Here is a 109,673-nt window from a genome sequence, read left to right on the forward strand (position 1 = left end):
TCCAGTCCTACGGCGGGACGGTCCGCACCAAGTCGCGCGTCGAGCGCATCCTCATCGAGGACGGCCGAGCCGTCGGGGTCCGCCTGCGCGGCGGCGAGGAGTTCCGCTCCGACGTCGTCGTGGCAGCGGGCGACTACAAGCTGACCTGGACCGAGCTGGTCGGTGACGAGCACCTGACGCGGAAGCTCCGCAAGCGCCTGGCGAACCTGGAGATGACGCAGCCGATGTTCGCGGTCTACGTCGCACTCGACGTCGACCTGCGCGAGCGCGACACCCCTCCGCTGGCGTGGGTGTGGCCGAACAACGACGTCGACGGTTACTACCGCGAGGTCGAGGCGGGCCGCTGCCCCGAGCAGATGCCCGTGGGCATCAGCTGCCCCACGGCGAAGGATCCGGAGGGCACGCACTCGGCGCCTCCGGGCTACTCGACGCTCGAGCTGGTCAGCTGGGCGCCCAAGGAGCACGCGTTCTGGAACGTCGACGCCGACCCGATGGACGGCGCCGAGTACGGACGCGACGAGGAGTACCGCCGGCTCAAGGACGAGCTCACCGAGCGCGTGCTGGACACGGCCTCGCTGATGATCCCCGACCTGCGCGAGCGGATGGTGTTCTGCGAGGCGTCCACCCCGATGACGCAGGAGCGCTTCACCCTGACGTCGGACGGTTCCTGCTACGGCATCGCGCCGCTGCTCAAGAACCTCGGCCCCTTCCGCCCGAAGGTCACGACGCACATCCCGGGCCTGTTCCTGGGCGGGGCCAGTACCGAGTTCATGTTCGGCATCAACGCCACGATCTGGGGCGGCATGAAGACGGCGGGCGTGATCCTGGGCCGCGACCTCGAGCAGGAGGTCAAGGACGGCGCGGTCTTCGTCGACGAGGCGAAGCTGACCGAGATCACCGAGGACTGGGACCCGCTGCTGGCCTCGAAGCCCGGCTCGGTGATCCGCCGCGCCGCGCGCCGCCGACCTCGCGCGAACGCCTGACGACGGAGGGCTACGCGCCGTCGAGAAGTCGTTGGACGACCGGACCGTAGACGGCCTCGACGGCGTCGAGCTCGGCGAGCAGGACGGGCGACTCGAAGAATCGCAGGGTCGTCGCCAAGCCCATCAGGGCGGCGACGGCGAGCTCGGCACGCAGCTCCGGTCGAGGGCCGTCGAGAACCTCGGCGAGCGGTGTGACGTAGCCGTGCAGGAACTGCGTCCGCACGGACTGGGGATCGGGGGCGTTCACGCGCAGCATGATGGCCCGGCCGAGGTGCTCCAGATCTCCGCGCCGCTGGCGGTCGACCAGTTCGGCGACGAGCGCCGTCCCGAGTGCGGAGACGGGAACGTCCGGCAACTCCGGTGCGGCGATCGTTGCCGTGCGGTGGAACAGCTGCTCCTTGCTGCCGGCCACCTTCATGACGAGCGAGGGAGAGGTGCCGGCCAGCGCCGCGATCTCGCGGATCGTCACCTCGCCGAAGCCCTTGCGCGCGAAGAGGTCGCCCGCCGCACGCCACACCGCGGCCCTCAGCTCGGCCGGATCGGTGGGAGCGGTCATGCGAGGGGGGTCCCCAAGGTGAGGTCCGCGGTGCGGTTGGCCTCCCAGACGGTGACCGGGCGAGCGCCGGTCGCTCCGGTGTCGCAGATGGCGCTGAGCACGTAGCGCCCGTTCGGCGGACGTGGCACCGCGTACCGCCCCTCGTGGTCGGTGCGGGTCGAGGTCACGACCTCGCCCGCGTGATGGGTCAGGATCACGAGCACCCCCTCGATCGGGACGCCGTCCGCGTCGGTGATCGTGCCCTCGAGGGTGAGTCGATCGCGCAGCACCAGGGGCGGCAGTCCGGTCTCCACGTCGACGGTGACGATGCGCGAGCGCGGCTGCCAGCCATCGGCGGACGTCACGATGAAGTAGTCACCGTGGCCGGGCACGGCCACCGCGACCTGCCCTTCCGAATCGGCGTGGCCCCAGTCGACGGCCGCACCCTCCATGGTCAGGACCGTCACGACGGCGTTGCGCACGGGGCGGGCGTTCGCGTCGACGACCTTGCCATGCACCACGCAGTTGGGACGGCTGGAGGTCGCGGTCCCGGAACGATCCGCCTCGGGTGCGAAGTCCTGCATCCCCAGGGTCGGGAAGAGGACGGCCGCGCCGACCAGCGCCGCAGCCGCGGCGAGCCAGAACAGCAGCCTGATCGCGCCTTCGCTCGTCGCCTCCTCGCCGACGATCGTCACGACGGACGCGGAGGTGACCGCGGCGACGATGGCGCTGGCGCTCGTGGTGCCGATCGACCGCAGCAACACGTTGAGTCCGTTGGCCGAAGCCGTCTCGGTGACCGGCACGGCGCGCATGATCATCGTCGGCAACGCGCCGTAGACCATCGCGGTGCCGACGCCGACCGCGACCGATCCGATCACGACCTGGGCGAGGTCGTCGCTGAGGAACACGCGTGCGGCATAGGCGACACCCATGAGGAGCGCGCCCGACAACGCCGTCACCTGCGGCCCGAAGCGCCGCGTGAGCCAGGCCGAGACGGGTGCCATGAGGCCGAAGGCGGCCGCGTTGGGGACCATCCACCAACCGGTCTCGAGGATCCCGAGCCCCAGCCCGTAGCCGCTGGCCTCGGGCATCTGCAGCAGCTGGGTCGTGAGCAGCATGTTGGCGAACATCGCGAACCCGACGAGCACGGAGGCGGAGTTCACCAGGACGACGGAACGTCGGGAGGAGACGCGCAGGTCGACCAGGGGGCTCGGCGTCCGCAGCTCGACCGGGACCCAGATCGCGAGCAGCACGCCGCCGCCGGCGACCAGACCCAGCGTCGTCGGCGAGCTCCAGCCCCAGTGCGAGCCCTTGGAGAGCGCCAGCATGAGGGCGGTGAGGGCGGCCGACAGCAGCAGGGCGCCGCGGAAGTCGAAGCTGCCTCGGGTGCGGACGGGGGACTCGGGCAGCACCACCATGGCCGCGATGAGCAGGGCGATCCCGACCGCGCCGGTCGCCCAGAAGATCGCGTGCCAGTCCAGGTGCTCGGAGATGAGGCCGGACAGGGGGAGTCCCACGCCGGCGCCGATCGCGAGCGTGGCACTCATGAGCGCCACGCCGAGCGGGATGCGTTCACGCGGCAACTCGTCACGCATGATCGCGATGCCGACCGGGACGACCGCCATGCCGACGCCCTGCAGTGCCCGAGCGACGATCAGCAGCACCAGGTCCTCGCTGAAGGCACCGAGGATCGATCCGAGGACCGAGATCGCCAGGGTCAGGACCATCATCCGGCGCTTGCCGTACATGTCGGCCAGGCGCGTCACGGTCGGGGTGGCGATCGCGCCCGTCAGGAGAGTCGCGGTCACGAGCCACGAGGTGCTGTCTGCCGAGGCGTCCAGGAGGTCGGGAAGCATCGGCAGCAGCGGCAGCAGGAGCGTCTGCTGCAACGAGACGACGATGCCGCACAGCGACAGGGTCGCCACGATGAGCGCGGCGCTGCGCCTCGGTGCTTCCGGCGGCTGGGCGATGGTGGTCGGGGAGGACGTCGAGACAGTCACGGGATCCGTTCGGGGCTGGGGCGTGAACGTTTGTTCACGGCCAGTCAATCAGGTTCCCGCGCTCCGCGCGATCAGCTCGGCCGCGGGGGTCCGGCCGTGCGGTCCGTGCGCGCGACCTTGCGGTCCGTCATGACGATCCAGGCCGCCATGGCGATGCCGCCGCAGACGGCGAACAGGAAGAAGAGCATCGCGAGGCCCGGGTAGCCCAGCACCGTCCAGCTCGACGGCACGCGCATCATCAGGGCGGCACCCAAGATGGTGGCCGCGATGATGATGCCGAGCGTGACGCGGTTGGCGACCCGCTGGATCACGGTGTGGAGTCGCTGCTCGTCGATCGCGTCGACCTTGACGCGGAACTCGCCGTCGGCGAGCGAGTCCATGATGCGGTTCGCGCGCTCGGGCAGGTGCTCCACGAAGTTCTTCGACTCGATGGCGGCGGCAACGATGCCGCCGGGCGACATCTTCAGGCCGGCGGCCGAGATGTCGGTCGCGTTCTCGCGGATGGCGTCGGTGGGCGAGAAGCCGGGATCCAGGTGCGAGGTGGCCTGGTCGAGGTTCAGCAACGCCTTGCCCACCATCGACATCTCGGCCGGCGGGCGCAGCCCGTGCGCGCCGGACACCCGGCTGAGATCGACCAGCACGGCGCCGACCGCGACGTCCGCGCCGCTGGCGATCGCCTCGGAGACCAGGTGGGCGACGTCGCTGCGGAACGGGCCGGCCTCGAACGAGTCGAGTGGGTGGCCCATGGCGGCCAGGATCGACGAGGTCTCCTCGCCGTCCCCGTCGCTGATGGCCAGCAGCAGCTTGATGATGTCGTGCTGGATGCGTGGGGGGACCGAGGCCGTCATGCCGAGGTCGAGCAGGGCCAGGCGTCCGTCGGGGGTGAGCAGCAGGTTGCCCGGGTGCGGGTCGGCGTGCAGCACCCCGGCGTCGAGGATCATGTGCAGGTACGCGCTGAAGAGCTGCTCGACGATCGGGCGGGCGTCGACGTCGGTGAGTCCCAGTGGGCCGATGTCGGTGACCTTGCGGCCCTCGACGAAGTCCATCGTCAGGATCTTCGAGGTCGTGTACGGCTCGACCGGCTGCGGCACGACGAGCAGGTCGTACGGGGCGGTCAGCTCGCCGAAGGTGACCAGGTTGCGGGCCTCGCGGCGGTAGTCCAGCTCGCCGGCGAGCGAGCGGCGGAACTGGTCGAGCAGCTGACCGAAGCCGAAGCTGCGCCCGATCTCGGTCCGGCGGTCGGCCAGGCGCGCCAGGCGACCCAGCACCTTCATGTCCTCGCGCACGAGCTCGCGAACGTGAGGTCGCTGCACCTTCACGACGACCTCGCGCCCGTTGCGCAGGACCGCGCGGTGGACCTGGCCGAGCGACGCCGCGGCGAGGGGCTTGACGTCGAAGTCGCTGAACCGCTCCTTGAGCGTGGCGCCGAGCTCGGTCTCGACGACCTCACGCACGGTGTCGAAGTCGATCGGCTCGACCTCGTCCTGCAGCCGCTCCAGCGCGGTCGTGTACGACGCGGGCAGCAGGTCGAACCGCGTCGAGAGCAGCTGGCCGAGCTTGATGAAGGTCGGCCCCATCTTCTCCAGGTCGTCCGCGAACGCCTGCGCGCGCTCGGCGTCGCCGAGCGGCGTCTCGTCGTCGATGTCGAACTCGTCGAGCTGGGTTCCGGACAGCAGGTCGGAGCGTCCGTAGCGGCGAACCAGGCGGGCCAACGCGACATAGCGGTTGTCGTGCAGATTCGTCATGGCGCAAGCATGCCGGTCCCGGGCGCGCCATGGGGTGTCCCACCCGAACCCTGCTCGCCGGGACTCGGTGAACTCTGCATCACAGGGGAAGGACCGACGTCACGAACCTCATCGGCAACCCTCGCAACGTCGAAGGTCCAGCGCTGATCCCACGGCGTTTGACCTGTTGCGCCAGGAAGATGCGGGCGTACTGTCGAATGATCGGCTCGTCGATGCGACCTCTACCGATCGGAGTGCGTCATGGCCCTCTCACTGCATGTGCCTCATCTGCACGTCCCTCACGTGGGATCAGCGCAGGACCAAGCCCACCAGGAGAAGACCAAGCCGTCCAAGTTCGGCGGCATCGTCCTCACCATCGGCATGCTCGTGGCCCTCGCCGCCTGGGTGAGCTCCGTCATCGCGCTCCTGAGCCTGGGACCGGTCGAGTTCGGAACGGAGTCCGCCACCGTCGTCGGCTGGACGGCCTTGGGCATCCTCTCGGCGATCAGCCTGTTCATGATGGGCGTCTGGAAGGTCCACCGAGCCTGAGTCGCGACTGTGCGGTGGATCAGGCCATCCAGTCCCACTCGACGTGGAACGTCGAGCCACGTCCGAACCGGACGCCGACGACCTTCGGGTCGCACCGGAGTCGCTCGTTCTCGTCCTTGCGCAGCACCCCGCCGATGCGAAGGATCGCGATCAGCTCGTTCCAGTGCCAGCCGGGGTAGTTCTTCTCGACGTACCTCGCGGTGTGCCCCTTGCCGACGGCGATGAAGTGCGCGTGGCGCAACAACTCGTTCAGTTCGTCGCGGGTGCGGTGTTCGGCCATGGTGGCTCCTCTCTCGAGGGCACGGATGTGCCCGACTTGGTCGTCCCGGTCGGGACGGCCCTGGTCTTCTCCGGAAGGCACCGTGTCGGGCGACGCGGTTGCCGGCCACCACTGTCCGGAGGCGTGGGTGGCTCTCTTGACCTCGGGTGGAAACCTACGCAGATGCGCCGACAAATATCCCTTTTGGAATTGACCGGCGACCGCCGCGATGCGTGGATCTGCTGCAATGACCGCGTATTCTGGAATGTTGGGTGATCCGATCCGAGAACGCGCGGGGGCGAGGCGACAAACATGAGGACCTGGGAGCTGGCCAAGGCTCATCCGTGGGTCGTCGCCACCCTGGCGGCATTGGCAGGCACCTTGGCGCTCGAGCTCTCCGGAGCCCCTGACGCCGCCCAATGGTTCGCCTCGGTGTTCGGCGCAGTCGTCCTGGTCAAGGTCTCGATCGGGATGGTCAAGGACCTCCTGCACGGGCACTGGGGCATCGACATCCTGGCCGTGACGGCCATCGCCTCGACCCTGCTCGTCGGGGAGTACCTCGCAGCGTTGGTCGTGTGCCTGATGTTCACCGGCGGCGAGGCGCTCGAGGACTACGCGGCCGGGCGGGCGAAGCGGAGCCTCTCGGCTCTCCTGGAACGCGCGCCGCAAGTCGCCCACCTGCTGCTGCCCGACGGCACGACGCGCGACGTCGCGATGGAGAGCATCTCCGTCGGCGATCGGCTGCTGGTGCGGCCTGCCGAGGTGGTGCCGGTTGACGGCATCCTCTCCACCGACTCGGACGGACACGCGATCGAGGCCGGCTTCGACGAGTCGTCGCTGACCGGCGAGCCGCTTCCCGTCAGCCGGCGGACCGGCGACGAGATCCTCTCCGGCGTGCTCAACGGCCAACGCGCCGTGGTGCTCGAGGCGACGGCGACCGCCCAGGACTCGCAGTACTCCCGCATTCTTTCCCTGGTGCGGGAAGCCTCCGAGTCCCGCGCGCCGATGGTGCGCCTGGCCGATCGCTACGCCGTGCCGTTCACGATCGTCGCCTACCTGATCGGCGGCCTCGCCTGGTGGCTCTCGGGCGATCCCGTCCGCTTCGCCGAGGTGCTCGTCGTCGCCACCCCGTGCCCGCTGCTGATCGCGGCTCCCGTGGCCTTCCTGGCGGGCATGTCCCGTGCCGCGAAGAACGGCGTCATCGTCAAGTCCGGTGGCACGATCGAGACTCTCGGTCGGGTCCGCACCGCAGCCTTCGACAAGACCGGCACCCTGACGTACGGCCGCCCCGAGCTGCTCGAGATCCGGCCGGCGCCTGGAGCCGACGGGCAACCCTTCCTCGACGAGGACGAGCTGCTGCGGATCACCGGCTCGGCCGAGCAGTACTCCGGTCACGTGCTGGCCGACTCCATCCGGGAGGCGGCCGAGGCACGCGGACTGCGCCTGGTCCCCGCAACCGAGGCCCGCGAGATAGCGACGCACGGCGTGACGGCGGTGTTGGAGGGCCGCGAGGTCGTCGTCGGCAAGGGCTCGTTCGTCCGCGACCACACGACCGGGTTCGAGGTCGCCGACCTCGAGCCGGGGGAGTCCGCCGTCTACGTGGGCGTCGACGGTGTCTTCGCCGGCGTCCTGCTCATCTCCGACCGGCTCCGGGCCAACGCCCGGGCGACACTCGACGAGCTGGACCGACTCGGGGTCCGCCAGCGGATGATCCTCACCGGCGACGCGGCCCCCACCGCGTCGCACATTGCCGCCCAAGCTGGCGTCACCCGCGTCGAGGCCGAACTGCTGCCCGAGGACAAGGTCGGGATCGTCCGCGACGCCGAGCCTGGCCCGGTGATGATGGTCGGTGACGGCGTCAACGACGCGCCCGTCCTCGCGGTGGCCGACGTCGGTGTCGCGATGGGTGCGCGTGGCTCGACCGCCGCCTCCCAGTCCGCCGACGTCGTCATCGTCCGGGACGACATCTCGCGCGCGGCGGTCGCGGTGTCGGTCGGCCAGCGCACCCTGCGGGTCGCGAAGGAGTCGATCTGGGCCGGTATCGCCCTCTCGGTCGTGCTGATGCTCGTCGCCGCGTTCGGCGTCATCCCGGCGATCGTTGGCGCGCTGCTGCAGGAGGTCGTCGATCTGGTGGCGATCGCCAACGCGCTGCGGGCGACCCGGGCCGGCCGCGATGAGCTGCGTGACTTCGCGGCACTGCACGACCACTCGGACGAGGCCCACGCCGAGGCTCGCGCGCTGGCGACCGCCTGAATGGGCATCGAGGTGACCGCGCTCACACTAGGTTGAGCGCGTGGATCCTCTCGGGCGCTGGGACGCCGATGTCGTCGTGGTCGGGAGTGGCTTCGGGGGAGCGGTCTCCGCGCTGCGTCTGACCGAGGCCGGGCACTCGGTGCTGGTGCTCGAGAAGGGCCGCCGCCTCAGCGACGCCGACCTGCTCGCGGCCCGGCGTGACCCGCGCGCGTATCTCTGGGCGCCGCGGGCCGGGATGCGCGGGTTCTTCTGGCAGCGCATCTTCCGCCACATGGCGATCATCGGCGGGTCCGGTGTCGGCGGTGGCTCGATCGTCTGGGCCGGCGTCCTGCTCGTACCCGGTGACGAGTTCTACGGCGAGCCCGCTCTGTCGGCCCTCGGAGTCGACTGGAAGACCGAGCTCGCGCCCCATCTCGACCGCGCCGCGCGGATGCTCGGCCGGGTCACGAACCCGCACCACGGCGAGATGGACGACCACCTCCACTCCGCGGCGAAGGCGGTCGGTGCGGAGGCGACGTTCGGGCCGGTGCCGTCGGCGATCTTCTTCGGCCGCCCCGGCGTCACCGAGCCGGACCCGTTCTTCGATGGCGAAGGCCCCGACCGGACGGGCTGCCGGCTCTGCGGCGAGTGCCTGCTCGGTTGCCCCTACGGCGCCAAGAACCAGCTGACCCTCAACTACCTCTTCCTGGCCGAGAAGCGCGGCGTCGAGGTGCGCCCCGAGACCGAGGTCGTCTCGGTGCGACCCGTCGACGGCGGGTACGAGCTCGTGACACGCCACCCGTGGGAGCGCGGTCGCGAGTCGACCGTCCGGGCCCGGCGGGTCGTCCTCGCCGCGGGCGTCCTGGGCACGGTCGAGCTGCTCCACCGTTGCCGCGAGACCGGCGCCCTGTCGCGGATCTCGGACCAGCTGGGTCAGCACGTACGGACGAACTCCGAGGCCCTCACCGCCGTGCTGCAGCCGCGCGGCGACGACCTCTCGCGCGGTCCGACGATCTCGAGCGACTTCCGTCCCGACGAGCGCACCCACACGACGCAGAACCGCTACATGGGCGGTTGGCACATGCGCGCCCAGCTGGGTCCGATGGTCGACGACGACGATCCCGGCCGTCGCGCCCGCCGCGTCGTGCTCTCGATCCTCGGGTCGCCGTTGCGACAGCTGCGCCTGATGACCGCCCACCGCTTCCTGAATCGGCTGACCGTCCTCACGACGATGCAGCGCCTCGACAGCGAGTTCGCTCTCGACCACCGCCGCTCGCCGCTGCGACCGTGGCGCCGGGTGCTGCGGTCCCGGCTGACCGGGGGAGCGCGCCCGCCCAGCAACCTGCCCGTCGCGAACGAGGTCACTCGCGCCTTCGCCGAGGCCTCCGGTGGGCGGCCGCTGAACCTGCTGGGCGAGTCGGTCGGCGGGCTGTCGGTCACCGCGCACATCCTCGGTGGCGCCGTGATGGGCGCGACCGCGGCCGACGGGGTCGTGGACGCGAACCACGAGGTCCACGGCCACCCCGGGCTCTACGTGGCCGACGCCTCCGTCATCCCCGCCAACCTCGGCGTGAACCCCTCCCTGACCATCACCGCCCTGGCCGAGCGCTTCGCGTCCCGGTTCCCGGCGGCGGACGGTCCAGTCCTCTCGGAGAGCCCATGAAGCACGGTGTCCTGTCCCTGCGGCGCGAGTGGTCGTCGCTGCGTCCGCTCGAGCTGGACGAGGTCCTCCACTTCACGGCCGGCGATCTGGCCGCCTCGTTCGTCCCGCCGCTGACCCGGATCGCGCCCGTCGGTCTCGGCCTGATCGGGTTGCGGCACTGGTACGGGAAGCGGTTCGTTCGCGCGGGCGACGGCGCCGCGGGCACGAACCTCGTGTGGCGGGGAGGCAGCTTGGCCGAGACGCTGCCGATGACGCTGACTTCGGGGGTCTCGTTGGCCGACGGGAAGCCCGCGCTCGTGGTCGAGTACGCGGCCGACGCGCCCCGCCCGTGGCGCTGGGTCCGCGACGAGCTCCGCGCAGGCCCCGACGGCACCATCGTCGGCATGACCTTCGTCGACCTTTTCTTGCTGAGGTCCGTGGGTGGAACGCCTTTCCTGCTCACGCCCGACGGTGTGGTGGCCTGACGAACGCTGCGTCAGGTCCGAGCTTTGGTTCGTCGGTCCTTCGAGTTATCCCGGAACTCATTGACTCGCCGTAACAGCCCGGAAGCTGCCGCCCGATCGATCGGGTCACCTCGGAGGTCCTTCAGGTACCGCTTCAGCCGGTATCCGGGGACGAAATCCACTCCGTGAGCATTCGCCGATTCCGGAATCTCGCTCTGCAACGCTCCCCAGATCACGACGACCGGGCGGATGCGGACGGATTGGCCCGCGGATCGCCGCCCGCGAGCCCCGGCCCGGACCACGGTGTCGACGATCCCGTTCGCGCGCAGGCGCGCCTTCTCCGCGGACCGAGCCATACCGTCCCGGTCGGCCGGGTTGAACGTGTTGCGCCATTTCGAGTCGATCGCGACGAGTCCGCCACGACGGGTGACTACGAGGTGGTCGATGTCGCCGTAGGCGAGCTCGATACTGTCCGCCCAACCCCAGACGAGTCGCCGGTGTTTGGCGCTTTTGAGGACCTCCCGAGTGTTTTCTTCGCCCCACGCTCCGCGGAGTTGTCTCATTGCCTCGGGATTGATGGCGAGGAAGGCCATGAAGAGTGCGACTGGGGCGGCGCCCAGGAGAAGTGCATGCGTCAGTCCCATGAGATACCAGCGAAAATTGCCCAGCGGCGAATACCAAATGAGGAACACGGTCGCTAGGAACAGCATGAGGATCACGACTGCCGTCGAGGTGATGACGGTTTTGAGGTTGCGTCGTGCCCAACCGCCGAAGAGTCGGCGCAACTCGCGCCGAGAGAACGTTGTAGGGGCCACCCGGACACTCTCGTCGCTCTAGGCGGACCAGATGAGCTGAACTCCGAAAACGTCAGATGATCAATGGTCGTCCTTGATACCAGCGGGCTGGGCTCGCAGTACAGCGCGGTGAGCTTTCGTCAGCTCAGCATGAACCTGCCGGACGGCCCGTTCTCTGCGGTCCTGCTCACTTTCAGTCCGCAGCCCATCCACGAGGACGTGCAGTCGCTGAAACTCCGCGTCTCGTTCCTCCTGGGATCGCTCGAACAGGCGCCCCCAAGCCTTCTCCCTGCGAGTGGCCCGGATGCCGTTCTCGATGAAGACGACTACGAGGGCCAACAACACCAGCCACACGGGAACCATGACGCGGAGATTAGCGTCGGACCGCCGTCATCGTGATGGGTTTTACCTGTTTCCGCAGGCCCCTGGTCCGCGCGGCAAAGAGAATCCTCATCCCAAAAACAGAGTGACCTGTCGCACATTTTTCTTCGGATTTGTCCCATCCGGTTCCGTGACCGCACCGAACCACGCATAGGAGGTCGGAGGTCCCGGCCGCTGAAATGGGGAAATCATGAAGAAGACAATCCTTGCCCTGCTGGCACTGGTGTTGACAGCAGGCATGACCGGTCTCGTGGGGTCGCCGGCCGAGGCCGCCACGGCCCAGCGATCCAGCACGAAGGTCGGGTACACGCGGGTGGTCGTCGCGCCCGCCGTGTACGACCTCATCGGTAGCGCCGGCATCACGCCTGCTCCGGTCCAGGGTGCGAAGGCGGGGGCCTTCAAGGGCACGCTGGCCGCGAAGTTCCCGATCACCGGGTACCGCCTGCGGGGCCTGCGGATCAAGCACAGCGGCGGCCTGAACCTGAGCGCCGGCTCCGCGACGATCACCGTGTCGCGCTTCAACATCGATCTCGCCCGCCTGCGGGTGAGCGGCAGGGTCAACGGGACCGTCGGCAACGTCGGCCGTGTCGACCTGTTCAAGGTGCGGGCCTCGGATCGCCGTGACCTCGGCGCCGTCAAGCTGACGCTGACCAAGACCGCGGCGGATGCACTGAACGCCACGTTCGGGGTCAACGCCTTCGCCGAGAACGCGACCTTCGGCTACGCCACGCCGAAGCCGCTCTCGCGCTTCTGAGCTGACCGGAGAGCGGCCCTGACGCACCGGGGCCGCTCTTCGTCTGCCCTCCTCAGGGTCGTGGGTGGATGAGCGACGCCTCCGAGCTGTTCCACCGGCGGGGCATCCACGCCGTTGAGGAGCGACTCTCGACGGCACCGGACCCGCGCGCGCTGGCAGCCTTCGACGCCTACGTCGACGACGCGGTGTCCACTGATGGTGGCTGCGCCTTCCTCAACGCGGCAGGTGAACTGCCGTCGGACCATCCGGCGCAGGACGTGGTCCGCGCCCACAAACGAGCGGTGCGCCGCCTGCTGGCAGACTTCGTCGCCCAGGACTGTCCCGATCTGGTCGATACCGCCGCGGTCTCGGACGAGGTCTTCCTGCTGCTGGAGGGCGCGATCGCGCACCGGGGCATCGACGACGGGGACGCGCTCATGGCACGCGCGCGAGAGCGCGCCGAGCGGTTGCTCGGCCCACGCTGAGGTCTGGTCACCGGGCGCCGAGGAGTTCACACTGGGGCGCACACCGACCTGAGGAGACGACCATGCGGGTGCGCGTCGATCTGAACATCTCGCTCGACGGGTTCGCCACGACGACCGACGGGACACCGGAGAACCCGATCGGGGAGGACTGGATGCGACTCGTCGCGGCGTACACCGCCACACGCACCTTCCGTGAGCGCGTCCTCGGCGACACCAGTGGCGCCGGGACGACCGGCGTCGACGAGAAGTACGCCTCCGCCTACTTCGACCAGGTCGGCGCCGAGATCATGGGCGCCGGCATGTTCGGGCTGCACACCTTCCCCGACGACCCCGACTGGCGCGGCTGGTGGGGAGACGAGCCGCCGTTCCGGTGCCCCGTGTTCGTCCTGACGCACCAGTCGCTCCCCGACCTCCGGTTCGACAACGGGACGACCTTCCACTTCATCGAGGCCACGCCCCAGGAGGCGCTCGAGCGGGCCGTGGCGGTGGCGGACGGCGGCGACGTGCGGGTCGGTGGTGGGCCCACCGTCGCCCGGGACTTCCTCAGGGCCGGACTCGTGGACGATCTCCACGTCGGCATCACGCCGATGGTCCTCGGCGACGGCATCCGGCTGTGGGACGACCTGCGCGGACTCGAGCTGACCCACGCGTCGCACACGGAGACCGCCCCCGAGAGCGGAGTCGTCCACGTGACGTTCTCGCGCTCCCAGGGGCGTTGACTCAGCTCAGATCTTGATGGACTTGCGCGACGTCAGGCCGCTGATCAGCAGGCTCAGGCCCGCGCCGACGAGCCAGATGTCCTTCGCCAAGGCGGTGCCGTCCTGGCTCGGGCGGAAGCTCGAGCCCTCGGCGGTCATGCCCGGGGTGTTCAGGTACATCTTGACGAGGCCGCCACCGAACGCGGTCAGCGCGGCACCGGCCATGGTCGCGGGGACGAACGGGGTGAGCAGGGCGGCACCGAGGGCGATCTCGCCGGCGCTGAGCGCCTTGCCGAACGTCTGCGGGTCCATGCTCTTCACCTGCGGAACGCCGTTGGCGGCCATGTCCTGGAGTCCCTCGGCCGCCTCGGGAGGCAGGTTCCGCTTGGACAGTCCGCTGTTGAGGATGAATGCGCCGGTGGCGAGTCGCAGCGGGACGTGGCTCAGCTTCATCAGGTGACTCCTTCGAGGTGGGTTTCCCTCACGCTACGTCCAATGGCGCCGACCCGCGCCTCAGGACGGTGACGGCGAAGTCGGAGCCCTCCTCGAACGGATCGAGGTGCCACGTCGAGAAGCGGTGCTCGACCCGAGCGACCCCGCGCTCGGCGAGGTCGGCGAGGTGGGCGTCGTACTGCTCGAAGGGGTAGGACGCCTCGCGCCGGAAGCCCAGGACCACGCGACCGCCCTCGCGGGTGACGGCGCAGAGCCGTTCGAGGACCCGCAGCTCCGTCCCGGGCGCGAGGAAGACCATGACGTTCCCGGCGGAGATCACGAGGTCCATCGGTGCTCCGCCGACGTCCGCGAGGGTCAGCTCGCTCAGGTCGACGACGCCGTAGGTCGGGCCGGGGTGGTCGGTCTCGGCGGCGGCGATCAGCTCGGGGTCGACGTCGACCCCGTAGGCCTGGTGACCGGCGGCCTGCAGCGCCGCGGCCATCCGTCCCGCGCCACAGCCCGCGTCGAGGATGCGCGATCCCCGTTGGGCCATCATGTCGGCGAACCGGGCCTCGCCGAGCAGGTCGGCCCCCTCGGCCTCGAGGGTGCGGAAGCGCTCGATGAACCACTGCGAGTGGCCGGGCTGGGTGTCGGTGAACCAGCGCGGCTGGGGCGAGGACGTCATGGGGCCATCCTGCGTCACGTGTCACGGAACGGGCACGGCCGGTGTCTCCATGTCGAAACGACCTCGCCCGAGGTCCGACGAAGGAGACGTCATGACCAGCTCGTTCCGCATCCCCGCCGCGCCCATGACCTCGCCGGCGGCCCGTGCCGTCGCGGCGGCCACCCGGCGCATGTACGGACGCGTCCCCGACATCGTTCCCGTGATGTGGCACCACACGAAGCTGCTGCGCGCCGTCCTGGCGTGGGAGCGGCGGGTGAGCACGTGGAACGCCCTCGACCCGCACCTGAAGACGTTCGCGGTGATGGCGTCGGCCGCCAGCATCGGCTGCAGCTGGTGCCTGGACTTCGGGTACTACGTCGCCCACGGCGAGGGCCTCGACGAGGGCAAGGTGCGTGAGGTGCCGCGCTGGCGGGACTCGGACGTGTTCACACCCCTTGAGCGCGAGGTCATGGCCTACGCGGAGGCGATGACGGCCACGCCGCCGACCGTGACGGACGATCAGGTCGCGGGCCTGCGCGACGCTTTGGGTGACAAAGCGCTGGTGGAACTGACCATGATGGTGGCCGTGGAGAACCAACGATCGCGCTTCAACTCCGCCGCGGGCCTGGCCAGCCAGGGCTTCAGCGACGTGTGCGAGCTGCCCCTGGCGGACGCGCGGTGACCGACGTCCTCGCCGAGTTCACGGCGCACCGCCCGCTGCTGTTCACCGTGGCCTACGAGATGCTCGGCTCGGCCGCGGACGCCGAGGACGTGGTGCAGGAGGCGTGGCTGCGCTGGAGCGCGGACGACCGCGAGGACGTCCGGGAGCCGCGTGCCTATCTCGTCCGGATCGCCACGCGCCTCGCCCTCAACCGCCTGCGCACGCTGTCGCGGCAGCGCGAGTCGTACGTCGGCCCGTGGCTGCCCGAGCCACTCGAGACGGTCCCGGACGTCGCCGACGACATCGCGCTGGCCGAGTCGGTCTCGACCGCGATGCTGCTCGTCCTCGAGACGCTGGGCAGCACCGAGCGTGCCGTCTTCGTCCTGCGCGAGGTCTTCGACGTGCCGTACGACGAGATCGCCGCCGCGGTGGACCGGACGCCCGAGAACGTGCGCCAGATCGCCCGCCGGGCCCGTGCGCACGTGGCGGCGCGGCGGCCTCGGTCGGAGGTCACGTCGCAGGAACGCACCGAGGTCCTGGTCCGGTTCCAGCGCGCCATCGCCGAGGGCGATCTGCAGCAGCTGCTGGACGTGATCTCGCCGGACGTCGTGCTGATCAGCGACGGGGGCGGGAAGGCCAGCGCGGCGCGTCGGCCGATCCTCGGTCGCGACAAGGTGCTGCGCTTCCTCTCGGCCGTCCTGCCGGCGGACATCCGGCTGGAGACGGTGTGGATCAACGGCGAGAACGGCCTGGTGTTCCGCCAGGCGGGCGAGGTGACCGCGATCGCGACGGCCGTGGTCGAGGCCGGCGTCGTCACGACGATGCACATCGTGCGGAACCCCGACAAGCTGTCGCTTCCGGGTCCCGTCCGGCTCAGTCGCTGATCCTCAGTCGAGTCGCTCGTAGTCGTACGTCGTGGTGATGTGCTCCTGCCAGGTCGTCCACGGGTGGTCGGCGGCGATCAGTCCGTCGAACACCTCGGGCGGCACGTCGAGGTAGTCGTAGAGTCCGCCATTGCGGAACCGCACGCGCAGGGTGCGCGTGGCGCGGTCGTACCCGGCGGCCTCGAGCGCCCCGGAGCGGCCCAACGGCTGGACTTCCATGGCCACCTACCTATCACGCGGGTCAGACCGGAGCCATGGCGTAGCGCTCGACGTGCCGCAGGGGCGTGTCGAGGTGACGGTCGTCGAGATGGCCGTGGGACTTCATGTTGTGGTGTTTGCGGCACAGGCATCGCAGGTTCGATCCGGAGGTGGAACCGCCCGCGTCGTAAGCCTGGGCGTGGTCGAGGTCGGTGTCGTGGACGGGCGCTCGGCACCCGGCGACGCGACAGCTGCCGTCTCTCCATCGCAGCGCTTGGCGCAGCCTCTCCGGTGGTCGGTAGGTGAGGACCTCGGTGTCCAGGACGTGGCCGAGGGGGTCGAGGACGAGTCGGCGCAAGATCGTGTGTTCGGAGGTGGCGAGTTCGCGAACCCAGGCGGCGGCGACGGGTTCGCCGTCGAGAGTGATGCCGGGTCCGCTGGTGTGTCCGACGAGGTCGGTCGCCGGGATGCTGATGGCGATCTCGGCGCGGATGTCGGTGGCGGTGCCGGTGCACGAGGTGAGCCAGTGTCCGACCAGGTCGGCGTGCTTCTGGTCGCGGGTGCGCCGGTCCCGCTCGCCGGTGTCGGGGTCGGTCGGGGGAAGTGCCTTCGCGGCTCGGCGGAGTCGTTCGCCGACGGCGACGGCGACGCCGGTGGGCAGCAGTGCATTGAGCCAGGAGGTGCCGTCGTCGTTGTGGGTGATCGACACGCGTCGTTCCTCGACCGCCTGGGTGATCTCGGTTTGGGTCTGGTCCGGTTCGAGGCGTGCGCGCAGGCGCCGCAACCAAGCCCGGAGCTCGGTGAGGGTGTGGCTGGCGGCGTAAGCCGGTGCGGAGGCTTCCAACGCTGCACGTGCCTCGGGCGTCTCCAGTCGTTCGGCGGTGTCGGCGATCGCCGAGACCCGTCCGGCGTCGATGTCGCCGGCCCGGAACGACGACCAGATGCCGGGGACCTTCTGGCGGATCGTGGCCGCCTCGTGGACCATCGCCCACACCCGGTGCTCGGTGATCCGCAGCGCCTGGGCCAACTCCAACGTCACCTCGCGCCGGGCCAACTCCTTGGTCAGCAGGACCTCGTCGCTCCGGTCGATCTCAGCGACCTGCTGGCAGTGGAACGACGCGACGAACTCCCACTCCTCGCACTCGGCGACCGCCCGCGCGCGACGGACCGCGTCACCGGCCACGACCGCACGACTCGAGCTCATGCACCCAACGTAGTGGGCTCCACCGACAGAACGGCGACCTCGTCGTGGAGGCCACACGGAGCCGGGTTTGACCATGACGCGACGTCAGGGTTTGGACTGGGGGACATGCGGACACCAGTGCTCTACCTCGGCTCCTACTTCGTCTCGGTCCTCGGCAACTCGATCGCAGCCATCGCCCTGCCGTTGATCGTCCTCCAGGCGACGGGAAGCGCGATGTCGGCGGGCTGGGTGGCGGCGGCGACTGCCGTGCCCGCGGTGCTGGCGGGGTTGTTCATGGGTGTGGTCATCGACCGGATCAACCGCGTGACCTCCTCGGTGGTCACGGACCTCGTCTCGGCCGCGTCGATCGCGGCCCTGCCGATCGTGGACGCGCTGGTGGGACTCGAGGTCGCCTGGTTCGTCCTGTTCGGGATCATCGGTTCGCTCGGCGACGTCCCGGGGATGACCGCGCGCGAGGCCCTCCTGCCAGGCATCGCGCGGGACTCGAGCCTCTCCCTCGAGAGACTCGTCGGGCTGCGCGAGTCGCTCGGCAGCATCTCGCTGCTGATCGGTCCGGCCGTCGCGGGCCTGCTGATGACCCTGTTCGAGGGATCGACGGTGCTGTGGATCACCGCCGGCACCTCGCTGCTCGCCGCGCTGCTGACCCTCGCCATCCCGCGCCGAGTCGGCCACACCGAGGACGTGCCCGCGACGGAGCCGCTCGGGGCGTGGGCCGAGTTCGTCGAGGGGTGGCGACTCCTGACCCGGACCCGCGTCGTCGCGATGGTGACCGGGTTGATGCTGTTCTCGGTCATGGTGCTGTCCGCGTTCCAGGCGCTGATCCTGCCGGTGCACTTCACCCGCATCGACCGGCCCGGGCTGCTCGGTTTCGTGCTGACCTCGATCGCGGCGGGCCTGCTCGTCGGCAGCGCCGTCTACGTCGTGCTGGCCCACCGGTTCACGCGGCGCACCTGGCTGGCCACCGGTCTGCTGGTGTCGTCGCTCGGCTTCACGGTCGTCGGCCTGCTTCCGCCGACCTTGCTGCTCTTCGCCGCGGGCTTCGTGCTGGGTCTCGGCAGCGGGCTGTGCGGTGCGCTGCTGGGCCTGCTGACGGTCAGCGGCGTCCCGGAGACCGCGCTCGGGCGGGTGATGGGCGCCCAGAACGCTCTCGTCACGGCGGCGGCCCCTGCCGCGATCCTGCTCGCCGCGGTCGTGATCGAGCACGTCAGCCTCAGCGCGGCCGCGCTCGGCTTCGTGGCACTGTGGGGCGTGACATCGGTCGTCGCAGTCGTGGGCCCCGCGCTGCGCGACCTCGGGCCGATCGAACCGGAGACCATCGATGCGTAGCGGAGAGCTCGCCGAGCTCGCGGGCGTGACGGTGCGGACGATCCGGCACTATCACCAGATCGGCATCCTCGAGGAGCCCCCGCGCAGCCTCAACGGCTACCGCGAGTACGGCGTCGGCCATCTCGTCCGCGTGCTCCGGATCAAGCGGCTGGCCGACCTCGGGTTCGCCCTGCAGGACCTCCCGCTCGACGACGACGCCGACCACGACTCGCGGCTGGAGGCCCTCGATGCGGAGCTCGCGGCGCAGATCGACCGTCTGACGCGACAACGAGCCGTCATCGCGGCGCTGCGCGCGGGCGGTGCCTCGCCCGACCTGCCACCGGAGTTGGCCACCCATGCCGCGCTCGTGGTCGGCCTGCCGCCACGGATGGCCAAGCTCGAGCGGGAGCAGGTGCTGCTGCTCGCGCACCTCGGTGGCGAGGAGGCGTCGCGGCTGCTCGAGGACCTCCACGAGCGTCTCGCCGAACCCGCGGTGACGGCGGCGTTCGGCTCGATCTACGAGCAGTTCGACCTCATCGACGAGTCGACGCCGGCCGACGAGCTCGACCGGCTGGTGACGGAATCGACCGAGGCGCTGGTGGCCGCCCTGGGCGACCTCGATCTCACCAGGCCGCTCGATCTCGGCTCCGCCGAGGGTCTGATCGACGAGCACGGCGCCACCCAGCTCAACGCCACGCAGCTGAAGGTCCTGAACGAGATCGCCGAACAGCTGTCGCAACGGCTCGCCCGAGACGCGCGTTGATCAGGTGCGGACGAGCCGCCGCACCACCCGGGTGACCACCCAGCCGCTGAGGAGCGCCGGCAGCGCCAGCACCACCGGATCCATCACCTGGTGCTTGTCGACGCGCCCGCGGCGCCAGCGGGACCGGATGCCGTGATACTGACGCTCGGCCCGGATGCCGGTCTCTTCGACGAAGCTGTCGGGCCGGTCGGTCGAGAACGACTGCCACAGTGCCTGCTTCGACTCGATCCGGTCGGCCGCCAGCAGCAGCAGCCAGTGCGCCGCGCGGGCCTCGCTGAACTTCGCGTAGGCGAACCGCCGCACGGCCCCGGGGACGCCGTGCAGCGGAGCGACCGTGCCGAACACGGGCGTCAGTCGCGCGTGCTCGATCGAGCGCTCACGCGGCGGGGACGTGTCGGGCTGCTCGTCGGGGAAGTCCCACACGATGCCGTCGGGGACGCCGTCGACCAGCTCACGCGGGTAGGACGGGCGGTCGGCCGGGTCGAGGTCGACGCCCCAGCCGGGGATCCGCTCGCGCAGTTCCTCAGGCGTCGGGATTCCGGGTCGGACGCCCCGGATGTACGGGATCTTCGCCATCGTTCAGCTCCTCACGATGCGGGCACGAGGACGGGCTTGATGCACCCGTCGAGCTTGGCCGAGAACAGGTGGTAGCCCTCGGCGACGTGGTCGAGGGGGATGCGGTGCGTGATGATCTCGCGCGGGGTGATGTGGCCGTTGCGGATGTGCTCGAAGAGTCGGGGCCACTGCCGCTTGACCGGGCACTGGTTCATCCGCAGCGTCAGGCCCTTGTTGAGGGCGTCGCCGAACTTCACGGCGCTGAACATCGGACCGTACGCGCCCATCACCGAGATGGTCCCGCCCTTGCGGACTGCGTCGATCGCCCAGTTGAGCGCGATGGGCGACCCACCCTGCAACTTGAGCTTCGCCGAGGTGACGTGCTGCAGCAGGTTGCCGTCCGCCTCGGCCCCGACCGCCTCGATCACGACGTCGGCGCCGAGGTCGTCGGTGATCTTCTTCAGGTGCACGACCACGTCGTTGACCTGCCCGAAGTGCACCGTCTCGGCGTGGGCGAACCGACTGGCGAACTCGAGCCGGTCGCTCAGGTGGTCGACCACGATGACGCGGCCGGCGCCCATGAGCCACGCCGACTTCGCCGCGAACAGGCCCACCGGACCGGCGCCGAAGACGACCACGACGTCGCCCTGGGAGATGTCGGCCAACTGAGCGCCGAAGTACCCCGTGGGCAGCGCGTCGGTGCACATCAAGGCGTCCTCCTCGTGCATCCACTCGGGGATCACGGTGGGGCCGACGTCGGCGAACGGGACGCGCACGTACTCGGCCTGACCACCGTCGTACCCGCCTGTGGTGTGCGAGTACCCGTAGATCCCGCCGACCGCCGTGGCGTTCGGATTCACGTTGTGGCAGTTGGAGTACAGGCCCTTGGCGCAGAAGTAACAGGTGCCGCAGAAGACATTGAACGGCACCATGACGCGGTCGCCGACCTGCAGGTGGCGCACCGACGGACCGACCCCGTCGACGACACCGATGAACTCGTGGCCGAACGTCGTTCCGACGCGGGTGTCGGGCATCATCCCGTGGAACAGGTGCAGGTCCGAGCCGCAGATCGCCGCTCGGGTGACACGCACGATCGCGTCGTTGGGATGCTCGACCTTGGGGTGGGGCTTCTCCTCGACGCGGACCCGGTAGGGGCCTCGGTACACCATCGCCTTCATGGACGTCCTCCGTTCGTTCCTGCCTCGGCTTCGGTGCCCGGTTCCCGACTGGTCGACGACCTCTCGCCGGTGCGCATGATCGGGAGGTCCTCGATGTGACCAGCGAGACGCGCCAACGCGGCGCTGGCGCGCTCGGCGGGGTCGCGGAACCGCTCGGATCGCTGAGCCAACCGGTCGAGGTTGTCGCGCCCGCGGTCGGTGAGGGTCAGCGGCAGCGCCGCCAGCGCGTTGCCCGGAGGCCGCCGCGCCACCACCGGGTGCGGTCGCGTCGGCGAGATACGGCGCACGATCTCCCACGCGAGGCCGAGGGCCTGCAGCTGCCGTTCGCTGACGCGCTCCTGCAGGCGCGGGAAGAGCTCGTCCTCCTCGTCTCGGACGTCCTCCTGCAGGACGCGGGTCAGCCGCTCGAGGATGGGTTCGCGCCGCGGATCGTCGGGGGCCAGCTCCTCCAGGGAGGTCCACAGCTCGTTGACCTCCTGGTGCTCCTGCTCGACCTGGAGCGTCAGCGTCTCGCCGTCGGGCAGCACGCGACGCATCACGGGCCACAACACGGACTCCTCGGCGAAGGCGTGCGGGAACACCAGCCGGGCGATCTCCCGCAACACGCGATCCTCGACCGGGCCCGGCGGTGCCTCCGCCAACTCGTTCAGGAGCCGGTCCAGTCGGACGTGGTCCTTCTTCTGACGGGTCAGCACACTCAGGGGGCCGCCCATCTGGTCCTGGGTCTGAAGTGCGAGCGAGGTCATGTCCGTGGTGTACCCACTCTGCTCGAGCCGACACCGACCGCTTCGCGCGATCTGGAGCGCCGCTTGAGCCACGTCGCGAACAGGGCGGTTGCGAGGAGGATGTCGACGACGTCCCCGCCGTAGTACATCCACTGGGCACCCGCCTGCATGTCCGAGACGGCGTACTCGGTGCCCGGGGGCAGCTCGCCGGCGCGGGCGTAGAGGACCTTCGCCAGGTAGGCGTGAGCCGCGCCGGCGAGGACCAGCACCACGACCCGCGTCGCCATCCCCGGCCGTCGCGGAGCCGGGTCCGGGCCGGCGATCGCCCACGCGAACAGGTACCCGGCGATGAGGAAATGGGCGTGCACGAGGTGGTGGACGGTCGTGCTCTCGGTCGACAGCGCGTACAGCGGCGTCAGGTACAGCACGAACATGCCGCCGACGTTCAGCACGGCCGCCGTGACCGGGTGCGAGAGCAGGTGGAAGGCGCGCGTGCGCAGGACGGCGGTCAGGACGCGCGCCGCATCCGGGCGCAGGACGCCCAACAGCAGGGTCACGGGAGCCCCCATCACGAGGCCGATCGGCGCCAGCATGCCGAGCAGCAGGTGCTGCACCATGTGGGCCCGGGCCGTGGGGGAGTCGGTCAACGGCGACAACGCCAGCGCGATGACGACCGTGCCGGCGACCCAGCCGGCGGTGCGCCAGGGGTCCCACGCGCGCCCTCGGCGCAGCCTCCATCGCCACGTGCCGACGAGGTAGATCCCGGCCGTCACCAGCACGAGGACCAGCGGCACGAGCCAGGCGCCGAGGTCGGCGCCCGTCGCCGCGTGGTGTCCCGCGTGGGTGGTCACGACCGCCGAGCCGCCGTGGGCCGGCGCCACAGCAGCAGCGCCCCTGCGCCCAGGAGGATGACCGCGAAGACCAGCCACGTCAGGTCGTAGGGCAGGAGGTCGACCCCGTAGCGGATCTCGTGGAGACCCAGCAGCTTGTGGTTGATCGTCCCGTCCCACAGCTGGAACGCGCCCATGCCGAGCAGCAGTCCGGCCCACGCCTGACGGGGCACGAGGGACCCGGCCCGTCGGACGTCGAGCAGGACGAAGAAGCCGGCCACCATCGCCACGACCGTGGCGGCGTGCAACAGGCCGTCGGAGATCAGGCCCACCTCGGAGGTCGACTTGTCGTAGAAGTGGTGCCAGCGCAGCAGCTGGTGCAAGACGATCTCGTCGATCGACGCCACCAGGCCCAGGCCGATCAGCACGCCTCCCCAGGTGGATCGGGTGTTCACCGACCGTCCTCGGGTCGCGGGGTCCACTCGTTCTCCGGTCACGAAGCCTCCTCGTCTGCCCCACGAGTACCCCGCGTCCGCCCTTTTACACGGGGGTGTGGGGGTGAGCGCTCGCTCGGTGGAACTTGTTCAAAAAACCGCATGATTCCGGGGGTCGCGGGTACCCGTGACTCGTCCCAACAACGGAAGGAAGATCATGGCAACACCCTCATCCATGACCGCCACCAAGATGCAGACCGCCGCGACAGTGTTCGGCGCCGTTTTCCTGGTGGTGGGGATCCTGGGCTTCATCCCGGGCATCACCAGCGACTACGACACGATGAAGTTCGCAGGCCACGAGTCCGAGGCCATGCTGCTCGGGATCTTCCAGGTGTCGATCCTGCACAACATCGTCCACCTGCTGTTCGGCATCGCCGGACTGGCTCTGGCACGTGCGTGGAGCACCGCTCGGGCGTACCTCATCGGCGGCGGCGTCGTCTACGCGCTGCTGTGGCTCTACGGCCTGTTCATCGACAAGCACCATGAGGCCAACTTCGTCCCGCTGAACACGGCGGACGACTGGCTGCACTTCGTGCTGGCCGTCGCGATGGTCGGCCTGGGCGTGCTGCTCAGCCGTGAGGCGCGCGAGCTCGGTCGCACCACCGGTCGTACCGCGCGTCGCTGAGCTCGGTGGATCTTCCCCCCGGTGACGGGCCCGCGGCGTGACCAGCGCTGCGGGCCCGTTGCTCACGATCGGTCATGGCACGTCCACGCGTGCCGAACTGGCCGCTCGACTGCGCGATGCCGGCGTGCAGACGCTGGTCGACGTCCGCCGGTTCCCCGGCAGTCGGCGCAACCCCGAGCTCTCGCGTGAGTCCCTCGAGGTCTTCCTGCCCCTCGAGGTTCCGGGCCTACGCCGCGCACACCCGGACGACGGAGTTCCAGGGCGCGATGACCGAGCTCGTCGATCTCGCCGGACGATCACGCGTCGCCGTCATGTGCTCGGAGTTCGTCTGGTGGCGGTGCCACCGGCGACTCGTCTCGGACGTGGCGATGCTGGTCCATAACCTGCCCGTCGAGCACGTGATGCCCGACGGCCGTCGCCAGCGGCACGAGCCCTCGGCCGGGGCCCGCATCGCGGGGGAGGGGCTGACCTACCCCGCCGCGGGGGTTGACGGGCAGGTCGATGCGACGATGTCCCGGTGAGCCAGACCCTGACGCCGCGCGCCGTCGATGCCGCCGTCGCCGGCGTCACCTGGCTGGTCGCGGTCGCCGGTCTGGTGGCGCTGCCCGTCGTGGCGGCCCTCGACAGCGAGGGCCTGGGCGACGTCCCCCGCCCGGACGACGCGCGCTGGTGGGTGCTGCTGCTCGGTCTCTCGGCCCAGGCCGCCGCGCTGCTCATGGCGCGGGAACGGCCGGCCCTCACGGCGCCGCTGGTGGCGGCGATCGGCTGCGGCGTCTCCCTGGTCGCCGGGGAGACCGCCCCGGGACTGACGTCGCTCGCCGTCGTCGTGGCGGTCTACCGCGCCGTCTCGGTGGGCTCCGTGGCCCGGCTGCGGTGGCCGCTGCTCGGGTCGGCGGCCCTCGTGGCGGTGGCGGTGATCGGCGCAGGTGCCGGCGCCGATGCGCCCGTGGCCCTGGTCGTCGAGGGTCTCGCGCAGGCTGCCCTCGTCGTCGGTGCGCCCGTTGCCGTGGCGTCCTTCCTGTCCTCACGGCGCGCCGCCGCCCGTGCCCAGCGCAACGAGGCTGAGGCGATCGTCCGCGAGCACGAGGCCCGACTGGAGGCCGCGATCGCCCGCGAGCGCACGGGGATGGCCCGCGAGCTGCACGACATCGCCGCCCACCACCTCTCGGGGATCGCCGTGATGCTGGCCGCGGTCGACCGGCAGATCGAGACCGATCCGCAGGCGGCCCGGGCCGCCGTGCGCGAGGTCCGCGGACAGAGCCGGGAGATCCTCGACGACCTGCGTCGCCTCGTGGGCCTGCTGCGCGACGACGACGTCGCCCGCACCTCGGTCGAGTGCATCGAGAGCCTCACCGGGCTGGTCGAGCAGGCCGGCGCGGCGCCCGGAGGGGTCGAGTTCGTCACGCTCCGCGGCTCGGACCAGCTGCCGACGGCCGCCGGGGTCGGCCCTCTGGCCCAGTTGGCCGCCTACCGGATGGTGCAGGAGGCGCTCGCGAACGCACGGTCCCACGCGCCCGGGGCGCGGTGCCGGGTCGAGGTCGACGACCGAGCCGCCGACCGTCTCGTCGTGACCGTCGACAACGCGCCCTCGACCGTGGCCCCGAGTGGATCCAGCGGTGGCTTCGGCCTGCGCGGGATGCAGGAGCGCGCCGATCTCGTCGGGGCGCAGTTGGAGTACGGCCCGTCAGTCGACGGCGGCTGGCGGGTACGCATGACGTTGTCGCGCGAACCGGGCGCGGCATCGACCGGAGGGGAGCACGCATGATCCGGGTCCTCATCGCCGACGACCAGCCGCTCGTGCGGGCGGGACTGTCGGCCCTGCTCGGGGCCGAGCCCGACATCGAGGTCGTGGGTGTCGCGTCCGACGGCCGCGAGGCGCTCGACCTGGCTCGGTCGCTGCGTCCCGACGTGGCCTGCCTGGACATCCGGATGCCCGGCCTCGACGGCGTCAGCGTGACCCGCGAGCTCTCCGGTCCCGACGCCGACCCGGAGGTCCCGGTCGTCATCCTCACGACCTTCGACCTCGACGACTACGTGTTCGGGGCGCTCGAGGCGGGCGCAGCCGGCTTCCTGCTCAAGGACGCCGAGCCCGAGATCATCGTGCGCGCGGTGCGCCGGGTCGCCGAGGGGCACGGCACCATCGACGAGACGCTCACGGTCCGCATCATCGCCGAGTTCAACAGCCGTCGACGGCTGCAGCCGGTGACGGCCGATCGCGCCGACGACCTGCTGACCCCGCGCGAGCTCGAGATCCTCATGCTGCTGGCCGAGGGGATGTCGAACGAGGAGATCGCCCGCGAGCTCGTGCTCGAGGTCTCGACCGTGAAGTCGCACCTGGCGCGGATGATGCCCAAGCTCGGGGTCCGATCGCGGCTGCAGGCGGTGGTCTGGGCCTATCAGAACCGCATTGTGAGGGTCGATCCGTCCGGCCCGCGCGGCGGCTGAGACCCGGCTTGCATCGAAGGATGCAACCTCGCGATCACCTCCCGAAGCGGCTCGATCGGCAGCGCCGGAGTTCCTAGCGTGAGACGTGCACGGACCACCCGGGTCCGGCGACACGCAAGGGGACCGCGATGACCACCGCGCCGCTCACCACACCATCGGACACCGCCGTGCGGTTCGTCCACGTCGACAAGACCTATCCCGACGGCAACTCGACCGTCTCGGCCCTGCAGGGGGTCTCGGTGGCCCTGGCGCCGGGCTCGTTCACCGCGGTCATGGGCCCCTCGGGCTCGGGCAAGTCGACCTTCCTGCACACCGCTGCCGGACTGGACACGCCCACCAGCGGCCACGTCCTCGTCGGCGGCGTCGACCTGGGCTCGCTGTCGAGGGACGCGGTCACCCGTCTGCGCCGTGACCGCATCGGTTTCGTCGCCCAGGCGTACAACCTCATCGAGCACCTCACCGTCGCCGAGAACATCGACCTGCCGCTGCTGCTGGCCGGTCGTCGACCCGACCCTGCGTGGCGGGCCGAGCTGATCGCCTCCGTCGGTCTCGAGGGCATGGAGCGGCGGCTTCCCGGTGAGCTGTCCGGAGGTCAGGCGCAGCGCGTGGCCATCGCGCGGGCGCTGGTGACGCGACCGACGATCGTGTGCGCGGACGAGCCGACCGGAGCCCTCGACTCGCGGACGGCCGAGCAGGTGCTGGACGTGCTGGTGACGTCGGCGCGCGAGTTGGCCCAGACGGTGCTGCTGGTGACCCACGACCCGAAGGTCGCGGCGGTCGCCGACCAGGTGCTGTTCCTGGCCGACGGGCGGTTCACAGACCGGCTCGTGGCCCCGACGGCCGAGCAGGTCGCGGCTCGCATGCTGGAGCTGGCCCGATGAGCATCGTGTGGTCCTCGGCCCGCGCCGCGGCGCGCGTCCACCGGGCCAGCATCGCCGGCAGTTTCGCCGTGGTCGTGCTGGCCTCCGCGTTGCTCACGGCCACCGGTGCCTGGGTGGAGGCGGGGATCCGTCGCAGTCAGGGCGCGGTGGAGCCGGGCGCGGGCGAGCTGCTCGCCCTCGCGACGTCCTTCGCCGGGACGACCGTCCTGATCGCGCTGTTCCTCGTGGCGTCGACGTTCGGGCAGTCGCTGCGGCAACGGCGCCGCCAGTTCGCCCTCCTGCGCACGATCGGCGCGACACCCGGTCAGGTGCGGTCGATGGTCGTGGCGGAGGTGCTGCTCGTGACCGCCGTCGCGGTCCCGGTCGGCGCTGTTCCCGGCCTGCTGGCCGCTCCGAGGCTGACCGACCTGGTGGTCTCCAGCGGCATCGTGCCCGCCGGGTTCGAGTTGGGCTTCTCCCTGGCGGCACCCGTCGCGACGGTCCTGCTGCTGGTTCCCGCGGCGTTGGCCGCCGGACTGCTGGCGTCACGTCAGGTGGCGGACGGGGCCGCGAGCGCCGTGCGTCAGGCCGGTGTCGAGTCACCCGGCCTCGGCCGGACCCGGCGGATCGTCGCCGGTGTCCTGCTCGTCTCGGGACTGGTGGTGGCCGGCGTGCCGTTCGTGGTCGCGGGCACCCTCGCCAGCGCCCTGGGTTCCACGTCGGCACTGCTGCTCCTCGGCGCGGTGGCTGTCGCCGGATCGCGTCTCGTGCACACCGTCGCGAGCCGCACCCTGAGCCTCGTCGGCGGACGGGCCGGAGCGGCGCCGACCCTCGCGCTGCTCAACGCGCGCGGCTTCTCGCGTCGGCTGACGACCGCGGTCGTGCCGCTGGCACTGCTCGTGGCCCTCGGCGGCGTGCAGACCGGCTTCGCGATGACGGCCACGCAGGCCGCGGGCGAGCAGCTGCGCGACGGGCTCTCGGCCGATCTCGTGATCGAGCAGTCGGGCCCCGAGGACTCGGCTGCCGTCGCCCGGACTCCGGGCGTGGACGCGGTCGCGACGATGACGCGCGTGCCCGTGGACGTGAAGACCGACGACGACGAGGGCACGCCGGGATTCCTCGCGTGGGAGTCCTCGAGCGTCCTCGCGTTGGGCGGGGACACCGAGCTCGTCGACCCGGTGGTGCGCGAGGGCTCGTTGGACGACCTCACGGGTGCCGCCACGATCGCCGTCAGCCGCGACGCGCTGATCGGCGGGCTCAAGGGTGTGGGGGACACCGTCGACCTGCGGATGGCCCGCGACGAGGTGCGGGCGACGATCGTCGCCGTCTACGACCGTGGCCTGGGCTTCGGCGACTTCATCGTGGCCCCGGCCGCGATCGAGGGCCTCGCCGCCTCACCCGTGACGGTGCTGTCCGTCGACGGAGCCGGGAGCGACGTCACCGCCGCGCTGGAACGGCAGGGCCTCGTGGCCACGAGCGTCGACGACCACGTCCAGGGCGCCACGGAGGCCGGTGCGGACGGCCAGCGACTGTCCGACGTGCTGCTGCTGGTGCTGCTCGCGTTCAGCGGGCTCGTCGCGGCGAACACGTTGGTCATGCTCACCGCCGGTCGCGCGGCCGAGTTCCGGCTGCTGCGACGCACCGGGGCCACCCGATCGCAGCTGCTGGCGATGATCGCGACGGAGTCGATGGTCGTGGCACTCACCGCGATCGTGATCGGGGTGGCCTGTGTCCTGCCGTCGCTCGTCGGCGCGGCCTACGGCCTGCTGGGCACCGTCGTGCCGGCGGTGAACTGGCCGATCAGTCTCGGCCTCATCGGTGCAGTGCTCCTCGTGAGCCTGCTGCCGATCGCCTCGGGCCGACGCCTCGCGGCGGGAGCCCCCGTGTAGGCCCGCCGGTGATGGGTACCTCCGGGAGACCGACGTTCTCGACGAAAAAAGGTGGATAGATGAAGGCCGTGACCTGGCAGGGCAAGCGCGACGTACGAGTCGAGGAGGTGCCGGATCCGACGATCCAACAGGACACCGACGCGATCATCGAGGTGACGACGTCGGGGCTGTGCGGGTCGGACCTGCACCTGTACGAGGTGCTCGGACCGTTCATGACACCGGGCGACATCCTGGGCCACGAGCCCATGGGGCGGGTCGTCGAGGTCGGCAAGGGCGTGAGCGACCTGCAGGTCGGCGACCGCGTCGTCGTCCCCTTCCAGATCGCCTGCGGCTCGTGCTGGATGTGTGACCACGACCTGCAGACGCAGTGCGAGACGACGCAGGTGCGCGACCAGGGCATGGGCGCGGCACTGTTCGGCTTCAGCAGCCTGTACGGCGCCGTCCCGGGCGGCCAGGCCGAGCTCCTGCGCGTGCCGCACGCCGACTACGGGCCCATCAAGATCGAGTCCGACCTCACCGACGAGCACTTCGTGTACCTGTCCGACGTGCTGCCCACGGCGTACCAGTCGCTGCGGTACGCCCAGGTCGGCGAGGGCGACACGCTCCTGGTGATCGGCCTCGGTCCGATCGGCGACATGGCCGTGCGGTTGGCGCTGCTCGAGGGCATTCGCGTCATCGCCGTGGATCTCGTGCCTGAGCGGATGGCGCGCGCCGCCGCCCGCGGGGCCGAGGTCTACGACGTCACGAAGGTCGACGTCGCCCAGGTCGTGCGCGAGGCCACCGGCGGCCGTGGCGCCGACGGCGTCATCGAGGCGGTCGGCATGGAGGCGCACGGCTCGCCCGTCGCCACGATCGCGCAGAACGCCGTCGGCCTGCTGCCGGACTTCCTGGCCCGCAAGGCGATGACGACCGCGAGCATCGACCGGATGAGCGCCTTCAACCTGGCGGTCGACGCGGTCCGTCGCGGCGGCACGATCTCGCTGATCGGCGTCTACGCCGGCACGGTCGACCCCGTCCCGCTGCAGGTCCTGTTCGACAAGCAGGTGACGCTGAAGATGGGCCAGGCCAATGTGAAGCGCTGGGTCGACGACGTGAAGCCGATCGCCGAGGATTCGTCCGACCCGCTGGGCCTGGGCGACTTCGCGACCCATCGCGTGCCGCTGGACCAGGCTCCCGAGGTCTACAAGAACTTCCAGGCCAAGACCGACAACACGGTCAAGGTGCTGTTCAAGCCCTGACGATTCGTCCGTCCGTCAGTGCTGCGGGTCGGTGCGCTGGACCAGGTCGGCCATGACGGCGACCAGGTCGTGCTGCTCACCGGCGACGGAGCGCTGGCGGACGGCCCCGTTCCCCTCGGTGAGGAGGCGGTGGACGCCGTCGGTCACGACCGCGGTCGTGCCGGCCTCGTCGAGGGCGCCGCCCAGGGTCTTGAGCAGCGACTCGAGCGCCTGTTCGGCCGCCACGAACGTGCCGGTGGCGGGATCGAGCAGCGCTCCGCCCAGGCCGTCGTGGCGGGCCCGCCACCGAGCCGCCTTGAGCGTCTCGAGGCGCCACGTCCCGGGCTCGTGGTGCTCCGACAGGACCGTGGTGACGAGCGCGCGGGTCACCTCCGCGACCAGGAGCGCGTCCTCGACCTCGGTGCAGACGTCGGCCACGCGCACCTCGACCGTCGGGAAGTTCTCGGCCGGCCGGGCGTCCAGGTAGACCATGTGCTCGTCGATCGCGGCACCGGAGGCGATCCAGCCGTCCACCATCGCGCGGTACGTCTCGTGGTCGCCGAACGCCTCGACCGGGCCCGCGGTCGGCCAGGTGTCCCACAGGTGCCCGCGCCAACTGGCATGCGACGTGTCCCGGCCGTGGAAGAACGGAGCGTTCGCGGACAGGGCCGTCAGCAGCGGAGTCCACGGCCGCAGACTGTCGATGACGCGCACGGCGTCGCGGTCGGGCACCTCGACGTGGACGTGCATGCCGCACGTCATGCCGTTGCGCGCGATCTCGCCGTAGCGCGCGATCATGCGTGCGTACCGGGAGCCGGGTGTGGGCTGGGGTTCACTGCCGCCGAGCACGTCGACCGGCACGGCCGCGAGCCCGAAGCCCGCGGCACGTGCCGCCGCAGCCGCCGAGGAGCGCTGCATGAGCAGGTCGTCGCGCAGGGTGCCGGGATCGTCGTGGGCGTCGGTCTGGATCTCGACCTGTTGCAGGAACAGCTCGTGGTCCATCTCCTCGCCGGGATCGAGCCGGCGGTGCGCTCGCACCACTGCGTCGGACTCCGGGACCAGCCGGCCCTCGGCGTCGACGACGAACAGCTCTTCCTCGATACCTACGCGTTGCACTGGCCCAAGGTACCCGCGCGCGGCCCGGCCGGCACTGCGATCAACGCCCCAACAGCCGCCGCAGCCAGGAGTCGTTGTTCGGGTCCTCGTGGCCGCCGCACCACTGGGCGGCCGGAACCGTGGCCTTGACGGCGGCGACGTGGTTGCCGCAGCCGGCCCAGGTGGTCTTGCCGCACGTCTTGCAGGGGGTGGCTCGGCACATCAAACGGTCGCCTCGTTCGCGTCGATGGCGTCCGCGAACTCGCAGAACGCCTCGTAGGCCCGAGCGCCGTGGACCGTCGCGGGACCCCCGTGCATGAGGAAGGTGACCCCGATGGCCTCGGCAGCCTCCTGGCGGGTGGCGCCGGCGCGCGCGGCGGACTGGCCGTGCGAGGCGATGCACCCGTCGCAGCCCTCGACGACGCCGATCGCCAGCGCGATGAGCTCCTTGGTCTTGCGGTCCAGCTCGCCGTCGGCGAACGCGGCGCCCGACAGCTCGGCGAAGCCCTTGTAGACGTCGGGGATCGCCTTGCGCAGGGCACGGTGCTGGGGCGAGAGCTCGCGCAGCACGGCCTTGCCGTGGGAGGAGCCCGTCGTGGGTGAGTCGGTCATGGTTCTCTCGATTCGTGTCAAACAACCCCCAGGGGGGATACGTGCTGTACGATAACAGAACCCCCCGGGGGGATACAAAACCGAGCGAAGAAGGAACGACCGATGCAACTGGAACCCGACGAGGTCAAGGCCATCACCCTGCGACTCAAGCGGGCGAACGGGCACCTGGCGTCGGTGATCCGGATGCTCGAGGAGGGCGCGGATTGTGAGGACGCCCTGACCCAGCTGGCGGCGGTCAACAAGGCAATCGGCCGCGGCGGCTACGCGCTCGTGGCGACGGGCCTGCAGAAGTGCCTCGTCGAGGGCGGACCGGACAGCGTCGACGCCAAGAAGATGGAGAAGCTCTTCCTCGCCCTGGCGTGAGGCGTCCGGCCCGCCGGCCGCCTACTGGTCGGCGACGTCGGGTCGCGTCGGCGACTGCGGGGTGTCGTGGACGTCCTCGGACGTCGTGGCATCGGTCGCGGGGGGAGTGGGATCCGCCGAGCTCTCGCTGACGGTGCCGGACTCCTCGTTCTCGTCCTTGTCCTTGTCCTGGGAATCGTTCGGGTCGTGGGTCATGTGATCCCTCCTTCTGTGAGGGAGGTACCCGGCCACGGATCGATGATTCGGGCGCGGGCGCATGAATAGCCGCCGAACGGGTACCTGAGGTTGGTTCAACCAATCTTGAGGAGCAATCGGTCCATGGATCCCAGCAAGGCAGCAAAGAACATCAAGGACGCCGTCGAGAGCACGGCCGAGAAGGCGATGGACAAGGCCGCCGAGATGGCGACGCCCGAGCCTCCCGGCCGCCCCGGCGCCGAGCCGGCCAGTTTCGAGGAGCCGACGGAGCCGCGTGAGCCGCTGCCGCCGAAGCCCGACCAGAGCAGCCCGGACATGCGCACCGCCACCGGCGCCCCCGCAGGTACCGACGAGAACGCCCGCACCCAGCAGGGGGCGTACCTGACCACGTCGACGGGCGCGCGCGTGCGCGACAGCGACCACTCGCTCAAGGCGGGACCGCGCGGGCCGATCCTCATGCAGGATCACCACTTCCGCGAGAAGATCACGCACTTCGACCACGAGCGCATCCCCGAGCGCGTCGTGCATGCTCGTGGTTCGGGTGTCCACGGCGTCTTCGAGGGTTACGGCACCGCCGCCGACGTCACGCACGCCGGCTTCCTGCAAAAGGGCGTCACCACACCGGTGTTCACGCGGTTCTCGACCGTGCTGGGCTCGCGAGGCTCGGCCGACACCGTGCGCGACACCCGTGGCTTCGCCACGAAGTTCTACACCCCCGAGGGCACGTTCGACCTGGTCGCGAACAACATCCCGGTCTTCTTCATCCAGGACGGCATCAAGTTCCCCGACGTGATCCACGCCGGCAAGCCGCACCCTGACCGCGAGATCCCCCAGGCCCAGAGCGCGCACGACACCTTCTGGGACTTCGTCTCGCTGCACACCGAGGCACAGCACCACACCATGTGGAACATGTCCGACCGCGGCATCCCGCGCTCGTACCGCATGATGGAGGGCTTCGGCGTCCACACCTTCCGCATGATCAACGCGGAGGGCGCGACGTCCCTGGTCAAGTTCCACTGGAAGCCGAAGCTCGGTGTGCACTCCCTGACGTGGGAGGAGGCGCAGCTGATCAACGGCATCGACCCGGACTTCCACCGTCGCGACCTCTTCGACGCGATCGAGTCCGGAGCGTTCCCCGAGTGGGAGCTGGGCATCCAGGTCTTCGAGGACAACCCGGAGCAGGAGTTCGCGGGCATCGATCTGCTCGACCCGACGAAGATCGTGCCCGAGGAGCTGGCACCGGTGCAGCCGATCGGCCGCCTGACGCTCAACGGCAACCCGACGAACTTCTTCGCCGAGGTCGAGCAGGTCGCGTTCCACCCCGGACACCTGCCCCCGGGCATCGACGTCACGGACGACCCGCTGTTGCAGGCCCGTCTGTTCTCGTACATCGACACGCAGCTCACGCGGCTGGGCGGACCCAACTACAACCAGATTCCGATCAACCGGCCGCACGCGCCGGTCAACGACATGTTGCGCGACGGGTACCACCAGCACGCCGACCACGCGGGTGTGGCGCCGTACAAGCCGAACACGCTCGACGGCGGCTGCCCCTTCTTCGCCGGTGCCGACGACCGCGCGTTCGAGGACCTGCCCGTGCGGGTCGCGGAGTCGACCAAGGTACGCGAGAACCCGGCCACCTTCGACGATCACTTCAGCCAGGTGCGGCTGTTCTGGGCCAGCATGAGCCCGGTCGAGAAGGAGCACATCATCCGGGCGTACTCGTTCGAGCTCGGCAAGTGCTACGACAACACGATCAAGGCACGTCAGCTGCAGTGCCTGGCCAACATCGATCCGGTGCTGTGCAGCGAGGTCGCGACCTCGCTGGGCCTGCCGGCCCCGGAGCCGACGGTCCCGCTGACCGAGGAGGTGCCGAGCCCGGCGCTCTCGCAGGTCGGTGGCACGTGGCCGGCCGACGGCCGCATGGTCGGCATCGTCGTCGACGAGGACGGTGAGCTCGGCGGGGTCGAGGCGCTGAAGTCGACGATCTTCGCCGCCGGGATGGTCCCGTTGATCATCGGGCCGCACGGCGGCACGGTGGGTGGCATCGAGGTCCAGCGCACGTTCGCGACGGCTCGCTCGGTCGAGTTCGACGTCCTGCTGCTGGCCGGCCGCCCGGTGCCGGCGCCCGACTCGCACGGGTCGCGCGACGACAAGGGCGGTGCCCCGAGCGGCCCCGCGCTCGACCCGCGCGTCCAGCTGCTGCTGGACGAGGTGTGGCGTCACGCGAAGGTCATCGGCGCCTGGGGTGACGGCACGGCGGCGCTCGAGGCCGCCGGTTACTCCGGTCAGTTGCCCGGAGTCGTCACCGGTGACGACGCCGCGTCCGTGTTCACGCAGGTGCAGGAGCTGATGGCCTCGCACCGCGTCTGGGATCGCTTCCCGGTCGCGGTCTCCTGAATGGAGACTTCGTGACGAGGTCAGCCCTCGAGAGCCGGGCCACGGACGATCGTCCGTGGCCCGGCTCGGTCCCCCCGCCGGGCGGTGCGGCCGTGCGTGTCGCCTCCGTCCCCTCGACGCACGTCTACGTGCGTCACCTTCGGCCCCCGTCGGGGCCGAGTCCGTTCGTGCACCTGCCCGATCCCGATCCGGACCACCCGTCGCGCAGCGCCACCACGAAGTGGTGGCCGCCCGTCATGCTGCGACCGGAGTGGGCGGCGACCGCCGACTTCGACGTGTTCCACGTGCAGTTCGGTTTCGACGCGTGCTCGCCCGAGGACCTGTCCCGGCTCGTCGGCGTCCTGCGTGAGCGGGGCAAGCCGCTCGTCCTGACGGCCCACGACCTGCGCAATCCGCACCACCCCACGCGCGAGCTGCACGACGAGCAGCTCGGCGTCCTGATGGCGGCGGCCGATGCGGTCATCACCCTGACCGACGGTGCCGCCGCCGAGATCGCCCGCCGGTGGGGGCGCGAGGCGCTGGTGCTGCCGCATCCGCACGTCGTCGAACTCGACACGATGGCGCGCCTGCGCCGCCGGCGCGAGGCGTCGAGGCCGAGCGAGTTCCGCATCGGCCTGCACATCAAGAGCCTGCGCCAGAGCATGGACCCCCTTCCGGTGCTGCGGGTCCTCGACGAGACGATCCGGGAGCTGCCCGGTGCCGTCCTGCAGGTGAACGGGCACCACGACGTGCTCGATCCCGACGGCGCCCGCCGCGAGCCGGTCATCGCGCAGTGGCTGGAGCAGGCGAGCGCCGAGGGACGCGTCGACCTGCGGGTCCACGACTTCCTCCCCGACCGCGACCTGTGGGACTACCTGGCCGGCCTGGACCTGGCGGTCCTGCCGTACCGTTTCGGCAGCCATTCGGGCTGGCTCGAGGCCTGCCGCGACCTGGGTACGACAGTCCTCGCCCCGACCTGCGGGTACTACGCCGACCAGGGTCCCGTGTTGTCCTTCGGGTTCGACGAGGCGCGGTTCGACGCCGCTTCGCTGGCAGACGCCGTCCGGCACGCGTACCGGACCCGGCCCGCTCACGGTGCATCGGTGGACGAGCGACGTGACCAACGGATCGAGGTGGCTCGGGCCCACGACCGCCTGTACCGCGAGCTGCTGGCATGAGCGGCCTGAGGATCTGCCTGATCGCCTCCAGCCGCTTCCCGATCCGCGAGCCGTTCGCCGGCGGGCTGGAGTCCCACACCCACGCGCTGGCCCATGAGCTGACGGCGCGCGGGCACGAGGTCACGCTCTTCGCCGCGCCGGGCTCCGACCCGCGGCTGGGCACGCGGCAGCTGCCCGTGCAGGCGTTCCCGCCGGGCTTCGTCGGGCGACCCGACATCTCGGTCACGCCCGAGAACTGGATGGCCGAGCACCACGCCTACCTGGGGCTGATGCTGGAGCTCGCGGCGTCGGGACGACAGCGGTTCGACGTCGTCCACAACAACAGCCTGCACCACCTGCCGGTCGCGATGGCCTCGACGCTCGCCGTGCCCATGGTCACGACCCTGCACACGCCGCCCGTGCCCTGGCTCGAGTCGGCGCTGCACTACGCGTCGGCGAACAGCGCGTTCGTCTCGGTCAGCCGCTTCACGGCGCTGGCCTGGGCGCATGCCGTCACGAGCACGACGATCCTCAACGGTGTCGACGTCGACCGGTGGCAGCAGGGCGCGGGCGGAGGACCGGCGATCTGGTCGGGCCGGATCGTCCCCGAGAAGGGGCCGCACCTGGCCATCGACGCGGCTCGGCTGGCCGGGATGCCGCTCGTGCTCGCGGGGCCGAGCCTGGACCGCGCGTACTTCGACGCCGAGATCGCCCCGCGGCTCGGCGGGGACGTCACGTATCTGGGCCACCTCGACCACGACCACCTGCGCAGGGAGGTGGCCGCCGCCCGGGTCGCCGTCGTCACCCCGACGTGGGACGAGCCGTACGGCCTCGTCGCCGCGGAGGCGCTGGCCTGCGGCACGCCCGTCGCCGCGTTCGCTCGTGGCGCGTTGCCCGAGATCGTCGACGAGACCGTCGGCGCGCTGGCGGTGCCGGACGACGTGGCCGACCTCGCGCGGGCGATGGAGCACGCCGCCGGCCTCGACCGGTCGCACGTGCGGCGTGTCGCGGTCGAGCGGTGCTCGATCTCGGTGATGGTCGACCGTTACGAGCAGCTCTACGACCAGCTGGCCCCGCGAGCGGCGGCATGATCGGCTACTACGTCCATCACGTCGGCAGCGGTCACCTGCACCGGGCCACGGCGCTGGCCGCTGCGCTCGACGTCCCCGTCACGGGGCTGTCGTCCCTGCCGCGTCCCGCGGCGTGGACCGGTGACTGGATCGAGCTCGACCGTGACGACCTGACCGCGCGGACGGCCGGTGACACCGCGGAGGGCTTCTTGCACTGGGCGCCGTACGGCGAGCCCGGGCTGCGCAGCCGGATGGCCGCCGTGTCGTCGTGGATCGGTGCGGCTGCTCCCGAGCTGGTGGTCAGTGACGTCTCGGTCGAGATCGCGTTGCTGGCGCGACTGCACGGGGTGCCCGTGATCTCGGTGGTCCTGCCCGGGGACCGGTCGGACCGGGCGCACCAGCTGGGTTACGCCGCCTCCACCGAGCTGGTCTCGTTCTGGCCGCCGAGCGCCGAGGGCATGGCGATCGGGGCCGGGGAGCGACTGCGGCCGCTGGGGGCGCTCTCGCGGTTCACCGCGCCTGACGAGGTGCCGCAGCGTTCGTCGTCGAGCCGGCGGGTGGTCGTGCTCAACGGCCGCGGCGGGGGAGGCCCCACGGCGGCGCAGCTGGACGAGGCGCGCCGCCAGACGCCGGGGTGGCAGTGGGAGATCCTCGGCGGGTCCGACGGCCCGTGGCTCGCCGACCCGTTCCCCTCGATCCGTGACGCCGACGTCCTCCTGACCCACGCGGGCCAGAACGCGATCGCCGAGGTCGCCGCCGCCCGGCGCCCGGCCATCGTGGTCCCGGGCGCCCGGCCCCACGACGAGCAGCGGACCACGGCCGGCGTCCTGGCCTCGGGCCCGTGGCCCGTCGTGGTCGAGCGCGAGTTCCCGTCGACCGGCTGGGCCGAGCGGCTCGACCGGGCCGCCGGACTGGACGGCCGGGACTGGGCGCCCTGGTGCGACGGACGGGCGGCGGAGCGCTTCGCCGAGGTCGTCGCACGGGTCACGCAGGTGGCCTCGGTCCGATGACCTCCGTCGCTGTCATCACGGTGGTCCACGGCCGTCACGAGCACCTGACGGCCCAGCACCGGTCGCTGTCGGCGAGCACCCGGTGCCCCGACGACCGGGTCGTGGTGGCGATGGGCGACCCCCGGTTGCACGACTGGGCTCCCACGGGGGCACCGGCGCCGCGCGTCCTGCCGATCGACGTCGGCCCTCAGGGGCTGCCGCTCGCAGCGGCGCGGAACCTCGGTGCGCAGGCGGCGATCGACCGGGGGGCCGACGTACTCGTCTTCCTCGACGTCGACTGCCTCGCCGCGCCGACGCTCGTCGCGGACTACGCCGACGCCGTCACGGCCGAGCCGCAGCGGCTGTGGTGCGGACCGGTGACCTACCTGCCGCCGGCGCCGGCCGGCGGCTACCCGCTGGCCGACCTCGAGTCCTGGGACGACCCCCATCCGGCTCGCCCGGCACCCGCGGCCGGCGAGCGGATCCGCGGCGGCGATCCCGACCTGTTCTGGTCGCTGTCCTTCGCGCTGCACCGCGACACGTGGACCCGCAGCGGGGGGTTCTGCGAGGAGTACGTCGGGTACGGCGGCGAGGACACCGACTTCGCCCAGTGTGCCGTCGCCGCCGGCGTCGAGCTCGGCTGGACCGGAGCGGCCCGGGCCTTCCACCAGCACCACCCGGTCGAGCGTCCGCCGATCCGCCACCTGGACGACATCCTCCGCAACGGCGCGATCTTCCGGCGCCGCTGGGGCCGGTGGCCGATGCAGGGCTGGCTGGACGCGTTCGCCGAGCGCGGCCTCGTCGAGCGCCACGGGGACGACTGGGTCGGGACGACCGGCGTGTGAGGGGCCTCGGAGCGGGTACGTCCCCCGCATGAAGATCGTCATCACCGGCGCGTCCGGGAACATGGGGTCCGCAGCCCTGCGCGAGCTGTCGGCGGACGGCCGGCACGAGGTGATCGCCCTGGCGCGACGGCGCCCCGAGGTCGAGAACGCCGGAGCCGCCTCGGTGCGCTGGCACGCCGCCGACGTCTCGCGCGACGACCTCTCGACGATCTTCACCGGCGCCGATGCCGTGGTGCACCTGGCGTGGAAGTTCCAGCCGACGCACCGTCAGGACGTCACGTGGCGCACCAACGCCGTCGGTACGCGCCGCGTGCTCGACGCCGTCGCCGAGGTGGGCGTCCCGGCGGTGGTGTGCGCCTCCTCGGTGGCGGCGTACTCACCGGTCGACCACGACACCCCGGTGGACGAGACCTGGCTGACCGACGGGGCGTCCGAGGCGACGTACTGCCGCGAGAAGGCCTACGTCGAGCGCACCCTCGATGCGTTCGAGGCCGCTCACGCGGACGCCCGCGTCGTGCGCCTGCGGCCCGCGTTCACGTTCCAGCGCTCCGCGGCCAGCGAGCAGCGCCGCATCTTCGGGGGAGCCCTGGCGCGCCCCGGCCTGCTCGATCGCCGGCGGATCCCGATCGTCCCGGTGCCTTCGGGACTGAGGCTGCAGGCCGTCCACGCCGGGGACGTCGCGCGGGCCATCGCGGCCGCCGTCGAGCGACCCGTCTCGGGCGCCTTCAACCTGGCGGGGGAGGGCGTGCTGCGCCGGGACGAGATCGGCGACCTGATGGGCGCGAAGACCGTCGAGGTACCCCCGGCGGTGGTCCAGCGAGGACTCGACGCCGCGTGGCGCGTGCACGCCCTGCCGGTCCCCGGCAGCCTGTTCAACGCGCTGATGCACGTCCCGCTGATGTCCACCGACCGCGCCCGGACCGAACTGGGCTGGTCTCCGCGTCACTCCGGCCGCGACGCGGTCAACGCCCTGCTGGAGGGCATGCCGCAGCGCGCCGGCAGCACGATGCCCCCGCTGCACCCGTGAACGGCCGCGTCATGGAGTCCGCGACGGGAGTCGCCGCCTCGGCGGCCGGTCAGCTGCTGGGTGCCGCGACCCGACTCGGGTCGGCGCTGCGCCGGGCACCGAAGCCGCTGCACCCGCGCGGGTCGGTGTGGCAGGGCGAGGTCGTCCGCGTCGGCACCCTGCTGCCCACCGGTGTGCCGTGGCTGGACGAGCCGGGCCGCGATTCCGCCCTCGTGCGGGTGTCTGCGGCGATCGGCCTGCCGCACGGCTGGCCGGACCTGCAGGGTGTGGCGATCCGGCTGCCCGATCAGCAGGGGGCCGACCTGCTGCTGGGCAGCACGGGCGCGGGCCGACTCAGCCGCTTCCTGCTGCGTCCCGTCCGACCGTCCAGCCGGCACCTGACCTCGACCCTGATGCCGTACCGCGGTCCGGCCGGACCGATCCTGCTGGCGGCCGTGCAGACGCAGCCCGAGGAGTACGTGCTGCTGCGTGCCGAGGGGACGGGCGAGTGGATCGGCTTCGCGCACCTGCGGCTGCTGCACGAGATCGACGAGGAGCCGTCGTACGACCCGATCCGCCGTCCGCTGCCCGGGCTGCGGAACTACTCCTGGGTGACGCGGCTGCGCGCCCCGGCGTACCGCGTGGCTCGCCGCGCGCGGGGCGAGGCGGAGACCCCCCGGGTGACAAGGTGATGTAGGTCACCGTAGGGTGCCCGGAAGTGGTCTCGGGCCGTCCTTGGGAGTCAGGCATGCGTGCTCTTCACCGTCTCGTCCGTCCCGTCCTCGTCGCGGTCGCGGGGACCGCGCTCGTCGCGGGAGCCGGTGTCGCCGCCGAAGGAGCGGCCCGGCCCGGTGAAGCCCTGCGCATCGAGGTGCTGTCCAGCGCGGCGCACCAGGTGTCGGCCGGCGACGCCCTCGTCGAGGTGCGTGTCCCGCGGCGGGTCAGGCCCGCGGACGTGGTGGTCCGAGCCGGCGCGGCCGACGTCACCGATGCCTTCGACCTCACCGCCGACCGCACGCTGGTCGGTCTGGTGAGCGGCCTGCGCGAGGGCAGGACCACGCTGCGTGCCGACGTGCGTCGAGGTGCCAGGGTGGGGGCCCGCCCCGCCTCGGTGCGGGTCACGAACCACCCGGCCGCCGGGCCCATCTTCTCGGGACCGCACCAGCAGCCCTTCGTCTGCACCACGGCGCGAGGTCGATTCGACGGGCGCAAGATCCTCGGCCAGCCGATCGTGGACAACCAGGACCGTCAGGGCATCGCGGTGGCGCGGCAGGACGCGAACGGCGACTACCCGCAGGATGCGCGCGGCTATCCCACCGCCGCGGCACAGACGGTGGGCTGGAGCGCGAACTGTGCCGCCGAGCGCCGGATCGGGTACGTCTACCGCTCGACGACCGACGATCGGTTCCACTGGCTCGACGACCCGGCGAACGCGCCGGCCGACACCGCGACCACGACCACCGACGACGGGCGGCAGGTGCCGTTCGTCGTGCGCTGGGAACGCGGCACGATCAACCGCTTCATCTACAGCATCGCGGTGCTGGCGCCGGTCGGCGATGCCGATCCGGAGCGCCCCGACGGGGCGTTGTGGAACCGCCGGCTGGTGTTCAGCTTCCAGGGTGGCGTCGCGATCGGGCACACGCAGGGCACCACGAGCGACGATGCGATGCTGCCGGCGGAGCTGCTCGGCCAGGGGTACGGCGTGATGTGGTCCAGCGGCACCAGGACCAGCACGCACTACAACCTCCAGTTGGGCGGCGAGACGGCGCTCATGCTGAAGGAGCGGGCCGTCGAGGCCTACGGGGTGCCCGACTACACGGTGGCCGTGGGCGGGTCGGGCGGGGCGATCCAGCAGTACGTCTACGCCCAGAACCATCCGGGCATCATCGACGCGGCGATCCCGCAGTACTCCTATCCCGACATGGTCACGCAGGTGATCCACGTGGGCGACTGCGAGCTGCTGGAGCACTACTTCGACGCGACCGATCGGACCAACGCGAAGTGGAAGGACCCCGAGGTCCGCCAGGCGATCATCGGCCTCAACGGCACGAAGGAGCCCAAGAACCTCTCCGCGGGCGAGATCGCGCAGTGGAACCAGCTGTACGGTGCGATGCAGGCGCTCGGCTACCAGGTGATGGACCGGGCGCCCGGCTCCGCGGCGCCTCCGCTGTCGGAGTGCAAGCCCGGCTGGTTCGGGCTCACACCGCTGGCGCTCAACCCGACGTTCACCGACGTGGACGACCTCGACCAGCTCGCCCAGGGCACCGACGGCGTGGAGTGGACGCACTTCGCCGACCTCGTGAACGTCTACGGCACCGGGCCCGACGGATACGCCCGCGTGCCGTGGGACAACGTGGGCGTGCAGTACGGCCTGCAGGCGCTGAAGGACGGTGTCATCACCCCGGCGGAGTTCCTCGACCTCAACGCGAAGGTCGGCAGTTGGAAGGAGTCCCGGGACATGGTGACCGAGGGGGCACCGTTCGCGGGCCCGACGACACCGCAGAACTTCGATCCGTGGAGCTCGCGCAACATGAAGCTGAGTCCCGGCGGCGACGCGCCGGCTCCTCGCCGCGAGGGGGACCTGCGGGCGATGCGTGCGGCCTACACCTCGGGCATGCAGTTCCAGGGCGACATCGACATCCCGATCATCGACCTGCGTCCGTACCTGGAGGACGAGCTGGACATGCACAACACCCAGCAGTCGTTCGCCACCCGTCAGCGGATGCTCAACGTCGACGGCGACGCGTCGAACCAGGTGATCTGGTTCACCGACGCCCGTCCCGCGCAGGACTACGACCCCACCCTGCGCGCGTTCGAGGTGATCGACGAGTGGATGGCGAACATCGCGAGGCATCCGCGCCGCGGGGTGTCGGGCAACAAGCCGCGCCGTGCCGTCGACACCTGCTTCACGACCACCGGCGACGTCATCGCGGCCGGGTCGAGGGTGTGGAGCGGGATCATCGACACGCGGTCCGCGGGGGAGTGCACGCAGCGCTTCCCGATCTACTCGACTTCGCGTCGCGTCGCCGGTGCGCCCTTCGAGGGCGGCATCTGGAAGTGCGCCCTGCAACCGGTCTCGAAGGCGGCGCGATCGGGACTGTACGGCTCGTGGAAGCCGACCCGCGAGGAGCTCGCCCGGTTGCAGCAGGTCTTCCCCGGCGGTGTCTGCGACTACCGCAGGCCCGATGCAGGGAAACCCGCCGGCAGGCACCACGCGTGGTGGCAGCACTGAGGGACACGGCTGTCGCTCCGGCCGGTGCTGGGGCTACGTTGGAGACAACCTGAGGAGGCCGCAGTGACTGACGCAGAAGATGTGAAGGCCAAGTTCCGCGAGGCGCTCGACAAGAAGAAGGAGCGCCACCACGCCACGGCCGAAGGGGCCGAGCACGACGGCAGTGAGAAGTCGCACGGCGCCGCCAAGCCGATCGACCAGCCGGAGTTCCGCCGCAAGTCGGTCTGACCCGGCGCACACCGAGAACGCCCCGGATCCGTGAGGATCCGGGGCGTTGTCGTCTCGCGAGGAGGGGTCAGATGACGCCGAGCGCGAGCATCGCGTCGGCCACCTGGGTGAAGCCGGCGATGTTGGCACCCGCGACGTAGTTGCCCGGCGCCTCGTACTCGTCGGCGGTGGCCAGGCAGCGGTCGTGGATGCCGCGCATGGTCTCGGCGAGTCGGTCCTCGGTGTACTCGAACGACCAACGGTCGCGCGACGCGTTCTGCTGCATCTCCAGGGCGCTGGTCGCCACGCCGCCGGCGTTCGCGGCCTTGCCCGGCGCGAACACGATGCCGGCCTCGCCGAACAGACGGATCGCCTCGGGGGTGCAGGGCATGTTCGCGCCCTCCGCGACGATCGTGCAGCCGTGACCGGCCAGCGTCTTGGCGTCGGCCTCGTCGAGCTCGTTCTGGGTCGCGCAGGGCAGCGCGATGTCGCAGGGCACGTTCCAGATCGAGGAGTCGTTCACGAAGCGGGCGCCGTCGCGCTGGTCGGCGTACTCGCTGATCCGCGCCCGGCGCACCTCCTTGATGTCCTTGAGCAGATCGAGGTCGATGCCCTTCTCGTCCACGACGTAGCCGCTGGAATCCGAGCACGCCACGACCGTGGCACCGAGCTGTTGCAGCTTCTCGATGGCGTACGTCGCGACGTTGCCCGAGCCCGACACGACGACGCGCTTGCCGTCGAAGGAGTCGCCCCGGGTGCGCAGGATCTCGCCGGCGAAGAAGACCGTGCCGTAGCCGGTCGCCTCGGTGCGCACGAGGGAGCCGCCCCACGTGATGCCCTTGCCCGTGAGGACGCCGGACTCGTAGCGGTTGGTGATCCGCTTGTACTGGCCGAACAGGAAGCCGATCTCGCGGCCGCCCACGCCGATGTCGCCCGCGGGGACGTCGGTGTACTCGCCGATGTGGCGGTACAGCTCGGTCATGAACGCCTGGCAGAAGCGCATGATCTCGCCGTCGGAGCGACCCTTGGGATCGAAGTCCGAGCCGCCCTTGCCGCCGCCGATGGGCATCCCGGTCAGGGAGTTCTTGAAGATCTGCTCGAACCCGAGGAACTTGACGATGCCCAGGTAGACGCTCGGGTGGAACCGCAGGCCACCCTTGAACGGGCCGAGGGCGGAGTTGAACTCGACGCGGAAGCCGCGGTTGATCTGCACGTGTCCCTGGTCGTCGACCCACGGGACCCGGAAGATGATCTGACGCTCCGGCTCACACAGCCGCCGGATGACGGCGGCGTCGGTGTAGGCCGGGTGCTTCGTCACCACTGGCCCGAGGCTCTCGAGGACCTCGTGGACGGCTTGGTGGAACTCAGTCTCGCCGGGGTTCCGGTGGAGCACTTCGTCGTAGACCTTGCCGAGCTTCTCGTGCAAACTCACCAGGCTTCATTCCTGTCTGCTTCGGTACGTTCAATTGTTACGCTCAGATATCGTCCTTGCAGATCAAGCCTGCCCTACCGCCTCGAGGCGAGGACTCCCGCCCCGGGCGGCGGCCGGGGTTCAGACTGGGACGGCGGCCAGCAGCTCCCGCCGCGCCTCCTCGTACTCGCGACGCAGCCGGGCCACCAGATCGGCGGCGGGGACGGTCGCGTCGATCACGCCCAGGCCCTGGCCGGCGCCCCAGATGTCCTTCCAGGCCTTGGCGTCGCTCGTGCTGCCCGAGCCGAAGTCCATCGTCGTCGGATCGCCCTGCGGGAGGTTCCGGGGATCGAGCCCGGCGGCCTCGATGCTGCCGCGCAGGTAGTTGCCGTGCACGCCGGTGAAGAGGCTGGAGTAGACGATGTCGTCGGCCGAGCTGTCGACGATCATCTGCTTGTAGTCGTCGACGACGTTCGCCTCGTCGGTGGCCAGGAACGCCGAGCCGACGTAGGCCAGGTCCGCGCCGGCGGCCTGGGCGGCGAGCACCGACCGGCCGTGCGCGATGGAGCCCGAGAGCAGCAGAGGGCCGTCGAACCACTGACGGATCTCCTGGAGCAGCGCGAAGGGGGAGAGGGTGCCCGCGTGGCCACCGGCGCCGGCCGCCACGGCGATCAGGCCGTCGGCGCCCTTCTCGATCGCCTTGCGGGCGAACCGGTCGTTGATGATGTCGTGCAGCACGATGCCGCCGTAGGAGTGGACCGCGTCGTTGATCTCCGGACGCGCGCCCAGCGAGGTGATCACGATCGGCACCCGGTGCTCGACGATCGTGGCCATGTCCTCCTCGAGCCTGTTGTTGGACCGGTGCACGATCTGGTTCACCGCGAACGGTGCGGCGTCGGTGCCCGCCAGCTCGTCCTCGATCCGGTCGAGCCACTCGCCCAGCATCGACGCCGGCCGGGCGTTCAGCGCGGGGAAGGAGCCGACGATGCCGGCCTTGCACTGCGCGATCACCAGATCCGGTCCCGAGGCGATGAACATGGGTGAGGCCACCACGGGGAGCGACAGGCGGTTCTGCAGGACGGCGGGCAGGGACATGGTCGACCTCCGAGGGCGATGGGAAACGGCAACTGCAACTCGTTGCATAGTAGAGCGGCGTGAGAGCCGCCACAAGCACCGTGCGCGACGACGCCCCCTCCCTGGCGTGGGAGAGGGCGGGACGCGTGCTGCGACGAGGCGCCGTCAGGCCGCCGCGAGGTCGGGATGGTGGCGCAGGGTCGACAGCACCTTGGAGAGCCGACGCGAGACCTGCATCTGGCTGATCCCGAGGCGATCGGCGATCACCTGCTGCGTGAGGCCGTCGACGAACCTCCAGTGCAGCAGTCGACGCTCGTCCTCACCGAGCTCGCGCAGCGGACGGGCCACGGACATCCACTCGACGAGGAAGTCGAGGTTGTCGTCGGCGTGCGCGAACTCGCGACGGCCGTGGCTGATGTCGTCGACGGAGTCGGGCTGGAAGCACCCGCGCGCCACCACCGCGTCGCGCAGGTCCTCGGGCTCGACACCGATGCGCGCGGCCAGCTGGTCGAGGTTCGATGACGTGACCTCGGGGAGCTGCTCGCTCACGATCAGCGCCTGGATCTCCTGGACCCGGCGCGGCGGGCGCACCATCCAGGCGCGGTCGCGGAAGTGACGCTTCAGCTCACCTTGGATCGTGGCCGAGGCGAAGGGCGGGAACGGCCCCTGATCGGAGTCGTAACGGCGGGCGGCCTTGACCAGGGCCAGGCGCGCGACCTGCTCGAGATCCTCCAGGTCGACACCGCGCCCGGTGAAGCGTCGAGCCAGGGCGGTGGCGAGGCTGAGGTGTCCGAGTACGAGGTCGTCGGCAGCCGAGAGCGGGGGGTGGTCGTACAACGCAGTCATGGATACTCCGCATCGCTGGAGGTACCGAGTGGCTGTGGCTTCAACCGTTTTCCAGCCTCACACGGCCCACGGGGGTCGGCAACAGGAGCAGTGCTCAGTCGGCGCGCAGGCGATCCAGCAATCGCTCGGCATCGTGGGGCGCATGTCCCTCGGAGTCGTTGTCGAAATAGACGTGGACGTCGAGGCCCTCGTCGCGGCGGCGTCGGCACCAGTGGCCCCACTCGTCCAGGGACCGGTCCGAGTAGCGACTCGCGTACAGGCGGGTGTGTCCGTGCAGGCGTGCGTAGGCGATCGTCGAGGACGGCAGGTCGAGCACCGGCCAGGGGCGGGGCGCGTCGGTCCACACGCCGGCCACGTCGAGGTCGCGCAGTTGGGCGGCGTACTCGGGCGTCGCGAACGAGGGGTGCCGCACCTCGAGTGCGTGGTGGATCGGACCGTCGGCGCGCGCCTGCGTGACGGCCCGGCCGGGCCCCAGTCGGTCGTCGTGCCGCTCGGCGAGCTCCGCCGCTTCGGCCATGGTGCGGGGCAGCAGCCGCAAGAACGCCCCGAGGACGTCGGGGTCGTAGACCGAGGTCGCCGGCAGCTGCCACACGATCGGGCCGAGTTGCTCGCCCAGCTCCAGCACCCCCGAGGCGAAGAAGTTGGCCAGCGCGGTCTCGACGCGGACCAGCTTCAGCAGGTGGGTGACGTACCGGCTGCCCTTGAGGGCGAAGGAGAACCCCGGTGGCGTCTGCTCGGCCCAGCGGGCGAACGTGGTCGGCCGCTGCAGCGAGTAGAAGGTGCCGTTGACCTCGACGGAGGTCAGCCGACTCGCCACGTGCTCGAGCTCGCGCCGCTGGACGAGTCCCTTCGGGTAGAAGTCGCCGCGCCAGGACGGGTAGCTCCAGCCGCTCACGCCGATCAGGTACCGGGCATCGGCCACCGTCGGCCTCAGTCGTCCGACTCGTCGGCCAGGCGGGCCAACGGCCGGGTGGCGGGCCCGTTCAACACCTCGCCCTCGGCCGAGAACCGCGAGCCGTGCAGCGGGCAGTCCCAGGACTGCTCGACGTCGTTCCACCGGACCACGCCGCCGAGATGGGTGCACAGGCCCTGGACCCGGCAGACTCCCGCCTCGGTGCGGGACTCGGCCACGATCCGCGCACCCTCGCGGTGCACCGCGCCCTGTCCGGGCTCGAGCTGCCTGCGCTCCGCGGTGACGGCCCGCGCCACCCCGGTGACGGTCTCGCGGGCGACCCCGGCGTTGATGTGGGCGCGGCCACGGACCGACACGAGGGGCGACGAGTGGTCGGCGACGTCCTTCATCCACGCGACGGGGGAGCCGAGGATGTCCTGGGCGATCGCGATCGCCGCGGCGGTGCCGTTGGTGAAGCCCCACTTGGCGAAGCCCGTGGCGAACCACATGCGGCCGCCTCCGCGGGGCATCCGGCCGTAGCGCGGCAGACCGTTGCCGGTCGTGTAGTCCTGGGCCGACCAGACAGCCGTCTCCTGGACGCCGGAGAAGTGCTCGGTGGTCCAGGTGCGGATCGCCTCGACGTGCTCGCGCTCGGAGGCGGTGCGGCCGACGCCGTGGCCGAACCCGCCGACCAGCAGGACGGACCGGCCGTCGTCGGTGAACGCGTCGCGGATGGACACCGACGGGCTGCCGGCCGACAGGGCCATGAGGCGCGGCGGGTTGCCCATCTCGTAGGCGACGACGTAGGAGCGCTGGGGTTCGAGGTCGCTGAAGGCCAGACTGCGGTCGAGGATCGGGGCACCCGTGGCCACCACGATCGACTCGGCGGTGATCTCGCGGCCGTCCGTCAGCTTCGCGCGTGGATGACCGACCTTGCTCACGTGCTCGACCCGGGCGCCCTCGACGAGGGTGCCGCCGTTCTCGCGGTACTCGGCGGCGAGCGCCTGCAGCAGCGAACCCGGGTCGACCTGGGCCTGGCCGGGCAGGACGACGGCGCCGTGGGTGGGGAAGGGGACGTCCAGGTCGTCCTCGGTCCACTCGACGGGCAGCCCCAGCGCCTTCGCGGCGACGTACTCGGACCGGGCGGAGGAGACCTGGGTGGGGCTGGCAGCGAAGGTCGCGGCGGGCCGGCGATCGATCCGCACGCCGTGCTCGTCGGCGAACTCGGTCAGCCAGTCGAAGCCGACGCGGTTCGCCTCGACGTAGGTGCGCACGGTCTCGCGGTCGTGGTCCTTCAGCAGGCTCGACAGTCGCGTGCCCTGCAACAGGCTGACCTTGGCGCTGCTGTGTCCGGTCGATCCCGCGCCCACGTAGCGGGCCTCCACCACGCAGACGCGCCGTCCGGCCCGCGCGAGCAGCAGGGCGGTGGTCAGGCCGACGACCCCCGCCCCGATGACGAGGTCCTCGCAGGCGTCGGGCAACTCGTCGCTGGGTCCGACAGCGGCGGGGACCTCCCACACGGGGCGGTTGTCGTCGATCATCGACACCTCAGCTCGGGAAGACGGGGTCGGTCGGGTTGTCCGGGATGTTCGGGACTCCCTGGGGCTGGCCCTCGGGGCCGGGGACCGTGGGCTCGTCGGGATCGATGGGCTGATCGGGCCTCGTCGACGGGTCGTCGGGATCGGGGCCCTCGGCGGGCGATTCGGGGTGCGGCGTGGTCATGGTGATCCTCCTGTGGTGTCGGACACCCGGGGCGTACCCAACTCGCGCCACCTCATGCATCGGGAGACCATGGCGCAAGGGCCGCATGAGACGAGCCCGCCGGGGTACACCCCCGGATGTCGTCTTGAGGAGAGGAACATGGATGCGAACAGCCGTTCTGGTGGGAGCCGGGACCGCCGTGCCCAGTCTGCCGCGACCTCGCGGTGACCTGAGCTCAGCGACCGTCGCCGCGTTGTCCGGGGCCCTGCCCTGGGACCGCGTCCCCCGGGTCGAGGCCTCGAGTGTCGAGGACTCCCTGTTGACGGCCTGGATCGCCCACGAGCTGCACCACCGGGGCTTCCCCGACCTGCAGGATGCCGAGTGGACGCCCGAGCTGATCGCGGTGCGGATGCGGATCGAGCGCGAGCTCGAGGCCCGGCTGCGCGAGCGCGCCGAGGGTCGCCTTCCCGCCTCCGCCGACCCCGACGTGCTGCTGGACTTCGTGCGCGAGGACGAGGGCCGCTCGCTGGCCGCGTACGTCCAGCGGCAGGCCACGGCCGAACAGGTCCGCGAGCTGCTCTGGTACCGGTCGATCTACCACCTCAAGGAAGCCGATCCGACCGCGTGGACCCTGCCGCGACTGCCCGGGCCGTCGCGAGCCGCTCTGGCCGAGCTGCAGTACGACGAGTACGGCGCCGGCCGCCCCGAGCGCCTGCACGCCGGCCTGTTCGCCGAGGGCATGCGGGCCTGTGGTCTCGACACGCGTGAGAACGCGGCGATCGACGACGTCCCGCTCGAGGTGCTCGAGATGAACGTGACGCTGACGATGTTCGGCCTGCAGCGCCGGCTGCGCGGTGCCGCGGTGGGCCACCTGGTCGCCTTCGAGGCGTCCAGCTCGGGTCCCTCGCGCCGCATGTCCCGCGGCCTGCGCCGGCTGGGCTTCCCCGAGGAGATGGCCGCCTACTACGACGAGCACGTCGAGGCCGACGCCGTGCACGAGCAGACGGCGGCCCGGTTCATCGCCGGGGCGCTGGTCGAGGCCGAGCCCGAGCTGGCCGAGGACGTCGCCTTCGGCGTCTTCACCTGCCTGGACCTCGAGGACCGCTTCGCCGCGGCGATGCTCCGCCGCTGGGGAGTCGAGGCGTGAGCCGGGGCGTGGACCTGACGGTGTGCCCCAACGGGCCGCTGCTCATCCGTGGCGACCTGGGCGTGCGCACCCCCGACGGTGAGGTGCACCGCACCGAGCGTCCGGTCAGCGCCGTGTGCCGCTGCGGCAAGTCGGCCTCCCTGCCATGGTGCGACGCGACGCACCAGGCGCTCAAGACCAAGATCGACGAGGAAGGAAGCGCAGATGAGTGAGGACGCAGGATTCCCCGCCCAGCAGCAGGAGCCCCCGGGTCTGACCGAGCCCATGGTGCCCCGACCCGATCACGGTGAGGAGAGCTACGTCGGCTCGGGCCGCCTCGAGGGGCGCAAGGCGCTCATCACCGGTGGCGACTCGGGCATCGGCCGTGCCGTCGCCATCGCGTACGCCCGCGAAGGTGCCGACGTGGCCTTCACCTACCTGCCGGAGGAGGCCGAGGACGCCCGCGAGACGTCCCGGCTGATCGAGGAGGCGGGCCGCACGAGTCTGCCGATCGAGGCCGACCTGCGGGACAGCGCGACCTGCGAGCGGGTCGTCGGCCAGGCCCATGACGGGCTCGGCGGGCTCGACATCCTGGTCAACAACGCCGGCTTCCAGATGGCGCGCGACGAGGGCCTCGAGCAGATGAGCGACGAGCGCATCGAGCGGACCTACGCGACGAACGTGTTCGCCCTGTTGTGGCTCGTCCGCGCGGCACTGCCCCACCTGGGCCGCGGCTCGTCCATCATCAACAACTCGTCGATCCAGGCCTACGAGCCGTCGACGAGCCTGTTGGACTACGCCTCCACGAAGGCCGCGATCAACAACCTCACGGTCAACCTGGCCGCCGAGCTGGGACCGCGCGGGATCCGCGTCAACGCGGTGGCTCCGGGGCCCATCTGGACGCCGCTGCAGCCCGCCACCCAGCCCGAGGAGAAGATCGAGCAGTTCGGCTCGGACACCCCGCTGGGTCGTGCCGGGCAGCCGGCGGAGCTGGCCGGGGCGTTCGTGTTCCTGGCCAGTGAGCGCGAGGCCGGCTACGTCTCGGGCACCGTGCTGGGCGTCACCGGCGGAAAGCCCGTCTTCTGATGCTGCAGACATCGGAGCCGCAGGCGCAGCTGGCGACGTTCGGGGGCCGGGGGATCGGCTACGACGAGCGGGTCCTGACGCCCCGGCCGTGGACCGAGGCCCAGTCGCTGTGGGCGCGCGAGCTGCTCGACGAGCTGCCCGACGGTCCCGTGCTCGAGGTCTGCTCCGGCGCGGGGCACATCGGGCTGCTGGCCGTCAGCGGGACGAACCGGGCGCTCGTGCAGGTCGACGCGGACCTGCACGCCTGCGTCTGGGCGTCCCGCAACGCCCGCGCGTGGGGTGTCGACAGCGACATCCGCCACGGCACGATGTCCGAGGCGGTCATGGTGGACGAGCGCTTCGCGCTGATCCTCGCCGATCCGCCGTACCTGCCGTCCGGCGACGTGACCCGGTTCCCGCAGGACCCCCTCACGGCGATCGACGGCGGTGGCGACGGCCTGGACCTCGCCCGTGAGTGCCTCGACGTCATCGTGCGGCACCTCGTCACCGATGGTGCCGCGCTGCTGCAGTTGCGCGATGTCGAGCAGGGCCGTGAGCTGGTGTCCGACGCGGCACAGCGCGGTCTCACGATCGCCGAGAGTCGGCAGTTCGACGGCGGAGCAGTCCTGCTGCTGCGCCGCACGACGGAAGGAAGAGCAGATGGAAGCCAAGCCGGACCTTGAGAAGAAGACACCGGACGCCGACGACCTGACCGTCGACCCCCAGCACGAGCAGGTCGGCGAGCCAGGTGGCGGCGATCCCGACGGCGGCGCGTCGACCGTGCCCGGTGTCGGTGCCGACGGCGTGCCCGACCTGCCCGTCACCGACGACCCGGGGACCGGTGGCCCGGGTGAGGACGAGGCCGACGACTGATCAGGCCGAGTCGCCCGGGCGGGACTCGAGCTCCTCGGGTGACACGACCTCCTGGCGGTACTGCTCCTTGAGCCACAGCAGTGCCGCCTCGTGGGCCTGGTCGTCGCCCGACGTCACGGCGCCCTCGGCGATCCACACCGTGAAGTCGTGGGCGTAGGCCGACGCCGCCGTCATGGCGATGCAGGCCTCGGTGACGACGCCGGCGATGACCAGCTCGTCGACCTCCAGCTCGTGCAGCCGCTCGAGCAGGTCGGTGCGGTGGAACGCGTCGTCGCGGCGCTTGATGACCGTCACGTCGGGACGCAGGTCGAGCTCGGCCAGCAGCTCGGCACCGTGCGTGCCCTCGAGGACGACCGGCTGGTCGTCCTCGCGCATGTTCCTGGCCCACGTCAGCTTGTCCTGCGGCAGGACGGTGCGGACCTCGACGACGGGCACGTCGTGGCGTCTGGCCCAGTCGGTCCACTCCTGCGTGGCGCGGACGATCGCGGAGCGTTGTTCGCGCAGCGGCGGCGGGTTGAGGAAGTCTTCCTGCAGGTCGATCACGATGAGAGCACGCACGGGTCCATCTTGCCGAACCGCACCCACCCCTGCGAGCCGACTCGGGTCAGCGCGGAGGCATCCGGATGGCGCCGTCGACGCGGATCGTCTCGCCGTTCATGTACGAGTTCGTCACGCACTCCAGGACCATGCTGGCCAGCTCGTCGGGCTGCCCGAGACGCTTCGGGAAGTTGACCGACTCACCCAGCTTGGCCTTGAACTGCTCGGCGGCCTCGCCCTCGCCGTAGATGGGCGTGTCGATGAGGCCGGGGGCGACCGTGTTGACCCGCACGCCGACGGCGGCGAGGTCGCGGGCGACGGGAAGCGTCATCCCCACGACGCCACCCTTCGACGAGGAGTACGCGGCCTGGCCGATCTGGCCGTCGAACGCGGCGACGGAGGCGAGGTTGCAGATCGCTCCGCGCTCGCCGGACTCCAGCGGCTCGGTGCGGCTCATCGCCGTGGCGGCCAGCCGGATCGCGTCGAAGGTGCCGATGAGGTTGATCGCGATGACCTTCTTGTACGCGTCGAGGTCGTGCGCCGACTCGAAGCTGCCGTCGCGGCCGACCGTGCGCTGTGCCCAGCCGATGCCGGCCGAGTTCACCAGCACGCGCAGCGGGGCGAGCTCCTCGGCGGCGCCGACCGCGGTGGCGATCTGCTCGGTGTCGGTGACGTCGACGTGGATGAAGACGCCGCCCACCTCGGCGGCGAGGGCCTGTCCGGCGGCGTCGTTGAGGTCGGCGACGACGACGCGGGCGCCGGCGGCGGCGAGGCGGCGGACGACTGCGGCGCCGATGCCCGAGGCGCCGCCGGTGACGATGGCTGATGCTCCACTGATGTCCATGCCCCGATCCAACCATCCGATCGGTGGTCCATGCTGGTGGGGCCGACACACCCCAGGAGGACAGCCGTGGCCGTGGATCGCCTGATGCCCAGCGACGAGGCGAGCGACCTGATCGCCCTCACCCGCCAGATCGTCGACGACCAGCTGCGTCCGCGCGTCGACCAGGCCGAGCGCACGGCGACGTTCCCCCGCGACATCTTCAGGACCCTCGGCCGGGCGGGCCTGCTCGGTCTGCCGTACGCCGAGGAGCTCGGGGGTGGCGGGCAGCCGTACGAGGTCTACCTGCAGGTCGTCGAGGAGATCGCGATGGCATGGGCCGCCGTCGGCGTCGGGACCAGCGTGCACGCCCTGAGCTGCTTCGGCCTGGATCACGCCGGGACGCCCGAGCAGAAGCAGCGGTGGCTGCCCGACATGCTCGGCGGCGAGCTGCTCGGCGCCTACTGCCTGTCGGAGGCGCACGCCGGCTCCGATCCCGGTGCGATGCGGACGACGGCCCGCCGTGACGGCGACGAGTACGTCATCCGAGGCGCGAAGGCCTGGACCACCCACGGCGGTCAGGCCGACTACTACAAGGTCATGGCGCGCGCCGAGGCCGGCATCACGTGCTTCCTCGTGCCCGCCGACGCCGAGGGCCTCAGCGCCGACGTGCCCGAGGACAAGATGGGCCTGATGAGCTCGACCACGGCGACGATGCTGTTCGACGACGTGCGGGTCCCGGTGGAGCGCCGTCTGGGCGAGGAGGGCCAGGGGCTCGCGATCGCGCTGGCGGGGCTCGACTCCGGTCGGCTCGGCATCGCCGCCGTGGCGACGGGTGTCGCCCAGGGAGCGCTCGACACGGCCGTCCGGTACGCCAAGGAGCGCGAGGCGTTCGGCGTGCCGATCATCGACCACCAGGGCCTCACCTTCGTGCTGGCCGACATGGCCGCGGCGGTCGAGAGCGCCCGGGCCACCTACCTGGCTGCCGCCCGGCTGCGCGACCTGGGCCGCCCGTTCTCGCGGCAGGCCTCGATCGCCAAGCTGGTCGCCACCGACAACGCCATGAAGGTCACCACCGACGCCGTCCAGGTGCTCGGCGGCGCCGGGTACACCAAGGACTTCCCCGTCGAGCGGTACATGCGCGAGACGAAGGTGATGCAGATCTTCGAGGGCACCAACCAGATCCAGCGCCTGGTCATCGGGCGCGACCTGAAGAAGCGCGGCTGACGCACCCTCAGGCGGCCGGCTCCTCGGGCTCGGTCGTCGGGCTCAGCCCGTCCCGGCACAGCTCGAGGACGGACTCGGTGGTCACCGAGCGCAGCCGGGCACCGCAGGCGATGTAGACCTCGGCCATGCGGGCGGTGTACCAGTCGATGAAGGTGCCGCTGAGCGCGTGGGCCGCGGCCGGGCCCCACCGGCTCGGTCCCAGATCGGCCAGGCGGGTCAACGCGGTCACGACGCCTTCCGGGTCGGCCGGCGCGAGCCGGAAGACCCAGCGCGGCACCGACACCGGCACCGCGGCGGCGGTGTGAGCCGAGGCGTGGACCAGGGTCGTGCCGAGACCGGCCACGGCCAGGGTCGCCGCCGTGACGTGGATCGTGCCCAGCACCCGCGAGCGCACGATCGACTCGGTGCAGGAGCGTCGGGCCGTCGCCGAGGGCGCGTGCACGACCGAGGCGATGGGCCCGGCCTCGCGGGCGGCGCGCATGAGCGTCTCGACGCTGCGCCGGTCCGTGACGTCCGCGACGATCGACTCGGCCGAGACGCCTGCCGAGTCCAGCTCGTCCAGGGCGCGGTGCAGCCGCTCGCCGCTGCAGTCGCTGAGGACGACGTGGTGGTCGCGGGCGAGGAGCTTGGCCATGGCCAGTCCCACGCCGCCGGAGCCGCCGGTCACGACCGCCACCGTGTTCGTCACGTGGACCACTCCCGTCGCGGACGGACCGCCCGTCCAGAGGTCCATCCTGCGCGCAGTCGGCCGAGATGACGAGACTTTCGGCGACATTCCGCAGGAATCTGAAATGCCCGGAATCCGAGGCTGTTTCCCCGCTCGAACTGTCACTGACGGTTACACTCTGGGTGACAGCCGTGGCTAATGTGGTGTGCGCCACACCGCATGTTGGACCGTGGACTCCCGCGGGCAAGTGACCCGCTGGTAACCTACGTCACACTACTCGTGGGACACACAGGATCTGGAGAGATGATGGGCGACCTCGGATACAAGTTGAAGGTGCTGCGGAGGATCGGGCTGCTGAAGGCCCAGAACCCCGTACGGCTGGTGAAGGCCGGACGCAAGCTCGCATCGTGGGGTCCGGGATTCCCGTCCGCCGTCGCCGCCGCGGCCGCGCGCCGTCCCGACCAGCTCGCGATCATCGACGACAAGGGTCAGCTGACGTGGCGCCAGACCAGCAACGCGATCAACCGCGTGACGCAGGCGCTCAAGGACAAGGGCTTCGTGCCCGGTGACCCCATCGCGGTCCTGTGCCGCAACCACCGCCACATGGTCATCGCCATGGTCGCGATCAGCCAGATGGGCGGCCGCATGCTGCTGCTCAACACGATGGCCAGCGGCGGTCAGCTCACCGAGCTGGTCAAGCGCGAGAACGCCAAGATGGTCATCCTCGACCAGGAGTTCCTGGCGGTCGCCTCCGACCTCGACCGCGACCTGCTCGTCGTGGCCTGGGAGGACGACGACACGCACGGCCTGCCGACCCTCACCGGCCTCGCCGCCGGCAAGTCCGCCGCCGACCACGACAAGCCCGAGAAGCCCGGCGGCATCGTCATCTTCACCTCCGGCACCACCGGCCTGCCCAAGGGCGCCAAGCGCAAGGAGCCCGAGAACCTCGAGCCGCTGCTCACGTTCTTCGGCTCCATCCCCTACGAGGGCAACTCCACCGTCGTCGTGGCGGCGCCGCTGTTCCACTCCTGGGGTCTGCTGAACTTCGGCTTCGGACTCTCCACGGTGCCGACCTACGTCCTGCGCCGGCGCTTCGTGCCCGAGCAGGTCATCCGCGACGTCGCCGAGTACAAGGCCAAGGTCCTCGTCGTGGTGCCGCTGATGATGCAGCGCCTGGTCGACGCCGACCCCGAGGTCATCAAGAACAACGACGTCTCCAGCCTGAAGATCACGGCGTCCAGCGGCTCGGCCCTGGCCGGCGAGCTGGCCACGCACTTCATGGACACGTTCACCGACTCGGTCTACAACTTCTACGGCGCGACCGAGACCGGCTGGGTCACGATCGCCACGCCGGCCGACCTGCGGGCCGCGCCCGGCACGGCCGGGACGGTGCCGTGGCACACGGTCGTCAAGGTCCTCGACGAGAACGGCCACGAGCTGCCCCCGGGCGAGACCGGCGTGATCTACGTGGGCAACTCCATGATGTTCGCCGGCTACACCGACGGCCGGACCAAGGACTTCCGCGACGGCCTCATGCACTCGGGCGACCTGGGCTACTTCGACGAGAACGGCCGCCTGTTCGTGGCCGGCCGTGACGACGACATGGTCATCTCCGGTGGCGAGAACGTCTTCCCGCGCGAGCTGGAGGACGCCCTCATCGAGCACCCGAAGGTCCAGGACGTCGTCGTGACCGGCATCGCCGACCCGCAGTGGGGCCAGAGCCTCGCCGCGTACGTCGTCCCGCGTGAGGGCGAGACCCTGACCAAGGACGAGGTCGTCGAGTACGCCAAGGCGCACGTCGCCCGGTTCGCCGTGCCGCGTGCGGTCATGTTCCTCGACGAGTTGCCCCGCAACCCCACGGGCAAGGTCATGAAGCGCAACCTGCCGGCGTTCGAGACGCTGTCCTGACTGCGATTCCCGCCGTATCGCCCGACGACGCCCGGCCCCCGCGAGGGGGCCGGGCGTCGTCGTGTCACGGGTGCGCCGGGACCAAGGGCCCGGCCAACTGGGTCCCTTCGCCTCATCCGGTGCCGCAGCGCGATCACTAAGTTCAGTGATGACGACGCAACGCCGCGAAGTCATCGCTCAGGAGGAAGAATCATGCGCCGCTCGGCATTCGACAAGCTCATCTCGTGGACCGGACTGGCCTTGGCCGCACTGCTGGTCGTCGCCGGTGGATTGGCCACGTGGGCCAGCTCCTTCATCGGAGACCAGGTCGAGTCGCAGCTGGTCTCGCAGAAGATCGTGATGCCCGAGGGTGAGGCGCTCAAGAGCCTGTCCGACAAGGACCGCGAGGCCCTCGAGCCCTTCGCCGGCAGCAAGCTGGACAGTGGTGACGAGGCCAGGGCCTTCGCCGACAACTACATCCTCGCCCACATGAACGCCTCCAGCGGCAACCGCACCTACGAAGAGGTCAGCGGCGAGTTCATGGCCCTCAGTGACGAGGAGAAGGCCTCCGAGGCCGGCCAGCAGGTCGCCGCGCTGCGCCAGTCGCTCTTCATGGGCAACACCCTGCGCGGCATGCTGCTGAACGCCTACGCCTTCGGCACCATGGGCACCATCGCCGGCCTGGCCGCGATCGCCTCCTTCGTCGGAGCCGCCCTCCTGGCCGTGCTCGCCCTGCTGGGCCTGCGCCACGCCAGCACCAAGGAAGCCGAGCTGGCCACCATCTGAACCAGCTCCACACCGAACGGCCGCCCGGGCTCCCCGGGCGGCCGTCGCCGTGTCCGGCCTCCGTCTCAGAACGGTGGCCAGGGCACGGCAGGCATGTCCCCGAACGGAGCCGGGAAGGCGGCCTCGGCGGTGAGCCGGTCGCACCGCTGGACCAGCGCGTCGAGCTCGGGCTCACCCAGCAGCTTCGTCAGGGACTGACCGAGCGACCCGTCGAGCGCGGCCCGGACCCGCTGCACGCCGGCTGCCTCCTCCTCGGTCAGCTCCTGGCCGATCCACCCCCACAGGACGGTGCGCAGCTTGGGCTCGACGTGGAACGTCAGCCCGTGGTCGACGCCGAAGCGGTGGCCGTCGGGCATCGCCAGGACGTGACCGCCCTTGCGGTCGGCGTTGTTGGTGAGCACGTCGAACACGGCCATCTGGCGCAGCCCGGGGGAGTCCTCGTGCACGAGCGAGACCACGTGGTCCTCGGCGTCCAGCCCGTCGAGCACGTGGCACCAGCCCGCGGGCCGCTCCTGCGCGGGCACGAGCGTCACGGCCTCGGTCTCGGGGTCGGACTCCTGCCACACCTGCAGCATCCCCGGCCCGTGCGGTCCCTCGCCCCACCACGTCGGCGGGACGACGCCCCACCCCGTCGCCTCCGACACGAGGTGCGCGGCGATCTCGCGGTGGGCCAGGACGACACCGGGGAAGTCCCAGAGTGGTCGCTCGCCCGCGACCGGCTTGTAGACGACGCGGACGCCGTCGATCCGGCCGACGAAGGTGGCATTGGACGCGGGGAGGACCCGGCCCTCGAGCTCGAGGTCGCCCTCGAGCGTCACGACAGGCCGTCGGGCAGGTCGCAGACGTGACCCTCCGGATCCATCGGACCGAAGCACAGCGGACAGGTCGGGCGGCCGGCGTCGACGACCTCCCGGGTGCGCTTGCAGAACGAGCGCGCGGCACCGACGGGGATCCGGACGTGCAAGACCTCGGCGGGCTCGTCGGACTCCGGCTCGAGCAGGGACTCCGGGGAGTCCTCGACCAGCGGGAAGGCCTCGATCACCACCTGGGCGGTCGACGGGTCGAAGCCCAGCGAGAGGATGCCCACCCGGAACTGCTCGACGACGGGCTGGTCCAGCGGAGCCCGGTCGTCGAGTGCCGGCGGAGCCTCGGCCGGCACGCTGAAGGGGTTGCCGTCCTGGACCATCAACTCGTCCAGGACCTCGTCGAGCTTCTCGGCGAGCGCAGCCGACTGCTCCTTCTCCATGAGGGCGCTGACGAGCTGCTCGCCGGTCCGCGCCTGCAGGTAGAAGGACCGTTCGCCAGGGCGGCCCACCGTGCCGATCACGAGCCGGTCGGGCCAGTCGAATTCATGAACCCGTTGCGCCATGGGTCCATGCTAGGAGCGGATCCGCAACGCTGCAGACCACGCCCGGCGCGATCGGGGCGGACGGTCCGCGTGTGAGGAAGGATCGGCTCAGGCCGGTCCTGCGCCGCCGCCCACCGCGGCGTCGGCGGCGGGAGCCGGACCCCGCAGCCAGGCCAGGTCGCCGGCCGCGGTGTTGACCGCCACGACGTCCGGCCGGCGGGTGCCGTACCGCACGATCGAGACCGAGGCGGGATCCACGTGCAGACGCTGGAACAGATCCAGGTGCATCCCCAGCGCGTCCGCCAGCACGGCCTTGATGACGTCGCCGTGCGACACCGCCACCCACACCGCCTGGGGACCGTGGGCCGCCTCGATGCGCGCGTCGTGACCGCGGATCGCCGCGACGCCGCGCGCCTGCATCGCCGCCAGGCCCTCGCCCCCGGGGAAGACGGCCGCCGAGGGGTGCTGCTGGACGGTCTTCCACAGCTCCTCGTCCGCGAGCTCCTTGAGGGCGCGACCCTGCCACTGGCCGTAGCCGCACTCGGTCAGTGCCTCGTCGACCACGGGTTCGAGGTCGTGGTGGGCGGTGATCGCGGCCGCCGTCTCACGGCAGCGCTCGAGGGGACTGGTGACGACCTCGACGACGGGCGCGTCGGCCAGCCGCAGGCCCGTGCGGGCGACCTGCTCGCGGCCCGTGTCGTCGAGGTGGACGCCCGGCAGCCGGCCGGCCAGCGTGCCGGAGGTGTTCGCGGTGGACCGACCGTGTCGGACGAGCAGGACGATAGCCATGACACGACCCTAGCCAGCCGCGGTGTGACGTATTCCGCACCGCGCTGCGGGCCGGTCGCGACCCGCGCGGCCACGTTGCGCCGAATTGTCGGCGTGGCTGATTACCGTCGAAACGTGAAGATCCTCCACACGTCCGACTGGCACATCGGTCGCACGTTCCACCAGCACTCGACCGCCGAGGCCCTCGCCTCGGTGCTCGACGCGCTCGTCGGCCTCGTCCGCGAGCACGCGGTCGACGTCGTCGTGGTGGCCGGTGACGTCTTCGACTCGTCCACTCCGTCGGCGGCCGCGGTCGAGGAGCTCGACCGGATCCTGCTGGCACTGCAGCGCACCGGCGCGCGGGTGATCGTCACCAGCGGCAACCACGACTCGCCCGCCCGGCTGGGTGCCAAGGCCGCGTTCGCCCGCGAGGCCGGGATCCACGTCATCACCTCGCCCGAGGAGCACGCCACGCCCGTCACGATCCAGGACGAGCACGGCCCCGTGCACTTCTACGGCATCGCCTACCTCGAGCCGGCGCTCATCCGGCACCGGTGGCCCGACCAGCAGCTCCGCCACCAGAAGGACGCCGTCGGGTTCGCACTGGACAACATCCGCGCCGACCTGGCGGCCCGCGGCGGCCGTTCGGTCGTGCTGGCGCACACGTTCGTGTCCGGCGCCGACGGCGACTCCTGCGAGTCCGAGCGGGGCATCACCACCGGTGGCGTGGATCGCGTCCCGGTTCCCGTGTTCGACGGCGTCACCTACGCGGCCCTCGGTCACATCCACGGCCGCAGCACCTTGGCGCCGCACGTGCGCTACAGCGGCGCGCCCCTGCACCTGTCGTTCTCCGAGCAGGACAAGCCGCGTGGCGCCTGGCTCGTGACGCTCGACGCCGAGGGTCTCGGCGCGGTGGACTGGCTCGACCTGCCCGTCCCGCGGCGGCTGGTCACCCTCACCGGCACGCTGGACGAGCTGCTCGCCGATCCCGCTCTCGAGGTCCATGCCGAGCACTGGGTCCGCGCGATCCTCACCGATGTGTCGCGTCCCGACGATCCGATGCGCCGGCTGCAGCGTCGCTTCCCGCACTGTGCCGTCCTGGACTTCCGGCCCAGCCGGGTCGACGACGCGCAGGCCCCGACCGATCCCGAGCGGCTGGGCTCGCTCACCGACCAGCAGGTCATGGCCGAGTTCCTGGCGTTCGCCCGCAACGGCGAGGGACCCGACGAGGCCGAGGCGCGGCTGCTCGACGAGTTGGTCGGACAGCTTGCCGGGCGGGAGGTGTCGCGATGAGGATCCACCAGGTGTCGATGACGGGCTTCGGTCCGTTCCGCCAGACCCAGACGGTCGATCTCGACCGGTTCGCCGACCACGGCATCTTCCTGATCACCGGCCGCACCGGTGCCGGCAAGTCCAGCATCCTGGACGCGATCGTCTACGCCCTGTACGACGCCGCACCGCGCTATGCCACCGCCGGCGGGAAGCAGGTGCGCAGCACCCACTGCGCCCCCGACGAGCCCAGCCGGGTCGAGCTCGTGTTCAGTGCCGGCGACCAGACCTACCGGATCATCCGCACGCCCGAGTACCTGCGGCCCAAGGCGCGCGGCACCGGCTTCACGACCGAGAAGGCCACGGCCGAGCTGGCACGTCGCGAGGGCGACCAGTGGGTCGGTGTCGCGTCCCAGCTGCGCACCGTGGGCGAGGAGCTGCACCACATCGTGCCGCTCAGCTGCGATCAGTTCCTGCAGGTCGTCCTGTTGGCGCAGGGCCAGTTCCAGCGGTTCCTGGTCGCCTCCAGCGACGAGCGCCAGCAGTTGTTGCGCACCCTGTTCCGCAGCGATCGGTTCCGTGACTACGACACGCACCTGCAGCAGCGCGCCGGTGCCTTGCGCCAGCAGCTGTCGCTGGTCGAGTCGGGTATCGCGGCCACGGTCGCGGCGCTGGCCGAGCACGCCGGGCGCGAGGTGCCGCAGGAGCCGGACGAGGACTGGCTCGGCGAGGTCCTCGACGCCCACGACGCCGACCTCGAGATCGCTCGCGCCGACCTGAAGCAGGCCGACAAGGAGGTGCAGGCCGCTCACGAGCTCCTGCACGAGGCGACCGGCCTCGCCGACAAGCAGCGGCGCCGGGCCGAGGCCGATCAGCAGCTCGCCCGGTTGATGGCCGAGCGCCCGGTGATCGAGGCGGACCGGCGCCGACGCGACCTCGCCCTGGCCGCCCAGTCCGTCGACCTCGTGCACGCCGGCGTGCTCTCCTCGACCCAGCGGGCCGATGCGGCCGCGGTCGCGCTCGACCAGGCGGCGGCGCGCTTCGCCGAGGCGGTGCCCGGTCCGGTGCCGGCCGATCTGGTCACCCACCGCGACGAGGCGACGTCGCAGCTCGCGGTCCTGCGCGACCGATTGGCCGATGAGCAGGAGCTCGAGCGCCTGCGTGACGAGGCCGAGACGCTCGGACACCAGCTCGAGGTCGTTGCCCGTCGCGCCGACGAGCTGGCCGAGGAGGCTCTCGCGCACGACGCGGTCCTGACCGCACCGGTCGAGATCACGGTCGACCAGGCCCAGAGCGTGCTCGACCGGCTCCTGGAGGAGCTCGACCTGGCCGCCCAGCGCGACCGGACCCGTGCGGCTCTCGCCGAGGCCGAGGTCGAGCAGTTGCGTCGGGGCCAGGCCCGCACCGCCGCGTCCACCGATCTCGACCGGCTCCGCGAGCGCCGGCTGGCCGAGTACGCCGGGACGTTGGCGGCCGAGCTCGTCGACGGCCAGGCCTGTGCCGTGTGCGGTTCGGCCGACCACCCCGAGCCGGCCCGGGCTCCGGGCGAGCCGGTCACCGAGGCGATGCTCGAGAGCGCCCAAGAGGTGCTGGACGAGGCGGAACGCCGGGCCCGGGAGGCCGCCGAACGGGTCGTGGCACTGCGCACCACCCTCGAGGGTTGGGCGCAGGTCCGCGGGGCCGACGAGCTGACGGTGCTCGTCACCGACGCTCGTGCGACGGTGTCCGAGGTGGAGCGGGCCGCGCAGGAGCGCGAGGCGTCGCGCACCGCCAGGCAGCGCATCGACACCGAGGTCACGACTCTCGGCGTGCGCCGCGCCAAGCTCGAGCAGCGTTCCGAGCACGTGGGACAGCGGATCGACCGGCTCGCCAGCCGGGTCGAGGAGGCCCGCGCCGACGCCGGGTCGGTCGTCGAGCGGATCGCCGTGCTGACCCGTCACGTCGAGGCCGCGACCGCGCTCATCGACGCGCGCGCCGCCGACGCCGCCGCCCGCCAGCGGCTCGCCGAGTGCCGCGAGGCCTTCGAGAGCTCGCTGCGGCACCACGAATTCGACGACGCACCGTCCTTCCTGGCGGCACGGACCGACGAGCGCACGATCACCGAGCTCACCCGGCGGATCCAGGCCCACGACCGCGCGCTGGCCGGGGCCGAGGAGACGCTCGCGGCCCCCGAACTGCAGGACCTGCCCGCCGAGCCCGTCGACGTCGACGGTCCCCGGGCGGCCCATGCCGAGGCCAAGGCGGCCTGCGAGGCGGCCTCCAAGCGCTGCGGCGCGGCCGAGAGCTGCGCCAGGACGTCGCACGACCTGGCCGCGGCGATCCGCGGTGCCTGGGGTCGGAACGCTCAGGCACGCGCCGACTTCCAGGTCGTCGACCGCTTGGCCCGATCGCTGCACGGCGAGTCACCGAACACGCGCCGGATGCGGCTCGAGAGCTACGTCCTGGGCGTCGAGCTGGAACAGATCGTGGCCGCGGCCAACGTCCGCCTCCACGCCATGTCGTCGGGTCGTTACGCCCTCGAGCGCAGCGACGCGATCGCCACGCGGGGGTCGAACGGCGGCCTCGAGGTGCGCGTCCGCGACCAGTACACCAGCGTCTCCCGCACGCCCGAGTCCCTCTCCGGCGGCGAGAAGTTCCTCGCGTCCCTGGCGTTGGCGCTGGGCCTGGCCGAGGTCGTGACGAACCGAGCCGGGGGCATCACCCTCGACACGCTGTTCATCGACGAGGGGTTCGGCTCCCTGGACGCCGAGACCTTGGACGTGGCGATGGAGACCCTCGACTCCTTGCGCCAGAACGGCCGGACGATCGGTCTGATCAGCCACGTCGAGACGATGAAGGAACGCATCCCCGCCCAGCTGGCGGTCGAGAAGACGGCGCAGGGCTGTAGCCGCGTCCGGGTGCGGGCCTGATCATGGCCGGCTCCGAACGGGGGGACGCGCCGTCGCGTGACGACGGCCTGCTGAGCCTGCTGCCCGAGCGGATGGCGCTCCCGCGCGGGAGATCGGCGCTGCCGAAGTCGGTGGTCGAGGAGTCGCGCCGCGGGCGGATCATGCAGGCCACCCTCGACGAGGTGGCCGATTGCGGTTACGCCGGCACGACCGTCGCCCGGATCACCCGCCGCGCCCACGTCTCCCGCACCTCCTTCTACGAGACGTTCACGGACAAGGAGGACGCGTTCGCCGCGGCCCACTGGAACGCCACCGACCTGTCGCTGACCCGGATCTGGAAGCCGACCCTGCGCCTGCGCGACCTGCACTTCCACGACCGGATCCGTCGACTCGTGCGCGGCTACGTCGAGGTCCTCGAGGCCGAGCCGACCTTCGCCATCTGCTTCTTCGTCGAGATCAAGACCGCGGGCGAGCGGCTGGCCACCCAGCGCGAGCAGATGCTCGACCGGCACGTCGAGATCATGCACGAGCTGGCGAAGGTCTCGGCGCGCGACGGCTCGCTGCGCGTGCCGTCGCGTGACGTCCTGCGCGGTCTGGTCGGAGCGTTCGACGAGCTCGTGTCGCGAGCGGTCCGCCGCCAGCGCGGGCGCGAGGAGGGCCTCGATCTGTCCAGCGCCGTCGAGCCGTTCACCGAACTGCTCCTGGGCGTCGTCCGCGCCGATTGATCCCGGCCTGCGCGCTTGCTCGCGCCTCACGCGGCCCATGTGTACCGACGGTGTACTTTTGCGGGGACGGTGCGGCCCGAAACCCCCGATTCGGGCCCCGTCGGGTCGGCGCCCCTGCCTCCCCCCTCGGACAGGGGCGCCGACCGTTCCACCGATGAGCACAGAACGCCATCTCGTCATGCCTTGGTGACGTGGCTCACTCCGGCTATATTACTAGGACATCCTAGTAATGCTGAGGTCGCCATGCACGTACCCGTCCATCCGGTCCGCTTCGTCACGGCTTCCAGCCTGTTCGACGGGCACGACGCCAGCATCAACATCATGCGGCGGATCCTGCAGAGCCAGGGCGCTGAGGTGATCCACCTGGGGCACAACCGCTCGGTCGCCGAGATCGTCGACGCGGCCGTCGAGGAGGACGTCCAGGGCGTCGCCGTCAGCTCCTACCAGGGCGGGCACGTCGAGTACTTCGAGTACCTGGTCCAGCTGCTGGCCGAGCGAGGCGCGGGGCACGTGCGGGTCTTCGGTGGCGGGGGCGGCGTCATCGTCCCCGGCGAGATCGAGCGACTGCGCAGCGCGGGTGTCACGATCTTCAGTCCGCAGGACGGACAGCGGCTCGGGCTGGTGGGGATGGTCAACACGCTCATCGAGTCGTGCGACGTGGACCTGCTCGACCACGGCCTGCCGAGTGCCGAGGCGGTGTTGGCGGGCGACCCCTCGGCCGTGGCGCGCGCCGTGACGGCGGCCGAGAGCGGGCGACTCGGCCCCGAGCTGGACGAGGGGGTCCGCCGGGGTGCGGAGGCCTCGTCGGCGCGGGTCCTGGGCATCACGGGCACCGGTGGCTCGGGCAAGAGCTCCCTCACCGACGAGCTGGTGCGACGGCTGCGGATCGACCACGGCGACAAGCTGCGCGTCGCGGTGGTCGCGATCGACCCGACGCGCCGCAAGGGTGGCGGCGCCCTGCTCGGTGACCGGATCCGCATGAACGCGATCGGGGGTTCGGTCTCGTTCCGGTCGCTCGCGACCCGGGGCAGTCACGAGGTGCCCGAGCATCTCGCGGACGTGATCGCGGTGTTCAAGGCCGCCGGGAACGACGTCGTGATCGTCGAGACGCCCGGGATCGGCCAGGGCGATGCGGGCATCCTGCCGTACGTCGACGCGTCCCTGTACGTCATGACGCCCGAGTTCGGGGCCGCGACCCAGCTGGAGAAGATCGACATGCTCGACTTCGCCGACGTCGTCGCCATCAACAAGTTCGAGCGTCACGGTGCCAAGGACGCCCTGCGTGACGTCGGCCGGCAGTTGGTCCGCAACCGCGAGGCCTTCGGGAAGCAGCCGCAGGACATGCCGGTCTTCGGCACCTCGGCGGCGCACTTCGACGACGAGGGTGTCACCGCGCTCTACCAGGAGGTGCGCACCGTGCTGGGGCTCGAACCCGGCGTCCTGCCCGCGGTGGACGTGCGCCACACCGGCGACGAGAACCACGTCGTTCCTGCGCAGCGGGTGCGGTATCTCGCCGAGATCGCCGAGACGATCCGCGACCACCACGACGAGACCGAGCGGTGGGCCGACCTGGCCGACCGGGCCCAGCACCTCGCGGCGGCGGCCACCGAGCTGCCGGACGTCCCGGGCCTCGCGGAGGCGGCCCGCCGGGCCCGCGAGGAGCTGCCGGCTGCGGTCCGCGAGGCGCTCGAGGCCTGGCCGTCGGTCGTGGAGTCGTACTCCGGCGACGCCCAGGTCGTGACGGTGCGCGACCGCGAACTGCGCTTCGATCTGGTGCGCGAGACGCTCTCGGGCAACCAGGTCCGCCGCGTCAGCCTGCCCCGCTATCGCTCCCACGGCGATCTCGTCCGGTTCTGGCGGCGCGAGAACCTGCCGGGGTTCTTCCCGTTCACCGCGGGCGTCTTCACGTTCAAGCGGGACAACGAGGACCCGGCGCGGATGTTCGCCGGCGAGGGCGACCCCTTCCGCACGAACCGCCGCTTCCGGCTGCTCAGCGAGGGACAGCCGGCCACCCGGTTGTCGACGGCGTTCGACTCGGTCACGCTCTACGGGCGTGACCCCGATCCGCGGCCGGACATCTACGGCAAGGTCGGCACGTCGGGCGTCTCGGTCGCGACGGTGGAGGACATGCGGGCGCTGTACGACGGGTTCGACCTCGTCTCGCCCACGACGAGCGTCTCGATGACGATCAACGGGCCGGCACCGACCGTGCTGGCGTTCTTCCTCAACACCGTCATCGACCAGCAGGTCGACGCGTTCCGCGAGCGCGAGGGCCGCGAGCCGGACGAGGCCGAGTACGCCCAGCTGCGGACCTTCGCGCTGCAGAACGTCCGCGGCACGGTCCAGGCCGACATCCTCAAGGAGGACCAGGGGCAGAACACGTGCCTGTTCTCGACCGAGTTCAGCCTGCGGATGATGGGCGACGTCCAGCAGTGGTTCATCGACCAGGGGGTCCGCAACTTCTACTCCGTGTCGATCTCGGGCTATCACATCGCCGAGGCCGGGGCGAACCCCATCAGTCAGCTGGCGTTCACCCTGGCGAACGGGTTCACGTACGTCGAGGCGTACCTCGCCCGCGGCATGGACATCGACGACTTCGCGCCCAACCTGTCGTTCTTCTTCAGCAACGGCATGGACCCGGAGTACTCGGTCCTCGGCCGGGTCGCGCGGCGGATCTGGGCGATCGCCATGAAGGAGCGGTACGGCGCTGGCGAGCGCAGCCAGAAGCTGAAGTACCACGTGCAGACGTCGGGACGCTCCTTGCACGCGCAGGAGATGGACTTCAACGACATCCGCACGACGCTGCAGGCGCTCATCGCGATCTACGACAACGCCAACAGCCTCCACACCAACGCGTTCGACGAGGCGGTCACGACCCCCTCGCAGGAGTCCGTGCGCCGGGCATTGGCGATCCAGCTGATCATCAACCGGGAGTGGGGCCTGGCGATGAACGAGAACCCGCTGCAGGGCTCGTTCGTCATCGACGAGCTGACCGAGCTGGTCGAGGAGGCCGTGCTGCGCGAGTTCGAGGCGATCAGCGAGCGTGGAGGAGTCCTCGGCGCGATGGAGACGGGCTACCAGCGTGGCCGGATCCAGGACGAGTCGATGCTGTACGAACATCGCAAGCACGACGGCTCCCTGCCCATCGTCGGCGTGAACACGTTCCGCAATCCCGCGGGTGACGAGGTGGCGGTGAAGCTCGAGCTGGCGCGGGGCACGGACGAGGAGAAGCAGTCCCAGCTCCGTCGCGTGCACGAGTTCCGCCAGGCCCACCGCGGCGAGGCCGAGGCCGCCCTGGCCCGGCTCAAGCAGGCAGCCATGAGCCAGGAGAACGTGTTCGCCGTCCTGATGGACGCGGCTCGGGTGTGCACGCTGCAGCAGGTGACCGAGGCGTTCTTCGAGGTCGGGGGACAGTACCGCCGCAACGTCTGAGCGCAGGGCTGTCTGAGCGGTGGGCTCAGGAGGGGTCGAGCAGGCGAGGGCCGGGACCCTCGGTGGCCAGGGCGTCGTCGGGGTTGCGCAGCCGGCACTTCTTGAGCGACAGGCAGCCGCAGCCGATGCAGCCGTCGAGGTCGTCGCGCAGGCGCTGGAGGCGGGCGATCCGCTCGTCGAGCGACGTCCGCCAGCGCCGGGACAGCCGCGACCAGTCGGCCTTGGACGGCGCCCGGTCGACCGGCAGCGTCGAGAGCGCCTCGCGGATCTCGGCGAGCGAGATCCCGACCCGCTGCGACGTGCGGACGAAGGCGATCCGGCGCAGGACGTCGCGGGTGTACCGGCGCTGGTTTCCCGCGCTGCGGGTGGACGTGATGAGACCTTCGCGCTCGTAGAAGTGCAGCGCCGAGACGGTGACGCCGGCGCGGGCGGCGACCTGCGACGGGGTGAGGAGATCAGGCATTGACCTCAACCTTAGTTGAGGTTGTTGGCTGAGTACATGCTCCAGCCCAAGCCGCCGCGCTCCCGCCGCGTCCGCCCCCTGCCGTCCACCCGTTCCCGCCTGATCGACGGCCGCATCCGGCCCGAGGAGAAGGACCGCTTCATCGCCGCCGCGGTCATCAACCTGCGGCTCCGGTGAGCAGCGCCCTACGAACGGCGCCGCCCGGATCTCCCTGGGCCCGGCCCCATCTGCGGACGACCGTCGGCGTGTTCTCGCTCGCCTTCCTGTTCGCCTTCGAGGCCCTCGCCGTCGCGACGGTGATGCCCGAGGTGGCCCGCGACCTCGGTGGCCTCTCGCTGTACGCGCTGGCGTTCGCCGCTCCCGTGGCCGCCTCGGTCGTGGCCCTGTCGGTCGCCGGCGACTGGATCGACCGGCACGGCTCGGCGCGGGCCCTGGTCGTCGGCGTGGTCGTGTTCTGCGCCGGTGTCGTGATCGCCGGGCTCGCGCCGTCGATGGAGGTCTTCCTCGTCGGGCGGCTCGTCCACGGCCTGGGCGGGGGTGTCATGGGGGTGGCGCTCTACGTCGTGATCGCCGAGTCGTACCCCGTGGCACTCCGCCCTCGCGTGTTCGCGATCCTCACCGCCGCCTGGGTCCTGCCCGCGCTGGTGGGACCCCTGCTCGCGGGGATCGTCGCGGATCTCCTGGGGTGGCGGTGGGTCTTCCTGGCGGTCCCGGTCGTGGCACTCGGCGCGTGGTGGCTCGTGCGATCGGCGACGGCGGAGCCGGGGGAGTCCTCGGCGGGAGTCGACCGGCGCCGGTTGGGGTGGGCCGTCCTGGCGGCCGCCGGCGTCGCGTCCCTGGCTCTCGGCGGCCAGCGTCAGTTCGACGCGTGGCTCGCGGCGGTGGGGGCCGGCCTGGCCGTCGCCCTGCTGGCCGCGGGACGACTGCTGCCTCCCGGCACGTGGCGGGCCCGCCCCGGGCTGCCGGCCGTGCTCGTGGCCCGAGGGCTGCTGGGCGCGTCGTTCGCCGGCGCCGAGGTCTACCTGCCGCTGCTGTTGACGACCGAGCGGGGACTCTCGCTCTCGCGCGCCGGCCTGGTGCTGACGGCCGCGGCGGTCGCCTGGTGCCTCGGCGCGCAGGCCGCCGCTCGCGTGCCTGCGCTGAGGGACGAGCTGCTCCGGATCCGGATCGGGACCGCCGTCGTCGCGGTGGCCGTGGCGAGCACGGCGACCGTCGGGATCTCGGGCGTCCCGCTCTTCGTCCCCGTCGTGGCGTGGACGTGTGCGGGATTCGGTATCGGGATGGCGTTCTCGACGCTCTCGGTGGTCGCGCTCGCCACCGCCGAGGGCGGCGAGGCGGGGCGGGTCTCGTCGTACCTGCAGCTCAACGACGCGCTCGCGGACGCCTTCGCGATGGCCCTCGGAGCGGTGGTGTTCGCCGGGTTCGTCGGGTCGTCGCCCGCGCTGGGGGCGAGCCTGCTGATCCTCGGCTCCGGCCTCGTCGCAGCCGCAGCGGTGCCGCTGCGGCTGCGGTGAGGGGCGTCGCTCAGGCGGGGACGAGCACGTCCTGCTCGAGCCGGGCGTAGCTGATCTCCATGCCCTCGGCCATGCCGGTGCCGAGGATCTGGTCGCGCAGCTCCCGGCTCGGGAAGGTCATCACGGTCGACACGAGCGTGCCGCCCTCGACCGGCCTGAGGGTCAGCTCGTTGCGGACGCCCTCGTTGTCCATGCCGATCATCCGCTCGGTCGTCACGGACCGCAGGGGCGGCTGCTCCTCGAGCAGCTCGCCGGTGAAGCCGAACCCGTTGGACCCGTCCTCCTGCTCCCACTCGTAGCGGTAGGTGTCGCCCACCTCCGTCGCGACGTCACAGGTGGACATGACCCAGCCGTCCGGGCCCAGCATCCAGCGACGCATGAGCTCGGGATCGTGGTGGGCGTGCCACACCTGGTCCACGGTGCCGCGGACGACCCGTGAGACCCGCGCGTGCGTGTCGTCGAGCAGCTCGACGGTGGTGCCGGAGCCGGCGGCGTAGGAGGCGAGGTCGGCCAGGACCGCGTCCATCTGGCCCATCGCGGACTTCAGGCCCTCGTCCATGCCCAGGCCGATGAGCTTCTCGAGGTCCTCGAGCGAGGCGAACCACGTCGTCGTGGTGACGCGGGAGCCGTCGCCGACCTCCTCGAAGGCGAACGTCATCCGCATGGCGGGCATGGAGGTGTCGGGTACGCCCGGCTCGGTGCAGAAGCCGTCCTCGACCTCGAAGCCCTTGCCCTCGTCGAAGGACAGGAACCTCCAGTAGCCGGGGCTCGTGTCGCCCTCGGGACCGGTCATGACGTAGTGCGACTCGCCGCCGGGGAACATGTCGTGGCGGCTGAAGGTGGCGGGGTACTCGACCGGTCCCCAGAACCGCTCGAGCAGGCGGGGGTCGGCGTAGGCGTCCCAGAGCCGGCGCACCGGCACGGGGAACTCGGCGACGACGGTCAAGGTGAGGTCGTCGGTGTCCTTGGACACGGAGGTGATGGGCATCGGAGTGCCTTTCAGGAGGGGTCTTCGGCCAGGAGGGCGTCGAGTCGCTCGACGCGCGAGCGCCAGAGGAGCTCGAGGTCGTCGAGCAGGCGCTGGGCCCGGGCGATCGTGTCGGGATTGCCGCGAACCAGACGTTCTCGGCCCTGCGGATGCTTGGTCACGAGACCAGCTCCTTCCAGGACCGCGACGTGCTTCTGCACGGCGGCGAACGACATGTCGTAGGACTCGGCCAGCCGCGAGACGGAGGCCTCGCCGACCAGCGTGCGTCGGACGATGTCGCGTCGGGTGGCGTCGGCGAGAGCGTGGAAGATCCGGTCGATCTCGTCGTCGGTCAGCTCGGTGTCTGTATCTACAACCATTTGGTTGCACGTTAGCCCCGCCGGTGCCCGGGGTCAACCCCCGGGCGGGGATCAGCTCGCGGGGGAGAGGGCGATGCCCGCCTCGGCGACGAGACCGAACAGGTCCTTGGGGTCGGCCGGATCGGCGATCAGGTCCAGCCACGAGACCAGGTCGGTGCCGGCGACCGCCCGGTGGGCGAACGTCAGGGCGGCGAAGTCCTCGACGGCGAACCCGACCGAGTCGAACACCGTGACGCGCGAGGCGTCGCGGCGCCCCGCTGCCTCGCCGCCGACCACCTGCCAGAGCTCGGTCACGGGGAAGTCGGGCGCGACGGCCTGGATCTCACCCTCGACGCGGGTCTGCGGCTCGTACTCGACGAACACGTCGGCCCGGTGCAGGATCGTCGGGTCGAGCTCGGTCTTGCCGGGGCAGTCCCCGCCGATCGCGTTGATGTGGACCCCGGGGGCCACCATGTCGTCGGTCAGCACGGCGGCACGCTGCTTGTCGGCCGTGCAGGTCGTGATCACGTCGGCGCCCCGGACGGCGTCCGCGGCGCTCGAGGCCACGTGCACCGTGAAGCCGAGCGGCTCGACGTTGCGCACGAACTTGGCCATGGCCGCCGCGTCGACGTCCCAGATCCGCAGGCTCCGGACACCCAGGGCCGCGCGGAAGCCGAGCGCCTGGAACTCCGCCTGGGACCCGGTGCCGATCATCGCCATGACGGCGGCATCGGGGCGCGCGAGGTGCCGCGCGGCCATCGCCGAGGTCGCCGCCGTGCGCAGGGCCGTCAGCAGCGTCATCTCGGCGACGAAGGTGGGGTAGCCCGAGGCGACCTGTGCCAGGACGCCGAAGGCCGTGACGGTCTGCATCCCGCGGGCGGGGTTCGAGGGGTGGCCGTTGACGTACTTGAACCCGTAGGACTCGCCGTCGCTCGTGGGCATCAGCTCGATCACGCCGTCGCGGGAGTGCGAGGCCACGCGCGGCGTCTTGTCGAAGACCGGCCAGCGCCGGAAGTCGCTCTCGACGGCATCGGTCAGGGCGGCGATGATCGTCTCGGCGCCGTCGCGGCGGATCCATCGGGCGGTGCCGGCGACGTCGAGGAAGGGGACGAGGCTCATGGCGCCCACGCTACGCAGCGAACCCGGTGGCAACAACGAACATTCCTTGCGGCTTCAGCGGTGGAACCTTGCGCCATCGCTGCTCGAGGACAACGAATCGTTGCTCGTATGAGGCTGGTGGGAAAGCGGGGACGACGGAGGTCGGCCGCCGCTACCCTGTCCCGGTGCCCGCCGAGACGTTGAGCCTGCTGCCCGACCGGGCCGGCCTGCCGCGGGGCCGGGCGGCCCTGTCGGAGGCCGAGGTGGGCGCCGCCCACCGGGCCCGCATCATGCAGGCCGTCACCGACGAGGTCGCCGAGGTCGGCTACGCCCGTACGACCGTCGCCGGCATCACGGCGCGGGCGCGGATCTCGCGCACGACGTTCTACCAGTGGTTCGCCGGCAAGGAGGAGTCGTTCGCCGCGGCACACGAGGCGATCAGCGAGCAGCTCGTGCAGGTCATCCGGGAGCGAGCCGCGACGACGCCGGACTCTGCGTGGCAGGACCGCATCGCCTTGGGTGTCCAGGCACTGGCCCACAGTCTCGAGGCCCGCCCGACGTTCGCCCGCAGCTATCTGGTCGAGGTCCACGGGGCCGGCGAGCGGCTGGGGCAGCAGCGCGACCGGGTCGTCGACCGCCATGCCCGCAGCCTGGCCCGGGTCGCCGGGCTCGCCGCGGCCGCCGGTGCCTCCGTGCGGATCCCCACGGAGTGGGAGGTCGTCGGCGCGATCGGCGCGACGGAGGAGCTCTTCGCCCGCCAGATCCGCCGCACACCCCCGCGCCGCCGGCTCCGCCTGGCCGGCCTCGTGGACCCGGTCGTGACGATCCACACGGCGGTCCTGCGCCCCCTGTGAGAAGACCCGCGATTCGCGCTGGAATCGCAGGTGACACCGACTTCTGACGAAATCCGCGGAAACGCGACGCACTGCTGTGCCGCGCGTGTAGTTTTGTCCTGGCGCCTCGAGCTCACACCACTCGAGCCAGCCGGGAGGGAAACGCTCGGTCCCCCAGCCGAGCCGTGTCTGTCAGTGAGTCCGTGCCCCCGCCACACCCCCCGATCGCGGGGGCACGGCACTGTCCGCCCCCTGGTTCACTCGGTCGTGAGGTGCGGCCCGGCCGTGCGCGGCAGGGACCATGCCACGGCCAGTCCCGGGACGGCCCACAGCGCCATCACCACGAGAGCGGCGACGGGGTCGGCGATCGCGACCTGCACGGTCAGGACCACGAACACGGCGCCGAGGTTTCCCGCGAGCAGCAACAGTCCCGTCACCGTGCCGGCGAGCGTCGGGCCGGCATGCCGCTCGGACCAGTCGAGCACCACGGGCAGGGTGCCCATCAACAGGAATCCCAACAGGGCGAGCGCGCCGTACACGAGCCACACGGGCTGCGTGGCCGCCAGCGTGAGCATGACCGCGGCCAGGGCTGCCGTGGCCAGGACGGCCACGGCCCGCCGGGCGTCCCGCGCGGCCGCGAGGCTGGGAAGGATCGCCGCTCCGGCCACGCCGGCCAGTGTCATCGTGGCGATGGCCGGACCCGCGAGCCCCGGATGCCCGAGGTCGACGAGGATCGCGTCGAGCCACGTCGCCACCCCGTTGTAGATGCCGAAGCCGAGGAACAGCAGCGCCGCCAGCTTCCACATCAGGGGGTCGGAGCGCAGCCGGCCGAGCCGGACCGGGCCCAGCGCGTCGGTCGGGTGCGAAGCCAGTCGTAGGCTCGCCAGCACGGCGGCCGCTGCCACCGTGGCCAGGGCGGCGTGGGCGACGAGCAGGCCACGGAAGCCGCCGACGTCCACGAGCCACGACGACGTCAGCACCGCGACGAGGATCCCGGCGTACTGGGAACCGGCGGCGACCGAGATGGCCAGCGTCTGCTCACGCGGCGGGAAGTGCCGCGCGGCGATCTTCGTCAGTGCGTTGAGCACCAGCGGCTGGCCGATCGACATCACCACCTGGCCGGCGAGGATCGTCGGGTAGGACGAGGGATCGACGGCGCGGACGATGGCGCCCGCCGCGGTGAACAGCGCTCCCGCCGCGAGCGCCCGCTCGTACGAGCGGTCCATCCAGCGCCCGGCCGGGATCGCGAGCAGCACGAAGGCCGCGGCGTTGACGACCGCGAGGTCGCCCACGGCCCCCTCGGACACCCCGAGGTGCTGAGCGCTCTGCGGGGTGATGGCAGCGAAGGTCAGCCACAGGGCCTGCGTGGTCAGGACCAGCAGGCTGAAGGCGGCCAGCGCCGGCCACCGGGCGGCGAGGACGCGGGCCTCGTGATCGGCGCGTCGCTGGATGCGGACCATGCTGCGCACGCTACTGCGCAGGTCGCCCCCTACCGTGGAACCCGTGAACGATGACCTCTTCCGCGTCGCCGAGGTGATCGGCACCGTGGCCTTCGCGGTCTCGGGCGGGTACGCGGCGGTGCGAGCGGGGATGGACTGGCTCGGAGTCGGCGTGCTCGCGGTCGTGGTCGCGGTGGGCGGTGGCACCCTGCGTGATCTCCTGCTGGGGATCCATCCGATCTGGTGGGTGCGCGAGCCCGATCTGCTGATCGTCGCGTGCGTGACGTCGGTGGTCGTCCTGGTGGTCGCCACCGTGCACCCCCAGTCGAAGCTCGACACACGGCGCACCGTCCTCTACGCCGACGCCATCGGACTGGCGGCGTTCACCGTCACGGGCACGTCGATCGCCCTCGCCCATGACGTCCGGCCGTGGATCGCCGTGATGTTCGGTGTCATCACGGGTGCCGGTGGCGGCGTGATCCGTGACGTCCTGGTGCGGCGCAAGCCCTTGGTGCTCGTCGGCGAGATCTACGCCCTGGCCTCGATCGCCGGGGGTGTGGCCTACACCGTGCTGCGCGAGACCGAGGTGCCCAGCGGTTTCGCCGCGGCGACCGCCGTCGCCCTGGTGCTGCTCATCCGGGTGGCCGCGATCCGCTGGCACTGGCGGCTGCCCCGGTTCGAGGAGCCCGAGGGATGACGGCGGGACGGGAGGCGGCGCGGGTGGAGCGCGCGCCGCTGGAGGAGCTGTGGCGCCGGTACGGCCGCTATCGGCCCCGACTGGTGCTGGCCGTGGTGCTCTCGGTCGTCAACAAGATCGCCGACGTCGTCCCCGAGCTGCTCATCGGCGCTGCCGTCGACGTCGTGGTCCGGGGAGAGGGGTCCTTCGTCGCCGAGGTGCTCGGCGTCGAGTCGCGGTTCGCGCAACTGGGCTGGCTGGCTGCGATCAACGCCGGGGTGTGGGTGGTCGAGTCGGCGTCGCAGTACTTCGCGGCCGTCACGTGGCGCGGGCTGGCCCAGGCCGTCGAGCACGACCTGCGGGTCGAGGCGTACGACCACGCCCAGCGTCTCGACGTCCACTGGCACGAGGCGCGCCCCCAGGGTGCGACGCTGGCCACCGTCAACGACGACGTGAACCAGCTCGAGCGGTTCCTCGACATCGGGGCGCCGGCTCTGCTGCAGACCGCACTGAACATCGTGCTCGTCGGTGCCGTCTTCGCGGTGGCGTCCTGGGAGCTGCTCCTGCTGGCGTTCCTGCCCATCCCGCTGATCGTCTTCGGCTCGCTGTGGTTCCAGCGCCGGCTCGAGCCGCTCTATGCGGCCGTGCGCGAGCGCGTCTCCGAGCTGTCCGCCCTGATCGGCGCGAACCTGGGCGGGATCACGACGATCAAGGCGTTCACCGCCGAGGACCGCGAGCGCGATCGCGTCGAGGCGGCGTCCGCCGCGTACCGCGAGGCCAACGTCGCCGCGATCGCGTCGTCGGCCGCGTTCGTGCCGCTCGTGCGTCTGGCGATCCTCGTCGGGTTCACCTGCACCCTGCTGTTCGGCGGATGGGCGACGCTGAACGGCGAGCTCGAGGTCGGGCTGTACTCGGTCCTCGTGTTCATGACCCAGCGCCTGCTGTGGCCGCTGACCGAGATCGCCGAGATGCTCGACCTCTACCAGCGCGGCCGCGCCTCGACCGCGCGGATCCTGGCCCTGCTCGACGAGCCGATCGACGTGCCCGCTGGCACGGTGGCGCTGCCGACGCCGGTGACGGGCCGGCTCGAACTGTCGGGCGTGCGTGCCGGCTATGCCGACGGCCCGGACGTGCTGCACGGGATCGACCTCGTGGTCCCGGCCGGCCAGACCCACGCGATCGTCGGTCCGACCGGCGCGGGCAAGTCGTCGTTGCTGCGTCTCATGCTGCGCTTCGACGATCCTCGCGCCGGCGAGGTGCGCCTGGACGGGCGCGACCTGCGCGAGCTGGAGTGGGAGTCGCTGCGCGGGTCGATCGGCTACGTCTCGCAGGACGTCTTCCTGTTCGCCGGCACGATCGCCGAGAACATCGCCTACGGTCGCCCCGGGGCGAGTCGCGACGAGATCCGCCGTGCCGCGCAGCAGGCGGCCGCGGACGGATTCGTCGAGGCCCTGCCGCTGGGGTACGACACGTGGGTCGGCGAGCGTGGCGTGACGCTGTCCGGCGGGCAGCGTCAGCGGTTGGCGCTCGCCCGGGCGCTGCTGCGGGACCCTGCTGTGCTGATCCTCGACGAGGCCACCAGCGCGGTGGACAACGAGACCGAGGCGGCGATCCAGGTCTCGTTGCAGACCGCCACGCGCGACCGGACCGCGATCGTGGTGGCGCACCGGCTCTCGACCGTGCGTCACGCCCACCGCATCTGGGTGCTGGACGCCGGGCGCATCGTGGAGGCGGGCACGCACGACGAGCTGGTGAGCGCGGGCGGCGCCTACGCCGCTCTCTGGAACGTCCAGACCGGCGCCCTGGTCGTCCCCGCCGACCGAGATGTGTAGCGTTCCGTACCTTTTTCGCCCTCAGAACGTGCGTAGCGCTACAGATCTCGCCCGCCGCGGCGGGATCCTTCCAGATGAAACCTTGCTGTAACGCGGAGTGACCCTCGTCGAAAACCCGCGTGCCTAGCGTCGCCGGCATCGTCCTCGCTCGGGGGCGAGTGACCCGGAGGCGACATGCACGTACCCGACCACTTCCTCGATCCGCAGACCAGCATCGCCACGGCTGCCGTCGCCCTGACCGCCGTGGTCGTGGCGACCCGGCACGCACGGCGCGAGCTGCCGGACGACGATCGCGTGCCGATGGCCGGCCTCGTGGCGACGTTCGTCTTCGCCGCCCAGATGCTCAACTTCGCGGTCGGGGACGGGACCAGTGGACACCTGATGGGCGGGGTGCTGGCCGCCGTGCTCGTCGGTCCGGCGACCGCGGTGCTGTGCCTCACCGCGGTGCTCGTGGTCCAGGCGGTGTTCTTCGCCGACGGGGGAGTCACGGCGCTCGGCACGAACGTCACGCTCATGGCGGTCGTCGGCGTGCTCGTCGGCTGGGCGGTCTTCCGGGCGGCCACACGCCTCGCGCCGCCGCGTCCCGCGGCCGTTCCCCTGTCGGCCGCGCTGGCGGCCCTCGTCTCGGTCCCGGTGACCGCGCTGGTCTTCACCGGCCTGTTCGCCGCCGGCGGCACGGCCGCGGTCGACCTCGGCGCCGTGGCCGGCGCGATGGTCGGCTGGCACGCCCTGATCGGCATCGGCGAGGCCGCGATCACGCTGGCGGCGGTCACCGCCGTGATGTGGGCGCGTCCTGATCTCGTCTTCGGTGCCCGCCGGTACCTGGGCGCCCGGACGGTGTCCGCATGAGCTCGCGGCGGTTCCTGGTCGCGGCGCTCGCGCTGAGCCTGCTGCTGGCCGGAGTGGTCAGCGCGTACGCGTCGGGGCACCCCGACGGACTGGAGCACGTCGCCCGGACGCACGGCTTCGCCCACACCGCGGGCACCAGTGTGACGGCCGGATCGCCCCTGGCGGACTACCCCGGCGGCTGGGCGGGCATCGCCGGGTGCGTGCTCGTGTTCGTCCTCGTCGTGGGTGTGACGAGGGTCACGGGACGGTTTACACGCAGTTAATACCACGTGGAAGTAAGTGGCAATCTGCCCTGCCTAGCGTCGAGCCCACTCGGCGGCGCAGGGTGCGTGGCCGGGTCGACAGAGGCGAAAGGGAGTCCAGTGGTGAAAACACGCAAGCTCATCACGAGCACCGCGGCGGTCATGGCCGCAGCGCTTGTCCTGGCCGGATGCGGCACCAAGTCAGAGGACGGAGAGTCCGCCTCCTCGGCCGGCTGCGTCGACACCTCGGGGGACTCGGTGAAGCTCGGCTTCCTCAACTCCCTCTCGGGCACGATGGCCATCAGCGAGGTGACCGTCTCGAACTCGTTGAAGCTCGCGGCCGAGGAGATCAACGCCGACGGCGGCATCTTGGGCAAGCAGATCGAGATCGTCCAGGAGGACGGCGCCTCCGAGCCCGACATCTTCGCCGAGAAGGCCAAGAAGCTCATCCAGGACGACTGCGTCGCCGCGGTCTTCGGCGGGTGGACGTCGTCCTCGCGCAAGGCGATGCTGCCGGTCTTCGAGAGCCTGGACAATCTGCTGTTCTACCCCGTCCAGTACGAGGGCCTCGAGGCGTCCGACAACATCTTCTACACCGGTGCCACGACGAACCAGCAGATCCTGCCGGGCCTGGAGTACCTGAAGGACCAGAAGAAGATCAAGACGCTCTTCCTGGTCGGGTCGGACTACGTCTTCCCGCGTACGGCGAACGACGAGATCAAGCAGTGGGCCGCCGCCAACGACGTCGAGGTGCTCGGCGAGGAGTACCAGCCGCTCGGCGAGGCCGAGTGGGGTCCGGCGATCGACAAGATCACCAAGGCCAAGCCCGACGCCGTGTTCAACACGATCAACGGCGACTCGAACGTCGCGTTCTTCAAGGCCTACTTCGACAAGGGTCTGTCCAAGACGCCGGTCATCTCGGTCTCGATCGCCGAGGAGGAGGTCGCTGCGATGGGCGCCGACCTGCTCGAGGGCCAGCTGACGGCCTGGAACTACTACCAGACGCTCGACACCCCGGCCAACAAGACGTTCGTCGCGGCGTACAAGGGCAAGTACGGCAAGGACAAGCCGACCTCCGACCCCATGGAGGCCGCCTACACCTCCCTGTACCTCTACAAGGCGATGGTCGAGAAGGCCGAGTCGTTCGAGGTGGCCGACATCCAGGAGGCCGCCGACGGCGTCACCTTCGAGGCCCCTGAGGGAACCGTGACGGTCGACGGCGACAACCACCACATCACGAAGACCGGACGCATCGGCGAGGTCCAGCCGAACGGCCTGATCGACACGGTGTGGGAGTCCGACGGACCGATCGATCCGGATCCGTTCCTCGAGGGCTACGACTGGTACGAGAAGTCGTCCTGATCCCCGCGGTGGCCGCCGCGTCCCCGGCGCGGCGGCCACCGGCCCACCCTTCGGCGCGACCTCCAGGAGAGTGATGGACGTCTTCCTCACCCCGTTGTTCACGGGGATCTCGATCGGCTCGGTGCTGCTGCTCGCGGCGCTGGGACTGACCCTCACCTTCGGCCAGATGGGCGTCATCAACATGGCGCACGGGGAGTTCATCATGGCCGGTGCCTACACCGCCTTCCTGGTGCAGGTGATCGTGCCCGACGACCTGTCGCTGCTCGTGGCCCTGCCCGTCGGCTTCGTCGTCGGGGGCCTGATGGGCCTGCTGCTGGAGGCGACGGTCATCCGCTGGATGTACCACCGGCCGCTCGACACCTTGCTGGTCACCTTCGGCGTCGGACTGATCCTGCAGCAGCTGGCCCGCGACATCTTCGGTGCGCCGGCCAAGCAGGTCCGCTCGCCCGCATGGCTGTCCGGTCAGATCGACATCCTGGGCTATCAGTGGCCCGTGTCCCGCCTGTTCATCACGGTGCTGGCACTCGTCGCGGTGGGGGTGCTGACCGCCGCGCTCACGTACTCCTCGCTCGGCCGCTCGATCCGGGCCACGGTGCAGAACCGCGACCTGGCCGAGACCCTGGGCGTCTCGACCCGGCGCGCCGACCGCACCACGTTCTTCATCGGATCGGGGCTCGCGGGCATCGCCGGCGTCGTCCTGACGCTGGTCGGCTCGACCGGCCCCAACCTCGGCACGTCGTACATCATCGACGTCTTCCTGGTCGTGGTCGCGGGCGGCATCGGCCAGATCCGCGGCACGGTCATCGCCGCCTTCGGCCTGGGCATCGTGCAGTCGTTCCTGGTCCAGGCCACCAACGGCAGCGTCGCCAAGGCGCTGATCTTCGTCCTCATCTTCCTGTTCCTGCAGGTGCGACCCCAGGGCCTGTTCGCGGTCCGGACAAGGAGCCTGGTGTGAACCGACCCGGTGTGAATCGACTCAGCACCCCCGCGTGGCGCAACGCCGCCGGCATCGCCCTGATCGCCGTCCTGCTGTTCGCCGTCGCCCCGGCGGTCCTGAGCCCGTTCCGGCTCGACCTGCTGGCCAAGTACCTGTGCTGGGCGATCGTGGCGGTCGGCATCGGGTTGGCCTGGGGCCGCGGCGGGATGCTCGTCCTGGGCCAAGGCGTCTTCTTCGGGCTCGGCGCCTACGCGATGGCGTTCCACCTCAAGCTCGAGCAGGCCGGTCCCGACGGCGTGCCGGACTTCATGGGCCTGTACGCGGGCGGTCAGATGCCCGGCTGGTGGGAGCCGTTCCGCAGCGGTCCGTTCACGCTGTTCGTCGTCGCGGTCGTTCCGCCGCTGGTCGCCGCGATCATCGGGTACGCGGTGCTCAAGCGTCGGGTCAAGGGGGCGTACTTCGCGATCCTGTCCCAGGCGCTCGCGGCCGCCTTCGCGATCTTGCTGATCGGACAGATCAAGGTCACCGGCGGGTTCAACGGCCTCAACAACTTCACGACCTTCTTCGGCTACAACCTGTTCCTGCCCGAGAACCGGCTCATGCTGTTCCAGATCTGCTCGACGATCCTGGTGCTGTCGCTGGTGCTCATGGCGCTGCTCTACACGAGCCGCTTCGGCGAGCTGCTGATCGCCTCGCGCGACGCCGAGGAGCGGGTGCGGTTCCTGGGCACCGACCCGGCCAACGTCAAGCTCGTCGCCTTCGTCGTCGCCGCCTTCCTGGCCGGTCTCGGTGGCGCGATGTTCGTGCCCGTCGTGGGCATCGTCTCGCCCTCGAACGTCGACGCGGTCGCCTCGATCGGCCTCATCGCGGGGGCGGCGCTCGGCGGCCGGGCGGCGCTGTTCGGACCGGCCGTCGGCGCGGTGGCCGTCGGATTCGCCCAGAGCCGGCTTTCGGAGACGTTCCCCGGCGCCTGGTCCTACTTCCAAGGTGCCCTGTTCGTGTTCATCATCTTGCTGCTGCCCGGCGGACTGGCCTCCCTCACGCAGAAGATCGGCGGGCTCCGCCGACGCCGGTCCACGGCGCGACCGACCCAGGTGGAGGTGGCGGCATGAGCGCCGTCGATCAACTCGTCCTGTCCGGGCTCACGGTGGACTTCGACGGCTTCAAGGCCGTCGACGGCGTCGACCTGACCATGACGCAGGGGGTGCTCAACTTCCTCATCGGTCCCAACGGCGCCGGCAAGACGACCCTCGTCGACGCGGTCACGGGACTGGTCGACGGGACGGGCACCGCCACCTTCCGTGGCGCCGACCTGCTGACGATGAAGTCGCACAAGATCGTGCGGCACGGAGTGGGCCGCACCTTCCAGACCGCGACGGTGTTCGAGGAGCTCTCGGTCCTGCAGAACCTCGACATCGCCGGCGGCGTCCACCGCAAGGCCTGGCGCCTGGCCCTGCCGCGCCGTGGCGTGCCCGACTACGTCGCCTCGGCCCTGGACACGATCGGCCTGACCCACCTGGCCGACGCCCCCGCGGGCTACCTCGCGCACGGGCAGAAGCAGTGGCTCGAGATCGGCATGCTGCTCGTGCAGGACGCCAGCGTCATGCTGCTCGACGAGCCCGTCGCGGGCATGAGCGCCGAGGAGCGCGACGCGACCGGCGACCTGCTGCGCCGGATCGGCGCCGACCGCACGATCGTCGTCATCGAGCACGACATGGACTTCGTCCGCAACTACGCCGACCACGTCACCGTGATGCACGCGGGGAAGGTCCTGGCCGAGGGCACGGTCACCGAGGTCCAGGCCGACCCGAGGGTCCAGGAGGTCTACCTGGGGCATGCGGCGGCCGTGGCCACGCAGGAGGAGCTGGCGGTCGTGGGCCTGGCCGTCGAGGACGAGGAGGAGGCATCGTGAAGCTCGAGTTCCGGGACGTCAGTGTCGGGTACGGCCGCACCACGGTCGTCCACGACATCAGTCTCACCGTGCCGTCAGGTGGCGCCGCCAGCCTGATGGGGCACAACGGCGCCGGCAAGACCACGCTGCTGCGCGCGGCCGTGGGCCTGCTCGTGCCCCGCAGCGGTCGCGTGCTGCTCGACGACGAGGACGTCACGCGACTGCGGCCGAGCCAGCGGGTCAAGCGAGGGCTGGGCTACGTGCCGCAGGGCCAGCAGTGCTTCCCGCAGATGACCACCCGCGAGAACCTGCGGCTGGTCGCCGACGGCCGCGCGCGGGGGCCGGAGCTCGTCAAGGAGGTGCTGGACACGTTCCCGGCGTTGACCGGTCTGCTCGACCGGCGGGCAGGGCTGCTCTCGGGCGGTCAGCGCCAGCAGCTGGCGATCGCGCGGACCCTCGTCACCGAGCCGCGTCTGCTGATCCTCGACGAGCCGACCGAGGGCATCCAGCCCAACGTCGTCAACGAGATCGAGCAGGTCATCGCGCGGCTCGCCGACCGTGGGGACCTCACGGTCCTGCTGGTCGAGCAGCACGTCGGCTTCGCGCTGCGCGCGACGGACACCTATCACGTGATCGAGTCGGGCCGGATCACCTCCAGCGGGGACGGCGGCGCGCACGCCATCGACTCCGTCCGTGCGGCGATGGCGGTCTGACGTGCACCTGACCCCCGGCGACACCGAGAAGCTCCTGTTGTCCGTCGCCGGGATGGTGGCACGCGACCGGCTCGCGCGCGGCGTGCGGCTGAACCATCCCGAGACGGTCGCGCTGCTGACGACCTGGGTGATCGAGCGAGCCCGCGAAGGGGTGGGCGTGCCCGAGCTCATGGTCGCCGGCCGAGCCGTCCTCAGCCGCGACCAGGTCATGCCCGAGGTCGTCGACATGCTGTCCGACGTCCAGGTCGAGGCGACCTTCCCCGACGGGCGCAAGCTCGTCACCATCCACCAGCCGATCGCCTGAGGAGACGACAGTGGGTTCAGTGTCACGCGGCCCGGGGGCCGTCCGCGTCGCCGAGGGCACGCTCGAGATCAACGCCGACCGCTCGCCCGAGCAGCGGCTCACCCTGGTCGTCCTCAACACCGGCGACCGGCCGATCCAGATCGGCTCGCACATCCACCTGCCCGACGTGAACGTCGCCTTGGAGTTCGACCGCGAGGCCGCACGCGGATTCCGGCTCGACATCCCGGCCGGCACGTCGCGGCGCTTCGAGCCGGGTGCCTCGCGCGAGGTCGATCTCGTGACCCTGGGCGGGCGTCGCCACGTCCCCGGCATCCAGGTCCGAGCGGCGGTGCAGGACCGATGAGGCTCTCACGCACCGAGTACGCCGCCCTGTTCGGCCCGACGGCCGGCGACCAGGTGCGACTCGGCGACACGGATCTGTGGATCGAGATCGAGCAGGACCTGACCTTCGGTGGCGAGGAGGCCGTCTTCGGCGGCGGCAAGTCGATTCGCGAGTCCATGGCCCAGTCGACCGTGACGAGGGCCCAGGGCGCGCTCGACACCGTGATCACGAACGCGATCGTGCTCGACCACGCGGGCATCGTCCGCGCCGACGTGGGCATCCGCGACGGGCGGATCGTGGCACTGGGCCGGGCGGGCAACCCCGACATCGCCGACGGGGTGCACCCCGATCTGGTGATCGGTCCGTCGACGGACGTCATCTCGGGCGAGGGTCGGATCCTGACGGCCGGGGCGATCGACGTCCACGTGCACTTCCTCTCGCGGTCCCAGCTGCTCGAGGCCCTCTCGACCGGCATCACGACGGTCGGCGGCGGCGGCACCGGCCCGTCCGAGGGCTCGAAGGCCACGACCGTCACGCCGGGCGCGTGGCACCTGCGCACGATCCACCGGGCGCTCGACTCCCTGCCGTTGAACGTGCTGCTGATGGGCAAGGGCAACACGGTGTCGGCGGAGGCCCTGGCCGAGCAGGCGCTGGCCGGCGCCGGCAGCTACAAGGTCCACGAGGACTGGGGGGCCACGCCCGCGGCCATCGACGCCGCGCTGCGGGCCGCCGACGAGCACGGGCTGCAGGTGGCCCTGCACTCGGACTCGCTGAACGAGGCCGGCTACCTGGAGTCGACCGTCGGCGCGATCGCCGGGCGCTCGATCCACGCCTTCCACGCCGAGGGGGCGGGCGGTGGTCACGCGCCCGACATCCTGACGATCGCCTCCTTGCCGCACGTCATCCCGGGCTCGACCAACCCGACCCTGCCGCACACGGTCAACACGGTCGCGGAGCACCTCGACATGCTGATGGTCTGCCACCACCTCAACCCGCGGGTGCCCGAGGACCTGGCGTTCGCCGAGTCGCGCATCCGGGCGACCACGATCGCCGCAGAGGACCTGCTGCACGACCTCGGCGCCCTGTCGATCACGTCGTCGGACGCCCAGGCGATGGGCCGGATCGGCGAGGTCGTCACGCGCACGTGGCAGGTCGCCCACGTGATGAAGGACCGCTTCGGATCGCTCGGCGGCCCGGCCGACAACGTCCGGGCCAAGCGCTACGTCGCGAAGTACACGATCAACCCGGCCATCGCGCACGGTCTGGACGACGAGATCGGATCGGTCGAGCCGGGCAAGCTGGCCGACCTCGTGCTGTGGGACCCGCGGTTCTTCGGCTTCCGTCCCGAGGTCGTGCTGAAGTCCGGCGCACTGGTGTGGGGGTCGCTGGGCGATCCGAACGCCTCCATCCCGACGCCGCAGCCCCAGCTGATGCGACCGACGCTCGTCGATCCGGCCAGCGGGGGAGCGGACCACGCGGTCACGTTCGTCTCGCCCGCGGCGATCGATGCCGGCCTGGCCGACGAGCTGGGCCTGCGCCGCCGCCTGGTCGGTCTCAAGCCGACGCGCGACGTCGGGAAGGCCGACATGATCCACAACGACGCGCTTCCCGACATCCGCGTCGACCCCGAGACCTTCGCGATCCACGTCGACGGAGAGCTGGTCCAGCCCGCGCCTGCCGAGTCCCTGCCCCTGACCCAGCTCTACTCGCTGTTCTGAGCGCCATGACCTCACCCGATCTGATGCTCATGCTGCTGGCCGACGCGCGCCTGCCCACCGCCGGGCACACGCAGTCGGCCCAGCTCGAGCCCGCCGTCGAGTCCGGGCTGACGCCCGCGCAGGTGCCCGCCTTCATGGCGCTGCGGCTCGACACCGTCACCCGGGTCGAGGCGGCCACGGCCGTCGTGGCCCTGCACCACGTGCGGGCGGGACTGTCGCTGGACGCGGTCGAGGTGGCCTGGGCCGCGCGGACGCCGAGCGCGGCGATGCGTGCGACGTCGCGGTCCATGGGTCGCGCCCTGACGCGGTTGGTCTCGCGGCTGTGGCCCGCACACGCCACCCTCGCCTCGCTGCCGCGCGGGACCTCGCGCGCCGTGGTGCTGGGGGCCGCGGCCGACGCGGCCCGCCTCGACGCCCGGGCGCTGGCCCGACTCGTGGGTTACGACGACGTCCAGACGGTCGCGGCCGCCGCGCTCAAGCTGCTGCCGCTCGACCCGGCCGAGGTCGCCGCCTGGGTCCTGGCCGCCCTGCCCCGGGTCGACCGGCTCGCCGCCGACGTCGCCCCGCTGACCACCCCGGCCGGCATCCCGGCCGCCGGGGCACCACGGATCGAGGCGTGGGCCCAGGCCCACGCCGCCACCACCAGGAGGTTGTTCAGTGCCTGAAGCACCCATGAGCCCGTCGTCCCGATCCCTGCGCGTGGGGGTCTGCGGACCCGTCGGCACCGGCAAGAGCTCACTGATCGCCCTGGTCTGCTCGCGGCTGGCCGACCTGCTGCGGATCGGCGTCATCACGAACGACATCTACACCGACGAGGACGCGCGCTTCCTGCGCTCGGCCGGCGTGCTCGATCCCGAGCGGATCCGCGCCGTCGAGACGGGTGCCTGCCCGCACACCGCGATCCGTGACGACATCACGGCGAACCTGCTGGCCGTCGAGGAGATCGAGGAGGACTTCGCCCCCCTCGATCTCGTGCTGGTCGAGTCCGGAGGCGACAACCTGACCGCCACGTTCTCGCCGGCGCTCGTGGACACGCAGATCTTCCTGATCGACGTGGCCGGCGGTGGCGACGTCGCGCGCAAGGGCGGTCCCGGCATCACCCGCGCCGACCTGCTCGTCGTCAACAAGACCGATCTGGCTCCGTACGTCGGCGTCGACGCGAAGCAGATGGTCGCGGACGCCGGCGCCGTCCGGGAGGGACGCCCCGTGATCGCCCTGTCGCGCAGTGACGAGGAGGCCGTCGGCGCGCTGACGTCCTGGCTGCTCGAGCAGCTCGGCTCGCACCGGGCGGGGATGCTCGTCCCGGAGGACCCGGGACCGATGGCGGCCCACGTCCATGCCGACGGCACGGCGCACACCCACGACGGCGCCGATGACGACCACGTCCACGTGTGAGACGACGAGCCTGACCCGAATCGAGGTCCGCCGGCCCGCGTCCGGGGGCCGGTGCGAGGTGCTGCTGGCGTGCTCGGGATCGGCGGACCGACCGCTCGTGCGGCCGATGCTGCTGAGCTCCGACGAGGACGGCGCCCGCGTCTCCCTCGTGCCGGAGGGTGCGCTGCTGCTGGCCGGCGACGCCGTCCGGATCGAGGTGGCTGTGGGCCCGGGCGCCCACCTCGAGCTGGTCGAGCCCGCCGGAACCGTGGCCTACGCGATGGACGGCGGGTGCGCGCGCTGGGACGTCGACGTCGTGGTGGAGGCCGCGGCCGGCCTGGTGTGGGCCGGGGAGCCCTTCGTCGTCGCCGAGGGGGCCCGGGTCGCCCGCCGGACCAGGGTGCGGCTGGGCTGGGAGGCGCGGCTGGCCCTGCGGGAGGTGCTCGTGCTCGGACGCCACGGCGAGCGTCCAGGGGTGGTCGAGCAGGGCCTGGTCCTGCTCGGCGCCAGTGACGTCCCGGTGCTCGTCGAGTCGCTGCAGGTCGGTCCGGACTCGAGCCCGTTGTTGCTCGGTGCGCGCGTCATGGGGACGGTCACGGTGGTGGGCGAGCGGCTGCCCGCGACGACCGAGGGCACCCGGCTCGACCTCGAGGGACGCGGCACGATGGTGCGGCAGCTCGCCGACGCGGCCCATCTGGCCGTGCCGCACGAGGCATGGGCCCAGGCGCGTCAGCTCGTGCGGGCGATCTGCTCCTCGACCCGGAACTGCAGGCCGTCGGCCCTCGCGAGGTAGACGTCCTGGTCGAGCAGGTTCCCGTCCAGTCGCATGAGGCCGCGAGGCCCGTCGTAGAAGGTGCCCGACCCGAACGCTGCGATCGCGTCCATGCCCACACCACCGCACCGTCGGCCGAGGCGGCCCAGGAACCAGATCGCCTCGTAGCAGGACTCACCGACGGCGTTGAGCGCCGGCGCCCACGGCCCGAACCGGCGGTGGTAGTCCGCGGCCAGCGCGTGACTCTCGACGGTGTCGAGTCCGTCGAAGTACGCGGCGGCGGCATAGAGGTCGCGGTGGGCGTTGACGCCACCGCCGAGCAGCGTGTTCTCCTCGACCGCCGGACTCAGCCGGGCCAACCGGTCGTCGAGTCCGCGCCGCGCGAACTGGCGGTTGAAGTGCACGGCGTCCTGCCCCATCAGCAGCATGACGACACCGTCGGCCTCCGCGCCCCGGAGGGACTCGAGCACGCCGTCGAAGTCCCGGGTGCCCAACGGGACGTAGGTCTCGCTGACGACCTGCGACGCCGTGTCCCGCAGCGCGAGCCGCGCCGTCGCGCCGGTGACCCGGGGGAAGACGTAGTCGTTGCCGACGACGGCCCACCGCCGCACCCCCAGCTCCTCGCGCATCCAGTGGGCCGCCGGCAGCAGTTGGTTGATCGGCCGCTCGCCCAGCATGAAGACGCCGGGGGTGTCGTCGCGGCCCTCGTGCATCGCGGCGTAGGCGTAGACGACCCGGCCGCCGATGCGGCGCGTGATCGCCTGGCGCACGGCCGAGATGTGCCACCCCGCGACCGCATCGACCGCACCCGAGGTGACCAGTGCGTCCACCTCGGCGGCCACCACCTCGGGCTGCCGGCCGGCGTCGACGATCACCAGCTCGACCTCGCGCCCGGCGATCCCGTCGTGCGCGTTCAGTTGCTCCGTCGCGAGTTGGCCGCAGGCCAGGCACGACGGGCCGTAGATGCCGGTCGGACCCCGCAACGGCACCACGAAAGCGACACGCAAGCGCGGCTCGGGCACAGCGATGGCGGGGGCGACCACCTGCCCAGTCTGCGCTCCCGAGGCGGCGGTCACGAGGGGCCGACGGCAATCGTCACGCGGCCGTCACACGACTTCACGACGATGTAACCGGACGTGACACGAGGGTCGTTCCGGATGCTTTCAGACGGCAGTATCGTGAGCCGCAGGAGGGAGATCCACGATGCTGCACCACCCCACGGGCGCGACCCTGCGGCTCAAGCACGCCGAGGCGGCGCTGCGTCGCGCCGTGCACCCGGTGCTCTCCGAGCAGGCCGTCACCTTCGAGCAGTGGCAGGTGCTCGCCGCCCTGCGCGAGCAGCCCGGACTGCGGATGACCGACCTCGCCGAGCTGGCGGTCCTGCCGGCGGCCAGCCTGACCCGGCACGTCGACCACCTCGTGGAGCACGCCCTGGTGATCCGGCGCATCGACCCCGCCGACAAGCGGCGCGCGGTCGTGGCGCTCTCGGGTCTGGGCGAGCAGGTCGCCGCCCGCGTGCACGAGATCGAGGCCGCGGTGGCCGACGAGCTGAACGTGCCCGCGCCGCAGCCCTGAGCGGAGGCGGCCGACCCGGGTCGTTCAGCAGGTGGTCGTGGTGGGCTTCGAGGCGAACCGGTCGGCGGTCCAGTCGAGCAGCTCGTCGACGAACGGGCTGGTCGCCCTCAACAGGTCGCCGTGACCCCGCCCGGCGTAGGTCCGGTAGTCCAGCGACTGTCCGGCGGCACACCGGCCACGCACGTAGTCGTCCTGCAGGCGCAGCGTGACGACGCGGTCGCTCTCCCCCTGGGCGATCAGCAGGGGGGCCGTGATGGCACCGGTCGCGTCGTTCTCGCTCAACCGCCGGGCCAGCGCTCCCTCGTACAGGGAACCCGCGACGAAGCGATCGGCCATCACGCGGGCCTGGGTCAGTGAGACCTGCGCGGCCTTGGACCGCAGGCAGCGGCTCGCGATCCGGTCGATCGGCAGTCGGGCGCTGGCCCGGACGTGGTCACCCGTGTCGACGTCGTCGTAGGTGGCGTCGTATGCCGCCAGTGCGTAGGCGACGAAGATCGTGCCCACGGGCCGGCGCTGCAGGTCGCGCAGGAAGGTCGTCGGACTGCTGACCGGCGAGACGGCCACGACGCCGGACAGGCTGACGTCCGGTGCGTAGTCCGGCTGCGACATGGCGGTCCACAACGCCGCATGGCCACCTTGGGAGTGGCCCCAGACGACGGTGCGGCGACCCAGGTCCAGTTGGGGGATGCGCCGGGCCGCGCGCACGGCGTCCAGCACCGAGCGCGCCTCGCCCGAGCCGATCAGGTAGGGCTGGACCCCGCCGGTGCCCAACCCGGGATAGTCGGGCGCGACGACCGCCCAGCCCCGGTCGAGCGCGGCGTGCACGGCGGCGATCCCGCCGGCGCCCACGGTGTGGCGCGCGCGCAGGCTCGGGGCGCAGCGCGACTCGAGTCCCGTCGTGCCGTGCGCCCACGCGATGACCGGGGCGCGCCCCATCAGCTGGTCGCGCGGCACCGCGACGACCGCACTGGCGATCGTGTGCTCGTCGCCCGCGCGGGTCGTGCTGTAGAGGATGCGCCAGGCGCGGGCGCCGCTGGGCACGTCGGTGGTGAACGGCTCGGCACGCAGCAGCAGTCCGGGGGAGCGCGGTCCCTCGGCCGGCGCCGTGTAGAAGCGGCCGGGCTCCGGCGCCGTGGACGTGACGACGACGGTGTAGCCGCACAGCACGACCGCGGTGGTCAGGACGACCGTCGCCGTGACCGGACGGGGGAGGTCGGGCGCGAGGCCCGGGAACCCCACCAGCAGGAGGCGCACGCCCAGCAGCACGCCCACGATGAAGACCGAGATGTCCGGCCAGGCCAGGGCCAGCAGTCCCAGCAGGACGAGTCCGACACCCCCGGCGACGTCCCACCACGACCGGCGTCGATGGACGGCCAGCAGCCCTTCACCGATGAGGACGACCCCCAGTGCGACCACGAGGGCGCGGACTCCCCACACGGGGCGCACGGCCAGCACGATCGCGGCCGTCACCAGCAGGACGCCGATCAGCCGGTCGCGCGCGGTCCGCGCCGTGACCAGCTCGTGGACTCCGGCCACGGCCAGCGCGACCACGGTCACGATCAGCAGGGCGTCGACCGCACTGAGGGGACGGGCGATCGCGACGACGCCCGCCAGGGCCGCCACGGCGGCCAGCGCGGAGCCACCCGGGCGGGACGATCGGTCGAGGCGCATCGGATCCACCGTAGTCCGGCGTTCACCGGTGATCGGTCAGCTCGCCCCGCGGGTCGGGCCCGCGCGGCGGGACACCGGTCAGCGTTCGCGGCGCGCCTCGTCCGGGGTTTCCATGGAGGGAGGCGGTCGATGCGGCCGGATCGTCCCGAACCCCCGAGGAGAAGCGACATGCGGGCAGTGGTGATGCATCAGCCGGGCGACGTCCGGGTGGAGGAACGGGCCGATCCGCGGATCGAGGAGGCGACCGACGCGATCATCGCGGTGACCGCGACCTGCGTGTGCGGCAGCGACCTGTGGCCGTACCGCGGGGCCGAGCCCGTCCACGACCAGGTCATGGGCCACGAGTACGTCGGCGTCGTGGAGGCGGTCGGTCCGGACGTGAGAACGATCCGGGTCGGTGACTTCGTGGTCGGCTCGTTCTGGGCCTCGGACGGCACCTGCGAGATCTGCCGGTCCGGCTACGAGGCCTACTGCGTGCACCGGGTCCCGATGGGGGCGATCGGGACCCAGGCCGAGCGCGCGCGGATCCCGCTCGCGGACGGCACCCTCGTGGTCACGCCGGCGGTTCCCGAGGAGGACCTGCTGCCGTCGTTGCTGACGGCGTCCGACGTGCTGGGGACCGGCTGGTTCGCGGCCGTGGCCGCCGAGGCTGGTCCCGGCACCGTGGTCGCGGTCGTGGGCGACGGCGCCGTCGGGTTGATGGGGATCCTGGCGGCCCGCCGGCTCGGAGCCGAGCGGGTCATCGCCTGCAGCCGCCACGAGGACCGGCAGGCACTCGCGCGGGAGTTCGGTGCCACCGACATCGTGACCGAGCGCGGCGACGCGGCGGTGGCACGGATCAAGGACCTGACGGGCGGCTTGGGCGCGCACTCCACGATCGAGGCGGTGGGCACCCAGGAGGCGATGATGCAGGCCATCGGGTCGACGCGGCCCGGCGGGCACGTCGGCTTCGTGGGCGTCTCCCATGACGTCTCGATCCCCGGCGGTCCGCTCTTCATGGCCGGGGTCCACCTCCACGGCGGCCCGGCTCCGGTGCGCCGCTTCCTGCCCGAGCTGATCGACCTGATCTGGAACCGGGAGATCGATCCGGGTCGGGTCTTCGACCTGCAGGTCCCGCTCGAGGACGCCGCCGCGGGGTACCGGGCGATGGACGAGCGGCGCGCCGTCAAGGCGTTGCTCTGGCCGTGACCTGCACCCCCGGGAGCCGGGGGCGGCGACTCACTCTCCGGGCAGCAGGACGCCCAGCTGGGCGCGGACCTCGTCCATGAGCGCCATGACGCGGCGGGTCTCGTCCCAGGGCAGCAGTGGCGACTCGCGTCGTCCGTCGGCCACGCACCGCGCGAGCTCGACCGCCTCGTAGCGCAGCCCCAGGTGGGCCTCGTGCACCTCGGGCTCCCAGACCTCGAGGACCTCGCCGGCCGGGTCGGTCAGGCGGATCGCGGTCGGTTGGTAGAACGGTCCGGCCAGGTCGAGCCGGGCCCGCGTGCCCGCGATGGTCGCGACGGTCGCGGTGGTGGCCGACATGCAGGCGGTGAGTGCCGCGACCGCACCGTCGGCACCGTGCAGCGCGATGGACTCGTGCTCGTCGACACCGAGCGGGGTCAGGGTGCCCACGGCGCGGACGGCCTCGATCCGGGGCAGCAGCATGGCGGCGAGGTGCACCGGATAGACCCCGAGATCGAGCAGCGCGCCGCCGGCGAGCTCGGGGGCCGCGAGCCGCGCGGGTCCGTCCGGGTACAGCAGCTGGCCGTGATCGGCCTGGACCACGCGCACGTCGCCCAGCACGCCCTCCTCGACGGCCCGGCGCACCACGTCGTAGCCGGGCAGGAAGCGCGACCACATCGCCTCGACGCAGGTGACCCCGGCCGCCTCGGCGGCGGTCAGCACCTCGGCGGCCTCGCGAGCGTTGCGGGTGAAGGCCTTCTCGACCAGCACGTGCTTGCCGGCCGCGATGGCCAGCAGCGCGTGGTCGCGGTGCTCCGAGTGCGGCGTGGCGACGTACACCGCGTCGACCTGCGGATCGGCGACCAGATCCTCGTAGGAGCCGTGGAACCCGGCGACGCCGAAGCTCTGGGCGAACCGGCGGGCCCGGTCACGGTCGCGCGACCCGATGGCGACGACCTGCTGGCCGGTGCCCTCGAGCAGCGCCTGGGTCATGGCTGCCGCGATGTGTCCGGCACCGAGGATGCCCCAGCGCAGGACGGGGGCGTCACGGGGATCGCGGATCCGAGAAGGGGGAAGTGCCATACGCCGCATCGTAGGGCGGTGGCAGGATCAGGGCCATGGATCTGACGCTCACCGAGGACCAGCGCGGTTTCCGCGCGCTCGCCCGGGAATTCCTCGACCGCGAGGTCGTGCCCCACCGCGCCGAATGGGACCGGGTCGAGTCCGTCGACACCGCGATCATCCCCAAGCTCGGCGACATCGGCTTCATGGGCCTGACGATCCCCGAGGAGTACGGCGGCATCGGCGGCGACTACGTCACGTACGTGCTCGCGATGGAGGAGCTGGGCCGGGCCGACTCGGCGATCCGGGGCATCGTCTCGGTCTCGACGGGCCTGTTCGGCAAGTCGGTCCTGCAGTTCGGCAGCGAGGAGCAGAAGCAGCGGTGGCTGCCGGGCATCGCCTCGGGCCGGTTGCTCGGCTGCTTCGGCCTGACCGAGCCCGACAACGGCTCGGACGCGGGCAACCTGCGCACGCGGGCCGTGCGTGACGGCGACGAGTGGGTGATCGACGGCTCCAAGATCTTCATCACGAACGGCACGTGGGCCGACGTGGCGCTGGTCTTCGCCCGCACGGGCGGTCCCGGACCCAAGGGCGTGTCCGCCTTCCTGGTCCCGACGGACACACCCGGGTTCGAGGCGACCGAGGTGAAGGGCAAGCTCGGTCTGCGCGGACAGGCGACCGCGGCGCTGTCCTTCAGTGGCATGCGCGTGCCGTCCGACGCCCTGCTGGGCGAGGAGGGCCAGGGCTTCCGGATCGCCATGACCTCACTCGACAAGGGCCGCGTGGGCATCGCCGCCAGCTGCGTGGGCATCATCCAGGGCTGCCTCGAGGCGTCGGTCGAGTACAGCACCGCCCGCGAGCAGTTCGGCCGGCCGATCGCGTCGTACCAGCTGGTCCAGGACATGATCGCCGAGATGTCGGTCGACGCCGACGCCGCACGACTGCTGACGTGGCGTGCCGCCGACCTGATCGACCGGGGCGAGCGCTTCAGCGTCGAGGCGTCCAAGGCGAAGCTCTACGCCTCCGAGCAGGCCGTCAAGGCGGCGAACCTCGCGATCCAGGTCTTCGGCGGCTACGGGTACGTCGACGAGTACCCGGTGGCGAAGTACATGCGCGACGCGCGGGTCATGACCCTCTACGAGGGCACGAGCCAGATCCAGAAGCTGATCATCGGTCGGTCCGAGACCGGGATCAGCGCCTTCTCGTGAGCGGCGTCGTCTTCGACCTGGTCATCGCGCTGGTCATCGTCCTGGGCCTGGTCGGCGCGATCGTGCAAGTCGTCCCCGGTGGCTTCGTCGTCGGTGGGGCCGTCATCGTGTGGGGGATCGTCACGGGTGGGGCCACCGGCTGGACGGTGGCGGCCCTGGCGCTCGTGCTGACGCTCGCGGCGATGGGGCTGAAGTACCTGCTCGCCGGGCGGTACCTGCAACGGCGAGGGGTCCCGAACCGCAGCCTCGTCGTAGGTGCGGTCCTGGGCGTCGTCGGCTTCTTCGTCATCCCGGTCGTCGGCCTCTTCGTCGGATTCGCCGGCGGCACGTACCTGTCGGAACTGCAGCGCCTCGGCGACGAGCCGGCGGCGCGCCGAGCCACGGGCCACGCGCTGCGCGCCACCGGCATCGCGATCCTCGTCGAGCTGACCGGTGCCCTGCTGACCGCGGGCGCCTGGCTGGTGGCGGTGCTGGTCGTCCGCGTCTGAACTGGGGTGCGGCCCTCGGTGCGCCCTACGCTGACCGCATGAGCGTCGACGAGCCGCACGTGTCCTTCACGTCGCAGAAGCTGAACCGGCTGCGGGCCGGGGTCCTGGGGGCGAACGACGGCATCGTGTCCGTGGCCTCCCTCGTCGTGGGCGTGGCCGGCGCCACGAGCGACACCGGGGCGATCGCGACCGCAGGGACGGCGGCCCTGGTCGGCGGCGCGGTCTCGATGGCGCTGGGGGAGTACGTCTCGGTCAGCAGCCAGCGCGACAGCGAGCGGCACATGATCGGGCTGGAAAGCCGGGAGCTGCGTGAGGACCCCGAGGGCGAGCTCGAGGAGCTCACCCAGATGTTGCAGGAGCGAGGTATCGCCGAGGCGACGGCCCGTCAGGCGGCCCGCGAGATGACCGAGCACGACGCCCTCGCCGCGCACCTCGAGGTCGAGCTGGGCATCGACGCCGACGACCTGATCAGCCCGTGGAGCGCGGCGTTCTCCTCGGCCGTGGCGTTCACGGCCGGCGGTCTGCTGCCGCTCGTGGCGATGCTGGCCACGGGACTGGACGCACGGCTCGCGGTCACCTTCGCGACGGTGCTGGTGGCGCTCGCGCTGACCGGGACGATCTCGGCCCGCATCGGGGGCGGGGACCGGTCCCGAGCCGCCGTGCGGCTCGTCGTGGGTGGCGCCCTGGCGCTGGCCCTGACCTACCTGATCGGCCGGCTGCTCGGCTCCAGCGGCATGGTCTGACCGGTCGTCACTCGGTCGACTCGTCCTCGTCCAACGGCACCGACCGTTCCGCGTCCGGGACGACGTCGTCGTCGTCCTCGTCGTCCCAGGCGTCGCGCTGCTGCTCGGCGGCGTCGGCGGGCTCGGCCGTGGGGATCAGGTCCGGCTCGGCGGGGGTCTGGGGCTGCTCCGGGTCGATGGTCATGATGGCCTCCTTCGCTCTGTTCGATCGTGCCTCACCCGGGCGCCTCTCGCAGGTGCGCGACCGCGTCCGGGGCCAGTAGGTTCGGGGCCATGGACGACTCGTACTCGCCTTCGGAGCGCCGGGGCTACCGCCGGATCGCCATCGCCGGCGTCCTGCTCCTGCTCGCACTGGGGCTGTTCCCCGCGACCGCCGCCGTGTTCGACGAGACGAACGAGGGCGCGATCCTGCCGGTCTTCGTGCTCCTCATGGTCGTCGTGGGGGCGTTGCTGTGGGTGTTCGTCCCGGCGATCGCCGGTGAGGGACACCGGCTCGGACACCGGGTGGTCGTCGGTGCCGGAGCGGGTCTGACCGCCGCGGCGGTGGCCGCGCTCGTCTTCTACGCACTGCTGAACGGCTACTCCGGCACCTGACGTAGTTCAAACAGGTGGTGTGAAACGCATCACATGTGACTACGATGACCTCCTGACACTCGGGAGGTAGTTATGCGCCGGATCCTCGTCGCCCTGGTCATGGCCACGGCACTGGCCGCGGTTCCGTCTGCTCCGGCCTCGGCGGCGGTCTCGGCGACCACGTTCGACCAGCGGCTGCACGACCAGACGAACCGCTCGCGCCAGGCGCACCACCTGAGGAAGCTGCGCTTCCACGCGTGTCTCGACCGCTACGCCCAGCGCCAGGCCCGCCGGATGGCGAAGCAGCAGCGGATGTTCCACCAGGACCTCTCGGTGGTGTTGCGACAGTGCAACGCGCGCGCCGTCGGCGAGAACGTGGCGCACGGCTACCGGACGCCTCGGTCGAACATCCGGGCGTGGCTGGAATCGCCGGGGCACCGTCACAACATGCTCAGCCGCAAGTACACGCGGCTGGGGGTCGGCGTGGCGAAGGACGCCCGGGGGCACACGTGGACCGCGCAGGTCTTCGGTCGCCCGGCCTGAGGGTCACTGCAACGTCGCCGTGAGGCGCATCGCGTTGTCGACGAACCGCAGGTGCGCGGGGCGTCGCGTCCACTCCTCGATCGTCAGCTCGCGTGACTTCGCGCGGTAGGCGTCCTCGACCTGCCTGATCCGCTCGACGACCGACGCGTCCGGCATCATCAGGGTCATCTCGTAGTTCAGTGCGAACGAGCGCATGTCCATGTTGCTCGTGCCCAGGACGGCGACGTCGTCGTCGATGCTGAGGTGCTTCGCGTGCAGCACCAGCGGGGCCGGGTAGAGCCAGATCCGGACGCCGGCCTCGAGCAGCTCGCGGTAGTACGACGCCTGCGCGTGCCCCACCATGAACTGGTCGGCCTGCTCGCTGACGAACAACTCGATGTCGACGCCGCGCTGCGCGGCCGTGGTGACGGCATACAGCAGCGTCTCGTCCGGCACGAAGTACGGACTGGTCAGCGAGATGCGATGGCGGGCGTTGTAGAGCAACGAGGTGAACAGGCGCAGGTTGTTCTCCTCTTCGAACCCGGGCCCGCTGGGGATCAGCTGGACGGCCACGCCCACCACGTCCCGGGGCGAGTGCGGCGTCTGCTCGACCTCGTGGGTCGCGATATCGAGCACCTCCCCGGTCTCGAGGGCCCAGTCGGCGCTGAACAGCGCATCGATCGTGGCCACCACGGGGCCCTCGAGCCGGCACCACAGCTCGACCCACTCGCGGCCGATCCGGCGGTTCTTCGGCTTGCCGTACGAGGGGTGGGTCAGGTTCAGCGACCCGGTGAACCCGACGACGTCGTCCACGACCAGCAGCTTGCGGTGGTTGCGCAGGTCGGGCCGGCGGAAGCGGCCCCGCAGTGGCAACAGCGGCATCATCAGGTGCCAGTCGATGTCGGAGGCGGCCAGGCGTCGCTTGAGCTCGCGGTACCCGTTGATGCGGCGTGTGCCGAGGTGATCGAAGAGCAGCCGGACGACCACCCCACGCGCCGTCGCCCGGTCGAGCGCGTCGAAGAACGGCGTCGTCATCTCGTCGAGCGCCATGATGTAGAACTCGACGTGGACGCGCTCGCGGGCCTCATCGATGGCCGCGATCATCTCGTCGATCGACTCCTGGTAGTCCGGCAGCAGCGTGACGTGGTTCCCGGCCGTCAACGGCATCGAGGCCAGCCGGTGGTTCAGCTGCACGATGGGCTCGACGTAGTCCGGTGCGTCGGCCGGGGCGGGAGCCGTGAGTGCCTCGGTCTCGCGGGCGATCACGCGGTTGGCGGTGGTCAGCTCGCGGCGGCGGTGATGACCGATGCGGGCGCTGCCGAAGAGCAGGAAGGCGAGTGCGCCGACGAACGGCGCGAAGGCGATCAGGATGAGCCACGCCATGGCCGTCTGCGGGCGACGCCCCTCAGGGATGATGCCGATGGCCGCGATGTTGATCGCGAAGTGGGCGGCCACGGCGGCCAGCGAGAGGAGCGTGCCGGCGTGATCCATGACGGCACGTTACCGCCGCCGGGTCCGAGGGATGGGTCACCACTCGCGGCGGCCGCGCTTGATCTGGCTGCGCCGCTTCTTGGCGTCGAGTCGCCGTTCGACGGACCCGCGGGTGGGGCGCGTGGGCCGGCGGCTCTTCACGGGACGCAGGGCCTCCGCGACCAGCTCCTCCAGCCGCCGCACGGCGTCCTCGCGGTTGCGCAGCTGCGACCGGTGCGCCGACGCGACGACGGACAGGTGACCGTCGACGAGCCGCCCGCGCAGCCGCGCGACGACGCGCGCCTTCTGCTCGGGCGTGAGGACGCTGCTGTCGGTGGGGGACCAGAGGACCTCGGCGCGGGTCTCGGTGGTGTTGACGTGCTGGCCGCCCGGGCCGGACGAGCGGCTGAAGCGCCAGGTCAGCTCGGACTCGGGGAGTCGGACGACCGGCCGGTCAGGACTCATCGTCGGCGAGCAGGCCGTAGAGCCGGCGACGCGCGTCGGCCACGATCGCGGCCGCCTGGGCCCGATGGGCGGGGGAGCCGTCGGTCATGACGTGGCGTGCCGCGGACATGAGCGACCTGAGGGCGGTGTTGAGCGCCGCAGACTCCGCGGGGATGCCCCGGCCGAGCTGCTCGGCGTCCCAGGGCTCGCCGAGCGCATCGCGGTTCTCCTCGACGTACGCCGCTCCGGTGTCGGTCAGGCTGGCGGTCTTGCGGCCCTCGACCCGCTCGAACTCGATCAGGCCCTCGTCCTCCAGCTGCTGCAGGACGGGATAGATCGACCCGGGGGTGGGGGACCAGGCGCCGTCGCTGCGCGCGGCGATCTGCTGGATCAGGCTGTAGCCGTGGGCGGGAGCCTCGGCCAGGAGCAGCAGGGCGGCCGCGCGCACGTCGCCGCCCTTGCGGCCACGCCGTCCGCCGCGGCCCGTGCGGCCGGGACCGAGCTCCCACTCGAAGTCGCGCGGGCCGCCGCGCCGCGAGCGGTGGGGGTGACCGGGGCGCCCGGCAGGTCGGTGCTCGGTGCGATGCATGATCGTCCCCTCTCGGTTCGGGACGACGACAGTCGTCGTCGACACGTCAACGATAGGTCGACGCGCCGACGACCTCGGTGGGGCGGGGGCCGGACTCAGCCCTGCACGTAGTTCGAGAGCTGGTCGCGCTCGAACTCCAGCTGGTCCATCCGGAACTTCACGGCGTCCCCGATGCTGAGGAGCCCGACGACCTCGTCGTTCTCGAGCACCGGCACGTGCCGCACCCGGTGGTCGGTCATCGTGCTCATCAGCGAGCCGAAGGAGTCCTCGGGCCCGCACACGCGGACGTCGGTGGTCATGATCTGCGAGACCGTGGCCGAGCGCGGGTTCTCGAGTCCTCGCAGCTTGCGAACGACGTCGCGCTCGGAGACGATCCCGCCCATCGAGCGGCCGTCGGTGCTGACCACCAGGGCGCCGATGTTGTGCTCGGCGAGCATGTCCAGCAACTCGTCCACCGTGGCATCGGGCGAGATGGTCAGGACGGTGGCACTGCCCTTGGCAGTGAGGACGTCGCGTACGCGCATGTGGCCTCCTAGGTTGCTCGGCAGTGTAACTCTGATCACAGCCGAAGCGCAGGGCCCGTCTCGCGGGTGGGACTCAGTCGTCAGTCGTCGCGGTTGAAGCGCAGGCGCGTGACGTTGTCGGCGACGGGCTCGTCGGCGGAGTCGCCCGACTCGTCCGCCCACACCGAGTCGTGGTCGGGGAAGTGACCCAGGTACGCCATGACCGCGTCGTGCAGCCGGCCGTTGGTCGCGACGGCGTTGGCACCCCATGGTCCGGGCTCGCCGGCCAGGCTCGTGAACTGGCCGCCGGCCTCGCGCACGATGATGTCGAGCGCAGCCATGTCCCACAGGTTGAGCTCGGGCTCGGCGGCGATGTCGACCGCACCCTCGGCCACGAGCATGTACGACCAGAAGTCGCCGTAGGCCCGGGTGCGCCAGCACTGGCGCAGCAGCGCGTCGAACTCGCCCTGGCGGTTGATCTGGTCCCAGCTGGGCGCCGAGGAGTACGACATCGACGCGGCGGTCAGCTCGCGCACGGCCGACACGTGGATGGGGCGGGTCTGGCGGAAGGACTTGCCCGTGTGCGCGCCGTCGCCCTTCATCGCCCACCAGCGGCGGCCGAGGGCCGGCGCCGAGACGCAGCCGACGACGATCTCGCCGGCCTCCTCGAGGGCGATCAGGGTGGCCCACACCGGGACGCCACGGACGAAGTTGGAGGTGCCGTCGATCGGATCGACGATCCAACGCCGCTCGGCGTTCTCGGACGTGCCCTCGATCTCGCCGGACTCCTCGCCCAGCACGATGTCGCGCCCGCGCGAGGTCTTCAGCGTGCGCCGGATCGCGTCTTCGACGGCACGGTCGGACTCCGTCACGTACGTCATGTCCGGCTTCGTCGAGACCTCGAGGTCGAGGGCGCCGAAGCGGTCCATGCTGAGGTTGTCCGCGGAGTCGGCCAGGACGTGGGCCAGTCGCAGGTCGTCGAGGTACGGGTTGGCCATGGGGTCAGCCTACGGTCTGGCGCCCGCGTCCCGGTCAGTACTCGTCGGCGAGCGAGCGACTGGCCATGATCCGGCGGAACGACTGGAGGCGCGCCGGGTCGATCTCGCCGTTCGCAGCGGCCGTGTCCAGGGCGCACTCGGGCTCCTCGGCCAGGTGCGTGCAACCACGCGGGCAGTCCCGTGCTGCGGTGTTCAGGTCCGCGAAGGCGCGCAGGATCCGCTCGATGTCGACGTGCGCGAGCCCGAAGGAGCGGAACCCGGGGGTGTCGACGATCCGGCCCCCGAAGGGCAGCTGCAGGATCATCGCCGAGGTCGAGGTGTGCCGGCCGCGGCCGGTGACCACGTTGACGTGGCTGGTCGTGCGGTGTGCGTCCGGGACGAGGGCGTTGACGAGCGTGGACTTGCCCACGCCACTGTGGCCGATCAACACGCTGGTGCGGTCGCGCAGCAGGTCGCGCAGGTCGTCGAGGTCGCCGTCGAGCCGGGTGGTCACGATGCGCACGTCCAGCGGCGCGAGCTGCGCCACGACGTCCTCGGCCGGTGCCAGGTCTGCCTTGGTCAGGCACACGGCGGGGTCCATGCCCGCGTCGTACGCCGCCACCAGGCAGCGATCGATCAGACCCGGACGCGGGGGCGGGTCGGCCAGCGCGGTGACGATCACCAGCTGGTCGGCGTTGGCCACGACGACGCGCTCGATCGGATCGTCGTCGTCGGCGCTGCGCCGCAGCACGGTCCGCCGCTCAAGCACCTCCACGATGCGCGCGAGGCTGCCCGGTGCGCCGGACACGTCGCCGACGATGCGGACCTCGTCGCCCACGACGACGCCCTGGCGCCCCAGGGGACGCGACTTCATCGCGGTGACGACGGTGCCGTCCTCGAGCAGCAGCGTGTAGCGACCGCGGTCGACGGTGGTGACGATGGCCACGACGGCGTCGGAGTAGTCCGGCCGGTCCTTCGTGCGGGGCCGGGTGCGGCGACGGGGCCGCTCGTACTGGTCGTGCTCGTCCCTCACGACACCGCCCGCATCCAGTCGTCGGCGAAGCCCGGGTAGGTCTTGGCCGTGGTGCCGATGTTCTCGACCGTGACGTCGTCGACGCGCAGTCCGATGACCGCCCCGGCGTGCGCCATGCGGTGGTCCTCGTAGGTGGCGAAGGAGCCGCCGTGCAACGGAGCGGGCGAGATCACGAGTCCGTCCTCCCGCTCCTCGACCCGGCCGCCGAGCCGGTTGATCTCGGTGGCCAGGGCCGCGAGCCGGTCGGTCTCGTGGCCGCGCAGGTGGGCGATGCCGGTCAGCGTGCTGGGGGTGTCCGCCAGGGCGGCCAGCGCGGCCACCACCGGAGTGAGCTCGCCGACGTCGTGCAGGTCGAGCTGGACACCGCGGAGCCGGTCCGGTCCGGTGAAGACCAGGTCGTCCCCGTCGCGTGCGGCCGTGCCGCCGAAGGCCGCGGCGAGGTCGCGCCAGGCGTCACCGGCCTGGTCGGTCTGCTCGGGCCAGTGGCGCACCCGGACGCGGCCCGCGGTCGCCAGGGCGGCGGCGACGAAGGGGCCGGCGTTGGACAGATCGGGCTCGATGGTGACGTCCAGCGCCTTGACGGGGCCTGGATGGACCTGCCACCGACCGGGGGACTCGTCGACGACGATCCCGCGGCGGCGCAGCTCGGTGACCGTCATGGCAACGTGGGGCAACGAGGGCAGCGACCCACCCTCGTGCCGCAGGTCCAGGCCCTCGCGGAAGCGCGGGGCGACCAGCAGCAGGGCGGACACGAACTGGCTCGAGGCCGAGGCGTCGACGGTCAGCGGCCCGCCGCGGACCTCGCCGGCGCCGTGCACGGTGAAGGGCAGGGTCGAGCGGCCGTCGTCGTCGATCTGCACGCCCAGGTCGCGCAGGCTGGAGATCGTGGCGCCCATGGGCCGCTCGCGGGCCCGGGGGTCACCGTCGAAGCGCACGGGTCCCGTGCCGAGCGCGGCGACCGGCGGGACGAAGCGCATGACGGTGCCGGCGAGACCGCAGTCGACCGTCGCCGACTCGACGGGAGTGATCGGCTCGACCGTCCACCGGTCCTCGTCGCGGTCGATCCGCGCGCCGAGGGACACCAGGGCCGAGGCCATGAGCTCGGTGTCGCGGGCGACCAGGGGGAGCCTGACGACGCTGGGGCCGTCGGAGATCGCGGCCAGGACGAGTGCCCGGTTGGTCTGGGACTTCGAGCCGGGGAGCAGGACGTCGGAGTGGACCGCGCCTGCCACCCGCGGGGCACGCCAGTCGGTCATCCTCGCAAGTCGCTGATCTGGTCGACGACGGTGTCCTTGGCAGCGACGGCGCGACGAGCGGCACGCGAGCCCAGCCACGGCTTGTGCGGCTCGGGGTCGAGCGTCGACAGCAGCAGGCCACCCGTCAGCGAGACGTTCTTCATGAAGTGCGTGAACTGGTTCCGCTTGGCCACGGGGTCGGTCTCGTTCCAGAAGGGGTGACCCGTGACGGTCGTGGCGGGCATGGTGGCCGCCAGGACGAGGGCGGACGTCCGCGGCAGCCGGCCGGTGGCCAGCGTCCCGCCGGCCGTGATGTGGACGAGCGCGTTCAGACGGACGAGGTTCTTGGCCGACAGGTGGGCCTGGGGCGCCACCTTGCGCAGGACGTCGGCGACCGGCTGCGTCTTCGCGGCCAGCGCGTCGGGCTTGCGCAACGCCATCACCCCGCCGGAGATGAACATCGTCGCCAACATCGGACGGGCCACCACACGCAGGAGAGTCATGGGTTCATCATGCCGCAGGACGGCGTCGGTGCCGAGGCGACGCTCAACTCCCGAAGGCGCCCCACATGCTGTCCCCGGCGCTCGTGACCGTGAACGTGCCCGTGGGGAACGGCGTCAGGGTGCCGAGTCGCAGGCTGGGGACCGAGCGGTCGGCGGAGACCTGGTGGGTGCAGGTGATCTGCGCGCTGAAGGCGGACGCGCGCTCGCAGTCCCAGCCCTTCGTCCACCCGGTGACGAGCTCGACGTCGGGAAGTCCGCCGGTGAAGTCGACTCGGACGACGACCCGCTGTCCCGCCACGGCGCCGCGTCCGACGCGGAAGTCGAGGTTCACCGAGAAGAAGCCCACCCGCGCCAGGCCCGAGACCGAGGAGTCGACCGGGCTCGGCGTCGGCTCGGTGGTCGGTTCCGTCGTCGGCTCAGTCGTCGGCTCGGCGGTCGGTTCCGTGGTCGGCTCGGTGGTGGGTTCCGTGGTCGGTTGCGTGGTCGGTTCCGTCGTGGGCGCTGTCGTCGGTTCCGTGGTCGGCTGCGTCGTCGGCTCGGTGGTCGGTTCCGTGGTCGGTTCCGTGGTCGGCTCGGTGGTCGGTTCCGTGGTCGGCTGCGTCGTCGGCTCGGTGGTCGGTTCCGTGGTGGGCTGCGTGGTCGGCTCGGTGGTGGGTTCCGTGGTCGGTTCCGTGGTCGGCTCGGTGGTCGGTTCCGTGGTCGGCTCGGTGGTCGGTTCCGTGGTCGGTTGCGTGGTCGGTTCCGTCGTCGGCTCGGTGGTGGGCTCCGTCGTCGGCTCGCTGGTGGGCTGCGTCGTCGGTTCCGTCGTCGGCTCGGGCGTGGGGATGGTCGTCGGCTCGGGCGTCGGGTCCGAGGTCGGCGACGTGGTGGGCTCCGTCGTCGGGTCCGTCGTCGGCTCGGTGGTCGGCTCGGTGGTCGGCTCGGTGGTCGGCTCCGTGGTCGGCTCGGTGGTCGGGTCCGGTGTGGGGTCCGAGGTCGGCGGGCTGGTGGGCTCGTCGGTGGGGTCCGTCGTCGGCGGGCTGGTGGGCTCGTCGGTGGGGTCCGTCGTCGGCGGGCTGGTGGGCTCGTCGGTGGGGTCCGAGGTCGCCGGGCTGGTGGGTTCCTCAGTCGGTTCCGTCGTGGGTTCCTCAGTCGGTTCCGTGGTCGGCTCGTTGGTCGGCTCCGTGGTCGGTTCCGGCGTCGGGATCGTGGTTGGTTCCGGCGTCGGCTCGTTGGTCGGCTGTGACGCGGGGTCGGTGGGCTGTGGCGCGGGATCGTCGTGCCCGGCGGTGGGCTCGTCCGTCGGCAGCGGGAACTCCACGTCCGGGAACGGCTCCTGCGGCATGGTCTGGTCCGGTGGCGTGTCGTCCGGTGGTGAGTCCTGCGACTCGTCGGAGCCGTCGGGGGCGTCCTGCCACACGTCGGGGTCCAGGACGGGTCCGACGACCGGGGGAGCGGGGTCGAACGGGCCCTCGCCAGGAAGCGTGGACAACCCGGGCCGCGAGGCCTGGGTGGTGGTCTCGAGGGCCGGGGGCGAGTCGACCGAGATCAGCGCTGCCGCTCCGGCGATCAGGACGACACTGGCCGCGGCGCCGGCGGCGATCCCCGCAGGACCGATGGTGCCCAGGACGCCCATGACGCCCGACGTCGAGCCGCCGGCGGCACCGGCACCGCCACCGGCGGATCCGCCGCCCTGGCGCAGGGCGCCCGCGGCGCCGGCCAGCACGCCCGATCCGCCCGTTGCCTGCAGGTATCCCGACGCGGCCGTGCCGAGGATCGCGGGGGCCAGGATCCCGGCGAGGCCGTGGTTGAAGTCCTGCAGCTCCAGGTACAGGCCCATGCAGCCCCGGCACTCGTCGATGTGACGCTGGACCTTGCCGGAGTCGCGGCGCGACAGTCCGCCACGGACGAAGGCGCCGAGGTTGCCGATCGCGAACTGGCACTCCGGCGTGGTCGCGGGGACCAGATGCTTCTGCAGGTACGCCTGACGCAAGCCCTCGCGGGCGCGGTACGCCAGGGCCGAGACGCTGTTCGCGCTCATGCCGAGCATCGGCGCGATGTCCGCGGGCTTCTGGCCCTCGACGTCGAGGTGCCACAGCACCATCTGCCAGCGCTCGGGCAGGGAGGCGAAGGCCTCGGCCGTCGTCGTGCGCTCGAAACCCAGTTCGGCGGTGTCGACGAAGTCGACGCGGCCGTCGAGTTCGAACTGGTCGTCGGTCGGACGCTCGCGGGTGACGGCACGGATGCGATCGACGTGCAGACGCCGCACGGCGGTCAGCAGGTAGGCGCGGAAGGACTCCTCGGGGCCGCCGCCCTTCTGGATCGTGACGAGGACCTTCGTGAACGCCTCGGCGACGAGGTCGTCCGCGTCGGGTCCGCGCATCAGCTGACGCGCGAGTCGCATGGCAGCTACCTGGTGGCGGCCGTAGAGCTCGCCGTACGCCGCCTGATCGCCGGCGCGGACGGCGCTCAACAGGTCGGCGTCGCTGCGCTCATCGCCCATGGGAGCAGTGCGTGCGTCAACCGACACGGCCTGCCCCCTCTCGCCCGGTCATGCGGTCACCGTGTGCGGCCACGGTGAACCTCGGTGTCAGTCTAGGGGGCTCTCGCCGCTGCTGTCCCTGCCTTGTCGTGGCTCATCGGGACCACTTCGGGTGATCATTCGCGCCGGGGCGACGGGCTGAACTGCCAGTTACGCGACGTCGGCGCAGCGGGGTCGAGCGCGCGGGGGTCCGCAGAAGTGAGGCGAATGTCTGAATTATGCTGCGAAAATTCGCGTCATGGGGCAACGTGGCTCGCGTCTCCTCCATGTGACACGGCGATTCCGCCCGGCTTGCGAGAGGAGGCACGGATGAACCCGTACGACGACGTGAACTATCTCGAACTCGACTCGGCAGTCCGTGCCGGCCGGGTGGACGCGGTGGACGTTGCACACGAGGTGGGAGCGAGTGCAGCGTCCCTGGGGGTTCCACTTCACGAGGTCCTGGACCGCGTGGAGAGGGCCTTCGACGGCCTCGAGCCATCGTTCGCGATGGTCCGCGGGGTCGCCGTGGCGTGGGCCGAGACGTCTCGAGGGCTGCAACTCGAGACGTCCTGTGAGGATCCGCTGACCCAACTGTCGACCGTGGCGCACCTGCGTCACAGCCTGGACGCGCTGTACCGCGGCGCGATCCGGGACGGCACGACGGTCTCGGATCGACACGGGCTCCTCGTGGTCGAACTGCACCGGCAGTTCGGTCATGCGCTGGAGTCGACGTTGCACGCGGTCGACGTGAGCGTCGCCCTGCGCACCGTCTTCCCCGGCGACGAGGTGATCGCCCACCTGACCCCCCGAAGGTTCTGCGTCGTGGCCGACCGAGACCGGTTGGACCAGCCGACGATGAACCTCGTCACGATCCTGCTGCGCCGCACGTTCGAGTCGCCGCCTCCACGGGTGTGGCTCGAGATGCTGCCTGCTGACGCACAGGACGTGACCTGGGTGGTCGACGCACTCACCGGGTGAGCCGGCGGGATCCGCCACCATCTCGGGTGTGGCGGAACCCGCCGGATCGGTCCGGTGGGCACCGCGGGTGCCTACGATGGCCGCATGTGCGGCCGTTACGCGACCTCGCGGACCCCGGCGAACCTGGTCGACGACTTCGAGGCCGAGGTCGGCGACCTGTTCACCGACACCGGACCGGACTTCAACCTCGCCCCGACCAAGCTGGCGCCGTTGGTCGTGGGCCGGACGAAGGACGAGGGCTTCCGGCGTGAGCTGGTGACCGCCAAGTGGGGCCTGGTGCCGTCCTGGGCGAAGGACCCCTCCATCGGCAACAAGCTGATCAACGCGCGCAGCGAGACCGTCGCGGACAAGCCGTCGTTCCGCAAGGCCTTCGCGAAGCGTCGGGCCATCGTGCCCGCGGACGGGTTCTACGAGTGGTACCAGCCCGAGGCCGGTGCGGACGGCAAGCGGCCGCCGAAGCAGCCCTTCTTCATGAGCGCGGAGGGCGGACTGGGCCTGGCCGGGCTCTACGAGTTCTGGAAGGACCCGCAAGGCCAGTGGCTGCTGACCTACACGATCCTCACGACGTCGGCCGAGGGCGAGGACGGCCGCATCCACGATCGTGCGCCCCTGATCGTCGACGGCGAGATCGCGAGCCGGTGGCTGGCGGTCGAGCCGTGGCCCGACGCGCTCGAGCACCTGGTGCCCGCCACGCCGGGCGAACTGCGCGCCTGGCCGGTCTCGACCGCGGTCAACAACGTGCGCAACAACGGTCCCGAGCTCGTCGAGCCGCTGCCGCTCGGGGAATAGCCGGGGCGCCACGACGGTTTGACCTCACAGGAGGATCGAATGCTCGCATGCCCCGTACGACCGGCCACAGTAGGCTGGGAGACGATGACTGACGACACCGTCGTGGACCCCTCGACCGAGACCGCGGAGGCGCGCCAGGCCCGATTCGAGGCCGACGCCCTTCCCTTCCTCGACCAGCTCTACTCCGCCGCGTTGCGGATGACCCGCAACCCCCAGGACGCCGAGGACCTGGTGCAGGAGGCGTACGCGAAGGCGTTCAGCGCCTTCCACCAGTTCAAGCCCGGCACGAACCTGAAGGCGTGGCTGTACCGGATCCTGACGAACACGTACATCAACCACTACCGCAAGAAGCAGCGCCAGCCGCAGCAGGTCACCGACGAGATCGAGGACTGGCAGATCGCGGCGGCCGCGGCGCACAGCTCGACCGGGATGAAGTCGGCCGAGATGGAGGCTCTCGAGCGGTTGCCCGACTCCGACGTCAAGGACGCCCTGCAGAAGCTGCCCGAGGACTTCCGCTTCGCGGTGTACCTCGCCGACGTCGAGGGGTTCCCCTACAAGGAGATCGCCGAGATCATGGACACGCCGATCGGCACCGTGATGTCGCGACTGCACCGCGGACGCCGTCAGTTGCGTGAGCTGCTCACGGATTACGCCCGCGAGCGAGGTATGAAGGTTCCGACGGGAGGTGACGCCTCATGAGCTGCGATGGACCCGACTGCGAGAAGGCTCTGAGGAATCTCTACAACTTCCTCGACCACGAGCTCGATGGCGCCAGCTGCGACGAGATCCAGACCCATCTGGACGACTGCTCCAACTGCCTCACCGAGTACCACCTCGAGGAGATCGTGAAGTCTCTGGTGGGGCGTTCATGCACCGAGACCGCACCGCCGCCGCTGCGCGACAAGGTGCTCTACCGGATCCGCTCGGTGCAGGTCGAGATTCGCACCGAGACCTTGCCCTGACGCACCCAGGAACGACGAAACCCCATCCGAGCGGATGGGGTTTCGTTCTTCTCGGCACGATTCACGCGTTGGGGCGCTTGCCGTGGTTTGCGCCCTTCTTGCGGCGTGCCCGACGC

119 protein-coding genes, 1 pseudogene and 1 riboswitch (2 of these 121 cut by a window edge) are annotated in these 109,673 nt (G+C 71.2%); of the genes and pseudogenes, 71 read left to right on the top strand and 49 right to left on the bottom strand.

The genetic code is table 11. The annotated features are described in order from the left end of the window. Positions 1 to 983, top strand: the 3' portion of a protein-coding gene (locus GL325_RS09365; protein ID WP_187769361.1) for an NAD(P)/FAD-dependent oxidoreductase. 715 nt of this gene lie to the left of the window's left edge; 983 of the gene's 1,698 nt are visible here — the last part of the coding sequence; the start codon falls outside the window, past its left edge; its stop codon occupies positions 981 to 983. A 10-nt stretch (positions 984 to 993) separates the two neighbouring features. Here the strand turns inward: GL325_RS09365 and GL325_RS09370 are convergent, their stop codons facing one another. The 3 genes from GL325_RS09370 to GL325_RS09380 all read right to left on the bottom strand — a co-directional run bounded on the left by GL325_RS09370 (position 994) and on the right by GL325_RS09380 (position 5,263). Then, a complete protein-coding gene (locus GL325_RS09370; RefSeq protein WP_187769362.1) occupies positions 994 to 1,539 on the bottom strand; it encodes a TetR/AcrR family transcriptional regulator in 546 nt (181 codons plus the stop codon). Then, positions 1,536 to 3,518: an MFS transporter gene (locus tag GL325_RS09375; RefSeq protein WP_187769363.1), complete on the bottom strand. Its 1,983-nt coding sequence runs from the start codon at positions 3,516 to 3,518 to the stop codon at positions 1,536 to 1,538. Before GL325_RS09375 ends, GL325_RS09370 begins: the two co-directional genes overlap by 4 nt. Before the next feature lie 71 nt (positions 3,519 to 3,589). Further along, positions 3,590 to 5,263, bottom strand: a complete 1,674-nt coding sequence (locus GL325_RS09380) for an AarF/ABC1/UbiB kinase family protein (RefSeq protein ID WP_154596804.1) — start codon at positions 5,261 to 5,263, stop codon at positions 3,590 to 3,592. A 282-nt stretch (positions 5,264 to 5,545) separates the two neighbouring features. Here GL325_RS09380 and GL325_RS09385 point away from each other — a divergent pair, with 282 nt between their 5' ends. Then, positions 5,546 to 5,791 carry a hypothetical protein gene (locus GL325_RS09385; RefSeq protein ID WP_187769364.1) on the top strand — a complete coding sequence of 82 codons (246 nt, stop codon included), beginning with the start codon at positions 5,546 to 5,548 and terminating at the stop codon, positions 5,789 to 5,791. Positions 5,792 to 5,810: 19 nt separating this feature from the next. On the opposite strand, the gene GL325_RS09390 is transcribed toward GL325_RS09385, so the two are convergent. After that, positions 5,811 to 6,071 carry a hypothetical protein gene (locus GL325_RS09390; protein WP_187769365.1) on the bottom strand — a complete coding sequence of 87 codons (261 nt, stop codon included), beginning with the start codon at positions 6,069 to 6,071 and terminating at the stop codon, positions 5,811 to 5,813. Between the two features lie 27 nt (positions 6,072 to 6,098). Continuing rightward, a riboswitch (SAM riboswitch) is annotated at positions 6,099 to 6,213 on the bottom strand. Between the two features lie 149 nt (positions 6,214 to 6,362). Between GL325_RS09390 and GL325_RS09395 the strand changes: the two genes are divergently transcribed. Genes GL325_RS09395 through GL325_RS09405 form a run of 3 tightly spaced genes read left to right on the top strand, consistent with a single transcriptional unit; the run spans position 6,363 to position 10,409 of the window. Next, a complete protein-coding gene (locus tag GL325_RS09395; protein ID WP_187769366.1) occupies positions 6,363 to 8,303 on the top strand; it encodes a heavy metal translocating P-type ATPase in 1,941 nt (646 codons plus the stop codon). Positions 8,304 to 8,343: 40 nt separating this feature from the next. Then, a complete protein-coding gene (locus GL325_RS15985) occupies positions 8,344 to 9,945 on the top strand; it encodes a GMC oxidoreductase (protein WP_187769367.1) in 1,602 nt (533 codons plus the stop codon). Next, positions 9,942 to 10,409, top strand: coding sequence for a hypothetical protein (locus GL325_RS09405; protein WP_187769368.1), 468 nt, complete (start codon positions 9,942 to 9,944; stop codon positions 10,407 to 10,409). Before GL325_RS15985 ends, GL325_RS09405 begins: the two co-directional genes overlap by 4 nt. Before the next feature lie 11 nt (positions 10,410 to 10,420). On the opposite strand, the gene GL325_RS09410 is transcribed toward GL325_RS09405, so the two are convergent. Beyond that, positions 10,421 to 11,203, bottom strand: a complete 783-nt coding sequence (locus GL325_RS09410; protein ID WP_187769369.1) for a nuclease-related domain-containing protein — start codon at positions 11,201 to 11,203, stop codon at positions 10,421 to 10,423. 63 nt (positions 11,204 to 11,266) lie between these two features. On the opposite strand from GL325_RS09410, the gene GL325_RS09415 reads away from it, so the two are divergent. The 4 genes from GL325_RS09415 (at position 11,267) to GL325_RS09430 (ending at position 13,500) form a co-directional block, all read left to right on the top strand. Further along, positions 11,267 to 11,581, top strand: a complete 315-nt coding sequence (locus GL325_RS09415) for a hypothetical protein (RefSeq protein ID WP_187769370.1) — start codon at positions 11,267 to 11,269, stop codon at positions 11,579 to 11,581. A 172-nt stretch (positions 11,582 to 11,753) separates the two neighbouring features. Continuing rightward, positions 11,754 to 12,317, top strand: coding sequence for a hypothetical protein (locus tag GL325_RS09420; RefSeq protein ID WP_187769371.1), 564 nt, complete (start codon positions 11,754 to 11,756; stop codon positions 12,315 to 12,317). Positions 12,318 to 12,385: 68 nt separating this feature from the next. Beyond that, a complete protein-coding gene (locus GL325_RS09425) occupies positions 12,386 to 12,781 on the top strand; it encodes a TetR family transcriptional regulator C-terminal domain-containing protein (protein ID WP_187769372.1) in 396 nt (131 codons plus the stop codon). Positions 12,782 to 12,843: 62 nt separating this feature from the next. Further along, a complete protein-coding gene (locus GL325_RS09430; RefSeq protein ID WP_187769373.1) occupies positions 12,844 to 13,500 on the top strand; it encodes a dihydrofolate reductase family protein in 657 nt (218 codons plus the stop codon). A 6-nt stretch (positions 13,501 to 13,506) separates the two neighbouring features. On the opposite strand, the gene GL325_RS09435 is transcribed toward GL325_RS09430, so the two are convergent. Both GL325_RS09435 and GL325_RS09440 read right to left on the bottom strand, forming a co-directional pair. Beyond that, complete coding sequence (locus tag GL325_RS09435) at positions 13,507 to 13,932, bottom strand: hypothetical protein (RefSeq protein ID WP_187769374.1); 426 nt, start codon at positions 13,930 to 13,932, stop codon at positions 13,507 to 13,509. 28 nt (positions 13,933 to 13,960) lie between these two features. Beyond that, positions 13,961 to 14,596: a bifunctional 2-polyprenyl-6-hydroxyphenol methylase/3-demethylubiquinol 3-O-methyltransferase UbiG gene (locus GL325_RS09440; RefSeq protein WP_187769375.1), complete on the bottom strand. Its 636-nt coding sequence runs from the start codon at positions 14,594 to 14,596 to the stop codon at positions 13,961 to 13,963. A 91-nt stretch (positions 14,597 to 14,687) separates the two neighbouring features. On the opposite strand from GL325_RS09440, the gene GL325_RS09445 reads away from it, so the two are divergent. Together GL325_RS09445 and GL325_RS09450 are read left to right on the top strand one after the other, a co-directional pair. Continuing rightward, positions 14,688 to 15,257: a carboxymuconolactone decarboxylase family protein gene (locus tag GL325_RS09445; RefSeq protein WP_154596828.1), complete on the top strand. Its 570-nt coding sequence runs from the start codon at positions 14,688 to 14,690 to the stop codon at positions 15,255 to 15,257. Beyond that, entirely contained in the window at positions 15,254 to 16,120 is an 867-nt protein-coding gene (locus GL325_RS09450; RefSeq protein ID WP_255955927.1) for an RNA polymerase sigma-70 factor, read from the top strand. The genes GL325_RS09445 and GL325_RS09450 overlap by 4 nt, the downstream gene beginning before the upstream one ends. Before the next feature lie 3 nt (positions 16,121 to 16,123). Here GL325_RS09450 and GL325_RS09455 read toward each other — a convergent pair whose 3' ends face one another. Together GL325_RS09455 and GL325_RS09460 are read right to left on the bottom strand one after the other, a co-directional pair. After that, the gene (locus GL325_RS09455; protein ID WP_187769377.1) at positions 16,124 to 16,339 is read right to left on the bottom strand and encodes a KTSC domain-containing protein; all 216 of its coding nucleotides are present in this window, start codon (positions 16,337 to 16,339) and stop codon (positions 16,124 to 16,126) included. A 22-nt stretch (positions 16,340 to 16,361) separates the two neighbouring features. Continuing rightward, positions 16,362 to 17,522: an HNH endonuclease signature motif containing protein gene (locus tag GL325_RS09460; RefSeq protein ID WP_187769378.1), complete on the bottom strand. Its 1,161-nt coding sequence runs from the start codon at positions 17,520 to 17,522 to the stop codon at positions 16,362 to 16,364. 105 nt (positions 17,523 to 17,627) lie between these two features. On the opposite strand from GL325_RS09460, the gene GL325_RS09465 reads away from it, so the two are divergent. Further along, positions 17,628 to 18,848, top strand: coding sequence for an MFS transporter (locus GL325_RS09465; RefSeq protein ID WP_187769379.1), 1,221 nt, complete (start codon positions 17,628 to 17,630; stop codon positions 18,846 to 18,848). Next, complete coding sequence (locus tag GL325_RS09470; protein WP_187769380.1) at positions 18,841 to 19,590, top strand: MerR family transcriptional regulator; 750 nt, start codon at positions 18,841 to 18,843, stop codon at positions 19,588 to 19,590. The genes GL325_RS09465 and GL325_RS09470 overlap by 8 nt, the downstream gene beginning before the upstream one ends. On the opposite strand, the gene GL325_RS09475 is transcribed toward GL325_RS09470, so the two are convergent. The 5 genes from GL325_RS09475 to GL325_RS09495 are packed head-to-tail and all read right to left on the bottom strand — an operon-like array spanning position 19,591 to position 23,333. Further along, positions 19,591 to 20,166 (bottom strand): hypothetical protein, encoded by a 576-nt coding sequence (locus GL325_RS09475; RefSeq protein WP_187769381.1) that lies wholly within the window; start codon positions 20,164 to 20,166, stop codon positions 19,591 to 19,593. It lies immediately after the preceding gene. A gap of 11 nt (positions 20,167 to 20,177) precedes the next feature. After that, on the bottom strand, positions 20,178 to 21,323 hold the full coding sequence (locus tag GL325_RS09480) for a zinc-dependent alcohol dehydrogenase (protein ID WP_187769382.1): 1,146 nt from the start codon (positions 21,321 to 21,323) through the stop codon (positions 20,178 to 20,180). Continuing rightward, a complete protein-coding gene (locus GL325_RS09485) occupies positions 21,320 to 22,069 on the bottom strand; it encodes a hemerythrin domain-containing protein (RefSeq protein ID WP_187769383.1) in 750 nt (249 codons plus the stop codon). Before GL325_RS09485 ends, GL325_RS09480 begins: the two co-directional genes overlap by 4 nt. After that, the gene (locus tag GL325_RS09490) at positions 22,066 to 22,929 is read right to left on the bottom strand and encodes a cytochrome c oxidase assembly protein (RefSeq protein ID WP_223111099.1); all 864 of its coding nucleotides are present in this window, start codon (positions 22,927 to 22,929) and stop codon (positions 22,066 to 22,068) included. Before GL325_RS09490 ends, GL325_RS09485 begins: the two co-directional genes overlap by 4 nt. Then, positions 22,896 to 23,333, bottom strand: a complete 438-nt coding sequence (locus GL325_RS09495; RefSeq protein WP_223111100.1) for a DUF2243 domain-containing protein — start codon at positions 23,331 to 23,333, stop codon at positions 22,896 to 22,898. Before GL325_RS09495 ends, GL325_RS09490 begins: the two co-directional genes overlap by 34 nt. Before the next feature lie 214 nt (positions 23,334 to 23,547). Here GL325_RS09495 and GL325_RS09500 point away from each other — a divergent pair, with 214 nt between their 5' ends. From GL325_RS09500 to GL325_RS09530, 7 genes and pseudogenes are all read left to right on the top strand, one after another. Continuing rightward, positions 23,548 to 23,997 carry a DUF4383 domain-containing protein gene (locus tag GL325_RS09500; RefSeq protein WP_187769384.1) on the top strand — a complete coding sequence of 150 codons (450 nt, stop codon included), beginning with the start codon at positions 23,548 to 23,550 and terminating at the stop codon, positions 23,995 to 23,997. Between the two features lie 124 nt (positions 23,998 to 24,121). Then, positions 24,122 to 24,518: pseudogene (locus GL325_RS09505) on the top strand (DUF488 family protein). After that, positions 24,515 to 25,762: a histidine kinase gene (locus GL325_RS15990; protein ID WP_187769385.1), complete on the top strand. Its 1,248-nt coding sequence runs from the start codon at positions 24,515 to 24,517 to the stop codon at positions 25,760 to 25,762. The pseudogene GL325_RS09505 and the gene GL325_RS15990 overlap by 4 nt, the downstream one beginning before the upstream one ends. Beyond that, positions 25,759 to 26,442: a response regulator transcription factor gene (locus GL325_RS09515; RefSeq protein ID WP_154596840.1), complete on the top strand. Its 684-nt coding sequence runs from the start codon at positions 25,759 to 25,761 to the stop codon at positions 26,440 to 26,442. The genes GL325_RS15990 and GL325_RS09515 overlap by 4 nt, the downstream gene beginning before the upstream one ends. Before the next feature lie 128 nt (positions 26,443 to 26,570). After that, entirely contained in the window at positions 26,571 to 27,323 is a 753-nt protein-coding gene (locus GL325_RS09520; RefSeq protein ID WP_187769386.1) for an ABC transporter ATP-binding protein, read from the top strand. Beyond that, the gene (locus GL325_RS09525) at positions 27,320 to 29,191 is read left to right on the top strand and encodes an FtsX-like permease family protein (protein ID WP_187769387.1); all 1,872 of its coding nucleotides are present in this window, start codon (positions 27,320 to 27,322) and stop codon (positions 29,189 to 29,191) included. Before GL325_RS09520 ends, GL325_RS09525 begins: the two co-directional genes overlap by 4 nt. Before the next feature lie 59 nt (positions 29,192 to 29,250). Then, positions 29,251 to 30,429: an alcohol dehydrogenase catalytic domain-containing protein gene (locus tag GL325_RS09530; RefSeq protein WP_154596843.1), complete on the top strand. Its 1,179-nt coding sequence runs from the start codon at positions 29,251 to 29,253 to the stop codon at positions 30,427 to 30,429. A gap of 15 nt (positions 30,430 to 30,444) precedes the next feature. Here GL325_RS09530 and GL325_RS09535 read toward each other — a convergent pair whose 3' ends face one another. Genes GL325_RS09535 through GL325_RS09545 form a run of 3 tightly spaced genes read right to left on the bottom strand, consistent with a single transcriptional unit; the run spans position 30,445 to position 32,115 of the window. Next, complete coding sequence (locus GL325_RS09535) at positions 30,445 to 31,524, bottom strand: glutamate--cysteine ligase (RefSeq protein WP_187769388.1); 1,080 nt, start codon at positions 31,522 to 31,524, stop codon at positions 30,445 to 30,447. Positions 31,525 to 31,564: 40 nt separating this feature from the next. Next, positions 31,565 to 31,726, bottom strand: coding sequence for a hypothetical protein (locus tag GL325_RS09540; protein ID WP_187411465.1), 162 nt, complete (start codon positions 31,724 to 31,726; stop codon positions 31,565 to 31,567). Next, on the bottom strand, positions 31,726 to 32,115 hold the full coding sequence (locus tag GL325_RS09545) for a carboxymuconolactone decarboxylase family protein (protein ID WP_154596845.1): 390 nt from the start codon (positions 32,113 to 32,115) through the stop codon (positions 31,726 to 31,728). Before GL325_RS09545 ends, GL325_RS09540 begins: the two co-directional genes overlap by 1 nt. A gap of 102 nt (positions 32,116 to 32,217) precedes the next feature. Here GL325_RS09545 and GL325_RS09550 point away from each other — a divergent pair, with 102 nt between their 5' ends. After that, positions 32,218 to 32,478: a metal-sensitive transcriptional regulator gene (locus GL325_RS09550; RefSeq protein ID WP_154596846.1), complete on the top strand. Its 261-nt coding sequence runs from the start codon at positions 32,218 to 32,220 to the stop codon at positions 32,476 to 32,478. A gap of 21 nt (positions 32,479 to 32,499) precedes the next feature. On the opposite strand, the gene GL325_RS09555 is transcribed toward GL325_RS09550, so the two are convergent. After that, positions 32,500 to 32,673, bottom strand: coding sequence for a hypothetical protein (locus GL325_RS09555; RefSeq protein WP_154596847.1), 174 nt, complete (start codon positions 32,671 to 32,673; stop codon positions 32,500 to 32,502). Positions 32,674 to 32,796: 123 nt separating this feature from the next. Here GL325_RS09555 and GL325_RS09560 point away from each other — a divergent pair, with 123 nt between their 5' ends. The 9 genes from GL325_RS09560 (at position 32,797) to GL325_RS09600 (ending at position 43,579) form a co-directional block, all read left to right on the top strand. Beyond that, positions 32,797 to 35,073 (top strand): catalase, encoded by a 2,277-nt coding sequence (locus GL325_RS09560; RefSeq protein ID WP_187769389.1) that lies wholly within the window; start codon positions 32,797 to 32,799, stop codon positions 35,071 to 35,073. An 11-nt stretch (positions 35,074 to 35,084) separates the two neighbouring features. Further along, a complete protein-coding gene (locus tag GL325_RS09565; RefSeq protein WP_255955935.1) occupies positions 35,085 to 36,230 on the top strand; it encodes a glycosyltransferase in 1,146 nt (381 codons plus the stop codon). Continuing rightward, positions 36,227 to 37,300, top strand: a complete 1,074-nt coding sequence (locus GL325_RS09570) for a glycosyltransferase family 4 protein (RefSeq protein ID WP_187769390.1) — start codon at positions 36,227 to 36,229, stop codon at positions 37,298 to 37,300. The genes GL325_RS09565 and GL325_RS09570 overlap by 4 nt, the downstream gene beginning before the upstream one ends. After that, on the top strand, positions 37,297 to 38,289 hold the full coding sequence (locus GL325_RS09575) for a glycosyltransferase (protein ID WP_187769391.1): 993 nt from the start codon (positions 37,297 to 37,299) through the stop codon (positions 38,287 to 38,289). The genes GL325_RS09570 and GL325_RS09575 overlap by 4 nt, the downstream gene beginning before the upstream one ends. Continuing rightward, positions 38,286 to 39,113, top strand: coding sequence for a glycosyltransferase family 2 protein (locus tag GL325_RS09580; protein WP_187769392.1), 828 nt, complete (start codon positions 38,286 to 38,288; stop codon positions 39,111 to 39,113). Before GL325_RS09575 ends, GL325_RS09580 begins: the two co-directional genes overlap by 4 nt. A 28-nt stretch (positions 39,114 to 39,141) precedes the next feature. Further along, the gene (locus tag GL325_RS09585) at positions 39,142 to 40,140 is read left to right on the top strand and encodes an NAD-dependent epimerase/dehydratase family protein (protein ID WP_154596853.1); all 999 of its coding nucleotides are present in this window, start codon (positions 39,142 to 39,144) and stop codon (positions 40,138 to 40,140) included. Then, on the top strand, positions 40,137 to 40,811 hold the full coding sequence (locus tag GL325_RS09590) for a hypothetical protein (protein ID WP_187769393.1): 675 nt from the start codon (positions 40,137 to 40,139) through the stop codon (positions 40,809 to 40,811). Before GL325_RS09585 ends, GL325_RS09590 begins: the two co-directional genes overlap by 4 nt. 56 nt (positions 40,812 to 40,867) lie before the next feature. Then, the gene (locus GL325_RS09595) at positions 40,868 to 43,351 is read left to right on the top strand and encodes a DUF6351 family protein (protein ID WP_187769394.1); all 2,484 of its coding nucleotides are present in this window, start codon (positions 40,868 to 40,870) and stop codon (positions 43,349 to 43,351) included. Positions 43,352 to 43,414: 63 nt separating this feature from the next. Then, a complete protein-coding gene (locus GL325_RS09600; RefSeq protein WP_187411464.1) occupies positions 43,415 to 43,579 on the top strand; it encodes a DUF5302 domain-containing protein in 165 nt (54 codons plus the stop codon). A gap of 67 nt (positions 43,580 to 43,646) precedes the next feature. On the opposite strand, the gene gdhA is transcribed toward GL325_RS09600, so the two are convergent. The 6 genes from gdhA to GL325_RS09630 all read right to left on the bottom strand — a co-directional run bounded on the left by gdhA (position 43,647) and on the right by GL325_RS09630 (position 49,503). Continuing rightward, a complete protein-coding gene (gene gdhA / locus GL325_RS09605) occupies positions 43,647 to 44,984 on the bottom strand; it encodes an NADP-specific glutamate dehydrogenase (RefSeq protein WP_222865925.1) in 1,338 nt (445 codons plus the stop codon). 126 nt (positions 44,985 to 45,110) lie between these two features. Further along, the gene (locus GL325_RS09610) at positions 45,111 to 46,064 is read right to left on the bottom strand and encodes a nitronate monooxygenase family protein (protein WP_187769395.1); all 954 of its coding nucleotides are present in this window, start codon (positions 46,062 to 46,064) and stop codon (positions 45,111 to 45,113) included. A 144-nt stretch (positions 46,065 to 46,208) separates the two neighbouring features. Beyond that, positions 46,209 to 46,889 carry a sigma-70 family RNA polymerase sigma factor gene (locus GL325_RS09615; RefSeq protein ID WP_154596858.1) on the bottom strand — a complete coding sequence of 227 codons (681 nt, stop codon included), beginning with the start codon at positions 46,887 to 46,889 and terminating at the stop codon, positions 46,209 to 46,211. A 94-nt stretch (positions 46,890 to 46,983) separates the two neighbouring features. Further along, entirely contained in the window at positions 46,984 to 47,811 is an 828-nt protein-coding gene (locus tag GL325_RS09620) for a DUF72 domain-containing protein (protein ID WP_187411463.1), read from the bottom strand. Positions 47,812 to 47,819: 8 nt separating this feature from the next. Further along, positions 47,820 to 49,322, bottom strand: coding sequence for an FAD-dependent oxidoreductase (locus GL325_RS09625; RefSeq protein WP_187769396.1), 1,503 nt, complete (start codon positions 49,320 to 49,322; stop codon positions 47,820 to 47,822). A gap of 7 nt (positions 49,323 to 49,329) precedes the next feature. Beyond that, positions 49,330 to 49,503: a hypothetical protein gene (locus GL325_RS09630; protein ID WP_187769397.1), complete on the bottom strand. Its 174-nt coding sequence runs from the start codon at positions 49,501 to 49,503 to the stop codon at positions 49,330 to 49,332. A 142-nt stretch (positions 49,504 to 49,645) separates the two neighbouring features. On the opposite strand from GL325_RS09630, the gene GL325_RS09635 reads away from it, so the two are divergent. The 5 genes from GL325_RS09635 to GL325_RS09655 are packed head-to-tail and all read left to right on the top strand — an operon-like array spanning position 49,646 to position 52,546. After that, positions 49,646 to 50,629 carry an iron-containing redox enzyme family protein gene (locus tag GL325_RS09635; protein WP_187769398.1) on the top strand — a complete coding sequence of 328 codons (984 nt, stop codon included), beginning with the start codon at positions 49,646 to 49,648 and terminating at the stop codon, positions 50,627 to 50,629. Continuing rightward, a complete protein-coding gene (locus tag GL325_RS09640; protein WP_232418817.1) occupies positions 50,626 to 50,841 on the top strand; it encodes a CDGSH iron-sulfur domain-containing protein in 216 nt (71 codons plus the stop codon). The genes GL325_RS09635 and GL325_RS09640 overlap by 4 nt, the downstream gene beginning before the upstream one ends. Then, positions 50,834 to 51,694 carry an SDR family oxidoreductase gene (locus GL325_RS09645; RefSeq protein ID WP_154596863.1) on the top strand — a complete coding sequence of 287 codons (861 nt, stop codon included), beginning with the start codon at positions 50,834 to 50,836 and terminating at the stop codon, positions 51,692 to 51,694. The genes GL325_RS09640 and GL325_RS09645 overlap by 8 nt, the downstream gene beginning before the upstream one ends. Beyond that, entirely contained in the window at positions 51,694 to 52,356 is a 663-nt protein-coding gene (locus tag GL325_RS09650; RefSeq protein WP_187769399.1) for a class I SAM-dependent methyltransferase, read from the top strand. Before GL325_RS09645 ends, GL325_RS09650 begins: the two co-directional genes overlap by 1 nt. Beyond that, the gene (locus GL325_RS09655; RefSeq protein WP_154596865.1) at positions 52,334 to 52,546 is read left to right on the top strand and encodes a hypothetical protein; all 213 of its coding nucleotides are present in this window, start codon (positions 52,334 to 52,336) and stop codon (positions 52,544 to 52,546) included. Before GL325_RS09650 ends, GL325_RS09655 begins: the two co-directional genes overlap by 23 nt. Here the strand turns inward: GL325_RS09655 and GL325_RS09660 are convergent, their stop codons facing one another. Together GL325_RS09660 and GL325_RS09665 are read right to left on the bottom strand one after the other, a co-directional pair. Further along, a complete protein-coding gene (locus GL325_RS09660) occupies positions 52,547 to 53,104 on the bottom strand; it encodes an isochorismatase family cysteine hydrolase (RefSeq protein WP_187769400.1) in 558 nt (185 codons plus the stop codon). A 46-nt stretch (positions 53,105 to 53,150) separates the two neighbouring features. Next, positions 53,151 to 53,927 (bottom strand): SDR family NAD(P)-dependent oxidoreductase, encoded by a 777-nt coding sequence (locus GL325_RS09665; RefSeq protein ID WP_187769401.1) that lies wholly within the window; start codon positions 53,925 to 53,927, stop codon positions 53,151 to 53,153. Between the two features lie 66 nt (positions 53,928 to 53,993). On the opposite strand from GL325_RS09665, the gene GL325_RS09670 reads away from it, so the two are divergent. Continuing rightward, positions 53,994 to 55,130: an acyl-CoA dehydrogenase family protein gene (locus GL325_RS09670; RefSeq protein WP_187769402.1), complete on the top strand. Its 1,137-nt coding sequence runs from the start codon at positions 53,994 to 53,996 to the stop codon at positions 55,128 to 55,130. 7 nt (positions 55,131 to 55,137) lie between these two features. On the opposite strand, the gene GL325_RS09675 is transcribed toward GL325_RS09670, so the two are convergent. Then, a complete protein-coding gene (locus tag GL325_RS09675) occupies positions 55,138 to 55,818 on the bottom strand; it encodes an SDR family NAD(P)-dependent oxidoreductase (protein ID WP_187411461.1) in 681 nt (226 codons plus the stop codon). Between the two features lie 285 nt (positions 55,819 to 56,103). On the opposite strand from GL325_RS09675, the gene GL325_RS09680 reads away from it, so the two are divergent. Both GL325_RS09680 and GL325_RS09685 read left to right on the top strand, forming a co-directional pair. Next, positions 56,104 to 57,705, top strand: a complete 1,602-nt coding sequence (locus GL325_RS09680; RefSeq protein WP_187769403.1) for an AMP-binding protein — start codon at positions 56,104 to 56,106, stop codon at positions 57,703 to 57,705. A 192-nt stretch (positions 57,706 to 57,897) separates the two neighbouring features. Further along, a complete protein-coding gene (locus tag GL325_RS09685) occupies positions 57,898 to 58,470 on the top strand; it encodes a hypothetical protein (protein ID WP_154596873.1) in 573 nt (190 codons plus the stop codon). A gap of 65 nt (positions 58,471 to 58,535) precedes the next feature. Here GL325_RS09685 and GL325_RS09690 read toward each other — a convergent pair whose 3' ends face one another. From GL325_RS09690 to GL325_RS09700, 3 genes are all read right to left on the bottom strand, one after another. Next, on the bottom strand, positions 58,536 to 59,288 hold the full coding sequence (locus GL325_RS09690) for an SCO1664 family protein (protein WP_187769404.1): 753 nt from the start codon (positions 59,286 to 59,288) through the stop codon (positions 58,536 to 58,538). After that, entirely contained in the window at positions 59,285 to 59,839 is a 555-nt protein-coding gene (locus GL325_RS09695) for a DUF3090 domain-containing protein (protein ID WP_154596874.1), read from the bottom strand. Before GL325_RS09695 ends, GL325_RS09690 begins: the two co-directional genes overlap by 4 nt. Before the next feature lie 87 nt (positions 59,840 to 59,926). Continuing rightward, the gene (locus GL325_RS09700; protein ID WP_187769405.1) at positions 59,927 to 60,607 is read right to left on the bottom strand and encodes a histidine phosphatase family protein; all 681 of its coding nucleotides are present in this window, start codon (positions 60,605 to 60,607) and stop codon (positions 59,927 to 59,929) included. A gap of 114 nt (positions 60,608 to 60,721) precedes the next feature. Here GL325_RS09700 and GL325_RS09705 point away from each other — a divergent pair, with 114 nt between their 5' ends. From GL325_RS09705 to icmF, 4 genes are all read left to right on the top strand, one after another. Continuing rightward, complete coding sequence (locus GL325_RS09705) at positions 60,722 to 61,879, top strand: exonuclease SbcCD subunit D (RefSeq protein WP_187769406.1); 1,158 nt, start codon at positions 60,722 to 60,724, stop codon at positions 61,877 to 61,879. Further along, complete coding sequence (locus tag GL325_RS09710; protein ID WP_187769407.1) at positions 61,876 to 64,764, top strand: AAA family ATPase; 2,889 nt, start codon at positions 61,876 to 61,878, stop codon at positions 64,762 to 64,764. Before GL325_RS09705 ends, GL325_RS09710 begins: the two co-directional genes overlap by 4 nt. A gap of 2 nt (positions 64,765 to 64,766) precedes the next feature. Next, entirely contained in the window at positions 64,767 to 65,468 is a 702-nt protein-coding gene (locus GL325_RS09715) for a TetR/AcrR family transcriptional regulator (protein WP_154596877.1), read from the top strand. Positions 65,469 to 65,711: 243 nt separating this feature from the next. Then, entirely contained in the window at positions 65,712 to 68,900 is a 3,189-nt protein-coding gene (icmF, locus tag GL325_RS09720) for a fused isobutyryl-CoA mutase/GTPase IcmF (RefSeq protein WP_187769408.1), read from the top strand. 25 nt (positions 68,901 to 68,925) lie between these two features. On the opposite strand, the gene soxR is transcribed toward icmF, so the two are convergent. After that, the gene (soxR, locus tag GL325_RS09725) at positions 68,926 to 69,363 is read right to left on the bottom strand and encodes a redox-sensitive transcriptional activator SoxR (RefSeq protein ID WP_154596879.1); all 438 of its coding nucleotides are present in this window, start codon (positions 69,361 to 69,363) and stop codon (positions 68,926 to 68,928) included. Positions 69,364 to 69,399: 36 nt separating this feature from the next. On the opposite strand from soxR, the gene GL325_RS09730 reads away from it, so the two are divergent. Together GL325_RS09730 and GL325_RS09735 are read left to right on the top strand one after the other, a co-directional pair. Next, entirely contained in the window at positions 69,400 to 69,540 is a 141-nt protein-coding gene (locus GL325_RS09730; RefSeq protein ID WP_187769409.1) for a hypothetical protein, read from the top strand. A 68-nt stretch (positions 69,541 to 69,608) separates the two neighbouring features. Then, complete coding sequence (locus GL325_RS09735) at positions 69,609 to 70,877, top strand: MFS transporter (RefSeq protein ID WP_187769410.1); 1,269 nt, start codon at positions 69,609 to 69,611, stop codon at positions 70,875 to 70,877. 10 nt (positions 70,878 to 70,887) lie between these two features. Here the strand turns inward: GL325_RS09735 and GL325_RS09740 are convergent, their stop codons facing one another. From GL325_RS09740 to GL325_RS09750, 3 genes are read right to left on the bottom strand one after another with little or no spacing between them, the layout of a single operon-like run. Beyond that, positions 70,888 to 71,865: an SRPBCC family protein gene (locus tag GL325_RS09740; RefSeq protein WP_187769411.1), complete on the bottom strand. Its 978-nt coding sequence runs from the start codon at positions 71,863 to 71,865 to the stop codon at positions 70,888 to 70,890. A gap of 11 nt (positions 71,866 to 71,876) precedes the next feature. Then, positions 71,877 to 72,224, bottom strand: a complete 348-nt coding sequence (locus GL325_RS09745; RefSeq protein WP_154596884.1) for a helix-turn-helix transcriptional regulator — start codon at positions 72,222 to 72,224, stop codon at positions 71,877 to 71,879. A 51-nt stretch (positions 72,225 to 72,275) separates the two neighbouring features. Then, a complete protein-coding gene (locus tag GL325_RS09750) occupies positions 72,276 to 73,322 on the bottom strand; it encodes an ornithine cyclodeaminase (RefSeq protein WP_187769412.1) in 1,047 nt (348 codons plus the stop codon). 164 nt (positions 73,323 to 73,486) lie between these two features. Between GL325_RS09750 and GL325_RS09755 the strand changes: the two genes are divergently transcribed. Next, positions 73,487 to 74,155 (top strand): TetR/AcrR family transcriptional regulator, encoded by a 669-nt coding sequence (locus GL325_RS09755; RefSeq protein WP_187769413.1) that lies wholly within the window; start codon positions 73,487 to 73,489, stop codon positions 74,153 to 74,155. Positions 74,156 to 74,391: 236 nt separating this feature from the next. Here GL325_RS09755 and GL325_RS09760 read toward each other — a convergent pair whose 3' ends face one another. Next, complete coding sequence (locus GL325_RS09760) at positions 74,392 to 75,594, bottom strand: MFS transporter (RefSeq protein WP_187769414.1); 1,203 nt, start codon at positions 75,592 to 75,594, stop codon at positions 74,392 to 74,394. Positions 75,595 to 75,637: 43 nt separating this feature from the next. On the opposite strand from GL325_RS09760, the gene GL325_RS09765 reads away from it, so the two are divergent. From GL325_RS09765 to GL325_RS09835, 15 genes are all read left to right on the top strand, one after another. Beyond that, entirely contained in the window at positions 75,638 to 76,270 is a 633-nt protein-coding gene (locus GL325_RS09765) for a trimeric intracellular cation channel family protein (protein WP_187411456.1), read from the top strand. Then, positions 76,267 to 78,081, top strand: coding sequence for an ABC transporter ATP-binding protein (locus tag GL325_RS09770; protein ID WP_187769415.1), 1,815 nt, complete (start codon positions 76,267 to 76,269; stop codon positions 78,079 to 78,081). The genes GL325_RS09765 and GL325_RS09770 overlap by 4 nt, the downstream gene beginning before the upstream one ends. Before the next feature lie 174 nt (positions 78,082 to 78,255). Then, complete coding sequence (locus GL325_RS09775) at positions 78,256 to 78,930, top strand: energy-coupling factor ABC transporter permease (protein ID WP_187769416.1); 675 nt, start codon at positions 78,256 to 78,258, stop codon at positions 78,928 to 78,930. Next, entirely contained in the window at positions 78,927 to 79,193 is a 267-nt protein-coding gene (locus GL325_RS09780) for a PDGLE domain-containing protein (RefSeq protein WP_187769417.1), read from the top strand. Before GL325_RS09775 ends, GL325_RS09780 begins: the two co-directional genes overlap by 4 nt. A 102-nt stretch (positions 79,194 to 79,295) precedes the next feature. Continuing rightward, positions 79,296 to 80,534, top strand: coding sequence for an urea ABC transporter substrate-binding protein (gene urtA, locus GL325_RS09785; protein ID WP_255955948.1), 1,239 nt, complete (start codon positions 79,296 to 79,298; stop codon positions 80,532 to 80,534). Between the two features lie 73 nt (positions 80,535 to 80,607). Further along, positions 80,608 to 81,489, top strand: a complete 882-nt coding sequence (urtB, locus tag GL325_RS09790) for an urea ABC transporter permease subunit UrtB (RefSeq protein ID WP_187411455.1) — start codon at positions 80,608 to 80,610, stop codon at positions 81,487 to 81,489. 11 nt (positions 81,490 to 81,500) lie between these two features. Further along, a complete protein-coding gene (gene urtC, locus GL325_RS09795) occupies positions 81,501 to 82,583 on the top strand; it encodes an urea ABC transporter permease subunit UrtC (protein WP_255955950.1) in 1,083 nt (360 codons plus the stop codon). Next, positions 82,580 to 83,383, top strand: a complete 804-nt coding sequence (gene urtD / locus GL325_RS09800) for an urea ABC transporter ATP-binding protein UrtD (protein ID WP_187769419.1) — start codon at positions 82,580 to 82,582, stop codon at positions 83,381 to 83,383. The genes urtC and urtD overlap by 4 nt, the downstream gene beginning before the upstream one ends. Further along, the gene (gene urtE / locus GL325_RS09805; protein WP_187411453.1) at positions 83,380 to 84,075 is read left to right on the top strand and encodes an urea ABC transporter ATP-binding subunit UrtE; all 696 of its coding nucleotides are present in this window, start codon (positions 83,380 to 83,382) and stop codon (positions 84,073 to 84,075) included. Before urtD ends, urtE begins: the two co-directional genes overlap by 4 nt. A 1-nt stretch (position 84,076) precedes the next feature. After that, complete coding sequence (locus GL325_RS09810; protein WP_187411452.1) at positions 84,077 to 84,379, top strand: urease subunit gamma; 303 nt, start codon at positions 84,077 to 84,079, stop codon at positions 84,377 to 84,379. Between the two features lie 19 nt (positions 84,380 to 84,398). After that, positions 84,399 to 84,722, top strand: a complete 324-nt coding sequence (ureB, locus tag GL325_RS09815; protein ID WP_308209239.1) for an urease subunit beta — start codon at positions 84,399 to 84,401, stop codon at positions 84,720 to 84,722. Then, entirely contained in the window at positions 84,719 to 86,419 is a 1,701-nt protein-coding gene (locus tag GL325_RS09820) for an urease subunit alpha (protein ID WP_187769421.1), read from the top strand. Before ureB ends, GL325_RS09820 begins: the two co-directional genes overlap by 4 nt. 5 nt (positions 86,420 to 86,424) lie before the next feature. Beyond that, positions 86,425 to 87,084, top strand: coding sequence for an urease accessory protein UreF (locus GL325_RS09825; RefSeq protein WP_187769422.1), 660 nt, complete (start codon positions 86,425 to 86,427; stop codon positions 87,082 to 87,084). Positions 87,085 to 87,091: 7 nt separating this feature from the next. Continuing rightward, a complete protein-coding gene (ureG, locus tag GL325_RS09830; RefSeq protein WP_187769423.1) occupies positions 87,092 to 87,814 on the top strand; it encodes an urease accessory protein UreG in 723 nt (240 codons plus the stop codon). Further along, positions 87,792 to 88,586 carry an urease accessory protein UreD gene (locus GL325_RS09835; RefSeq protein ID WP_187769424.1) on the top strand — a complete coding sequence of 265 codons (795 nt, stop codon included), beginning with the start codon at positions 87,792 to 87,794 and terminating at the stop codon, positions 88,584 to 88,586. Before ureG ends, GL325_RS09835 begins: the two co-directional genes overlap by 23 nt. Here GL325_RS09835 and GL325_RS09840 read toward each other — a convergent pair. Continuing rightward, positions 88,523 to 89,608 carry a substrate-binding domain-containing protein gene (locus GL325_RS09840; RefSeq protein ID WP_255955954.1) on the bottom strand — a complete coding sequence of 362 codons (1,086 nt, stop codon included), beginning with the start codon at positions 89,606 to 89,608 and terminating at the stop codon, positions 88,523 to 88,525. The two genes, GL325_RS09835 and GL325_RS09840, sit on opposite strands and share 64 nt — an antisense overlap. 160 nt (positions 89,609 to 89,768) lie before the next feature. On the opposite strand from GL325_RS09840, the gene GL325_RS09845 reads away from it, so the two are divergent. Beyond that, complete coding sequence (locus tag GL325_RS09845; RefSeq protein WP_187769425.1) at positions 89,769 to 90,140, top strand: MarR family winged helix-turn-helix transcriptional regulator; 372 nt, start codon at positions 89,769 to 89,771, stop codon at positions 90,138 to 90,140. A 24-nt stretch (positions 90,141 to 90,164) separates the two neighbouring features. Here the strand turns inward: GL325_RS09845 and GL325_RS09850 are convergent, their stop codons facing one another. Beyond that, positions 90,165 to 91,811, bottom strand: coding sequence for an alpha/beta fold hydrolase (locus GL325_RS09850; RefSeq protein WP_187769426.1), 1,647 nt, complete (start codon positions 91,809 to 91,811; stop codon positions 90,165 to 90,167). A gap of 168 nt (positions 91,812 to 91,979) precedes the next feature. On the opposite strand from GL325_RS09850, the gene GL325_RS09855 reads away from it, so the two are divergent. Next, entirely contained in the window at positions 91,980 to 92,999 is a 1,020-nt protein-coding gene (locus tag GL325_RS09855) for a zinc-binding dehydrogenase (protein ID WP_187769427.1), read from the top strand. 30 nt (positions 93,000 to 93,029) lie between these two features. Here GL325_RS09855 and GL325_RS09860 read toward each other — a convergent pair whose 3' ends face one another. Beyond that, a complete protein-coding gene (locus tag GL325_RS09860) occupies positions 93,030 to 94,058 on the bottom strand; it encodes a Gfo/Idh/MocA family protein (protein ID WP_154596901.1) in 1,029 nt (342 codons plus the stop codon). A 35-nt stretch (positions 94,059 to 94,093) separates the two neighbouring features. Between GL325_RS09860 and GL325_RS09865 the strand changes: the two genes are divergently transcribed. The 3 genes from GL325_RS09865 to GL325_RS09875 are packed head-to-tail and all read left to right on the top strand — an operon-like array spanning position 94,094 to position 96,476. Then, the gene (locus GL325_RS09865) at positions 94,094 to 95,245 is read left to right on the top strand and encodes an acyl-CoA dehydrogenase family protein (protein ID WP_187769428.1); all 1,152 of its coding nucleotides are present in this window, start codon (positions 94,094 to 94,096) and stop codon (positions 95,243 to 95,245) included. Beyond that, positions 95,242 to 95,733 (top strand): DUF456 domain-containing protein, encoded by a 492-nt coding sequence (locus GL325_RS09870; RefSeq protein WP_187411449.1) that lies wholly within the window; start codon positions 95,242 to 95,244, stop codon positions 95,731 to 95,733. The genes GL325_RS09865 and GL325_RS09870 overlap by 4 nt, the downstream gene beginning before the upstream one ends. A 38-nt stretch (positions 95,734 to 95,771) precedes the next feature. Then, positions 95,772 to 96,476, top strand: a complete 705-nt coding sequence (locus tag GL325_RS09875; RefSeq protein WP_187769429.1) for a VIT family protein — start codon at positions 95,772 to 95,774, stop codon at positions 96,474 to 96,476. A gap of 7 nt (positions 96,477 to 96,483) precedes the next feature. Here GL325_RS09875 and GL325_RS09880 read toward each other — a convergent pair whose 3' ends face one another. Then, a complete protein-coding gene (locus GL325_RS09880) occupies positions 96,484 to 96,660 on the bottom strand; it encodes a hypothetical protein (RefSeq protein ID WP_154596904.1) in 177 nt (58 codons plus the stop codon). A gap of 89 nt (positions 96,661 to 96,749) precedes the next feature. Between GL325_RS09880 and GL325_RS09885 the strand changes: the two genes are divergently transcribed. Beyond that, positions 96,750 to 97,070 (top strand): hypothetical protein, encoded by a 321-nt coding sequence (locus tag GL325_RS09885; protein WP_154596905.1) that lies wholly within the window; start codon positions 96,750 to 96,752, stop codon positions 97,068 to 97,070. Between the two features lie 72 nt (positions 97,071 to 97,142). Beyond that, positions 97,143 to 97,592, top strand: a complete 450-nt coding sequence (locus GL325_RS09890; protein ID WP_187769430.1) for a CAP domain-containing protein — start codon at positions 97,143 to 97,145, stop codon at positions 97,590 to 97,592. 3 nt (positions 97,593 to 97,595) lie between these two features. Here GL325_RS09890 and cls read toward each other — a convergent pair whose 3' ends face one another. The 9 genes from cls to GL325_RS15725 form a co-directional block, all read right to left on the bottom strand. Beyond that, positions 97,596 to 99,062 (bottom strand): cardiolipin synthase, encoded by a 1,467-nt coding sequence (gene cls / locus GL325_RS09895; RefSeq protein WP_187769431.1) that lies wholly within the window; start codon positions 99,060 to 99,062, stop codon positions 97,596 to 97,598. 36 nt (positions 99,063 to 99,098) lie between these two features. Next, positions 99,099 to 99,506 (bottom strand): alternative ribosome rescue aminoacyl-tRNA hydrolase ArfB, encoded by a 408-nt coding sequence (gene arfB / locus GL325_RS09900; RefSeq protein ID WP_187769432.1) that lies wholly within the window; start codon positions 99,504 to 99,506, stop codon positions 99,099 to 99,101. After that, complete coding sequence (locus tag GL325_RS09905; protein ID WP_187769433.1) at positions 99,496 to 100,119, bottom strand: PadR family transcriptional regulator; 624 nt, start codon at positions 100,117 to 100,119, stop codon at positions 99,496 to 99,498. Before GL325_RS09905 ends, arfB begins: the two co-directional genes overlap by 11 nt. Before the next feature lie 50 nt (positions 100,120 to 100,169). Then, on the bottom strand, positions 100,170 to 100,598 hold the full coding sequence (locus tag GL325_RS09910) for a CBS domain-containing protein (RefSeq protein ID WP_154596910.1): 429 nt from the start codon (positions 100,596 to 100,598) through the stop codon (positions 100,170 to 100,172). 80 nt (positions 100,599 to 100,678) lie between these two features. Next, the gene (hisN, locus tag GL325_RS09915) at positions 100,679 to 101,575 is read right to left on the bottom strand and encodes a histidinol-phosphatase (RefSeq protein WP_187769434.1); all 897 of its coding nucleotides are present in this window, start codon (positions 101,573 to 101,575) and stop codon (positions 100,679 to 100,681) included. A 34-nt stretch (positions 101,576 to 101,609) separates the two neighbouring features. Then, positions 101,610 to 102,587, bottom strand: coding sequence for a ribosome small subunit-dependent GTPase A (rsgA, locus tag GL325_RS09920; RefSeq protein ID WP_187411448.1), 978 nt, complete (start codon positions 102,585 to 102,587; stop codon positions 101,610 to 101,612). Beyond that, positions 102,584 to 103,843, bottom strand: coding sequence for a 3-phosphoshikimate 1-carboxyvinyltransferase (gene aroA, locus GL325_RS09925; RefSeq protein WP_187769435.1), 1,260 nt, complete (start codon positions 103,841 to 103,843; stop codon positions 102,584 to 102,586). Before aroA ends, rsgA begins: the two co-directional genes overlap by 4 nt. Further along, on the bottom strand, positions 103,840 to 104,325 hold the full coding sequence (locus tag GL325_RS09930) for a DoxX family protein (RefSeq protein ID WP_154596914.1): 486 nt from the start codon (positions 104,323 to 104,325) through the stop codon (positions 103,840 to 103,842). The genes aroA and GL325_RS09930 overlap by 4 nt, the downstream gene beginning before the upstream one ends. Positions 104,326 to 104,368: 43 nt before the next feature. Continuing rightward, positions 104,369 to 106,807 (bottom strand): sigma-70 family RNA polymerase sigma factor, encoded by a 2,439-nt coding sequence (locus tag GL325_RS15725; RefSeq protein ID WP_187769436.1) that lies wholly within the window; start codon positions 106,805 to 106,807, stop codon positions 104,369 to 104,371. A 489-nt stretch (positions 106,808 to 107,296) separates the two neighbouring features. On the opposite strand from GL325_RS15725, the gene GL325_RS09940 reads away from it, so the two are divergent. The 4 genes from GL325_RS09940 (at position 107,297) to rsrA (ending at position 109,557) form a co-directional block, all read left to right on the top strand. Then, positions 107,297 to 107,806, top strand: coding sequence for a hypothetical protein (locus GL325_RS09940; RefSeq protein WP_187769437.1), 510 nt, complete (start codon positions 107,297 to 107,299; stop codon positions 107,804 to 107,806). Between the two features lie 84 nt (positions 107,807 to 107,890). Further along, positions 107,891 to 108,595, top strand: a complete 705-nt coding sequence (locus tag GL325_RS09945; protein ID WP_187769438.1) for an SOS response-associated peptidase — start codon at positions 107,891 to 107,893, stop codon at positions 108,593 to 108,595. An 84-nt stretch (positions 108,596 to 108,679) separates the two neighbouring features. Then, a complete protein-coding gene (locus GL325_RS09950) occupies positions 108,680 to 109,294 on the top strand; it encodes a sigma-70 family RNA polymerase sigma factor (protein WP_187411447.1) in 615 nt (204 codons plus the stop codon). Next, positions 109,291 to 109,557, top strand: a complete 267-nt coding sequence (gene rsrA, locus GL325_RS09955) for a mycothiol system anti-sigma-R factor (RefSeq protein WP_154596919.1) — start codon at positions 109,291 to 109,293, stop codon at positions 109,555 to 109,557. The genes GL325_RS09950 and rsrA overlap by 4 nt, the downstream gene beginning before the upstream one ends. Positions 109,558 to 109,618: 61 nt before the next feature. Here rsrA and GL325_RS16110 read toward each other — a convergent pair whose 3' ends face one another. After that, positions 109,619 to 109,673 carry the 3' portion of a 50S ribosomal protein bL37 gene (locus GL325_RS16110; protein WP_369797015.1) on the bottom strand. 20 nt of this gene lie beyond the right edge of the window, so only the last 55 of its 75 coding nucleotides appear in the window; its start codon lies beyond the right edge, outside the window; it ends in the stop codon at positions 109,619 to 109,621.

It is taken from the genome of Aeromicrobium sp. 636, from assembly GCF_024433585.1.
GTDB lineage: Bacteria > Actinomycetota > Actinomycetes > Propionibacteriales > Nocardioidaceae > Aeromicrobium > Aeromicrobium senzhongii.

Bases quoted from the DNA above. Each gene is read 5' to 3' on its own strand.
- GL325_RS09370 (WP_187769362.1), bottom strand. From the start codon at position 1,539: ATGACCGCTCCCACCGATCCGGCCGAGCTGAGGGCCGCGGTGTGGCGT.
- GL325_RS09380 (WP_154596804.1), bottom strand. From the start codon at position 5,263: ATGACGAATCTGCACGACAACCGCTATGTCGCGTTGGCCCGCCTGGTT.
- GL325_RS09390 (WP_187769365.1), bottom strand. From the start codon at position 6,071: ATGGCCGAACACCGCACCCGCGACGAACTGAACGAGTTGTTGCGCCAC.
- GL325_RS09395 (WP_187769366.1), top strand. From the start codon at position 6,363: ATGAGGACCTGGGAGCTGGCCAAGGCTCATCCGTGGGTCGTCGCCACC.
- GL325_RS09405 (WP_187769368.1), top strand. From the start codon at position 9,942: ATGAAGCACGGTGTCCTGTCCCTGCGGCGCGAGTGGTCGTCGCTGCGT.
- GL325_RS09415 (WP_187769370.1), top strand. From the start codon at position 11,267: ATGGTCGTCCTTGATACCAGCGGGCTGGGCTCGCAGTACAGCGCGGTG.
- GL325_RS09420 (WP_187769371.1), top strand. From the start codon at position 11,754: ATGAAGAAGACAATCCTTGCCCTGCTGGCACTGGTGTTGACAGCAGGC.
- GL325_RS09425 (WP_187769372.1), top strand. From the start codon at position 12,386: ATGAGCGACGCCTCCGAGCTGTTCCACCGGCGGGGCATCCACGCCGTT.
- GL325_RS09430 (WP_187769373.1), top strand. From the start codon at position 12,844: ATGCGGGTGCGCGTCGATCTGAACATCTCGCTCGACGGGTTCGCCACG.
- GL325_RS09435 (WP_187769374.1), bottom strand. From the start codon at position 13,932: ATGAAGCTGAGCCACGTCCCGCTGCGACTCGCCACCGGCGCATTCATC.
- GL325_RS09440 (WP_187769375.1), bottom strand. From the start codon at position 14,596: ATGACGTCCTCGCCCCAGCCGCGCTGGTTCACCGACACCCAGCCCGGC.
- GL325_RS09445 (WP_154596828.1), top strand. From the start codon at position 14,688: ATGACCAGCTCGTTCCGCATCCCCGCCGCGCCCATGACCTCGCCGGCG.
- GL325_RS09455 (WP_187769377.1), bottom strand. From the start codon at position 16,339: ATGGAAGTCCAGCCGTTGGGCCGCTCCGGGGCGCTCGAGGCCGCCGGG.
- GL325_RS09460 (WP_187769378.1), bottom strand. From the start codon at position 17,522: ATGAGCTCGAGTCGTGCGGTCGTGGCCGGTGACGCGGTCCGTCGCGCG.
- GL325_RS09465 (WP_187769379.1), top strand. From the start codon at position 17,628: ATGCGGACACCAGTGCTCTACCTCGGCTCCTACTTCGTCTCGGTCCTC.
- GL325_RS09470 (WP_187769380.1), top strand. From the start codon at position 18,841: ATGCGTAGCGGAGAGCTCGCCGAGCTCGCGGGCGTGACGGTGCGGACG.
- GL325_RS09475 (WP_187769381.1), bottom strand. From the start codon at position 20,166: ATGGCGAAGATCCCGTACATCCGGGGCGTCCGACCCGGAATCCCGACG.
- GL325_RS09480 (WP_187769382.1), bottom strand. From the start codon at position 21,323: ATGAAGGCGATGGTGTACCGAGGCCCCTACCGGGTCCGCGTCGAGGAG.
- GL325_RS09485 (WP_187769383.1), bottom strand. From the start codon at position 22,069: ATGACCTCGCTCGCACTTCAGACCCAGGACCAGATGGGCGGCCCCCTG.
- GL325_RS09500 (WP_187769384.1), top strand. From the start codon at position 23,548: ATGACCGCCACCAAGATGCAGACCGCCGCGACAGTGTTCGGCGCCGTT.
- GL325_RS09515 (WP_154596840.1), top strand. From the start codon at position 25,759: ATGATCCGGGTCCTCATCGCCGACGACCAGCCGCTCGTGCGGGCGGGA.
- GL325_RS09520 (WP_187769386.1), top strand. From the start codon at position 26,571: ATGACCACCGCGCCGCTCACCACACCATCGGACACCGCCGTGCGGTTC.
- GL325_RS09525 (WP_187769387.1), top strand. From the start codon at position 27,320: ATGAGCATCGTGTGGTCCTCGGCCCGCGCCGCGGCGCGCGTCCACCGG.
- GL325_RS09530 (WP_154596843.1), top strand. From the start codon at position 29,251: ATGAAGGCCGTGACCTGGCAGGGCAAGCGCGACGTACGAGTCGAGGAG.
- GL325_RS09540 (WP_187411465.1), bottom strand. From the start codon at position 31,726: ATGTGCCGAGCCACCCCCTGCAAGACGTGCGGCAAGACCACCTGGGCC.
- GL325_RS09545 (WP_154596845.1), bottom strand. From the start codon at position 32,115: ATGACCGACTCACCCACGACGGGCTCCTCCCACGGCAAGGCCGTGCTG.
- GL325_RS09550 (WP_154596846.1), top strand. From the start codon at position 32,218: ATGCAACTGGAACCCGACGAGGTCAAGGCCATCACCCTGCGACTCAAG.
- GL325_RS09555 (WP_154596847.1), bottom strand. From the start codon at position 32,673: ATGACCCACGACCCGAACGATTCCCAGGACAAGGACAAGGACGAGAAC.
- GL325_RS09560 (WP_187769389.1), top strand. From the start codon at position 32,797: ATGGATCCCAGCAAGGCAGCAAAGAACATCAAGGACGCCGTCGAGAGC.
- GL325_RS09570 (WP_187769390.1), top strand. From the start codon at position 36,227: ATGAGCGGCCTGAGGATCTGCCTGATCGCCTCCAGCCGCTTCCCGATC.
- GL325_RS09575 (WP_187769391.1), top strand. From the start codon at position 37,297: ATGATCGGCTACTACGTCCATCACGTCGGCAGCGGTCACCTGCACCGG.
- GL325_RS09580 (WP_187769392.1), top strand. From the start codon at position 38,286: ATGACCTCCGTCGCTGTCATCACGGTGGTCCACGGCCGTCACGAGCAC.
- GL325_RS09585 (WP_154596853.1), top strand. From the start codon at position 39,142: ATGAAGATCGTCATCACCGGCGCGTCCGGGAACATGGGGTCCGCAGCC.
- GL325_RS09595 (WP_187769394.1), top strand. From the start codon at position 40,868: ATGCGTGCTCTTCACCGTCTCGTCCGTCCCGTCCTCGTCGCGGTCGCG.
- GL325_RS09610 (WP_187769395.1), bottom strand. From the start codon at position 46,064: ATGTCCCTGCCCGCCGTCCTGCAGAACCGCCTGTCGCTCCCCGTGGTG.
- GL325_RS09615 (WP_154596858.1), bottom strand. From the start codon at position 46,889: ATGACTGCGTTGTACGACCACCCCCCGCTCTCGGCTGCCGACGACCTC.
- GL325_RS09625 (WP_187769396.1), bottom strand. From the start codon at position 49,322: ATGATCGACGACAACCGCCCCGTGTGGGAGGTCCCCGCCGCTGTCGGA.
- GL325_RS09630 (WP_187769397.1), bottom strand. From the start codon at position 49,503: ATGACCACGCCGCACCCCGAATCGCCCGCCGAGGGCCCCGATCCCGAC.
- GL325_RS09635 (WP_187769398.1), top strand. From the start codon at position 49,646: ATGCGAACAGCCGTTCTGGTGGGAGCCGGGACCGCCGTGCCCAGTCTG.
- GL325_RS09645 (WP_154596863.1), top strand. From the start codon at position 50,834: ATGAGTGAGGACGCAGGATTCCCCGCCCAGCAGCAGGAGCCCCCGGGT.
- GL325_RS09650 (WP_187769399.1), top strand. From the start codon at position 51,694: ATGCTGCAGACATCGGAGCCGCAGGCGCAGCTGGCGACGTTCGGGGGC.
- GL325_RS09655 (WP_154596865.1), top strand. From the start codon at position 52,334: ATGGAAGCCAAGCCGGACCTTGAGAAGAAGACACCGGACGCCGACGAC.
- GL325_RS09665 (WP_187769401.1), bottom strand. From the start codon at position 53,927: ATGGACATCAGTGGAGCATCAGCCATCGTCACCGGCGGCGCCTCGGGC.
- GL325_RS09680 (WP_187769403.1), top strand. From the start codon at position 56,104: ATGGGCGACCTCGGATACAAGTTGAAGGTGCTGCGGAGGATCGGGCTG.
- GL325_RS09685 (WP_154596873.1), top strand. From the start codon at position 57,898: ATGCGCCGCTCGGCATTCGACAAGCTCATCTCGTGGACCGGACTGGCC.
- GL325_RS09695 (WP_154596874.1), bottom strand. From the start codon at position 59,839: ATGGCGCAACGGGTTCATGAATTCGACTGGCCCGACCGGCTCGTGATC.
- GL325_RS09700 (WP_187769405.1), bottom strand. From the start codon at position 60,607: ATGGCTATCGTCCTGCTCGTCCGACACGGTCGGTCCACCGCGAACACC.
- GL325_RS09710 (WP_187769407.1), top strand. From the start codon at position 61,876: ATGAGGATCCACCAGGTGTCGATGACGGGCTTCGGTCCGTTCCGCCAG.
- GL325_RS09715 (WP_154596877.1), top strand. From the start codon at position 64,767: ATGGCCGGCTCCGAACGGGGGGACGCGCCGTCGCGTGACGACGGCCTG.
- icmF (WP_187769408.1), top strand. From the start codon at position 65,712: ATGCACGTACCCGTCCATCCGGTCCGCTTCGTCACGGCTTCCAGCCTG.
- soxR (WP_154596879.1), bottom strand. From the start codon at position 69,363: ATGCCTGATCTCCTCACCCCGTCGCAGGTCGCCGCCCGCGCCGGCGTC.
- GL325_RS09730 (WP_187769409.1), top strand. From the start codon at position 69,400: ATGCTCCAGCCCAAGCCGCCGCGCTCCCGCCGCGTCCGCCCCCTGCCG.
- GL325_RS09740 (WP_187769411.1), bottom strand. From the start codon at position 71,865: ATGCCCATCACCTCCGTGTCCAAGGACACCGACGACCTCACCTTGACC.
- GL325_RS09745 (WP_154596884.1), bottom strand. From the start codon at position 72,224: ATGGTTGTAGATACAGACACCGAGCTGACCGACGACGAGATCGACCGG.
- GL325_RS09750 (WP_187769412.1), bottom strand. From the start codon at position 73,322: ATGAGCCTCGTCCCCTTCCTCGACGTCGCCGGCACCGCCCGATGGATC.
- GL325_RS09760 (WP_187769414.1), bottom strand. From the start codon at position 75,594: ATGGTCCGCATCCAGCGACGCGCCGATCACGAGGCCCGCGTCCTCGCC.
- GL325_RS09770 (WP_187769415.1), top strand. From the start codon at position 76,267: ATGACGGCGGGACGGGAGGCGGCGCGGGTGGAGCGCGCGCCGCTGGAG.
- GL325_RS09775 (WP_187769416.1), top strand. From the start codon at position 78,256: ATGCACGTACCCGACCACTTCCTCGATCCGCAGACCAGCATCGCCACG.
- GL325_RS09780 (WP_187769417.1), top strand. From the start codon at position 78,927: ATGAGCTCGCGGCGGTTCCTGGTCGCGGCGCTCGCGCTGAGCCTGCTG.
- urtB (WP_187411455.1), top strand. From the start codon at position 80,608: ATGGACGTCTTCCTCACCCCGTTGTTCACGGGGATCTCGATCGGCTCG.
- urtD (WP_187769419.1), top strand. From the start codon at position 82,580: ATGAGCGCCGTCGATCAACTCGTCCTGTCCGGGCTCACGGTGGACTTC.
- GL325_RS09820 (WP_187769421.1), top strand. From the start codon at position 84,719: ATGAGGCTCTCACGCACCGAGTACGCCGCCCTGTTCGGCCCGACGGCC.
- GL325_RS09825 (WP_187769422.1), top strand. From the start codon at position 86,425: ATGACCTCACCCGATCTGATGCTCATGCTGCTGGCCGACGCGCGCCTG.
- ureG (WP_187769423.1), top strand. From the start codon at position 87,092: ATGAGCCCGTCGTCCCGATCCCTGCGCGTGGGGGTCTGCGGACCCGTC.
- GL325_RS09835 (WP_187769424.1), top strand. From the start codon at position 87,792: ATGACGACCACGTCCACGTGTGAGACGACGAGCCTGACCCGAATCGAG.
- GL325_RS09845 (WP_187769425.1), top strand. From the start codon at position 89,769: ATGCTGCACCACCCCACGGGCGCGACCCTGCGGCTCAAGCACGCCGAG.
- GL325_RS09850 (WP_187769426.1), bottom strand. From the start codon at position 91,811: ATGCGCCTCGACCGATCGTCCCGCCCGGGTGGCTCCGCGCTGGCCGCC.
- GL325_RS09855 (WP_187769427.1), top strand. From the start codon at position 91,980: ATGCGGGCAGTGGTGATGCATCAGCCGGGCGACGTCCGGGTGGAGGAA.
- GL325_RS09860 (WP_154596901.1), bottom strand. From the start codon at position 94,058: ATGGCACTTCCCCCTTCTCGGATCCGCGATCCCCGTGACGCCCCCGTC.
- GL325_RS09865 (WP_187769428.1), top strand. From the start codon at position 94,094: ATGGATCTGACGCTCACCGAGGACCAGCGCGGTTTCCGCGCGCTCGCC.
- GL325_RS09875 (WP_187769429.1), top strand. From the start codon at position 95,772: ATGAGCGTCGACGAGCCGCACGTGTCCTTCACGTCGCAGAAGCTGAAC.
- GL325_RS09880 (WP_154596904.1), bottom strand. From the start codon at position 96,660: ATGACCATCGACCCGGAGCAGCCCCAGACCCCCGCCGAGCCGGACCTG.
- GL325_RS09885 (WP_154596905.1), top strand. From the start codon at position 96,750: ATGGACGACTCGTACTCGCCTTCGGAGCGCCGGGGCTACCGCCGGATC.
- GL325_RS09890 (WP_187769430.1), top strand. From the start codon at position 97,143: ATGCGCCGGATCCTCGTCGCCCTGGTCATGGCCACGGCACTGGCCGCG.
- cls (WP_187769431.1), bottom strand. From the start codon at position 99,062: ATGGATCACGCCGGCACGCTCCTCTCGCTGGCCGCCGTGGCCGCCCAC.
- arfB (WP_187769432.1), bottom strand. From the start codon at position 99,506: ATGAGTCCTGACCGGCCGGTCGTCCGACTCCCCGAGTCCGAGCTGACC.
- GL325_RS09910 (WP_154596910.1), bottom strand. From the start codon at position 100,598: ATGCGCGTACGCGACGTCCTCACTGCCAAGGGCAGTGCCACCGTCCTG.
- hisN (WP_187769434.1), bottom strand. From the start codon at position 101,575: ATGGCCAACCCGTACCTCGACGACCTGCGACTGGCCCACGTCCTGGCC.
- aroA (WP_187769435.1), bottom strand. From the start codon at position 103,843: ATGACCGACTGGCGTGCCCCGCGGGTGGCAGGCGCGGTCCACTCCGAC.
- GL325_RS09930 (WP_154596914.1), bottom strand. From the start codon at position 104,325: ATGACTCTCCTGCGTGTGGTGGCCCGTCCGATGTTGGCGACGATGTTC.
- GL325_RS15725 (WP_187769436.1), bottom strand. From the start codon at position 106,807: ATGGGCGATGAGCGCAGCGACGCCGACCTGTTGAGCGCCGTCCGCGCC.
- GL325_RS09945 (WP_187769438.1), top strand. From the start codon at position 107,891: ATGTGCGGCCGTTACGCGACCTCGCGGACCCCGGCGAACCTGGTCGAC.
- GL325_RS09950 (WP_187411447.1), top strand. From the start codon at position 108,680: ATGACTGACGACACCGTCGTGGACCCCTCGACCGAGACCGCGGAGGCG.
- rsrA (WP_154596919.1), top strand. From the start codon at position 109,291: ATGAGCTGCGATGGACCCGACTGCGAGAAGGCTCTGAGGAATCTCTAC.